The 95,996-nt window shown below is 43.8% G+C and carries 93 protein-coding genes, 3 pseudogenes and 1 other annotated feature (1 of these 97 cut by a window edge); of the genes and pseudogenes, 87 read left to right on the top strand and 9 right to left on the bottom strand.

All coding sequences use genetic code 11. The features are described 5' to 3' along the window. Positions 1-120: 120 nt before the first annotated feature. Both ltrA and GH808_RS03735 read left to right on the top strand, forming a co-directional pair. A pseudogene (gene ltrA, locus GH808_RS03740) lies at positions 121-1,272 on the top strand (group II intron reverse transcriptase/maturase); the annotation flags it as partial. 256 nt (positions 1,273-1,528) lie between these two features. Beyond that, positions 1,529-2,716: an anaerobic nitric oxide reductase flavorubredoxin gene (locus GH808_RS03735; RefSeq protein WP_186841450.1), complete on the top strand. Its 1,188-nt coding sequence runs from the start codon at positions 1,529-1,531 to the stop codon at positions 2,714-2,716. Positions 2,717-3,169: 453 nt separating this feature from the next. Here the strand turns inward: GH808_RS03735 and GH808_RS03730 are convergent, their stop codons facing one another. Then, complete coding sequence (locus GH808_RS03730; RefSeq protein ID WP_186841449.1) at positions 3,170-5,539, bottom strand: putative bifunctional diguanylate cyclase/phosphodiesterase; 2,370 nt, start codon at positions 5,537-5,539, stop codon at positions 3,170-3,172. Between the two features lie 484 nt (positions 5,540-6,023). Between GH808_RS03730 and GH808_RS03725 the strand changes: the two genes are divergently transcribed. The 4 genes from GH808_RS03725 (at position 6,024) to GH808_RS03710 (ending at position 9,791) form a co-directional block, all read left to right on the top strand. Then, positions 6,024-6,458: a MarR family winged helix-turn-helix transcriptional regulator gene (locus GH808_RS03725; protein ID WP_186841448.1), complete on the top strand. Its 435-nt coding sequence runs from the start codon at positions 6,024-6,026 to the stop codon at positions 6,456-6,458. Positions 6,459-6,488: 30 nt separating this feature from the next. Beyond that, entirely contained in the window at positions 6,489-7,949 is a 1,461-nt protein-coding gene (locus GH808_RS03720; RefSeq protein ID WP_207722246.1) for an MFS transporter, read from the top strand. 147 nt (positions 7,950-8,096) lie between these two features. Beyond that, positions 8,097-8,597 (top strand): leucine-rich repeat domain-containing protein, encoded by a 501-nt coding sequence (locus GH808_RS03715; RefSeq protein ID WP_186841447.1) that lies wholly within the window; start codon positions 8,097-8,099, stop codon positions 8,595-8,597. Positions 8,598-8,615: 18 nt separating this feature from the next. Then, the gene (locus GH808_RS03710) at positions 8,616-9,791 is read left to right on the top strand and encodes an NAD(P)-dependent malic enzyme (protein ID WP_186841459.1); all 1,176 of its coding nucleotides are present in this window, start codon (positions 8,616-8,618) and stop codon (positions 9,789-9,791) included. A gap of 884 nt (positions 9,792-10,675) precedes the next feature. On the opposite strand, the gene GH808_RS03705 is transcribed toward GH808_RS03710, so the two are convergent. Then, positions 10,676-13,087, bottom strand: a complete 2,412-nt coding sequence (locus tag GH808_RS03705; protein ID WP_186841446.1) for an EAL domain-containing protein — start codon at positions 13,085-13,087, stop codon at positions 10,676-10,678. 293 nt (positions 13,088-13,380) lie between these two features. Here GH808_RS03705 and GH808_RS03700 point away from each other — a divergent pair, with 293 nt between their 5' ends. From GH808_RS03700 to GH808_RS03690, 3 genes are all read left to right on the top strand, one after another. Further along, positions 13,381-13,941, top strand: coding sequence for a GNAT family N-acetyltransferase (locus GH808_RS03700; RefSeq protein ID WP_186841445.1), 561 nt, complete (start codon positions 13,381-13,383; stop codon positions 13,939-13,941). A gap of 65 nt (positions 13,942-14,006) precedes the next feature. Then, the gene (locus GH808_RS03695) at positions 14,007-14,165 is read left to right on the top strand and encodes a hypothetical protein (protein WP_186841444.1); all 159 of its coding nucleotides are present in this window, start codon (positions 14,007-14,009) and stop codon (positions 14,163-14,165) included. Between the two features lie 112 nt (positions 14,166-14,277). Continuing rightward, positions 14,278-15,000, top strand: a complete 723-nt coding sequence (locus GH808_RS03690; protein ID WP_186841443.1) for an NAD-dependent protein deacylase — start codon at positions 14,278-14,280, stop codon at positions 14,998-15,000. 223 nt (positions 15,001-15,223) lie between these two features. Here GH808_RS03690 and GH808_RS03685 read toward each other — a convergent pair whose 3' ends face one another. The 3 genes from GH808_RS03685 to GH808_RS03675 all read right to left on the bottom strand — a co-directional run bounded on the left by GH808_RS03685 (position 15,224) and on the right by GH808_RS03675 (position 18,102). Further along, complete coding sequence (locus GH808_RS03685) at positions 15,224-16,306, bottom strand: putative NPN-dependent ornithine cyclodeaminase (RefSeq protein WP_186841442.1); 1,083 nt, start codon at positions 16,304-16,306, stop codon at positions 15,224-15,226. A gap of 158 nt (positions 16,307-16,464) precedes the next feature. Further along, complete coding sequence (locus GH808_RS03680; RefSeq protein WP_186841441.1) at positions 16,465-17,823, bottom strand: PFL family protein; 1,359 nt, start codon at positions 17,821-17,823, stop codon at positions 16,465-16,467. A gap of 9 nt (positions 17,824-17,832) precedes the next feature. Beyond that, positions 17,833-18,102: an ACT domain-containing protein gene (locus tag GH808_RS03675; protein WP_186841440.1), complete on the bottom strand. Its 270-nt coding sequence runs from the start codon at positions 18,100-18,102 to the stop codon at positions 17,833-17,835. A 351-nt stretch (positions 18,103-18,453) separates the two neighbouring features. Here GH808_RS03675 and mraZ point away from each other — a divergent pair, with 351 nt between their 5' ends. The 43 genes from mraZ to GH808_RS03460 all read left to right on the top strand — a co-directional run bounded on the left by mraZ (position 18,454) and on the right by GH808_RS03460 (position 59,062). Next, positions 18,454-18,885, top strand: coding sequence for a division/cell wall cluster transcriptional repressor MraZ (gene mraZ / locus GH808_RS03670; RefSeq protein ID WP_186841439.1), 432 nt, complete (start codon positions 18,454-18,456; stop codon positions 18,883-18,885). Next, positions 18,885-19,841 (top strand): 16S rRNA (cytosine(1402)-N(4))-methyltransferase RsmH, encoded by a 957-nt coding sequence (gene rsmH, locus GH808_RS03665; RefSeq protein ID WP_186841438.1) that lies wholly within the window; start codon positions 18,885-18,887, stop codon positions 19,839-19,841. Before mraZ ends, rsmH begins: the two co-directional genes overlap by 1 nt. A 72-nt stretch (positions 19,842-19,913) precedes the next feature. Then, positions 19,914-20,246 (top strand): hypothetical protein, encoded by a 333-nt coding sequence (locus GH808_RS03660; protein ID WP_186841437.1) that lies wholly within the window; start codon positions 19,914-19,916, stop codon positions 20,244-20,246. Between the two features lie 67 nt (positions 20,247-20,313). After that, positions 20,314-22,725, top strand: a complete 2,412-nt coding sequence (locus GH808_RS03655) for a penicillin-binding transpeptidase domain-containing protein (RefSeq protein WP_186841436.1) — start codon at positions 20,314-20,316, stop codon at positions 22,723-22,725. 213 nt (positions 22,726-22,938) lie between these two features. Continuing rightward, the gene (locus GH808_RS03650) at positions 22,939-24,315 is read left to right on the top strand and encodes a UDP-N-acetylmuramoyl-tripeptide--D-alanyl-D-alanine ligase (protein WP_186841435.1); all 1,377 of its coding nucleotides are present in this window, start codon (positions 22,939-22,941) and stop codon (positions 24,313-24,315) included. Further along, positions 24,315-25,289, top strand: a complete 975-nt coding sequence (gene mraY, locus GH808_RS03645) for a phospho-N-acetylmuramoyl-pentapeptide-transferase (RefSeq protein ID WP_186841434.1) — start codon at positions 24,315-24,317, stop codon at positions 25,287-25,289. The genes GH808_RS03650 and mraY overlap by 1 nt, the downstream gene beginning before the upstream one ends. A 12-nt stretch (positions 25,290-25,301) precedes the next feature. Further along, the gene (gene murD / locus GH808_RS03640; RefSeq protein ID WP_186841433.1) at positions 25,302-26,663 is read left to right on the top strand and encodes a UDP-N-acetylmuramoyl-L-alanine--D-glutamate ligase; all 1,362 of its coding nucleotides are present in this window, start codon (positions 25,302-25,304) and stop codon (positions 26,661-26,663) included. 18 nt (positions 26,664-26,681) lie between these two features. Continuing rightward, positions 26,682-27,779, top strand: a complete 1,098-nt coding sequence (gene ftsW / locus GH808_RS03635; protein ID WP_186841432.1) for a putative lipid II flippase FtsW — start codon at positions 26,682-26,684, stop codon at positions 27,777-27,779. 8 nt (positions 27,780-27,787) lie between these two features. After that, a complete protein-coding gene (gene murG / locus GH808_RS03630; RefSeq protein ID WP_186841431.1) occupies positions 27,788-28,891 on the top strand; it encodes an undecaprenyldiphospho-muramoylpentapeptide beta-N-acetylglucosaminyltransferase in 1,104 nt (367 codons plus the stop codon). After that, complete coding sequence (locus GH808_RS03625; RefSeq protein WP_186841430.1) at positions 28,891-29,724, top strand: cell division protein FtsQ/DivIB; 834 nt, start codon at positions 28,891-28,893, stop codon at positions 29,722-29,724. Before murG ends, GH808_RS03625 begins: the two co-directional genes overlap by 1 nt. Positions 29,725-29,972: 248 nt before the next feature. After that, positions 29,973-31,031, top strand: a complete 1,059-nt coding sequence (gene ftsZ, locus GH808_RS03620) for a cell division protein FtsZ (RefSeq protein WP_186841429.1) — start codon at positions 29,973-29,975, stop codon at positions 31,029-31,031. 6 nt (positions 31,032-31,037) lie between these two features. Next, positions 31,038-31,511 (top strand): transcriptional regulator NrdR, encoded by a 474-nt coding sequence (gene nrdR, locus GH808_RS03615; RefSeq protein ID WP_186841428.1) that lies wholly within the window; start codon positions 31,038-31,040, stop codon positions 31,509-31,511. Beyond that, positions 31,508-32,050: an NUDIX hydrolase gene (locus GH808_RS03610; protein WP_186841427.1), complete on the top strand. Its 543-nt coding sequence runs from the start codon at positions 31,508-31,510 to the stop codon at positions 32,048-32,050. Before nrdR ends, GH808_RS03610 begins: the two co-directional genes overlap by 4 nt. A 173-nt stretch (positions 32,051-32,223) precedes the next feature. Further along, positions 32,224-32,865, top strand: a complete 642-nt coding sequence (locus tag GH808_RS03605; protein ID WP_186841426.1) for a site-2 protease family protein — start codon at positions 32,224-32,226, stop codon at positions 32,863-32,865. 14 nt (positions 32,866-32,879) lie between these two features. After that, positions 32,880-33,602 carry a segregation and condensation protein A gene (locus GH808_RS03600; protein WP_311135745.1) on the top strand — a complete coding sequence of 241 codons (723 nt, stop codon included), beginning with the start codon at positions 32,880-32,882 and terminating at the stop codon, positions 33,600-33,602. After that, a complete protein-coding gene (gene scpB / locus GH808_RS03595) occupies positions 33,595-34,245 on the top strand; it encodes an SMC-Scp complex subunit ScpB (protein WP_186841424.1) in 651 nt (216 codons plus the stop codon). Before GH808_RS03600 ends, scpB begins: the two co-directional genes overlap by 8 nt. Then, positions 34,242-34,952 (top strand): pseudouridine synthase, encoded by a 711-nt coding sequence (locus GH808_RS03590; RefSeq protein WP_186841423.1) that lies wholly within the window; start codon positions 34,242-34,244, stop codon positions 34,950-34,952. Before scpB ends, GH808_RS03590 begins: the two co-directional genes overlap by 4 nt. After that, positions 34,949-35,347, top strand: a complete 399-nt coding sequence (locus tag GH808_RS03585) for a hypothetical protein (protein WP_186841422.1) — start codon at positions 34,949-34,951, stop codon at positions 35,345-35,347. Before GH808_RS03590 ends, GH808_RS03585 begins: the two co-directional genes overlap by 4 nt. Positions 35,348-35,399: 52 nt before the next feature. Next, positions 35,400-36,329, top strand: coding sequence for a MurR/RpiR family transcriptional regulator (locus tag GH808_RS03580; protein ID WP_186841421.1), 930 nt, complete (start codon positions 35,400-35,402; stop codon positions 36,327-36,329). Then, positions 36,326-37,561, top strand: a complete 1,236-nt coding sequence (locus GH808_RS03575; protein WP_186841420.1) for a BaiN/RdsA family NAD(P)/FAD-dependent oxidoreductase — start codon at positions 36,326-36,328, stop codon at positions 37,559-37,561. The genes GH808_RS03580 and GH808_RS03575 overlap by 4 nt, the downstream gene beginning before the upstream one ends. Before the next feature lie 27 nt (positions 37,562-37,588). Beyond that, entirely contained in the window at positions 37,589-38,239 is a 651-nt protein-coding gene (cmk, locus tag GH808_RS03570; protein ID WP_186841419.1) for a (d)CMP kinase, read from the top strand. Next, positions 38,236-38,811 (top strand): lysophospholipid acyltransferase family protein, encoded by a 576-nt coding sequence (locus GH808_RS03565; RefSeq protein WP_186841418.1) that lies wholly within the window; start codon positions 38,236-38,238, stop codon positions 38,809-38,811. The genes cmk and GH808_RS03565 overlap by 4 nt, the downstream gene beginning before the upstream one ends. 13 nt (positions 38,812-38,824) lie before the next feature. Further along, a complete protein-coding gene (locus tag GH808_RS03560; RefSeq protein ID WP_186841417.1) occupies positions 38,825-41,071 on the top strand; it encodes a bifunctional 4-hydroxy-3-methylbut-2-enyl diphosphate reductase/30S ribosomal protein S1 in 2,247 nt (748 codons plus the stop codon). A gap of 190 nt (positions 41,072-41,261) precedes the next feature. Next, positions 41,262-41,660 (top strand): RrF2 family transcriptional regulator, encoded by a 399-nt coding sequence (locus GH808_RS03555; protein ID WP_186841416.1) that lies wholly within the window; start codon positions 41,262-41,264, stop codon positions 41,658-41,660. A 19-nt stretch (positions 41,661-41,679) separates the two neighbouring features. Then, positions 41,680-42,885, top strand: a complete 1,206-nt coding sequence (gene nifS / locus GH808_RS03550; protein WP_186841415.1) for a cysteine desulfurase NifS — start codon at positions 41,680-41,682, stop codon at positions 42,883-42,885. Between the two features lie 29 nt (positions 42,886-42,914). Next, the gene (locus GH808_RS03545) at positions 42,915-43,289 is read left to right on the top strand and encodes an iron-sulfur cluster assembly scaffold protein (protein WP_186841414.1); all 375 of its coding nucleotides are present in this window, start codon (positions 42,915-42,917) and stop codon (positions 43,287-43,289) included. Between the two features lie 139 nt (positions 43,290-43,428). Continuing rightward, positions 43,429-43,956, top strand: coding sequence for a PRC-barrel domain-containing protein (locus GH808_RS03540; RefSeq protein WP_186841413.1), 528 nt, complete (start codon positions 43,429-43,431; stop codon positions 43,954-43,956). Further along, positions 43,957-45,030 (top strand): AI-2E family transporter, encoded by a 1,074-nt coding sequence (locus tag GH808_RS03535; protein WP_186841412.1) that lies wholly within the window; start codon positions 43,957-43,959, stop codon positions 45,028-45,030. Positions 45,031-45,074: 44 nt separating this feature from the next. After that, positions 45,075-45,297: a binding site (T-box leader), on the top strand. Positions 45,298-45,439: 142 nt separating this feature from the next. Continuing rightward, on the top strand, positions 45,440-48,079 hold the full coding sequence (alaS, locus tag GH808_RS03530; RefSeq protein WP_186841411.1) for an alanine--tRNA ligase: 2,640 nt from the start codon (positions 45,440-45,442) through the stop codon (positions 48,077-48,079). 97 nt (positions 48,080-48,176) lie between these two features. Next, entirely contained in the window at positions 48,177-48,443 is a 267-nt protein-coding gene (locus tag GH808_RS03525; RefSeq protein WP_475638839.1) for an IreB family regulatory phosphoprotein, read from the top strand. Positions 48,444-48,518: 75 nt separating this feature from the next. Then, positions 48,519-49,463 (top strand): aldo/keto reductase, encoded by a 945-nt coding sequence (locus GH808_RS03520; RefSeq protein WP_186841410.1) that lies wholly within the window; start codon positions 48,519-48,521, stop codon positions 49,461-49,463. 29 nt (positions 49,464-49,492) lie between these two features. Next, positions 49,493-49,909: a Holliday junction resolvase RuvX gene (gene ruvX, locus GH808_RS03515; RefSeq protein ID WP_186841409.1), complete on the top strand. Its 417-nt coding sequence runs from the start codon at positions 49,493-49,495 to the stop codon at positions 49,907-49,909. A gap of 116 nt (positions 49,910-50,025) precedes the next feature. Then, positions 50,026-50,511, top strand: a complete 486-nt coding sequence (locus GH808_RS03510; protein ID WP_186841408.1) for a DUF1292 domain-containing protein — start codon at positions 50,026-50,028, stop codon at positions 50,509-50,511. 22 nt (positions 50,512-50,533) lie between these two features. Then, the gene (locus GH808_RS03505; RefSeq protein ID WP_186841407.1) at positions 50,534-50,860 is read left to right on the top strand and encodes a DUF1292 domain-containing protein; all 327 of its coding nucleotides are present in this window, start codon (positions 50,534-50,536) and stop codon (positions 50,858-50,860) included. A 359-nt stretch (positions 50,861-51,219) separates the two neighbouring features. Then, positions 51,220-51,678, top strand: a complete 459-nt coding sequence (locus GH808_RS03500; RefSeq protein ID WP_186841406.1) for a Fur family transcriptional regulator — start codon at positions 51,220-51,222, stop codon at positions 51,676-51,678. Then, positions 51,671-53,410, top strand: coding sequence for a ribonuclease J (locus tag GH808_RS03495; RefSeq protein ID WP_243166089.1), 1,740 nt, complete (start codon positions 51,671-51,673; stop codon positions 53,408-53,410). Before GH808_RS03500 ends, GH808_RS03495 begins: the two co-directional genes overlap by 8 nt. A 24-nt stretch (positions 53,411-53,434) precedes the next feature. Continuing rightward, complete coding sequence (locus GH808_RS03490) at positions 53,435-53,797, top strand: YlbF/YmcA family competence regulator (protein ID WP_186841404.1); 363 nt, start codon at positions 53,435-53,437, stop codon at positions 53,795-53,797. 188 nt (positions 53,798-53,985) lie between these two features. Next, the gene (gene mltG, locus GH808_RS03485; protein WP_186841403.1) at positions 53,986-55,080 is read left to right on the top strand and encodes an endolytic transglycosylase MltG; all 1,095 of its coding nucleotides are present in this window, start codon (positions 53,986-53,988) and stop codon (positions 55,078-55,080) included. Between the two features lie 26 nt (positions 55,081-55,106). Next, the gene (locus GH808_RS03480) at positions 55,107-55,757 is read left to right on the top strand and encodes an O-methyltransferase (protein WP_186841402.1); all 651 of its coding nucleotides are present in this window, start codon (positions 55,107-55,109) and stop codon (positions 55,755-55,757) included. 19 nt (positions 55,758-55,776) lie between these two features. Further along, entirely contained in the window at positions 55,777-57,003 is a 1,227-nt protein-coding gene (locus GH808_RS03475) for a peptidase U32 family protein (protein ID WP_186841401.1), read from the top strand. A gap of 136 nt (positions 57,004-57,139) precedes the next feature. Beyond that, a complete protein-coding gene (gene deoD, locus GH808_RS03470) occupies positions 57,140-57,877 on the top strand; it encodes a purine-nucleoside phosphorylase (protein WP_186841400.1) in 738 nt (245 codons plus the stop codon). A gap of 39 nt (positions 57,878-57,916) precedes the next feature. Then, positions 57,917-58,327 (top strand): TIR domain-containing protein, encoded by a 411-nt coding sequence (locus tag GH808_RS03465; protein WP_186841399.1) that lies wholly within the window; start codon positions 57,917-57,919, stop codon positions 58,325-58,327. A gap of 54 nt (positions 58,328-58,381) precedes the next feature. After that, a complete protein-coding gene (locus tag GH808_RS03460; protein ID WP_186841398.1) occupies positions 58,382-59,062 on the top strand; it encodes a M48 family metallopeptidase in 681 nt (226 codons plus the stop codon). A 93-nt stretch (positions 59,063-59,155) separates the two neighbouring features. Here the strand turns inward: GH808_RS03460 and GH808_RS03455 are convergent, their stop codons facing one another. Next, positions 59,156-59,944, bottom strand: a complete 789-nt coding sequence (locus GH808_RS03455; protein WP_186841397.1) for a MerR family DNA-binding transcriptional regulator — start codon at positions 59,942-59,944, stop codon at positions 59,156-59,158. A gap of 210 nt (positions 59,945-60,154) precedes the next feature. On the opposite strand from GH808_RS03455, the gene GH808_RS03450 reads away from it, so the two are divergent. The 4 genes from GH808_RS03450 (at position 60,155) to GH808_RS03435 (ending at position 63,594) form a co-directional block, all read left to right on the top strand. Further along, positions 60,155-61,576 (top strand): MATE family efflux transporter, encoded by a 1,422-nt coding sequence (locus tag GH808_RS03450; protein WP_186841396.1) that lies wholly within the window; start codon positions 60,155-60,157, stop codon positions 61,574-61,576. Positions 61,577-61,724: 148 nt separating this feature from the next. Then, positions 61,725-62,105 carry a GntR family transcriptional regulator gene (locus tag GH808_RS03445; protein WP_186841395.1) on the top strand — a complete coding sequence of 127 codons (381 nt, stop codon included), beginning with the start codon at positions 61,725-61,727 and terminating at the stop codon, positions 62,103-62,105. Continuing rightward, positions 62,102-62,962 (top strand): ATP-binding cassette domain-containing protein, encoded by an 861-nt coding sequence (locus GH808_RS03440; RefSeq protein ID WP_338000864.1) that lies wholly within the window; start codon positions 62,102-62,104, stop codon positions 62,960-62,962. Before GH808_RS03445 ends, GH808_RS03440 begins: the two co-directional genes overlap by 4 nt. After that, positions 62,959-63,594: an ABC-2 transporter permease gene (locus GH808_RS03435; protein WP_186841393.1), complete on the top strand. Its 636-nt coding sequence runs from the start codon at positions 62,959-62,961 to the stop codon at positions 63,592-63,594. The genes GH808_RS03440 and GH808_RS03435 overlap by 4 nt, the downstream gene beginning before the upstream one ends. 66 nt (positions 63,595-63,660) lie before the next feature. On the opposite strand, the pseudogene GH808_RS15760 reads toward GH808_RS03435, so the two are convergent. Together GH808_RS15760 and GH808_RS03425 are read right to left on the bottom strand one after the other, a co-directional pair. Beyond that, positions 63,661-63,795, bottom strand: a pseudogene (locus tag GH808_RS15760) (hypothetical protein); the annotation flags it as partial. A gap of 17 nt (positions 63,796-63,812) precedes the next feature. After that, positions 63,813-64,676, bottom strand: a complete 864-nt coding sequence (locus GH808_RS03425; protein WP_186841391.1) for a 4Fe-4S dicluster domain-containing protein — start codon at positions 64,674-64,676, stop codon at positions 63,813-63,815. 150 nt (positions 64,677-64,826) lie between these two features. Between GH808_RS03425 and GH808_RS03420 the strand changes: the two genes are divergently transcribed. From GH808_RS03420 to GH808_RS03320, 21 genes and pseudogenes are all read left to right on the top strand, one after another. Next, positions 64,827-65,549, top strand: a complete 723-nt coding sequence (locus GH808_RS03420; RefSeq protein ID WP_186841390.1) for an ABC transporter ATP-binding protein — start codon at positions 64,827-64,829, stop codon at positions 65,547-65,549. Then, positions 65,549-67,231, top strand: a complete 1,683-nt coding sequence (locus GH808_RS03415) for a putative ABC transporter permease subunit (RefSeq protein WP_186841389.1) — start codon at positions 65,549-65,551, stop codon at positions 67,229-67,231. The genes GH808_RS03420 and GH808_RS03415 overlap by 1 nt, the downstream gene beginning before the upstream one ends. A 259-nt stretch (positions 67,232-67,490) precedes the next feature. Beyond that, positions 67,491-69,554, top strand: coding sequence for a thioredoxin domain-containing protein (locus GH808_RS03410; protein ID WP_243166088.1), 2,064 nt, complete (start codon positions 67,491-67,493; stop codon positions 69,552-69,554). A gap of 121 nt (positions 69,555-69,675) precedes the next feature. Beyond that, the gene (locus tag GH808_RS03405; protein ID WP_186841388.1) at positions 69,676-70,161 is read left to right on the top strand and encodes a ferritin-like domain-containing protein; all 486 of its coding nucleotides are present in this window, start codon (positions 69,676-69,678) and stop codon (positions 70,159-70,161) included. A gap of 291 nt (positions 70,162-70,452) precedes the next feature. Further along, complete coding sequence (modA, locus tag GH808_RS03400) at positions 70,453-71,250, top strand: molybdate ABC transporter substrate-binding protein (RefSeq protein ID WP_186841387.1); 798 nt, start codon at positions 70,453-70,455, stop codon at positions 71,248-71,250. A gap of 9 nt (positions 71,251-71,259) precedes the next feature. Then, positions 71,260-72,084 (top strand): ABC transporter permease, encoded by an 825-nt coding sequence (locus GH808_RS03395; RefSeq protein ID WP_186841386.1) that lies wholly within the window; start codon positions 71,260-71,262, stop codon positions 72,082-72,084. Beyond that, positions 72,081-72,818, top strand: a complete 738-nt coding sequence (locus GH808_RS03390) for an ATP-binding cassette domain-containing protein (RefSeq protein WP_186841385.1) — start codon at positions 72,081-72,083, stop codon at positions 72,816-72,818. Before GH808_RS03395 ends, GH808_RS03390 begins: the two co-directional genes overlap by 4 nt. Continuing rightward, positions 72,808-73,551 (top strand): Rossmann-like domain-containing protein, encoded by a 744-nt coding sequence (locus tag GH808_RS03385; RefSeq protein WP_186841384.1) that lies wholly within the window; start codon positions 72,808-72,810, stop codon positions 73,549-73,551. The genes GH808_RS03390 and GH808_RS03385 overlap by 11 nt, the downstream gene beginning before the upstream one ends. Before the next feature lie 381 nt (positions 73,552-73,932). Continuing rightward, positions 73,933-75,165 carry a cation diffusion facilitator family transporter gene (locus tag GH808_RS03380; protein WP_186841383.1) on the top strand — a complete coding sequence of 411 codons (1,233 nt, stop codon included), beginning with the start codon at positions 73,933-73,935 and terminating at the stop codon, positions 75,163-75,165. 32 nt (positions 75,166-75,197) lie between these two features. Further along, positions 75,198-76,502, top strand: coding sequence for an HdeD family acid-resistance protein (locus GH808_RS03375; protein ID WP_186841382.1), 1,305 nt, complete (start codon positions 75,198-75,200; stop codon positions 76,500-76,502). A 364-nt stretch (positions 76,503-76,866) separates the two neighbouring features. Continuing rightward, positions 76,867-77,271 (top strand): hypothetical protein, encoded by a 405-nt coding sequence (locus tag GH808_RS03370; RefSeq protein WP_186841381.1) that lies wholly within the window; start codon positions 76,867-76,869, stop codon positions 77,269-77,271. A 71-nt stretch (positions 77,272-77,342) separates the two neighbouring features. Beyond that, positions 77,343-77,714: a NifB/NifX family molybdenum-iron cluster-binding protein gene (locus GH808_RS03365; RefSeq protein ID WP_186841380.1), complete on the top strand. Its 372-nt coding sequence runs from the start codon at positions 77,343-77,345 to the stop codon at positions 77,712-77,714. Positions 77,715-77,817: 103 nt separating this feature from the next. After that, positions 77,818-78,198, top strand: a complete 381-nt coding sequence (locus GH808_RS03360; RefSeq protein WP_186841457.1) for a DUF134 domain-containing protein — start codon at positions 77,818-77,820, stop codon at positions 78,196-78,198. Further along, positions 78,195-78,551, top strand: a pseudogene (locus GH808_RS03355) (iron-sulfur cluster assembly scaffold protein); the annotation flags it as partial. The gene GH808_RS03360 and the pseudogene GH808_RS03355, both read left to right, overlap by 4 nt. A 196-nt stretch (positions 78,552-78,747) precedes the next feature. Then, a complete protein-coding gene (locus tag GH808_RS03350) occupies positions 78,748-79,167 on the top strand; it encodes a SoxR reducing system RseC family protein (protein ID WP_186841378.1) in 420 nt (139 codons plus the stop codon). 56 nt (positions 79,168-79,223) lie between these two features. Then, entirely contained in the window at positions 79,224-79,586 is a 363-nt protein-coding gene (locus GH808_RS03345; RefSeq protein ID WP_186841377.1) for a NifB/NifX family molybdenum-iron cluster-binding protein, read from the top strand. Positions 79,587-79,588: 2 nt separating this feature from the next. Beyond that, the gene (locus GH808_RS03340) at positions 79,589-79,891 is read left to right on the top strand and encodes a BMC domain protein (RefSeq protein ID WP_186841376.1); all 303 of its coding nucleotides are present in this window, start codon (positions 79,589-79,591) and stop codon (positions 79,889-79,891) included. Next, entirely contained in the window at positions 79,888-80,751 is an 864-nt protein-coding gene (locus tag GH808_RS03335; RefSeq protein WP_186841375.1) for an ATP-binding protein, read from the top strand. The genes GH808_RS03340 and GH808_RS03335 overlap by 4 nt, the downstream gene beginning before the upstream one ends. After that, positions 80,729-81,604, top strand: coding sequence for an ATP-binding protein (locus GH808_RS03330; RefSeq protein WP_186841374.1), 876 nt, complete (start codon positions 80,729-80,731; stop codon positions 81,602-81,604). The genes GH808_RS03335 and GH808_RS03330 overlap by 23 nt, the downstream gene beginning before the upstream one ends. Before the next feature lie 113 nt (positions 81,605-81,717). Beyond that, positions 81,718-82,917: an iron-sulfur cluster carrier protein MrpORP gene (locus tag GH808_RS03325; protein ID WP_186841373.1), complete on the top strand. Its 1,200-nt coding sequence runs from the start codon at positions 81,718-81,720 to the stop codon at positions 82,915-82,917. Between the two features lie 82 nt (positions 82,918-82,999). After that, positions 83,000-83,467: a C-GCAxxG-C-C family protein gene (locus GH808_RS03320; protein ID WP_186841372.1), complete on the top strand. Its 468-nt coding sequence runs from the start codon at positions 83,000-83,002 to the stop codon at positions 83,465-83,467. Between the two features lie 151 nt (positions 83,468-83,618). Here the strand turns inward: GH808_RS03320 and GH808_RS03315 are convergent, their stop codons facing one another. Then, the gene (locus GH808_RS03315) at positions 83,619-84,275 is read right to left on the bottom strand and encodes a Crp/Fnr family transcriptional regulator (RefSeq protein ID WP_186841371.1); all 657 of its coding nucleotides are present in this window, start codon (positions 84,273-84,275) and stop codon (positions 83,619-83,621) included. Between the two features lie 176 nt (positions 84,276-84,451). On the opposite strand from GH808_RS03315, the gene GH808_RS03310 reads away from it, so the two are divergent. From GH808_RS03310 to cooS, 10 genes are all read left to right on the top strand, one after another. Further along, positions 84,452-85,243, top strand: coding sequence for an ATP-binding protein (locus tag GH808_RS03310; RefSeq protein ID WP_186841370.1), 792 nt, complete (start codon positions 84,452-84,454; stop codon positions 85,241-85,243). A gap of 115 nt (positions 85,244-85,358) precedes the next feature. Beyond that, positions 85,359-86,918, top strand: coding sequence for a hydroxylamine reductase (hcp, locus tag GH808_RS03305; protein ID WP_186841369.1), 1,560 nt, complete (start codon positions 85,359-85,361; stop codon positions 86,916-86,918). Positions 86,919-87,337: 419 nt separating this feature from the next. After that, positions 87,338-88,120, top strand: coding sequence for an ATP-binding protein (locus GH808_RS03300; RefSeq protein WP_186841368.1), 783 nt, complete (start codon positions 87,338-87,340; stop codon positions 88,118-88,120). A gap of 96 nt (positions 88,121-88,216) precedes the next feature. After that, on the top strand, positions 88,217-90,142 hold the full coding sequence (gene acsV, locus GH808_RS03295) for a corrinoid activation/regeneration protein AcsV (protein ID WP_186841367.1): 1,926 nt from the start codon (positions 88,217-88,219) through the stop codon (positions 90,140-90,142). Between the two features lie 15 nt (positions 90,143-90,157). Continuing rightward, positions 90,158-90,805 (top strand): DUF3786 domain-containing protein, encoded by a 648-nt coding sequence (locus tag GH808_RS03290; protein WP_186841366.1) that lies wholly within the window; start codon positions 90,158-90,160, stop codon positions 90,803-90,805. After that, the gene (locus GH808_RS03285) at positions 90,805-91,446 is read left to right on the top strand and encodes a DUF3786 domain-containing protein (RefSeq protein WP_186841365.1); all 642 of its coding nucleotides are present in this window, start codon (positions 90,805-90,807) and stop codon (positions 91,444-91,446) included. The genes GH808_RS03290 and GH808_RS03285 overlap by 1 nt, the downstream gene beginning before the upstream one ends. Before the next feature lie 179 nt (positions 91,447-91,625). After that, positions 91,626-92,561, top strand: coding sequence for an acetyl-CoA decarbonylase/synthase complex subunit delta (gene acsD, locus GH808_RS03280; RefSeq protein ID WP_186841364.1), 936 nt, complete (start codon positions 91,626-91,628; stop codon positions 92,559-92,561). 19 nt (positions 92,562-92,580) lie between these two features. Beyond that, entirely contained in the window at positions 92,581-93,921 is a 1,341-nt protein-coding gene (acsC, locus tag GH808_RS03275; protein ID WP_186841363.1) for an acetyl-CoA decarbonylase/synthase complex subunit gamma, read from the top strand. 68 nt (positions 93,922-93,989) lie between these two features. After that, positions 93,990-94,775, top strand: coding sequence for a carbon monoxide dehydrogenase/acetyl-CoA synthase methytransferase subunit (gene acsE, locus GH808_RS03270; protein WP_186841362.1), 786 nt, complete (start codon positions 93,990-93,992; stop codon positions 94,773-94,775). A gap of 421 nt (positions 94,776-95,196) precedes the next feature. Then, positions 95,197-95,996, top strand: the 5' end (the start) of a protein-coding gene (gene cooS, locus GH808_RS03265; RefSeq protein ID WP_186841361.1) for an anaerobic carbon-monoxide dehydrogenase catalytic subunit. 1,099 nt of this gene lie beyond the right edge of the window; 800 of the gene's 1,899 nt are visible here — the first part of the coding sequence; the start codon lies at positions 95,197-95,199; the stop codon falls past the right edge of the window.

Raw genomic sequence — 95,996 nt, 5'->3', positions numbered from 1 at the left:
AAAATTCGATTACTTGATTTTCAGCCATTGTTCGGATTTTTTAATGGCTTGTTTAGTTATGCTTTTTTTATCAATCCTCATTTCTGAAAAAATATTGAATTAACTATTGACTTTTATTAGCTGGTCTACCTGAAAGAAAACCGGAATGAACTCATCGAATCCATCCGAAATGAAAAATATAAACCACGACCCGTTAGACGGGTAGAAATACCAAAAGATAACGGGAAAACACGAAAATTGGGAATCCCAACTGTTGTGGATCGACTGATCCAACAGGCAATCATGCAGGTGTTGACGCCGATATTCGAGCAACAATTCTCAGATAACAGTTATGGATTCAGACCCAAACGCAGCGCTCAGGGTGCCCTAAAACAAAGCCAGAAAAATATCACCGACGGATATAAGTACGTCGTGGATATGGATCTGGAGCGGTACTTTGATACTGTTAATCACAGTCGACTAATACAGATTCTGTCTGAAACCATCAAAGATGGTCGGGTCATTTCCCTGATCCACAAATATTTAAACGCTGGAGTGATGTCAGGCGGTGTGTTCGAGCGAAGTGAGGAAGGCGTACCGCAAGGCGGCCCACTCAGCCCAATTCTTGGTAATATCATGCTTAATGAATGCGACAAGGAACTGGAACGTCGTGGACACCGTTTTGTCCGGTATGCGGATGATCTGATGATTTTCTGCAAAAGTCGGAGAGCTGCCGAACGAACCCTTAAAAACATCGCACCGTTTATCGAAGGGAAATTGTTTCTTCGAACAAATCGGGAGAAAACAAAGGTGGTCAATGTCACAAAAGTAAAATTCCTCGGATACGGATTCTATATCTACCGGGGACAGGGAAGATTGAGAGTTCACCCCCAGAGCATCCAGAAGCTGAAGGATAAAATCCGACAGATTACCGGACGCAGTAATGGAATGGGAATTCAGAGACGAAAAGAAAGACTGCAGCAGATCGTGCGGGGATGGGTCAATTACTTCAAGCTGGCGGATATGAAAAATATATTGAAACCGCTGGACGAATGGATGAGAAGCCGGATACGGATGCTGACCTGGAAACGCTGGAAGAAAATAAAAACCCGCTTTACCAATCTCAAAAAGCTGGGATTGGAAGAAGAACGGGCTTGGATGTGGGCAAACACAAGAAAAGGCTATTGGCGAACCGCCCATAGCCCAATCCTACTGAGAACCCTGTCAAATGACCGCCTCAAGCGGGCAGGATATCCCAATTTTTATGATTATTATCTGCAAGTAACTGTGTAAATTCTGGAACCGCCGTATACCGAACGGTACGTACGGTGGTGTGGGAGGTCGGCTGATCAATTAATGGTCAGCCTCCTACCCGATTTTATAAAAAAGCGAGAGAACTCTCAACTTTGGCTGCTGCTTTATAACACTGCCAAAAGGTTAAAGCCGGAAATTGTGGGTATATGAATTAGCAAAACTGTTTTATCGGAAAACCCGGCAACGGCATGATGAAAAATATCGGTTGTCGGATATTGAGGGAAAGGAAAAAATAATGAAAAAACAAATCAAAAACAATGTCAGCTGGGTCGGAAAAGTTGATTGGGAGCTGAAGCAGTTTCACGGTAATGAATTTTCAACCAATCATGGCTCCACCTATAACGCCTATTTGATCCAGGAAAAGAAGACGGTTCTGATCGATACGGTTTGGATGCCCTATGGTAAAGAATTCGTAGAGAATCTATCGAAAGAGATCGAATTGAGTGCCATCGATTTTGTCGTGGCCAATCATGGCGAAGTGGACCATAGCGGTTCGCTGCCGGAATTGATGAAACGAATTCCGGATGTTCCGATTTATTGTACCGAAAATGCTGTCAAATCGTTAAAGGGGCAATATCACAAAAACTGGAATTTTCAAGTGGTGAAGACCGGTGATAAGTTGGATGTGGGCAACGGCAAGGAACTGATCTTTGTTGAAATGCGCATGCTCCATTGGCCGGACAGCATGGCTACCTATTTAACCGGTGATAATATATTGTTCAGTAATGATGCCTTTGGTCAGCATTATGCGACAGAGAAGCTGTTCAACAATCTGGTGGATCAGTGTGATTTGTACAAAGAGGCGATCAAATACTATGCCAATATTCTGACGCCATTCAGTCATATTCTACGGAAAAAACTGGACGAAATTATCGCTCTCAATTTGCCGATAGATATCATTGCCACCAGCCATGGCGTCATCTGGCAGGATAATCCCATGCAGATTGTCGAGAAATATGCCCAGTGGGCCGGGGATTATCAGGAAAATCAGATTACCGTTATTTATGATACCATGTGGAACGGAACGAAAAAGCTAGCTGAAAAAATTGCTGAAGGTATCCATACTGAAGATCCAGCGGTTGAAGTGAAAGTATTCAACCTCGCCAAAAGCGATGAGAATGATCTGATCACAGAGGTCTTTAAATCGAAGACCGTGCTGATCGGGTCCCCGACTATCGGCGGCAGTATTCTCCACTCTATCGCCGGCTTTGTTCATTTAATGAAGGAACTGAAGTTTAAAAATAAAAAAGCAGCCACCTTTGGCTGTTACGGATGGAGCGGCGAGTCAACCAAGGTCCTGAATGAATGGCTGACTGAAGCCGGTTTTGAGACCATCAACGAAGGACTGAGAAATCAGTGGAATCCCGACTCCGATCAGCAGGAATCAGCCATTGCCTTTGGCAAAATAATTGCTAAAGCCTAGAAAAAAACACGCTAAACAAGATAAAGTGGGTAAAAACTGAATAATGCTAATGTTCAGGGGGAACTGAGAATGAAAAGAGAAAAGATATACTTTGTGGCTGCAATTCTTAGTCTGGGCATATTATTGACAGACAGCATGTGGAAATAAGAAGGGTGTCACTGATTATTCACAAGCCGAGCACTGGTTGAACTTACCCACCACCACGGACAAAGCGGTGGATGTATTTTATCTTTATCCCACAACGTATTCACCTGCTGATCAGACAAATCCCAGTATCAGTACAATTGATGATGCCAGTGGAAAAGGGGTATATCATACCTTTGATTATCCTTTTTATTACTTTAATCTCCGCGAAAATGCAGAGAATCGAACCAATAAGTACTTTGAAAAAACGGGTATTAAGTAAAAGTAAGTTAAAAATTATGAATTGAAAAATAAAAAAGCCGCAGGTGGTCATACCTGCGGTTTTTTCGGAGTGAAATCTTTTAAAAACAGCGCTTCAAATTCTTCAGCGGGAACGGGTCGGCCGAGATAGAAACCCTGAATCTGTTCACAGCCAACCGCCACAAGCGCATCGAGCTGTTCACGGGTTTCGACACCTTCGGCGATGGTCTGGATGCCGATGGTTTTCGCCAGCAGAACGATGGCCTTGACGATTTGCTTGCCTTTTCCGTTGACCGCGATGGAGTCGATCAGTGGCTTGGCGATTTTAATCCGATCAAAGGAAAAGTGCTTGAGTGTGGAAATGGACGAGTAGCCGATTCCAAAATCATCGATCGATATCGACATGCCGATGGATTTGAACAGATCGAAAATTTGAGTCATCCGGTACTCACCGTCCATGGCAATGTTCTCGGTGATTTCGATATCCAGCCAGTTTGGATTAAAAGACTGGTTTTGTGTCAGTTGTTTCAATTCGCTGAGTAAATGCGTACTGTTGAGTTGCTTCGGAGAGATGTTGATGCCCATTTTTAAGTTCTGGTCATACTTATTATTCCACGCGATGATCTGAAGAACTGCCTTCTTCAGAACCCAGATGCCGATTTCATTGATACGATCGGTTTCTTCCGCGATTTTGATGAATTCCACCGGCGTCATGATTTCGCTGTCTTTGGAAATCCAGCGGATCAGCGCTTCCGCGCCGGTAAGTTTGTGATCCGGAATGCTGAACTGGGGCTGATAATAGAGCCGCAAATCCTGATAAAAATCGGTTTTTCTCAGGAAAAGCTCGATTTCATTTCTTTTTTTTGCCTGGCCGTCAATCACCGCATTGTAAACCGCAAATTTATTGATGCCCTGGGATTTGGCATGATACAGGGCAATATCGGCATTTTTTATCAGCGTTTCAAGATCGGAAGCATCCTGAGGATAGATGGAAATGCCAATGCTGACGGCGGGATGGAAAATATAGCCATTAATCAGGACTTCCTGACTGCAGGCGGCAATGATCCGAGTCGCCATGTCGCTGGCGGTAGCGTTGTCTGAACAACCCGTACAGGCGAGTACAAATTCATCGCCGCCCATCCGGGAAATGATCGAATTATCACAGGTGGCCCGGTTCAACCGGTCGGATATTTCAACCAGTACCCGGTCGCCGATGTCATGTCCGTAGGTATCGTTGATCAGTTTGAAGCGATCCAGATCCATAAAGAAAAGGGTGACGGTCTGGCCTGACGGCAGCTTGGCTAGGTCCTCTTCCAGAAGGGAAAGAAAATAGCGCCGGTTATAGAGGTTAGTCAGCGTATCGGTATTGGAAAGATAGCTGAGTTCCCTGTTTTTGGCCAGCAGTTTCCGGTTGGCTTCGCGCAGCTTCTGGGTACGTTCGGAAACGAGGGATTCCAGCTCGGTGTTCAGCTCCATTTCCTTTTTCAGCAGTTCTGCGGTTTTAACAGTGGATTGGATATAAGCATTGCTGGCGAGATAGACAACAAACAAGGTTGTAAAAATAAGAAATTCGGTCAGGACAAATCCCTTGGTCAGCATCACCAGAACGAAACAGGCAGGGATCAGCAGTTCCTTTGAACGCTTTCCGATATTGGTTGAAAACTCCAGTGTAACGATCGTATCCTGGTTGTAGCGGTAGAGATACAGCAATCCACCAATGGCGATGATCAGCAGGGTGCTGATGTAAGCGACATCACTGAATGAATCTGGAGTATAATTGTTGTTGTAGGCGGTGTAATAGTAATAAAAGTCGGATAGGGTGAAAAAGAAAAGGCCGCCGGACATCAAGCGCATGTACATGAGAATTTTTCCGGAGCGGATGGACAAATACCAGACAACGATCCCCGTATAGACCAGGAGGTCGAGGGTAATGGATATGGCCGAAAAAAAACCTTCAACGGTCAGCAAGGAAAGAATCTCAAAGCTGCGGTTGAAAAAGACGATCCAGATCACCAGAATGGCACCCAAAGAAAAAATGATGACGTCAAGAACAAGCTTCGCCAAATTCCAGTTTCTGAATTGATAAATGGCAAAAATCAGAGCGCCCAGCGCCAGAAAGACGTTAGTCAGTAAATAAGTAGTGGTGATTAAGGCCACCTCGGAAGGGTCGATGCCGATGATATGTTCATAATACACCCATAATCCGTCGCCCAAAAACCAGGACAGGCAGGCAAGTGCATAAAACAACAGGGAATACTTAACCCAATTTTTCTGATTGGACTTTAAATAGGTCAGAAAAAGAAAAAAGGCGGCAAGAAAAGCATTGACCGGTGATAAGATACTGCTCAAACTTTCAAGTTGATAAATGACTGAAATTAAATAGGCAGTAAAGGTAAAGCCAATCAGTATTAAAGCGCGGTAATAATTTATTTTTTTCAAGCGCGGTTCCTTTCACGAATAGCCGAAAACTCCGATAGTATTCTGTTGTTTTGATTTCTGCTAGTGTTTTAATTTATAATGAAATATATCGGGATGAATTCACATGGAGTGTGAATTAAGCACTTTTCAATTTTATAATGTAAACCTTAAAATGTCAACCTAAAGCAATAACGGAGTAAAATCGTCGCTTTATTGCATTTTCAGACGGACGTTGGGATTTCTTGAGCGTATCCGGACGGATCGTTTCGGAATGTTCTTCGGGGATGCTTTGATCGGATTGTTTTCTGGAACAACAAATTTTAATTGACTAGTCAATTAAAATGGCCTATAATTTAGTTGATTAGTCAATTGATGGGTGCTCGACTGCGATTACAAAATAGATCGCTATTCGGGTAATGATTAAGCGTAAACCGTCAGTAGGGCAATTGCTGTTGGTGCTTTTTAAATAAAACAATTACTAAAAAATAAAACAGGAGGCGACATCTTGGAAGAAGAAATTATGCAGTTGCTTAAGCTGAATAATAAAATTTTCAGAACCACACAAGTGTATTTGGATAAGGTCCTGAAGAAATATGAATTAAGCAGCGGTTCGTACCCGTATTTGCTGATGTTGCGGCACAAGGACGGCATCAATCAGAATATGATCAGTGAGAAACTGGGTTATGACAAGGCAATGACAACGCGGACCGTCACAAAACTGATCAAACTGGGTTATTTAGAGAGAAATAAAGATGAAAGCGATCATCGGGCCAATAATATCTATCTGACGCCAAAAGCCAGCGTTGTCATTGAGAACATCCTGGATGAAATTCATGCGTTGGTTCGGTTGATGACTGCCGATATGGATGATCAGGAGAAAATCAATACCGTCAACTCTTTAAAAAAAATGCTGACAAATGCGAGAGAACTCAACAGATGATGATTAACAAAATAAAAACCAGGAGAAAAAATGGAGCAGGAAATTAATAATAATATTAACAAAAACAGATGGCTGATTTTATTCGTCGTCGTGATGGTCACGTTTATGTGCACCCTGGATGGCAGCATTGTCAATGTGGCATTGCCAGTCATGTCAAAAGTTCTGGATGTCACAACATCAGGCATTCAATTGATTGTAACCAGTTATTTAATTGTCATCGCAGCGACAATTCTGGTTTTTGGAAGGCTGGGGGATATACTGGGCAAGGTGCGAGTCTTCAAGTTTGGGCTGGTGCTCTTCACGTTGGGGTCCTTATTCTGCGGTTTGACCAGTTCCTTTTCCCTTCTGGTCCTGGCCAGAATCATCCAGGGAATTGGCGCCGCGGGCTGTATGGCAAATAATCAGGGGATTATCACAGCTGTATTTCCGGCAAATGAAAGAGGCAGAGCGCTTGGTACAACCGGTACTTTTGTTGCTTTAGGATCGCTGGTTGGCCCGCCATTGGGTGGACTGATCGTCGGTGCTTTCAGCTGGGAATACATCTTCTTAATTAATGTCCCTGTCGGCTGCATCATTTTCTTTCTGGCGCTTAAGATACTTCCTAAAAGCAACCGAACGGTGGCCGGAAAATTGGATGTGACAGGCGCGGTATTGTTTATGCTTGCCATCATTCCTTTGTTTGCCGCCATTGGTAAAGGTCAGGAAATTGGATTCAGCCAGCCGATCGTTTTATCCGGTTTTTTCATTGCCATCATCGCGTTTATCGCCTTTGTTCTGGTGGAAAAGAAGAAGGCTGAACCGCTGCTGGATCTGGAAATTTTCAAGAACAAACTGTTTTCGCTGAGTCTGTTTTGCGGATTTCTGACTTTTGTCGCCATATTCTGCACCAACATCATTCAGCCTTTCTATTTTCAGGATGTGCTGGCGTATTCGCCGTCTTTTGCCGGTTTGGTGCTGATGATATCGCCGATTATTTTGACGGTGGTGTCACCGTTTTCCGGTTATCTGTCCGACAAAATCGGTTCAGAAATGCTGACGTTTGCCGGATTATTGATGACAAGTCTGGCGTTGCTGTTGATGTCCACCTTAAACGATCATTCTTCCCTGACAATCATTGTGATTTATATCGCGGTGTTATCAGTGGGAAATGGATTGTTCCAGTCACCCAATAATTCGCTGATCATGTCCACGGTGCCAAAGCATAAACTGGGCATTGCCGGGAGCACGAACGCACTGATAAGAAATCTGGGAATGGTCTGCGGGATCGCCCTGTCTACCACCCTGTTGTACAACCGAATGAGTGATAAGATCGGCTATCCGGTGACGGATTATGTGGTGGGAAGAAATGACGCATTTGTATACGGCATGAGCATTGTGTATATCGTCGCGGCGGCAATTTGCATGATTGGTGCAGTTTTAACGGCCTACCGCTTGTTGAATCGGAAAAGCCGCCGGGAAGATATCGTCATACTGGAAGAAATAAAGAAGTGAGGGTAATCTTGACTTTGAGGCAGATTTCAGAAAAGAACCGATGGCCAACTTTCGATACCTGTTATCATTTACAAAGTGGGATGTTTGCTATAAAATAAAAGCATTGTTTTATTTTTCGGTATAATGACGATTGAAGAGGAGAAAAAAATGTATCATTATTATTATAAAAAGGAAGATTTTGGCGTCTGCCTGATGGAATGCAAGGGTGATGGCAAAGAGGCTATCATGCCGGTTGATCAGGATATTCTGGTGGTGTACGATGATATTTTCAAAGGAAACAAAGAATTGGAACGTGCCGAGTTCCCGGATTCAGTCATTGAAATTGGCGGCTTTGTTTTTGACGGCTGCGAAAACCTGAAGCAAGTGAAGCTGCCATCAAACCTGAAGGATTTTTGGCAGTATGCAATGACCAGATGCGGCATCGAAGAAATCGAGATACCCGGAAGTGTGACACGGATCGCTTCATTCGCGTTTAACCAGTGCGATCAGTTGAAGACGGTCAAGATCAACGAGGGGACAGAAAAAATTCTGGCCTGGGCATTTAAGGATTGCGCGCAGCTGACCGATGTATATTTACCGACAACGATTAAGGAAATTGATGACCAAGCTTTTGAAGGCAGCCCGAATGTGGTGCTGCATCGGAAATAATTATTAAAGGAGGGTATGATGGGAATAAAAGAGGATGCGTTAAGACTACATGAAGAGTGGAAAGGCAAACTGAGCATCGACAGCAAGGTTCCGGTAAAAAACAAATACGATCTATCTGTCGCCTATACCCCGGGTGTGGCCGAGCCCTGCCGAATGATCCACAAAAACAGGGAAGATGTCTATAAGTACACCGGAAAAGGAAATACTGTGGCGGTGGTCACCGACGGTTCCGCGGTATTGGGGTTGGGCGACATCGGCCCGGAAGCCGCGCTGCCGGTTATGGAAGGCAAAGCCGTTCTGTTCAAAGAATTCGGCGGCGTGGATGCTTTTCCCATCTGCATTCCATCCAAAGATGTGGAGGTCATCATCAATACCGTCAAAATGATTGAACCGGTTTTCGGCGGCATCAATCTGGAGGATATCGCCTCCCCGAGATGTGCGGAAATTGAGAGAAGACTGAAAGAGGAAATGGACATCCCGGTTTTTCATGATGACCAGCACGGTACGGCAGTGGTGGTGACAGCGGCGCTGATCAATGCCCTGAAAGTGGTTGGAAAAAAATGGGAAGACGTGACAGTTGCCATGAGCGGCGCCGGAGCAGCCGGATCGGCGATCATCAAGATGCTGTTGAATGTCGGCGTCAAGGATATTATCGCCTGCAGCAGCAAGGGAATTCTCTGCGGTGGAGAAACATACAGCAACTGGGTTCATCAGGAAATTGCGGATATGACCAATAAGAACCGGATAAAAGGGACACTGGCTGATGCCATGAAGGGGGCCGATATTTTCATCGGGGTTTCCGCGCCAGGAATCGTCACCGGGGAAATGGTGCATTCGATGGCGGAAGATGCTATTGTCTTGCCGATGGCCAATCCGGATCCCGAAATTGACCCGGAACTCGCATTAAAAGCAGGAGCCAGGGTAGTGGGAACGGGACGGTCAGATTATCCCAACCAGATCAACAATGTTTTGGCATTCCCGGGTATTTTCAGAGGCGCATTGGATGCCAGAGCCAGTGACATCAACGAAGCGATGAAGGTTGCGGCCGCAGAAGCGATCGCCGGCTTGATTCGCGCGGAGGAGCTCAGCGCCGACTATATCATTGTGCCAGCCTTCGATCCACAAGTTGGTAAGGCTGTGGCCAAAGCCGTGCATCAGGCGGCTGTTGATTCCGGTGTGGCCAGACTGCTTTAATTGAGGCGGTGCTCATCATCGCACACCGTTAGTTGCAGCGGGGCTTTTGACAGCGTTTCATCAGAAAGATGACCACAAATCAATAACAAAAAATGCTGAAAGCCGATTCTACATTTTTATTTGCAGAACCGGCTTCAGCTTACAATCTCTGTTGTCATCTTGTCCGACTCACCTCTTTCTTTGTATCAAAAATCTTATTTTGACTTTTCCGGCATCAACGCTTCGCTTAACGGTCAGGAATTATCTTACTTTTTCAATTGGAAATTTTTTCTGTCAGTTATGTCCGGTCTTTTTCCAATGTCATCAATTTCAGAATGATCTGTTCTTTCGTCCAAATCTTTCCCGTTTACCCTTTAATCACTTTGTCTTTTCAGGAGGATGTTTCATTCTTGATCTGTTATTTTTTATTATGGATACCTTCCCATTTCGATTGTTTGTTGAGATGTGTTTTCCATAATACGAATACCGATCTTAAACTAATCTTTCCCGATTTTGGATGGCTGCGGATACTTGTTCTAAAAGTGTGCGGCACATCATAACTTAGTGATTGATAAAATCAGGTTTTTGAGTGGGGATTTGATACTCATTCTTTTCCGCTTTTTTATTGATTCTACCAGGTCGGTTAAGGAGTTGTTTGATTTTCAATGATCGAAATCATTCAGCCTGGAAAAGTTTGTCTGATCTTTGATTCGTCTTCATTATAACACCAATTCGCAAAAAGTACATAGACAGAATGTAAACGTTTGTAATGAATTTGTAAAATGATCGCAGGATACAGAAGTCGCGCAGATTTTGGTGTATCAATGGAGCGGTCAGAATAAAGACAAGTGCCTGCTCAAATACCCGGGTATTTGAGCAGGCGCTAAGCTGCTATTGATCGGCGGCTATTCGTACTGATCGAGCACCAGCGGCAGTTCCAGATCAGAAACGGGTTTCGAAAAATAGTAGCCCTGTATCTTATGACAGCGCAAACTCTTTAAAATCTGGAGCTGTTCTTTTGTTTCTACGCCTTCCACCACGATGGTCAGTCCGATGCTGCGGGCAATCTGGATGACGTTATCCACAACTTCAAAAGAAATATCATTATAGGCGATGTCATCCACAAATGATTTGTCAAGTTTTACCGTTGTGATGGGAAGTGATTTCAAGTAGGTCAGGGAAGAATAGCCGGTTCCGAAATCGTCCAGGGCAATATTGATATGCTTCTCTCTGAAAAAATTGAGCTTTTCATAGGCAATATCCATCGAGTGCATAAACACTGTCTCTGTAATTTCCAGTTCAAGATAGTCAGGATTCAGCCCGGTTGCTTCGAGAATATTCAATACGCTTTTTTCAAAATCCTCATTCAGAAGCTGGATCGTTGAGACATTGACGGAGACACAGTAATCCGAATGGTGAACCTGGTTGTATTCCATGATGAAGCGACAGGATTTTTCAAGGATCCAGTTTCCTAATTCGACGATGAGATTGGACTCTTCGGCAATCTTAATGAATTCGAAGGGGGGGATAAACCCGCGGACGGGATGATTCCATCTTATCAGCGCTTCCATACCATCATAACGGTTCAGTTCCAGATCGAATTTCGGCTGATAATATAGTTCCAGTTCCTCGTTTTTCATTGCCAGTTTCAAATCCTGCTGCAGCGAGGCTTTGCGTTGAATCGCTTCATTCATTGAAGGATCAAAGATCATGAAATTGTTTTTTCCATTCATCTTGACCCGGTTCATGGCGAGTTCCGCTTTCTTCAGCAGCATTTCCAGGTCATCCTTGCATTTTTCCGTGCAGACTTCGCATCGTGTGCCGTTGCAACTGTCGTTATAGGAAATGCCGATGCTGACACTCGCACTGACGCTTTGATCATAGACGGTAAAGGCCTTTTCAAAAACGGAAAGGATCAACTTGGATAAATTCGTCACAGCGTCACGGTCATAATAGCCTTCTTTGCAGATGGCAAATTCATCTCCGGAAATACGGTATACTTCATATTCAGGCCATTCCTTTATCAGACCTTTTAAAACCGTTCCCATTTGAATCAGCAGGCCATCCCCGATACGATGACCAAATAAATTATTGATGTATTTTAAATTGTCCACATCAAGATAATAGACGACAGACAAGGCGTCCTGATTCTTAATCAGCGGATTGCTGTTGTATTTTTCATAAAGAAAGACGCGATTTGGCAAACCGGTAATGGCATCAATATAAGCCGCCGTTTCCAGCTTTTTCTGCCCGGCCACCAGTTTTGCAACCATTGTCTGCATGGTGGTCTGAAGAATATCGATTTCCTCGTTTTTCGCCTTCGGCATATTTTCGATAATGGCATATTCATTTGCGGAAATTGTTTTCATTGCATCGGCAACCCAGCGAATGGGCGCGGTGACATTGTTTTTCAGCCAGCGATTCGAGAAGCCGTAAAACACAATAAACAAAAGAACGCCTAAAATTGAAAGCGATATCACGATATGGTTTCGCATGGTATAGATGGAGAGCATGGATTTGCCTAAAAACAAGGCACCCACCGGTTGCTGGTCTGAATTTAAAACAGGAACATAAGCAACCATATAGGGTTCACCCAAGATCTTGGCTTTCCCATAATACTCATCGCCCTGATCAAGAACCGTGGCGGCGATGGAACCGTCCAGTGTGGTGCCGACCTGATTCACATCGTTTTTCATAATGGTGGTTGCAATGCGTTTGTTTCCGGCAAAAATGGTCGCATCGAGAGATGTCGTGCTTTTGATATATTCAACAATATCCTGATTGGCAATTGGCTGTCCAACCAGAATGCTGCCGATCGTCTTTTTATTGGCGTCGATGATGGGATAGCGGCAGAACAAATGCAATCCCGTTTCCGCACTGCCATCTACCCATAAAGTGGGTTCGGTGTTATTCGGATCGGATTTTTGTGAAGCCATGTCCAGAACACGCTGCTCACAGGCGAGGGTTTGATACAACACCGTACCGGCACTGCTGAGTTGAACAAATTCAACCCCGGTGTTATTTGCATAAACGATATATTTCTGTACGTCCTGTTCGCTGATGGCGTCTTTTTGTGAAAGCAGGTGAGTGGAAGGATCCACCAGTCCCTCGGTAAAGGACAGAAGCTGTGTTTTATGATGGTCAATCACAATTTCTTTGAATTGAGAAACCCCTGTTGAAATGTTATGGGTCACATCGTCTTCATAGATGGAAAAGAAAATATTGATGGCGATAATGAATCCGATGGTGACAATTAAAAAAATAATGCTGAGAATAAATAGATTCAACTTAAAATGAAGGGTGTTCTTTTTAAACATTATTTTCTCCGTTCCGGGTCAAGCGTTACTTTATGAATTCTATTATATCTTTTTATAAAGTTAGACACAACTGAATTGTAAGCGTTTTTTTCGCCAAATCCAATTTTTTAGATCTTTTTCCAGTTTTTTTTCTGTTTTAGCATAATTTCATTGAAAAGCGGAGCTGGGTAATCTAAAATTAGATAAATTCCAAAGTGGATTGCCACAACCGGGTTAGCGTGCGAAAAATGGAGCCGGTTGATGGTTCGTTTACTGATTGATTGAATAGAACGGACAGACTGGAGGCAATAAAAATGAATCATGATATTACAATTCGCATCGCAACCGAGGCTGATGCGCAAGAACTTCTGGATATTTATGCGCCCTATGTGACGGATACGGCCATTACCTTTGAATACGAGATTCCCACCATCGCTGATTTTAAAGGGCGGATAAAACGAACGCTGACAAAATACCCCTATCTGGTTGCAGTACTTGATGATAAAATTGTCGGCTATACCTACGCATCTGCCTTTAAGGGGCGGGCCGCTTACGACTGGGCGGTTGAAGTGACAGTTTACGTCAGGCCGGACAGCAAAGCGAAGGGAATCGGAAAAAAACTCTACAATGCCCTGGAAGAAACCCTGAAAAGACAGCATATCATCAACCTGAACGCCTGCATTGCCTATCCGAATCCGGGAAGTATCGGTTTTCACGAGCAGATGGGGTATAAAATAGTCGGACATTTTACAAAATGCGGCTATAAATTTGAAACCTGGTATGATATGGTTTGGATGGAGAAAATGATCGGTGAGCATCCGGTTCCGCCCAGAAAATTCATCCCGATTACGCAGTTGGCAAATAATTGTGAGTAAAAGTGACGGGAAAGTCATGATGGCCGGACGCGAATATCGCTTGAAATTAGCGAGATAAAAATCCGTTGATCAAAGCTGTCACCGATGCGACGGATATGGATATGCCGGCGGGGATGGATGACTACAACGTGTTGGAATGTACCCGGGCGATCTTTGATGCATCGTTGCGATGCCGGATGCCATACAGAATCTTCAGAAGAGAATCGTCACGGAGTGGCTGCTGACCTCCGGTGATGCAAAGATTTATCATCTTGATTCAAGTAAAATGGCTTTTGATATGGTAGAATGGTTTTAGAAAGAAATTGAAGAATAAGCAAAGGAGACTGAGAAGAAAAAATGACAGCAGAAATTAAAAAATTACAGGAAATTGTGGATCAGGCAAAGAATATTGTTTTTTTTGGTGGGGCAGGAGTCTCCACGGAAAGCGGCATTCCCGATTTTAGAAGCGTGGATGGTCTCTACAACCAAAATTATGAATATCCGCCGGAAACCATTTTATCCCATGAATTTTTCATGGATAATACCGAGGAATTCTACCGGTTCTACCGTAACAAGATGTTATGTCCGGAGGCCCGCCCGAACAAAGCCCATATCAAATTGGCGGAGCTTGAAGCGGCGGGAAAACTGAAGGCCGTGATCACCCAGAACATCGATGGGCTTCATCAGATGGCCGGGAGTAAAAATGTGCTGGAACTGCATGGATCGGTGCTGCGAAATTACTGCATGAAATGTCATCAGTATTATGATGTGAAAATCATTGCCGGAACCGAAACAGTTCCCAAGTGCTCCTGTGGCGGAACGATCAAGCCGGATGTGGTTTTATATGGGGAAGGTTTGGACAGTGATGTCATGAATCGATCCGTTTCCGCGATTGCCAAAGCCGATGTCCTGATTATCGGGGGAACTTCATTAGCGGTTTACCCGGCAGCGGGTCTGATTAATTATTATCGGGGCAACCATCTGGTTTTGATCAATAAATCTTCGACACCCATGGACGATATGTCAAATCTGACAATCAATGGAAAGATCGGAGAAGTGCTGGGAGCCATTAAACTATAAAAAAAATATCCGGCAAGGAGCGATCATGGATTGGCCCTTGCCGGATACTGTGGATAAAATACTAACGTAGTACCGATAATTGTTGCATCGTGTTGTATGCATCATGGCGGACACGGCGTTAGCCTGTCCGATCTTGTAGCATACAACCGATTAACAATTGTCGGTACGGGGTTTGTTGACAACCTGAGAGCGGTTTTGTTGTGAAATCGCTCTTTTTGTGCGTTTATTCAGGCAGATTGCGCTGGAGATTGACCATAAAGTCCTGGACGTTGGTGATGATGGCTTTGGAACTCAGGCTCCCGCGGTCTTTAAGCTTGTTGACCACAAATTCAGAGATATCAATGGAATAAAAATAGACGGGACGCACCACACCGTCAACAACCTGGTAGGAGGGTGTCATATTGCCGGTTGCGATGGTGTGAAGCTGAGTGGCCAGGCAAATCACGGTCGTGGCTTTTTTGGTATGTGTCCGCAGAGCATCCTGGGCTTCGTAGGCGTCTGCATAGACGCCGGGTAAAGGTCCATCATCCCGGATGGAACCTGCTAATACCATTGGTATTTCGTTCTTGATACAGGCACTGACGATGCCGTCTTCGATCTTGTATTTTTCAATCAGTTTTTCGAACGAACCGCAACTGCGCGCACGGTTGATGGTTTCAATATGGTGGTAATGTCCCATTGATTTATTCTCTTTGGAATAAATATCCTGTCCTAAAGCGGTGTTGAAAAAATGAGACTCCAGATCGTGAGTGGCCAGTGCATTTCCGGCAAAAAGCGCATCCACATAGCCGGAACTAATCAGGTGCGCCATGGCGTTTCGGGAATCCTGATCAAAAGTCACCGCCGGGCCGAGAACCCAGAGAATATAACCGTGCTCGCGTTCAAATTCCAGCAATTCATAGAGTCGGTCATAGTCTCTGGAATAAGCAGTTTCTCTGGAATTCGAAGTTCTGAATGAAAAATTATCCCCTTTGTTCGGCTTTTTTGAAAAGGCAAAATGATCCACATAGACGCCGTTTTCCCCGCCTTCCTGACGGCCAACCACAACCGAGTCTCCTTTTTTGACGTTTCTGAACTCGATGGCTTGCGGAAGATCATCAGTGATGACAACAACACAGTCCATCCGGCTTTCGGACATCAGCCGCCAGTTATCGTGAATTTTAAAATATTCGGGGTAGATCGTGGTGGCATAAAAATTTTCCGGCACGACGCCGTCCAGGGGAGCGGGCATGGTGCGGACGTTAGGCGCCTTTTGAAAGAAATCTTCTGTGAAATCAGGGGAAATATAATCGGGCAATGTAAACATAAATGAACCTCGCTAAGCTGTTTTTTTCCATTATAACACATTACGGTGATGGCACTGAATAAGGTTGGTGAAAAATTAAATAAAAAAAGGGCTTTCGCAAAACAAATTTCATTTGTTTTGCGATGACCTTTAAAATAACATTGGTGCTTTTATAAATGTCAGTTTTTGAAGCTATGAATCGGGGCAGGAATATGACCGCCACGGTTGATAAAAACAGAGGAGTCATTTTTATTAACCGGCATGATCGGCGCATGTCCAAGGAGACCGCCGAATTCGGCGGTATCGCCAACGCTTTTTCCGTACACTGGAATAAGTCGGACCCCGGTCGTTTTGTTGTTGATGACACCAATTGCCGCTTCATCAGCAATGATGGCGGAAATAGTGGTCGCCGGGGTATCGCCGGGAATGGCAACCATATCGATGCCCACTGAACAGACGCTGGTCATGGCTTCCAGTTTATCAAAGGTGAGGGCGCCGCATTCGACGGCTTCAATCATGCCTTCATCTTCACTGACGGGAATAAATGCGCCGCTGAAACCACCAACTGAGGTTGAGGCCATAATCCCGCCTTTTTTTACAGCGTCGTTCAACATGGCCAGTGCGGCAGTGGTACCGTGAGCGCCGCAGTGTTCAAGTCCCATCTCTTCCAGAATACGGGCCACACTGTCGCCGATTTCCGGGGTTGGCGCCAGGGATAAGTCCAGAATGCCAAAGGGAACGTTAAGTCGTTCGGCGACGGTTGTTCCGACCAGATGACCGGCACGGGTGATTTTAAAGGCTGTTTTTTTAATGATTTCCGCCATTTCACCGAAGGATGCATTTTGGGCTTTTTCCAGCGCGCGTTTGACAACACCGGGGCCGCTGACGCCGACATTAAGGACGGATTCAGCTTCGCCCACGCCATGGAAGGCGCCGGCCATAAAAGGATTGTCTTCCACCGCGTTGGCAAAAGCCACGAATTTCGCGCAACCGATGGAGTCGGCATCGCGGGTGAGATAGGCGGTTTCCTTGATCACTTCGCCGATGCGTTTGACGGCATCCATGTTGATACCGGATTTCGACGAGCCGAGATTTATTGATGAACAGACGTTATTGGTCGTTGCCAGTGCTTCAGGAATGGAATCAATCAGAATGCGGTCGCCCTTGGTAAAGCCTTTTGGAACCAGGGCAGAAAAACCGCCAATGAAGTTGACACCAACCGTCGCAGCGGCGGCATCAAGCGTTTTTGCGTATGCCACGTAATTCAGGTCATCGCTGCTGCCGGCAATCAGTGAAATCGGGGTTACCGAGATCCGTTTATTGACAATGGGAATACCCAGTTCGGTCTCAATCCGTTCCCCTTCTTTTACCAGATTTTCGGCCAAACGGGCGATTTTATCGTATATTTTTTTTCTGCTTTTTTCGCCAGAAGAATCAATACAGTCAAGCAATGAAATCCCCATGGTAATGGTGCGGATATCCAGGCGTTCTTTTTCAATCATTCTTACCGTCTCAAGGACGTCTTTAAACATTGTCATAATTCAACCTCAAATGGTGTGCATTGCATTGAAAAGATCTTCATGCTGAATGCGGATGGACATGCCGATCGTGTCAGCTATTTGTTCCAGCTGGGTTTTTAATTTATTAAAATCAATTGACATATTATCCAAGTTAACCAGCATGATCATGGTGAAAAAATCATCCATAACGGTCTGACTGATGTCTTCAATGTTGACATTGCTTTCTGCTAAAATTTTTGACACATTGTAAATAATTCCGGTGCGGTCTTTTCCGATAACCGTGACTACTGCTCTCATTTTTCATACTCCTTAATTTTCATTATTTTAATAGTTTAAACTAAAACCCCTATAATCACAAGTTATAATCTGGAATTTTAAGGTGAAACTGTTAAAAAAATGAAATGTAAACGTGGTGACAGCGGCAGAAAACGATTTAATGGCGTTGCCGTGATGTGCTTGTCAACGCCCGGTAAAAAAAATATTTTTTAAAGCATTCTGATATAAAATCAATACAAATGTTGTTAATTTTTAACAAAATAAAACCCTGTTTTTTTCTTAATAGATGTCTGTTCAACTTGTGAAGGGTGGTGGAGTGTGGTATAATGTGGAACAGAATGGAAGAGCAAAGTAAGAAGGAGGGGAATCTGAATGTTTTTTGGAGAATATGAGCATAATATCGACGATAAGGGAAGATTAATCATTCCTTCAAAATTCAGAGAATCTCTTGGCGGTCAGTTCGTCCTAACGAAGGGGCTGGATTGTTGTCTGTTTGTTTTTTCCATGGAAGAGTGGGAAAATTTTGAGAGCAAATTGAAGTCTTTGCCAATATCGGACAAAGACGCAAGGGCCTTCACCCGTTTTTTCTTTGCCGGTGCTGCCGATTGTGAATTGGATCGACAGGGTCGAGCCAGCATTCCGATTTCGCTTCGGAAATATGCAAAAATCACAAAAGAGGTGACCATCATCGGCGTTTCAAATCGATTGGAAATTTGGGACAGTCAGTTATGGTCCGGCTATAATGATAATGATGATTTAAACTATGAGGACATTGCCAACAATATGGCAATGCTAGGAATTTAATGAAGCCAAATACATTTTCTCACACATCCGTTTTATTGCGCGAATCAATTGAAGGCCTGTGTATTCATCCGGCGGGCGTTTATGTGGATTGTACATTAGGCGGCGGCGGGCATTCCCAATGGATCTGTGAAGCTTTGGGAGAAAATGGGATTTTGGTGGGCATTGATCAAGATGATTTTGCCCTGGATTATGCAAAAAAACGCCTCGAAAATTATACCTGCCAGCGTTATTTTGTGAAAAGTAATTTTGCCAGTTTAGCCAAGGTTCTGGAGAGCCTCCATCTCTTTGGAATCGACGGTATTCTATATGACCTCGGGGTTTCATCATTTCAACTGGATGATGATACCCGAGGCTTTTCCTATCATCACGATGGACCGCTGGACATGAGAATGAACCAGTCTGCCGATTTAACGGCAGAAACAGTTGTCAATGACTATCCACCCGGAGAATTAAAAAAGATCCTGTTTCTGTATGGGGAAGAAAAGTTTGCCAGCCAGATAGTAAAGTCCATAGTGAAAGCCAGAGAAGTTAAACGGATTACATCAACCCTGGAATTAAGTGAGATTATCAAAAGAGCTTATCCTCCCAGGGAACGCAATAAGGAAAAACACCCTTCCAGAAAAACATTTCAGGCGATTCGCCTGGAGGTTAATGGTGAATTAAAAATATTAGAGGATGCTTTGTCGCAAGGGCTTGATGCACTTAAACCGGGAGGACGGATGTGTGTGATCACATTCCATTCCCTGGAAGACCGTGTCGTCAAGCATTTCTTTAAAAACAGAGCCAACCCATGTACCTGTCCACCGGATTTTCCACAATGTGTTTGTGGAAAAAAGCCGGAATTGAAAATAATTTCAAGAAAACCGATCGCGCCGGGGCAAGATGAGCAGGAACAAAACCGACGTTCTCGAAGTGCAAAACTGCGGATCATTGAAAAGCTGGGAACAGGAAGCTGATTTAACATTAAGGAGAGTTCCATGGCGACTGCAAGTAAAAAAAAACGAAGAGCCAAACCCCAGAAGAAAACAATGAGCTTTGATTTGCTCATTGCTTTTTGCTGCTTTCTGGCATTTGGGGTGATGGCGGGACTTTTGTTTCAACATTCGGTGATTACAGAAAAGAATACAGAAATTCTGAGCCTTCAAAAAACACTGGATGCAGCCGTTCTGGTGAATGACAGTAAAGAAGGTCAGTTGGTTACAAATATGGACTTGCAAGCCATTGAAGCCGAAGCGAGAGGTTACGGTATGACCGAGCCGACGCAAACACAATATCGGAAAGAGACGGTTGCCAAACAGGAAAAGAAGACAACTGAGACAGAGACAGAAAAAGTAAAAAGTTGGTTGCAAAATTTATTTTAAACGATAGTTTGCTTTAAACGGTTTAGGGCGAACGGTCGAAAACCTGAATAGATTCTGGAGAATAAATGTGAATAGAAAAAAGAAGGCACAACGGGAGATTGGACCAGTCAGCAAGCAGAATAAGATTCTACTTGCGATGGTTATACTTTCATTGTGCTTAATTATTGTTATAATCAGATTGTTTTCCCTGCAGATTATAAATTCGCAAGGGAAATACGAACGACAGGTCGATCAGCTGGTTGAGGAAGTGCCGATTACCGCATCGCGAGGCGATATTTACGATCGGAACGGGAATGTGCTGGCGAAAGATTCGTCCGCGTCAGCGGTTAATGTCATCCCCTTTCAAGTTGAACAACCGGAGCGGCTGGCGAAGACACTCAGCAGCAAACTTGGCTTGAAAGTTGAAGACGTCATGGCCAAGATTTCGGTCCTGGAAAATGATATCGTTGAGGTCAAAACAGGGATCAGTCAATCGACGGCAGTGACGGCTTTAAGCCATAATTTCCCGGGAGTGACGGTTGAAGACAATGTCCTTTATTTTGAACCGATCAAAATCACCGATCCTGATGCCGTTGCCAAGTCGCTTGCCAGCGATTTGGATATGGAATATGATGAAATTCATGATCTGGCGACAAGAAAAGAAAATACCGCCGTTCTGATTAAGGGCAAAGTTGATAATGCCCTGGCGTTGGAGCTAAAAAATTCCGAAGCAATCAAAAATGATGCCGGAGAAATTGAAAGCTACAACGGTGTTGAGTTGCTCAACGATTATCGGAGATACTATACCAATGGCAATTTTGCTTCCTATATTCTGGGATTCACCGGCGCCGATTACAACGGACTTTATGGTGTGGAAGCGACGTATAACGATATCTTAAGCGGTGAAAACGGGGTCGTCTATTATCAGAAGGATGCCGATGGAAACCAGATTGCGTCACAGACTAAAATCCTCAAGGAACCGGTTCAGGGGCAAGATATTACCTTAACCATCGACAGCAATGTTCAATTGATGGCTGAAAAAGCAGTGGCCGAAGCGGCCGCAACATGGCAGACAAAAAGTGTTACAGCCATCGTTATGGACACAAAAACCGGTGAGATTGTCGCCATGGCATCAAATCCGGATTATAATCTCAACGACTCGGATACACTGGATGCAACCTTCACAGCTACCCATTCTGAGGACATCAAGGGAATGACGGATTCGGAAAAATTGCTGGAAATGTATCAGAATCCGGCAGTCAGTTTTATTTATGAGCCGGGTTCAACTTTTAAAGCGCTAACCGGCGCGGCGACCCTTGAAGAAGGGGTGGTCACACCGGATACAACGGTTTATTGCGCCGGATCCATCCAGGTTGGCGATGCGGTTATCAACTGTTCGACGGGACCTCATGGAACAGAGACTGTTTCCGATGCGATTGCGACTTCCTGCAATCCCGGTTTGGTTCAAATGATTGAAAAACTGGATCCGGATGTTTTCTTCCAGTATGTTTACAATTTTGGATTGGGTCAGAAGACTGGAATTGAGCTGGATGGAGAAGAATCGGGGATCATCAACCGTCTTTCGACAGCCAATGGCGGAATCAACCAGGTGGATTATGCAACCTTTTCTTTCGGTCAGGGATTGGCCGTTACACCAATTCAGATGATCAGTGCATTGAACAGTGTTGTGAACAACGGATATTATCAAAAACCGACGATTATTTCCAGTAAAACAAAGGGCACTGAAACCGAAGAATCGCCTAAACAGATCATTTCAACTGAAACCTCTTCAGCCATGCGTGAGATTATGCGGAAGGTGGTACAATACGATTCAAGCATGACCGCCCTTTCTGAAGGTTACAGTATTGGAGGAAAAACGGGAACCGCTGAGAAATTCATCGATGGCGCCTATTCAACGACGAAATATGTTACTTCATTCTATTGTTTTGCACCGGTTGAAGACCCGAAGTATTCCGTCTATGTTGTTCTGGATGAACCGAAGGCAGGCGCTTACGGCAGCACCAGTGCAGCGCCAACGGCAATCAGTTTGATGGAGCAGACCCTGAATTATAATTCCGCAGATACAAACTTAAGTAATGTGAGTGCCGAAGCCGTCCAAAAAGGCAGCATTGTGGTTCCGGATCTTGTTGGGCAGACCAAGGCGTTTGCGGCCAGTATTCTTGACGAAAAAGGGATCAAATACAGCTTCGATCCGGCTACCGCCGGCAGCCTTGTAATCAGCCAGAGCATTCCCACTAACACCGTTTATGATGCGAGTACTGAAATTGTCCTGGGCTTGGGCGATTCTACCAGTAATACCAGCGGAACCGTGGTGGTTCCGGATGTCAAGGGGCTTTCAATTCAAAGTGCCAATGAGATACTATCCGGTTTGGGACTCAACCTTAAAATAACGGGTAATGGTTTTGCTTCAAGTCAGACACCGGCCGCCACAACGGTTGTGGAAAAAGGCAGTGATGTTAGTGTGACATTTACGCCATAGTAAAGATAAAAGAAAAGCGAGGGGGAAATCCTTGCTTTTCTTTATGTGGAAAGTTTGGTATAATATCACAGTCTTTTGGAAAAAAAGAAAAAATACAGGGAAATAAGCGACTCGGTATCTTGCCGTTTTGCCGACGCTTGCTAAGTGAAGACAGGTAATCGTCGGCCTTTGTGTGAATAAAATTCTGGAGAAAGATCAGGTAAAAATTTATCGATGGACAGTATCAGTATTGATGAAATACTCGGAATCACCCGGGGGGAATTACTTCAAGGTGAACGGGATTTAAAAATAAAAAACGTTAAGATTGACAGCCGGAAAATACAAAATGGTGATTTGTACATTCCGATCATCGGCGAAAAGAATAATGGCCATGAATATATTGAACAGGCTTTTTTAAATGGTGGCAGCGTGAGTCTGACCCAGGAAAAAGATCGGCCGTTTCCAGAGAAGATGACTGTCATATTAGTGGAGTCGACTTTGGAAGCCATGAAAGCGCTGGCGAGTTTCAACCGACATCGCTATCAGTTGCCGGTGATTGCTATTACAGGAAGCAGTGGTAAAACGACCACTAAAGATCTGGTTGCATCGGTACTTGCCCAAAAATACACAACACTCAAAACCGAAGGAAATTTTAACAATGAATACGGCATTCCCCAAACGCTTTTCAATCTGGGACCGGAACATGAAATGGCGGTGATTGAAATGGGAATGGATCATCTGGGAGATATTTCAAAGTCGATCAGGAGTGTTGATCCCGACATTGGTGTGATCACCAATATCGGCCTTTGTCATATTGAACGTCTGAAAACGCAGGAAAATATATTTCTGGCAAAAAAAGAAATATTGCAGACATTAAAGAATGACGGCATGGCACTGGTCAATGGCGACGACGGCTTTCTTAAAAAGCTGAAAGAAGAAAAAAACAGCTATCAGGTTCAAACCTTCGGAATAAACGATCAGCAGAGCATTAAGGCACTTGAATATGTCTCCAACAGCAGTGGCCTCCAAATGCTGGTGGAATGGGAAGGGAAAAAAGAAAACTATTCTTTTGGCTTTCCGGGCGTACATAATGTTTATAATTGTCTGGTTGCAATTTGGCTGGGACATTTTTATAAAATGACGCAACCGGAAATACAAAAAGGTCTGGATGCTTTTGTGCCGAGTGGCAACCGCATGAATATTTTTTCAATCGGAAAGATAAAAGTGATCAATGACGCTTATAATGCGAATCCGGATGCGATGAAAGCATCACTTGATGTGCTGGAAACCGTCGGAGCTGATTACGGACGAAGGATCGCCGTGCTAGGAGATATGCTTGAGATGGGCGATTTCGGCCCGGCTGCGCATTACGAAATTGGCGAATACGCAAGAAAGAAAGCGGATGTTCTCATCGGTGTCGGCGATTTAGGAAAAGAGATCTGCAGGGGATATGGCCAGAACCGAAACGATGTTTATCACGTCGCAAATGCGGATGCGGCGGGAGCGTGTCTCCGGAAAATCATCGCTTCGGAAGATATTGTGTTAATTAAAGCTTCCCGCGGAATGGGTCTGGAAAAAGTGCTTGATTATATTGAAGGAGGAAACAAATAATGGAAATTCCGGCTTTTAAATTAGGATTAGTTGGACTGCTTATTTCTTTTGCGGTCGTTTATTATGTTACTCCGCTTATCATTCCGATGCTCAGACGGTTGAAATTCGGACAGGCGATACGGGAAGAAGGACCACAAAGCCATCTGGCAAAATCGGGGACCCCGACGATGGGTGGTCTGGTCATTCAGTTGGGCGTGATCATCGCTTTCATTCTGCTGTCATTGTTAACCCGGATCTGGGATTTTTTCCCACTGATCGTCATGCTGTATTTTGGCTGCGTCGGCTTCATCGACGATTACATCAAGGTTGCCCAAAAACACAATCTCGGCCTGCGCGCCTGGCAGAAAATTGTGCTTCAGTTTGTGGGCGCATTGGCCATTGCCTTGTATGCCTACTATTGTCCGACCATCGGTTCAACGCTGATCGTGCCGTTTATGAGCCAGCCGGTTGATTTTGGCATCTGGTACGTGCCGTTTACCGTTTTTGCCGTCATTGCCATTGTCAATGCCGTGAATCTGACGGATGGACTCGATGGCCTGGCCGCAGGAGTAACCCTGATTGTGTGTATTTTCTTTTTTGTCGGATCGATGGTTTTATCGGTAACCGCCACGACGGTTTTTATCGGTGGTGTCATCGGCGGCTGCCTGGGCTTCCTAATGCATAACTCCAATCCGGCGGATATCTTTATGGGCGATACCGGTTCGATGGCTTTAGGTGGTGCCGTTGTGGTAGTGGCAATCACGACTCAGCTGCAGATATTTTTACTGATTGCCGGCGGATTGTTTGTGATTGAGGCATTATCGGTGGTTATTCAGGTAGGTTATTTCAAGGCCACCAAGGGAAAACGCTTTTTCAGAATGGCGCCGATTCATCATCATTTTGAATTGGGCGGCTGGAGTGAAACCCGCGTTGTAACAGCCTTTTGGGTTGTGTCCGTGATTTTTGTGATCATCGCATTCATTAGTTTAGTTTAGGAGAGGTTCAACATGAGAAAAACGACATTGGTTATTGGGGCCGCCCGAAGCGGCGTGGCTGTAACAGAATTACTGCTGGATTTGGGAGAAGGCGTGGTGTTAACCGACACCCGAGAAGCCAGCATTATTTTAAAAGAGTTTCCGCAAATTCTGGAATATGAAAAAAGGCCCTGTTTTGAATCCATATTTGGTATTCAGCCCAGCCCGGAGATCTTAAAAGCAATCGACGAGATTATTGTAAGTCCCGGCGTTCCGCTGATCATTCCGATTATCAAAGCGGCCTATGAACAGGGCATTCCTGTGATTGGAGAGGTTGAAGCAGCCTATCGATTGACAAAAACGCCCTTTATTGCAGTGACCGGAACGAATGGAAAAACCACCACCACCACTTTGTTGGGAGAAATATTCAAAGCTTCCGGACGGGGAACCTATGTGGTTGGAAATATTGGCGATCCGATCACGAATTATATTGCGGAATCGAAAGAAGCGGATGTTTTCGTGACGGAAATCAGCAGTTTCCAGCTGGAAACCATTCAGGCATTTCGCCCCAGAGCAGCAGCGATTCTCAATCTGACCCCCGATCATCTCGATCGGCATTTGACGATGGAAAACTATGTCCAGGCAAAAGGCCGGATTTTTGAGAATCAGACCAACGACGACCTGCTGGTTTTAAACGCAGATGATCAGCTGGTCTGCCAACTCGGAGAACAGGCGGTTTCGAAAAAAGCGTATTTCAGCTATTTGAAGCCGTTGGATTACGGGGCCTGGTGTTTGGATGGAAAATTATACATCAATAACGGGAAAGAAGTAATAACGGTATGTCGTGAGGACGAACTGGGAATCATCGGACCGCACAATACCATGAATGCTCTGGCGGCCTTGACTTTGGCCTATTTTTCCGGGGTGACAATCGATGTGATCGTGACAGTGCTGAAAGAGTTTAAAGGCGTTGAGCACCGGTTGGAGTGGGTTGGCTGTTTTTCCGGCGTAACCTATATTAACGACTCAAAGGGAACCAATACCAATGCGACCATCACGGCATTAAACGCGGTCGATACACCGATCATTCTGCTCGCCGGTGGTTATGATAAAAAAGAAGACTATTCGGAACTAATGGAATTAGTGGCAAAACGTGTAAAACGACTGATTGTATTAGGGGTGACTGCCAATGATATAATAACAGCGGCAACGGCCAAAGGTTTTACAAACATCACAAAGGTTGATAATTATGAAGAGGCGGTTGCGGCGGCAAAAGCGGAAGCAGTAGACGGAGACACCGTGTTGTTATCACCGGCCTGTGCAAGCTGGGATATGTTTGATAATTATGAAATCCGAGGTCGAATTTTCAAGGAACTAGTGACTAAGAATCAATAAGAAATTGAGGAGTAATCCATGAAAACAGGAAGAATAGATCGACCCTTTTTGATTGCTTTATTGATACTGGCAGGAATTGGGGTAATAATGGTCTTTAGTGCCAGTATGTATTCAGCGACAATTAGTGGTGAAAAAGGGTATACCCTTTTTCTGAAACAATTATTATTTGATTTTCTGGGTGTTCTTGTCATGATGGTCATGAGTAGAATCGATTATCGAACCTACAAAAAATATTATATCATTGCGATGGTGATCGCCGCCTTCCTGCTGCTGATTGTTTTAATACCGGGTATCGGCGTGAAAGTCAATGACGCAAGACGATGGCTTGATCTGAAAGTGACAACCTTTCAGCCGTCCGAATTTGCAAAAGTAGCCGGGATTCTTTATTTCAGTACACTCATTTCAAGAAACCGGAATGTTATCCGCGAACCGGGGCCCTTTTTCCTGTATTGTATGCTGCCCTTAGGCATTATCTGTGCGATTACCGTTGTCGAACCGTCATTGAGTGCGACGATGGCCATCGCGATCGGAATGTGTGGCGTTTTGTATTTTGCCGGCGTTCGGCTTAAAATCTTCTTGCCTTATATCGGGGTCGGACTGGCGGCATTTGTGGCACTGATGATTGCCGAACCCTGGCGTCTTGACCGCTTCAATGTTTTTTTAGGCAAAAGCGGCTATGATTATCAGATAACCCAGTCGCTATTGGCCATTGGCACCGGCGGTTTTTGGGGTAAGGGATTAGGCAATGGGAAACAGAAATATTCATTTCTGCCGGAATTGCAGAATGACTTTATTTTTGCAAACATCGCAGAAGAATTCGGTTTTATCGGCTGTTTGATCGTTTTGGGCTTATTTGCATTTGTTATTTGGCGGGGATTTAAGATTGCTCAAAAATCACCGGATACTTTCGGGTATTTATATACCAGCAGTGTCATGATGCTGCTGGCATTTCAGGTTCTGGTAAACATTGGCGTGGCATCAGCCGTCATTCCGGTTACCGGGATGGCACTTCCCTTTATGAGTGCCGGCGGATCATCGGTTATCATTCTCTTTGCGATGATGGGGCCGGTATTGAATATTTCCCGGAGTGTTGATCTTAGCAGAAACAGATTGTGAGGTAGACAATGAAAGTACTCATAGCAGCGGGCGGGACTGGTGGCCATATTTATCCGGGACTGGCGATTGCCGAGAAAATAAAAAATGCAAACCCGAATGCCGAGATCGTCTTTATCGGATCGAAAGTCGGAATGGAGAAAAATATTATTCCGCAATTAGGATATCCGATTGAGTATATCCGGGTAAGAGGGTTTGAACGACAGCTTTCACTGGAAACACTGGCGGCAGTGAAAGGAATTTTTGACGGCATGCGGGATGCCAAAAAAGTGCTGGATCGTCATCAACCCGATCTGGTTATCGGAACCGGCGGGTTTACGGCAGGGCCGCTTCTTTTGCAGGCCAGTCGGCGAAAAATTCCGACGATGATTCATGAACAGAATGCGTTTCCCGGTAGAACCAATCGCATGCTGGGAAAAAAAGTCGATCGGATTGCGATCAGTTTTAAAGAAGCAGAACAGTATTTCCCGGCCGGCAAGACATTTCTGGCAGGAAATCCGGTCCGGTCGGAGTACCAATCCATGGATCGACAGCATTCGCGAAAAAGTCTCCAGCTTCTGGATTCGCAGAAGCTGATATTAATCATGGGCGGAAGCCAGGGTGCCGGCTCCATCAATCAGGGTGCTGTGGCACTGATGGATTTTTATAAAAATCGGAATGATCGGGTCATTTATCATTTAACAGGAAAAGAACAATATGATAAGATTAAACAAGCAGTGCGGGAAGGCGGCATGGATACATCCGGCAATATCGTTGTGGAGGCTTACAGCAACGAAGTTTACAAGCTTCTAGGGGCGGCGGATCTCGTCATCAGTCGGGCTGGCGCCATGTCGGTAGCAGAAATTGAAGCAGTTGGAGTTCCCTCCATTCTGGTGCCTTATCCCCTGGCGGCGGGAAATCATCAGGATTTTAATGCCCGGGTTATTACCGATCAGGGTGGCGGTATTTTAATCGCGGACAAAGCGTTGACCGGTGAACATTTGATTGAAATCACGGAAGCGCTTTTAAAAGATGAACCCAGACTGAAGATGATGTCGGAGATTACTCGAAAATTAAGTATTCTTGATGCTGGAGACCGTATTTATGCTGAAATAAATAAGCTCATGGAGAATTGATGAAACGATCTAAAAAAGAAAAAGTCAACGAAAAACCGCAACTTTATGAATTGTCAAAAGCGGAGCTGCGGGAGCAGCGTCGACGACAACGTAAAATTAAAAAGAGAAAGCGAATCATGACAAGTCTGATCACAATTCTCATTATCCTTGGCATTGTTGGGGGAATTAGTTTTGCATCTTATGAAGCCGTGAAACAAGGCCTGTTCAACGTGACCGAAATAGAAGTGGTCGGAAATCAAATTGTTGATGCTCAGACGGTTATCGATGCATCAGGAATTCGCGTTGGCGAGAGCATTTTTTTAGTGGATCTGAATAAAGCAAACTACAATATCAATTCCCTTATGAACTTGGATGATTTAGTCATTTCGAAAATAATGCCAAATAAAATTCTGATTCGTCTGGAGGAATCGACGCCAATTTGTGCGGTAAGCAAAGACAACAACGTATACTACCTGACCCGGGATAAAAAACTCATTGAAAACAGTGAGTACATCAGAAAAACAGATATTCCCCTTGTCTTTGGATGCGAAAGTATCACGGTGGCCGGAATTGGGGAAGAAGTTGTGATTGAACCCTATTGGCGTTTTGATACGGTTATGAATATACTAAAAGACCTGGAGGACAGTGGCGGCCTGGAAAAAATTTCTGAAGTTCGGATGACGGAAAACAATACTTATGAGATTGTGACAAAGAATGGAACGATTTTCAGCTTTTGGGATTATGATAATTTCCAGGAAAATGAAGACTACATTCTCAGCAATCTGTCTGCAAATACAAGCAACATGCTGATAAATCTGACAGTGGGAACGAAGCCGGTTATCAAAGCAAGATAAGTTTTCGTTCGCAATCTGATCTGAAATTGATTAGACAGTAATCAAGTCGTTAAAAAAATATTGAAAGATATTTTTCTTAATTTAAAATTCAATAGTTGAAAAATTTGGAAATACAGGTTAATATAAAGAAGTGAAGATTTTTTTACGCGAATTTTTTAAAAAGATCGATGAGATATTAAAAAAAGAAATACTGAATCTTAGAAATAAAAGTGGAACGAGAAAGCTGTTTAGTTAGAGGAGGAAAAAAAGTGTTTGAATTAGATGGAAATTACGACAATTTCGCAAAAATCCGTGTAGTTGGTGTTGGTGGCGGTGGAAACAACGCGATTAACAGAATGATTGAAGCGGGCATGAAAGGTGTTGATTTTATTGCAATCAATACCGATAAACAGGCGCTGGCGTTGGCTTTGTCTGAAAAGAAACTTCAGATCGGAGAAAAATTGACCCAGGGGCTCGGCTCAGGTGGCAATCCGGAGATTGGTCAGAAAGCGGCCGAAGAAAGTAAGGATGCCATTGCGGATGTTATCAAAGACACCGATCTTCTGTTTTTAACGGCAGGAATGGGTGGCGGAACCGGCTCTGGTGCGGCACCGATTATTGCTAGAATTGCAAAAGATTTGGGAATCCTGACGATTGGCGTTGTAACGAAGCCGTTCTCGTTTGAAGGTCGTGTGCGGATGCGTAATGCGCAAATTGCCAGCGAATTTTTACAGGAAAATGTGGATTCACTGGTGACCATTCCCAATGACCGCCTGTTGAGAATTGCCGATAAATCGACATCCCTTAAAGATGCTTTCAAATTGGCGGATGACGTGCTGCTGCAAGGGGTTAAGAGTATCTCAGACCTCATCGCAATGCCAGGTCTGATCAGTTTGGACTTTGCAGACGTAAAAACAATTATGAAAGATACCGGGCTTGCTCACATGGGCGTTGGTCGTGCATCCGGTGATAATCGTGCTGAAGAAGCCGCTAAACAGGCAATTCTCAGTCCCTTGCTAGAAACACAAATTGATGGCGCAACCGGCGTCCTGCTTAATATTACAGCAGGCGAAGATTTGTCGTTGTTTGAAGTTGATAAAGCAGCAAGTATTGCGAGAGAAGCTTCAGATCCAGATGCCAATGTAATTTTTGGTGCAACCATTGACGAATCTTTGGGTGATGAGATCCAAATCACCGTCATTGCAACGGGCTTCCTTTCCGGCGAAGAAAAAGATAAAAAAGCGGCAATCAAAAAGGTTGTCAAGAGTGCAAGTACGAATAACGCAGGCGAATTTTCAATCCCGGATTTTCTGACCCGCGAAGATTAATTAAAAATGAAGTGTCCATATTGTGCATTTGATGAGAGTCGGGTTGTTGATTCTCGCCCTTGTGAAGAGGGGACAATGATCCGTAGACGACGTGAGTGCGCTAAATGCAATAAGCGTTTTACAACTTACGAACGGGTCGAGAATATCCCCCTGATTGTGGTGAAAAAAGGCGGACAGCGCACGCCATTTGATAAAAACAAAATATTCAATGGGATGATCAAGGCATGCGAAAAGCGCCCGGTTCCCATTGATGCCATTAAAGAAGTCGTGGATGATCTTGAACGCAGTCTCTATCAGAGTGAAATGAAAGAAGTGCCATCATCATTGATTGGGGAACAGGTCATGACAGCATTGAAAACCCTGGATCAGGTGGCTTATGTTCGGTTTGCTTCAGTTTACCGGCAGTTTAAGGATGTGGCATCGTTCATGGATGAGTTGGAGCGGCTGATCTCTGAAAAACAAACCGAGGGAAATTCATGAAACAGTATGAAAAAACAGTGAAAACTGAAGAGATATACAATGGCAAGATCGTCAGTCTGCGTGTTGATGATGTCGAGCTTCCGGATGGCAGTTTTTCAAAACGGGAAATAGTCACACATCAGGGGGCAGTGGCGGTTCTGGCGGTAAAAAATGGACAGATGTATTTTGTCAAGCAATATCGGATTGCCAACGAAATGCTGTTAACGGAGATTCCGGCGGGACTCATTGAACCGGGAGAGACACCGGCGGAAGCGGCCATCCGCGAATGCCGCGAAGAAATCGGCTATCGTCCCATTAATCTCTATCGGTTGGGCGAATTTATCCCGACACCTGGTTACTGTTCAGAAAGGATCACTCTTTTCTGTGCAACCGAATTTTTATGGGATCCCCTGGCGGAAGATGAGGATGAGTTCATCTGTCTTGTCAAAATTCCAGTGCGTACCGCAAGAGCGCTTTTTATTAATGGAAAATTTATTGATGGAAAAACAGTGGCGGCGTTGGGTTATTATTTTTCGATCGCTGCCAGAGATTGTTTGTAAGAATAAATAATGTTCAATGAGAATAGATGGTTTATTTCGATGCAGGGCATTAGAATGAATCATCTATTTTACATTACCGGCAGACAACCTCGCTGCGGCAAGCAATTGCGATCGCATGGCTTAAGACAGTTACGCAAATGCCGAGTGAAAGTTAAAAAAGGAGAGGTTAATGTATGTTTAATTTCACACCAGATTATTTTTATAGTTTACTGCTGAGTCTGCCCGGAATTCTGATTGCCATCAGTTTTCATGAAATGGCGCATGCTTATGCCGCGGATGCGATGGGAGATCCCACCCCCAAAGATGCGGGGCGTTTAACAGTCAATCCCTTAAAGCATATCGATCCGTTGGGCTTTATTTCGATGTTATTGTTTCGGTTCGGTTGGGCAAAACCGGTTCCGGTTAATCCGAACAATTTCAAGGACAAAAAAAAGGGCATGATCGCCGTTGCTCTTTCCGGCGTGCTGACTAACTTACTGCTGGCTTTTTTAGGCATGGCAGCCTATCTGGCGGTCATTCCCCTGAACAATGAGACCTTGATGATTATCCTGCAATATATTTATATTTATAATATTGTTTTTGCCGTGTTCAACATTATTCCGATACCACCGCTTGACGGCTCCCAGATACTGTTGCTGTTTTTACCGCCAAAAGCGTTGATGTTTTACTATCGCTATCAGCGATATGGGATGATTGCAATTTTTGTTCTGGCTTTAACGGGTTTGCTGGGGATTATCATCAATCCGGCTATTAATGCGATTGTCAGCCTCTTTTCAGCGATACTGCTGCCGTTTTTCAATCTGTTCTGGTCTTAACGATGGGATATGCAGTGAGTCTAGAAGGTTTTGAAGGGCCAATGGATCTGCTGATCCATCTTATTCAAAAAAATAAGATCGACATCTGTGATATTCCCATCGCCGCGATTACCAATGAGTATCTGGCGCAAATAAAAACCTGGCAGGACATGGATATGGATGTAGCCAGTGACTTTATCGTCATGGCGGCACGGCTTCTGGAAATCAAGGCCAGAGCGCTGCTGCCCCAAAACAAAGATCAGGCAGAAGATGAAGAGGATATTCAGGCAAAACTGGTTCGTCAGTTGATTGAATACAAGGTTTTCAAGGAGATCAGTGCCTATTTCAAAACAAGAGAAGAACGGGAGCAAGGCGCAATCTACAGAGATCCCGAGTATATTCCGACGAATGAAACGGAAGCGCCGCTTGAGATCGATCCAGTTTCACTGGAACTTTGCTTTAAACGGCTGCTGTTTCAACAGGAAGAAGAAACGGAAGACATCGCGCCGCCGCAAAAAATTATCCGGGAGCTTTTCAGCATTGAAGAGAAAATTCTTGAAATAACGGAAGCGCTTCTTCAGGCGGGCGACGAAGGGGTCAGTTTTTCCGAACTGCTGCATCCGGACATCACCCGGGAAGAAGTTGTGGTGACCTTGCTCTCACTGCTGGAAATGGTTAAAACCAGCGGTTTGCGGCTTGTCCAGAACCGGGTGTTTATTGATTTTCAGATCGAAAGGGAGGTGGAGAAAAATGGATAGCGATATGCTTGCAGGCGTCATCGAAGGAATTTTATTTGGCGCAGGCGATAAAATTTCCCTCAGTGAATTATGCCAGAGCCTTAATAAAACGCCGTCTGAAGTTCGGTTTGCAATTGAAATTTTAAAACAGGATTACCAGTCCCGGGCAAGGGGGATCAGGGTTGTTCAAGTAAAAGACACCTATCAGCTTTCCACCAAGCCGGAAAACTATGAATACATCAAAGAGATAACAAAGCGTCAGGAAAAAACGGGCCTTTCCCGCGCCGCATTGGAAACTTTGTCGATCATTGCCTACCGGCAACCGGTTACGCGTATTGCCATCGACGAGCTGCGTGGTGTCAGCTCAAGCAGTGCAATTCAGCGATTGCTCGATCGGGGGCTGATCTGTGATGGCGGACGGCTTGAAGCGCCCGGAAGACCGATTCTCTATAAGACTACCAATGAGTTTCTAAAAACCGTCGGCTTTTCAAGTCTTAAGGAAATGCCGGAATACGAAGTGTTTTCACAGGGTCGGCAGGAAGAATTCAATCTGGAAATAATGACAAATGAAACACCAAAAAAAGAAACATCGCACGAAGAAATGCTGACTGAAATGTTGGAAAAAGCAACCGGATCGGAACCGTCGGCAGAGGCCGCACAATGAGAATCCAGAAATACATGGCCCAGTGCGGGGTTGCATCACGTAGAAAATCGGAAGAACTGATCAAGCAAGGGTTGGTGCAAGTCAATGGAGAAACGATCAGGGAACCGGGATTTGCCGTGGAGCCGGACCAAGACGAAATCGTTGTTAACGGAAAAAAGCTGACAGTGTCGCCGCTGGTTTATGTGATGCTCAATAAACCAAAAGGGGTGCTGTCAACAGCCGTAGACACCCACGGACGCCAGCGGGTCATCGATCTGGTCCCGATTAAAGAGCGGCTCTATCCGGTCGGCAGATTGGATATGGACACGGAAGGTCTGTTGCTGCTGACAAATGATGGTGAGCTGACCTTTTCGCTGACCCATCCCAGTCATGAATTTGAAAAAACCTATGTCGGTCTGGTCAGAGGATGCCCAACAAAACCGAGTCTGGAAAGATTCAGACAGGGAATGGCCATCGAGGATTACCATACCGCTCCTGCCGCGATCCGGATTTTAAAGCAGAATCGCGATACCGCACGATTGGAAATGAAGATCCATGAAGGTAAAAAACGGCAGATTCGAAAAATGTGCGAGGCGATGGGGCATCCCATCATTGAGCTCAAACGGGTTGCGATGGGGAGCATCACACTGGGTGAGCTGAAACCAGGCGACTGGCGATATTTAACCAAAGACGAGATTACTTATTTAAAAGGAGATAAAAAAATATGATCAAGATAGGATTTCCAAGAGATTTTAGTCAATTAAAAGTGCTTTTCCCGGAAAAGGAAAAGGAAAGAGATTTGTATATTGCGGCTGAAGACACAGAAACTTCTAAAATACTGGGAGCAATCCGCTTTTTTTACACAGGAAACCAGGTGGATATTTTTGAAATGATCATGACCTATCAGGGCGACCAGTACATGGCGATATTTGATGGCATTGTCCGGACACTGCTTTATAAAATGGCGGAAGAGGGCTGCACAAGCCTATCCGTTCGCGGCGCAAAACAGGAGTTTGAAGCGTATTTTATGGATCATGAGTTTACTGAAGATGCCGAAGGTTTAAGTCATGCGGATTTTCCAGGTGAGTTTTTCAAACCATGCGCCGGCTGCAGTGGAGAATAAACTGGATTTACATCAAGGGGTACAACACTTAAAGCATTAAACGAGGTAAGCAATGAAAGAAATTTCAAGTGGAAAAGAGTGCAGGGATATATTTTCAACGATTAAACAGCTTTATCCGAAATTAAGTAAGAGTCATAAGCTGATCGCTGATTTTATGTTTAGTCATTATGAACAGGTTTCTGAAATGTCAGCCTGCAAGGTGGCAAAAAGCATCGATGTGAGTGAAGCAACCGTGGTCCGTTTTTCAGTAGCCCTCGGATTTGAAGGCTATCCGGAATTTCGCCGGGCGTTGAAAAATGAACTCAAGAGCAAGCTCACGACGGTTGAGCGGATTGATATGTCACTGAGAAATGAAGAGAAGGAAAAAGCGCTTCAGGAAACGGTTCAAAATGTCTTAAAATCGGATATTTCCAATATCGGCACAACCTTTGAAGAATTTGATTATGAAAACTTCAAATCATGCATCGATTTAATCCTGGCAGCCAGAAAAGTCATCATCATCGGTTTTAGAACGACGTCACTGTTAACCGAGCATTTGGGGTATTACCTCAACCTTATTTTAGACAACGTCAAGGTGGTGAACTATGGCGTTTCGGATATATACGAGGATTTGATCCGCCTGAACGAAAAAGATGTCGTGATTGCGATCAGTTTCCCGCGGTATGCTCAAAAGACCTATGAAGCGGTTGAATTTCTGGGGGAGAAAGGGGTTAAAATCATTGCGATTTCAGACAATGAAAATGCACCGATCAATGAGTTTACTGAGTATCGTCTGATTGCGAAAAGCAATGTTTACTCTTTCGTTGATTCGCTGGTAGCACCGCTTTCACTGATTAATGCCCTGGTTATTTCAGTGGGGTTGAGAAATATTGGCAAAACAAAAGAGACATTTAATGAACTGGAAGAAATCTGGAAAGATCACTATATTTATAAAGGCGATGAGATGGAGAAAGAATTCACGAAAGGACACGACGATCAATGAGTAATATTGCAATAATTGGAGGCGGTCCCGGAGGAATGATGGCAGCAGTAGCGGCTGCCCAAAAGGGACATCATATCGATTTGTATGAAAGTAACGAGAAATTAGGGAAAAAACTCTATATCACCGGAAAAGGCCGCTGCAACCTGACCAATGCCATTGATATCGGTGATTATTTTGACAGTATCGTTCATAATCATCAGTTTATGTACAGTGCGTTGTATTCATTTACCAATCAGGATTTTATGGCCTTTATGGAAAAAAATGGCGTGCCATTAAAAATTGAGCGGGGCGATCGGGTTTTTCCCCTTTCGGATAAATCAAGCGATGTCATCAGTGGCTTTAAAACAGCATTGAAAAAAAATAAATGCAACATATTTTTAAATAAAAAAGTGGAAAATCTTTTAATCGAGGACCGGGTTATCAAGGGCATCGTTCTGGAGCAAGGAGAAATACGCGATTATGATGCGGTAATCCTGGCAACCGGCGGAAAAAGTTATCCCTCCACCGGCTCCGACGGTAATTTTTATAGGATCTTACAAGAATGTGGGCATCAGATTACCGCATTAGCCCCGGCCCTTGTGCCGATCAATACAAAAGAAAACTGGCCGCGTGAGCTGCAGGGACTGTCGCTGAAAAATGTGGTCCTGACTTTAGCGAAAAAGACCCCGAAAGGGCAAAAGAAAATAAAATCCCTGCTCGGCGAAATGCTGTTTACGCATTTCGGTATTTCCGGCCCCCTGGCGCTGTCGCTCAGCTCCTATATGGCAGGAAATCCGCAGGACTATCTGTTGACCCTCGATTTAAAGCCGGCCCTCAGCATCGAACAGCTGGAAAACCGAATCCAGCGAGATTTAATGAAGTACCAGAATAAGGATTTCGGGAATGCTCTGGGGGATTTGCTGCCGTCAAAAATGATTCCGGTTATGGTTGGCCTCTCCGGCATCGATCCGCATCTCAAGGTGAATCAGATTACCAAAGAGCAACGGAAGAAACTGGTGCAGTGTTTCAAACAGCTTGATATTTCCGTTGCCGATCTCAGGGATTATGCGGAAGCGATTATCACTTCCGGCGGTGTCAGCGTGAAAGAAGTGGACCCCGGAACCATGGCATCAAAGCTGATCAAGAATCTCTACTTTGCCGGAGAAATGCTGGATGTGGATGCTCTGACCGGCGGATACAATATCCAGATTGCGGTTTCCACCGGCTGGCTGGCCGGAAACTCAGTTGAATGAAGGATGAATGGAATGAGGGAGAAGAAAATGCAAGTAGCGATTGATGGTCCTGCGGGAGCGGGAAAAAGCACCATTGCAAAGAAACTGGCAGCAGTTTATGGAATGACTTATCTTGATACCGGAGCGATGTATCGCTGTATTGCCCACTGTGTTTTAAACCAGGGCGGAAATTTTGAAAATACTGATGACATTATCCGGATTGCCGAAAAGGCAGCGATCACCTTCGATGGCGATCGGGTTTTCTGTAATAATAAAGAAGTGACAGAGGAGATCCGGACTCCGTTGGTTTCCCGGCATACTTCAGACGTTGCGTGCATCAGGGAAGTGCGGGAATTGCTGGTACGCCAGCAGAAAGCATATGCAAAAGATCACGCGGTTGTCATGGATGGCCGGGATATCGGGTCGGTTGTTCTGCCGGATGCCGATTTTAAGTTTTTTTTGGATGCCGATGTGCTGGAACGTGCCAGACGAAGAAAAAAAGAACTGGATGAAAGAGGCATCGTCAAAAGTCTGGAAAAGATAGCGCAAGAAATCAACCAACGGGATGACAACGACCGGAACCGGGAAGAAGGACCACTGATACAGATGGCGGATGCCATTGTGATCGATACGACCGGTAAAAGCATTGAACAGGTGTGTGATGCGATGCGAAAATATATTGATGGAGCCAAAGCATGATTTACAGAATCGGCCGATTTTTAACATATTTACTCAGTTTGATTTTGTATCGAATCAACATTGTTGGCAAGGAGAACATCCCCGAAACTGGAAGCGTTCTGATCTGTCCCAACCATATCAGTAATATCGATCCGGTTGTGATTGCCTTTGCCACGTCAAGAGTTGTCCATTATATGGCCAAGGCGGAGCTTTTCAAGAATCTTTTTTTGGCATGGTTCTTCAGGAAGGTCCATGCTTTTCCGGTCAACCGTGACAAGGTGGGCATTGATACGGTTAAGACTTCCCTGAAAATACTGAAGGATCAGGAGATCCTGGGAATATTTCCGGAAGGAACACGTGTCAAAGAAGGGGAACGCATCCCTCCGGCCAGTGGCTTTATTGTGTTTGCTGTTAAAACGAAATCGCCGATTATTCCGGTCAGAATAAAAGGCGAGTACCGCTTCCGTCATAAGATTGATGTCATTATCGGCGAACCGATTTTTCTCACCGATTATTATGGAAAAAAAATACCGGAAGCGGAAATGCAGAAATTGGGTGAAGAAATTATGGACAAGATTTACAGTCTGGAATAATTCAGAGGATAATATGGAAATAGTGATTGCAGAAAAAGCGGGATATTGTTTTGGAATCGAAAACGCCATGAAAATGGTCGAAGATACCATGCACTCAGGCCAGAAAAAGATTTATTCATTGGGCCCGATCAGTCACAATACTCAGGAAACGCAGCGACTGGCAGATCAGGGGATTATCATCATCGATGATGAAGATGTAAAAAAAATTGATTCCGGTTGTGTTATTTTACGTTCACATGGGGTAGGAAAGAATATAATCAGGATTCTTGAAGAAAAAGGAATTCCAATTGTCAATGCAACTTGTCCCTACGTCAGAGCCGTTCAAAAAAAAGTTGAAAAATATTATCAAGCCGGCTATCAGATCGTGATTGTTGGAAATAAAGATCATCCAGAGGTCATTGGAGCAAATGGGTGGTGCAATTATGAAGCATTAATAATTAATGATATAAAACATTTGGAAAATATCAAAGTTTATGATAAAATATGTATCGTGGCTCAGACCACCATTATCGAATCCAAATTCAATCGAATTTGTGATGAGATTAGGTCGCGAGTCAATGAAGTAGTTATATTTAATACTATTTGCAGTGCCACAGCTGAACGACAAGCGGCAGCGGCAAAAACTGCAAAAGAAGTAGAATATATGGTCGTAGTTGGAGGATATCACAGTTCTAATACGCAGAAGCTGGTTGATATTTGTAAATCCTGTTGCGAAAACACTTGTCACATAGAAACCATCAGGGACTTAGATTTCGCTGAAGTAAGGAAATACCAGAAAATTGGTATTACGGCAGGAGCATCTACACCGGATTGGATCGTTAAGGAGGTATTGGAAGGTATGGAAGAGCAAAACAAAATTGCTGAGGAAAACGTGGTCGAAGTAGTGGCGACTGAGGAACAGCCAACTGTTGCAGTTGAGGAAGTGGTTGAAGAAAAAGCCGTTGAAGTGGACGAATATGATGATGCAAATTTCGATTTCGCAGCTGAAATTGAAGAATCATTAAAAACAATTCGTCGAGGTGCAGAAATTGAAGGCGAAGTTATCCATGTCGCTGACGATGAAGTAATCTTAAACATTGGTTACAAAGCAGACGGCATTATCAAAAAGAATGATTTCACATGGAAAAACGATGAGGTGTTATCTGAACTTGTACAAATGGGAGATAAGATCTGGTGTATCGTAACTGATTTAAATGAGGGTTCAGGAAATGTAAAACTTTCAAAAATCAAATATGATAACCGTCTCGTACAAAAACAGTTAAGTGATGCCTTTGATAATAAAACTGTTCTGGAAGGAACGGTAAAAGATATTTCTGGAAACGGATTGATTATTGATATCGGCTTTACTGATATTTATATGCCTGCTTCACAATATCATGTGCGTTATGTCAAAGATCTAAATACCCTTATTGGAGAAAAAGTAAAGGGTATTATCATTGACTATAATCCAAAACGCCGTCGTGCCATTCTTTCACAGAAAATCATTCTTGAAAAAGATATGAAAGAAAGAAGAGAACAGCTTAAAGAAGTTAAAGAAAAACGCTTCGCAGAATTAAACGTTGACGATATCGTTAAAGGTGTTGTTAAAACGATCACGAACTTCGGAATCTTTGTTGATCTTGAAGGCATTGATGGTTTTGTTCATCGTTCTGACTTGACCTGGGAAAAAATCAACGAACCAAAAGATATTGTTGAAAAAGGTCAGGAAATTGAAGCCAAAGTCATCGCCAAAAATGATGAAGATAAGAAAATCAAATTAAGCGTAAAAGCATTACTGGCCCGTCCATGGGATGATTTTATTGCAAATTATCATGTCGATGATGAAGTTGAAGTTACCATCACCAACGTTCTTGATTTCGGCGCTTTTGCTCAGATCATTCCAGGTGTTGAGGGCTTGATTCATGTTTCGGAAATCAGTTATAGCCGAGTTGAATCCGTTGCTTCTGTTTTATCACCAGGCGATGTTTTAAAAGTTAAGATCATTGGCATTAATGCTGAAAAAGAAAAAATCAGCTTAAGTAAAAAAGCGACAGAAGAAGCACCAGCTCGTCCAGCTCCTTCACAGAGAAGCAGTAGCAGCAGTACTGGCAGCAGAGAAAAAAGCAGCAGCTACAGCGGTGAAAGAAGAAGCAAACCGCAGAATCATAATAACAGCAGCAGCCGAAACAAGACTGTTTATGAAGAAACAGCCAATGTAACCCTTGGGGATGCATTCGGTGATATGTTCAGTGGTCTTTTTGACGACGATACAGAAGAATAAAAAAATAACAATTTAAAGAGGTCTGTCTTTGGTGTTTAGCCAAAGACAGACCTCTTTTTTTTGTGCTTTTGAAACGGTTTTCTTAACAAAAAAATATTTTTCAAAAAGCTATTGAAAAATATTTTTTTAGTGCTATAATATACATTAAATCCAGGTGGAATACTCGGAAATAAACGAGGGGGTTCATCATTTGAGACTTTCAACAAAAGGAAGATATGGTGTACTTGCAATGGTTGAGCTGGCAATTCAATATGGGAAAGGCCCGCTATCAATTAAGGAGATTGCTGAACGACAGAATTTTTCAGATTCGTATATGGAACAGCTTTTTTCAGCGTTGAAAATGGCCGGACTCGTCAAGAGTTTAAGGGGTGCTCACGGCGGTTATGTGCTGGCAAGGGATCCCGATGACATTACCATTGGTGAAATCATCAGAGCGCTGGAAGGTCCCATTGAATTGGCAGACTGTCTTGAAGGCTTTGCTTGTGTAAAATCACCGGAATGTGTAACGAAAGGCCTTTGGAAAGAAATTAATGACAGTATCAGCAACATCATCGATAATCGATCACTACAGGATTTATTAACTAAATAAATCATGAAAGAGGTATAATATGAAGCGAATATATTTAGATCATGCAGCCACAACGCCGGTTGATCCGGCAGTTGTGGAGGTAATGGTTTCAAGTTTGAAAGACAATTTTGGAAATCCATCTTCAGTGTATGCTGAAGGACGAACAGCAAAAAAAAGCATTGATGCCGCACGGGCACAAGTAGCAAAAGCCATCAATGCAGATCCGCGTGAAATATTTTTTACGGCCAGTGGGTCAGAAGCTGACAATTGGGCCATAAAGGGCATCGCCATGAAAAATCAGGCGAAAGGAAACCATATCATCACCACGAAAATTGAACATCATGCGATTCTTCATACCTGTCAATATCTGGAAAAACATGGCTTTGAAGTGACCTATTTACCAGTCGATAAAGATGGCTTGATTTCACTGGAAGATTTAAGGAATGCGATTCGCAAAGAAACCATTCTGGTGTCGATCATGTTTGCCAACAATGAAATTGGCACCATTGAACCGATCAGGGAGATCGGGAAAATCGTTAAAGAAAAGGGAATTGTTTTTCATACCGATGCCGTGCAGGCACTGGGGAATATCCCGATTGACGTAAAAGATTTGAACGTTGATCTGCTCTCTGTTTCGGCGCATAAAATATACGGGCCAAAAGGAATCGGCGCACTTTATATCAGAAAAGGTTTACCCATTGACAATTTGATTCATGGCGGTGGACAGGAACGAAAAAAACGAGCCGGAACAGAAAACACACCGGAAATTGTTGCTTTCGGAAAGGCCGCAGAGCTTGCAACCGAACATCTTGAAACGAATATAAACCACATGAAGACGCTCAGAGATCAGCTGATCAAAGGCGTTACCGAAAGAATTCCCAAGGTCCGGCTGAACGGACATCCACAAAAACGGCTGCCGGGAAATGCGAACTTCTGTTTTGAATACATTGAAGGCGAATCGATTCTGCTGAGCCTTGATATTATTGGAATTGCCGGGTCCAGTGGATCAGCCTGCACCTCGGGCTCACTCGATCCCTCGCATGTGCTGCTGGCGATCGGCCTGCCGGCGGGAATGGCCCACGGATCGCTGCGACTGACGATTGGAAAAAGCACCACCCCGGAAGATATCGATTATGTCGTTGATAACCTGGTTGGTATCATTCAAAGACTGCGGGCGATGTCACCGATTGATGCAGACAATCCGATCGATTCGGCTGTCTTTGATAAAGCAGATCATCATCATTAAATTTTATTTTGATTTTAAGGAGAATAGAAATGGAATATACTGAAAAAGTCATCGAAAATTTTTCGTGCCCCAAACATGTGGGTGAGCTTGAAGATGCAAACGGCGTTGGCCAGGTCGGCAGTCCGGCCTGTGGAGACATCATGAAGATCTTTTTAAAGATCAATGATGAGGACATCATCGAAAATGCTTCGTTTAAAACATTTGGCTGCGGCGCAGCAGTTGCCAGCAGCAGCATGGCAACCGATATGATTATTGGAAAAAGCATTGAGGAAGCAGGTAAACTGAAAAACTCGGATGTGGTTGATGCCCTGGGCGGATTGCCCGATGTGAAAATCCATTGCTCAGTACTGGCCGCCGAAGCAATACAGGCAGCGATCCAGGATTATAAAACAAAAAAAGCATAAGTGCTGAAAAAAGCCGTCGTTTTGATATTGAAACGACGGTTTTTTGATGGTGATGAATAAATCGACAAAATGCACATTGCTATTAAAAAAATAATGGTGTAAGATAATAAAAATGACATAATTAAGAAAGGAATACGAAATGAAGGCAAACATCTTACTGAATGTTGAGGTGATTTCCAAAAATAATGGAAGACGTCATGGTTTAGTCAAAAGTCTGGTGGTAGTGAATCACGTTCTGCAATATCTGGTGATCAATCCCGGCGGGATTTTGTCAAAAGCAGAATTTTTCAAGCCGGAGAGCATCGTTGATGTCAATTATAAGCGATTGATCATTGAAGATGATAAAGATATTATCCGGGTTAAGCGAAAGATGGTGAAAGCGTATCTGGAGGAAGCCTTCCCCCTGATGAATTACCCGGTTGTGGACAAGAATGGCGAATTGTTTGGCCGCGTGGCCAATGCAACAATTGAAGCAAAAACCTACCGGATCAGCGAATATGAAATATCAAAAAGCTTTTTCGATGATCTTGACCACGGTTATGGAATCATCAAGGCATCAGAGCTGACCTATCAGGATCAGATTCTATCTTATGAAAAGGCAATGTTCAATCCCGAATTTAAAAACCAGGGAACAGGCATTGCCAATCGACTGTTGGGGGTAAAATAGATGCAGGACTCATCCAAGAAGAAGCGCTTGCTGATTCTGAATTTAATGGTACTGTTAATCATCGGGATCATCGTTTTTATTATATGGCCAACCTTTGCCGGTATGTTTATGCCGTTTCTGATAGCTATTATTCTTGCCTACCTGTTGAATCCATTGGTTGGATTTTTTGAACAAAAGGGGCTCGGCCGAATTCTTTCGGTTATCATTGTCTTCGTGTTGATGCTCGCGATTGTGGTCGGAACATTCATGAGTTTTGTCCCGACACTGATTACCAGTATTGCCGGCATGATCAGCAATATTCCTGATTTCATCAGTCAGATGCAGCAATACAACACCGAGCTCTCGAATTACATTACCAACATCAGCAATTCTGATATATCAAAATACGTCAATCTGGAACAGGCCCTGGGAAATATCGTCAAAGGATTCGGTTCAGCCCTCCAGCAGATCAGCAATGCGATCATTCAAAACAGTGGTCAACTAATGAATATCATCATCATTCCGCTGGTTACGATATTTTTACTGATGGACAAGGAATTTTTTATCAATGGCGTAATGTATTTAGTTCCGCTTCAATTCAGAAGCAGTGTCTTAAAAATGTGCTGTGATATTGATCTTGTCATCGGTGGTTTTATTAAAGGACAGGGCCTTACATCCCTCGTAGCGGGGATAGCAACCGGAATCTGTGCGATTGTATTGGATATTCCCTATGCCAGTATTATCGGCGTAGTCGCCGGCGTCACAACCATGGTTCCGTATTTCGGACCGGTTGTGGGAATGATTGTGATTGTCCTGATGGTGCTCTTTACAAAGCCCGTGATGATTATTCCCATCCTGATTGCCATCGGCGTGGTTCAGGTCGTCTGCGGCAATTTCCTGGCGCCGGCACTGATGTCGGGAAATGTGGGCCTTCATCCCGTCTTTATTATTTTCTCGATCTTCTTTTTCGGGGCACTGTTCGGTGGACTGGGAATGATCATGGCGGTTCCTTTAGCCGGAACCATTAAGGTAATTGGCGGCTATATCATCTCGGTGTTTGCCTCCCGGGAAGAGACAGAATTAAAAAGTGATTGACATTTTAATATGAAATCAATATAATCAAATTCATAGGTTAATATTAAAATGCATTGAAAACGAAGGCGCTAAATCAATTATTTCAGAGAGAAAGACGAGGCTGAAAGTCTTTTATAATGGATTTAGGGTTGCAGCGTTAGAGCAACTGTCAAGAAAATTGAGATTATTTCATTGAGTATTTTCAGTCGGGAGACCGTTATGGATAAAGTGAGTTATGAAATTTCATGACTAATTAGGGTGGTACCGCGGATAAAAACCGTCCCTTGCATTACGTGCAAGGGATTTTTTGTTTGCACGCTGGCAGGAGTGCCAAACCAGCCCGGATTTTTTTATGCAGTCGATGATCATCCCGCTGGTGTGAATATAAACGGGTATAATCCAAGTTATATTTAGAAAAAAAGGAGAAAAAATGAAACCATTAGGATTAAATGAAATTAGGGAAAAATATCTGGAATTTTTCGAGGAAAAGGGACATCTGCGTTTAAAGAGTTTTCCTTTAGTACCCATTAATGATAAAAGCCTGCTGCTGATTAATTCAGGGATGGCACCCATGAAACCTTATTTTACCGGCGATGAAGTGCCACCGCGAGAAAGAGTAACGACCTGCCAGAAATGTATCCGGACCCCGGATATTGAAAATGTTGGGAAAACAGCACGACACGGCACGTTTTTTGAGATGCTCGGGAATTTCTCGTTCGGAGATTATTTCAAAAAAGAGGCGATTCCATGGGCCTGGGAATTCTGTACCAAGGTTATGGAAATCCCGGAAGATAAGATTTGGGTATCCATTTTTATGGATGATGATGAAGCGTATAATATCTGGACCCAGGTTGTCGGTGTTTCCAAAGATCGCATGGTAAGACTGGGAAAAGAAGACAACTTCTGGGAACATGGCTTGGGACCCTGTGGACCGTGTTCAGAGCTTTATTTTGACCGGGGTGAAGAATTTGGCTGCGACAGTCCGACTTGCGGTGTCGGGTGTGACTGTGACCGTTATGTTGAATTCTGGAATCTGGTTTTCACTCAATTTGATAAAGATGAAACCGGTAATTACAATCTTCTGGATCATCCCAATATCGATACGGGAATGGGACTGGAACGGTTGGCCGTTATCATGCAGGGCGTCGACAATATTTTTGAAGTCGACACCGTGGGTCATATTTTAAACTATATCTGTAAAAAGGCCGGCGTAAAATACGGGGATAATGCTGATGATGATGTCTCGATTCGCGTCATCACCGACCATGTCCGAAGCGTCACCTTTATGATTGCCGATGGGGTCATGCCGGGAAATGAAGGCCGTGGCTATGTGCTGAGACGGCTTCTGCGGCGAGCGGTTCGTCATGGAAAACTTTTGGGAATCAAAGACCTGTTTTTATACGATGTGGCCAAAGAAGCCATTCGGGTTTCAGAAGGAGCCTATCCTGAACTCAGAGAAAAACAGGATTTTATTCAAAAACTGATAAAAATCGAAGAAGAGCGATTCAAAGAAACCATTGATCAGGGCTTGTCGCTGCTGAATAAAGAGATCGATAAAATCATTGAGACCGAACAAAGCGTATTCCCGGGTTTCGGTGCCTTCAAGCTCTATGATACCTATGGTTTTCCTTATGAGCTGACCAAGGAAATTGTTGAAGAACGGGGACTGACCATTGTTGCCGAAGAATTTGAGACCGAAATGCAGGCTCAGCGCGAGCGGGCCCGTCAGGATCGTATGAACAGCGATTTAGCCGTCTGGGCAGATGATCCCTTTAATGAATTGGGACCGGATGCCGTTGATACTTTTGTCGGCTACGATAATCTGGTAACTGAAGGAACCATTCTCGGTTTATATGTCAATGACGCATTGGTGGAAGAGGCCAATGAAGGCGATGAAGTTCTAATTCTTTTAAACCAGACTTCCTTCTACAGCGAAAGCGGTGGACAAACCGGAGATCGTGGGACCATTCAAAAAGGCGATGGGGTCATTGACGTGATGGACTGTAAAAAGGGCAGCCTCAGCCGCCACATTCACTCCGGAATTGTAAAATCCGGAAGCTTCAAGGTCGGAGAAACGGTTATCACAGATGTTGATAAAAAACGAAGAGATGCAGTGCAGCGAAATCATACCTCAACCCATTTGCTGCAAAAGGCATTAAAAATGGTATTGGGCGATCATGTGGAACAGGCCGGTTCCTTTGTTTCACCAGACCGGCTGCGATTTGACTTCAATCATTTCCAGGCAATGACACGTGAGGAAAAACGCCAGGTTGAAGAGATTGTCAATGCCGCCATTTTAGAAGCGTATGATGTCAAGATATTTGAAACCAATATCGATAAAGCCAAGGAACTGGGAGCGATGGCACTTTTTGGTGAAAAATACGGAGAAATCGTCCGTGTCGTCAAAGTGGGCGACTTCAGTACCGAGCTTTGCGGTGGCTGCCATATCAGCAATTCTTCAAAGGTGGGGCTGTTTAAGCTGCTCAGCGAAAGTGGGGTTGCGGCCGGCGTGCGTCGTATCGAAGCGGCAACGGGTTTCAACGCCCTGAATGTCGTCGAAAAAATGGATGACACCTTGCTGGATGTGTCAAATCTGATCAAAACGAATCCGGATCAGTTACTTGAAAAAGTGAGTGAATTATCTGAAACGGCAAAACAGAAAGAACGAACCATCAACGAGCTGAAACAAAAATCTGCCGGAAATATGATCATGAATATTCACCAGAAAATGGTCGTGATTGACGGCGTCCAGGTAACCATTGCGGAAGTTGAAAACATGCCGATGGAGGAGCTGCGAAACATTGGCGATTTACTGAAGGATCGGATGGGTTCCGGCATCGTATTGTTGGGAAGTGTGGTCGATGATAAAGTTAATTTTATTGCAACTGCGACAAAAGATATGGTCAAACGAGGCTTCCATGCCGGAAAAGTCATCAAAGAGGTGGCGACAGTGGCCGGCGGAGGTGGCGGCGGAAGGCCGGATATGGCGCAAGCTGGGGGGAAACTCCCAGAAAAACTGGCAGAAGCGCTATCAAAGGGAGAGGCCTGCATTCGGGAGCAGTTGAATTAATTTGTTAAGAAAAACAAAAAATATGTCATTTAACTTGTATTTTAGATAGCTTTAGGTTAAAATGGTATCAATTGATTGTGAAGGAGGTCAGATGACGATGGGAGAAAATACAGTGATTGATCGAGGAACGATTATGTTTGAGGTCGATAACGAGAAATCTCAAACGATCGATGATGTGATGAGAAATGTGCATAAAGCTTTAGTTGAAAAGGGGTATAACCCAGTCAATCAAATTGTAGGCTATGTCATGTCAGGAGATCCGACCTATATCACAAGTCATAGAGAAGCGCGTAATGCCATACAGAAAATTGAACGGGACGAGTTGCTTGAAGAGCTTGTACGTCGTTACTTAAACAGTATTTAGTAGGCTAATAAATTGGGGCTGTCTCAACACGTGAGGCAGCCCTGTTTTAGTTTTGGAGCAGAAACCAGGTAAGAAATGAAAATAAATACATTGGGGGATACCGGAATCAAGGTGTCCCGAATGTGCTTTGGCAGTTTAACCATCGGCCCGACGCAAAAAAATAAACCACTTTCAGAAAGCAAAGAGATTATTGCAGCAGCTTTGGATCACGGTGTTAATTTTTTTGATACGGCTGATTTATACAATAACTATGCGCATCTGAAACAGGCAATTGAAATCAAACGGGATGTTGTCATCAGTACAAAATCTTACGATTACACCGCGGCAGGTGTGAGAAAAAGCCTGCATCGTGCGCTGACCGAATTAGGCCGGGACTACGTGGATCTTTATTTGCTCCACGAACAGGAAAGCAGAAAAACAATTGAAGGTCATTGGGAGGCCATTGCAGAATTGATCAAATTCAAGGAGGCGGGAGTTGTCAGAGCCATTGGCATTTCCACGCATCGAATCGAAGGCGTGGTCGGAGCCACCCTTTTTGATGAATTGGATGTGATTCATCCGCTGATAAATTTGACCGGAATAGGAATCGAGGACGGAACCGCTGAGGAAATGGTCGCAGCCATCCACGCAGCAAAGAAAAAGGGCAAAGGCATCTACGCCATGAAAGCTCTGGGTGGCGGCAATCTGCTTGCGCAAAAACAGGCCTGCTTTGATTTCATTCTGGGTCTGGAGGATCTGGATGCAATTGCCATCGGTGTTCAGTCGGTGGACGAAGTTCGCTATGACGTCAAAAGAATCAATGGCGAACCCATTTCACAACAATTGGCAGCGGCAGTGGCCGGATCGTCAAAAGTTATTCACATCAGTGACTGGTGTGAGGGCTGCGGGGAATGCGTCAAACACTGCGGTCCCAAGGCTTTGTCGATTGTCGAGGGCAAGGCTGTCATTGACAATCAAAAGTGTATTCTGTGCTGCTACTGCGGCACATACTGCAAGCTTTTTTGTATCAAGGTGATTTAACAGTCATACATAAACAGATGGGATAATAGATGGAGAGAATTTTAGGGATAGATGTTGGTGATAAACGGATCGGGGTTGCAGTGACGGACCCTCTGCAGATTACTGCACAAGGGGTTATGACGGTGAAACGAAAGACCCGGGACGATGATTTGGATGCTTTCCGGCAGCTAATTGAAAAATATGAGATCAAAAGAATCGTCGCCGGTTTGCCGGTGAATATGGATGGGTCGGAATCGGCCCAGACAAGAAAAACGGTCAATTTCTGCCAATTTATCAAGAAACGGCTGGATGTTGAAATTATTTATATGGATGAACGCTTGACCTCTTCCTGGTCAGAAAAAATCCTGATTGAGGGTAATGTATCGCGACAAAACCGGAAAGAGTATATCGATATGCTGGCGGCCCAAATGATCCTGCAATCCTATATGGATCGGGCCGGGAAATAGAAATTGGGTTCTGAATCAGGCGTTTTGTCAGAAAAACGCCTAAATAATGAAAATTTAAGATTCAAAAGGTATAATAAGAAGATTATGAGCGGAAAAATACACGTGAAAGAGAAGTAATGATGGAAGAAAAGATCATGTTGATTGATGATGCCGGCGTTGAAAGACAGTATGAATTAGTTTTAAGTTTCGACATTGAAGAAAAAACGTATGTGCTCGTATCAGAAAACGAAGAAAGCGATGATGTGTATCCGTTTTTCAAGACAGCGGACCAGGGCTTGAAACCGGTGGAAGACGAGCACGAATTAGCATTGGTTGAAGCGAAATATGATGAGATCATGGGACCGGAAGAACATGACCACCACCATGAGGATCAGACAGAAATGATCGCAGTGATGGACGAAACGGGTATGGAAAAGAAGTATGAAATTATTGTCAGTCTCGATATTGAGGATAAAACCTATATGTTGCTTTCAGAAAATGGTGAAAGTGATGTCTATCCGTTTTATGTAACGGAAGACGGAGAAGGCTTAATGCCGGTGGAAGACGAATTGGAGTTTGCTTTGATCGCAGAAGCTTATGAAGGATTAGCAGGAAATAATTAAATAAAATATAAGAGGTGTAGAAATGGATTATAAAATAACAGTAGACAACAAGGAATACCATGTAACGTTAATCGATATGGAAGAAGATTCAATCGGTTTAATTGATGATGACGGAAAAGAAACGGATTATGAAGTGGTGCTGCGATTCAATGTCGAAGAAAAAGAATACGTGCTGCTGGCTGAAGATGAAGAAAGCGAAGATGTCCATGCGTTCTTAATTACGGAAGATGAAGATGGCCCAGTATTGAGCGAAGTCGACAATGAAGCTGAATTCGATATCGTTGCGGCTGCTTATGATGAAATCATGGATGATCTGATGGAAGATGATGATGAAGGTGAAGTTGAGTAAATTCCCCTTAGTTGATGGGATATTTATCAGTCGCCCCGATCGGTTTATTGCAAAATCATAATCAGACGAGAGGCGATCATCGTTCATGTGGCCAATACCGGCTGCATGAGCGAGCTTCTGATCCCGAGAAACAGGGTCATGTCGCCATTAAATCCGGCATCGCAGCGTCAAACGGATGATACCCGGTTTCAACCAAATACAAATAACGGATCTGAAATTTATGCGTTTATTGGGTCAATGTCATAGTCTGGGAATGAACATCCGTGCGCTTTCCTGTGATATTGATGGAGTAAACATAGAAATTATCGGAGCATTGCCTGTAAAATTTCAGAGGTGAATGTTGAAGAGGTGTAATTATCATGAATGATGCAACTCAAATTGTTGAAGCACTCAGAAAAAGAGGAAATAAAGTAACGCCTCAGCGGCTTACGACCATTGAGGTAATTATGACCATGGGACAACAGCACTTTAGTGTTGAAGAATTATTCCAGGGTGTTAAACAACGTTATCCTGATGTGGGAATGTCGACCATTTATCGAACGGTGCAGATTTTGGAAGAAATGGGACTCATTACTAAACGAAATTTTGATGATGGCTTTGCCCGGTATGAATTGTGCGAGTTGGATGAAAAACACTGGCACCATCACTTGATTTGCCTAAAATGTGGAAAGGTGATCGAAATGCAAGACGATTTCCTGGAAACGCTCGAAAAAGAAATAGAAGAAAAGAAAGAATTCATTATAATCAATCATGAACTTAAGGTGTACGGATACTGTTCGGATTGTTATAAAAATATGGAAGGAGAAAAATTTGATTGAAAACAACAACATAATAGAAACAGAAACCCAACGAGTCGAAGGGCGTTCACGTCAGCGAAGAAAACCTCAAGTTAAAAAGAACAAAGATAAGCTGAGGGTAATCCCATTAGGAGGATTAGGCGAAATCGGCAAAAACCTGACGTTATTCGAGTATAAGGATGACATCATTCTTGTCGACTGCGGGTTGAAGTTTCCGGACGATACCATGTTCGGCATCGATATTGTCCTGCCGGATTTCACTTATATTCTGGAAAACAGAGATAAGGTGAAAGGCGTCGTTATCACGCATGGACATGAAGACCACATTGGAGGACTCGTTTATCTTCTGAAGAAAATCGATGTGCCCATTTTTGCAACGAAATTCACAATGGGACTGATCGATAAAAAGCTCAAGGAACATGGGCTGCTGACGAAAACAACACGCAACATCGTTAAACCGAAAGATCGTATTGATATCGGCGAATTCAACGTTGAATTTATCCGGGTTAACCACAGCATCGCGGATGCAGTCGGACTTTGCATTAAATGTCCGGCGGCAACAGTTGTTCATACCGGAGATTTTAAAATCGACTATCATCCAATTGGCGGCGAAATAATCGACTTGCAGCGATTTGCCAAAATTGGCTCACAGGGAGTGGACCTGCTGATGTCGGACAGCACGAATGTGGAAGGCGCCGGATTTACACCATCGGAAAGTACCGTTGGACCGACTCTGTACAACCTTTTCAGAGGTGCTACCGGAAGAATCATCGTCACTTCATTTGCTTCAAATGTACATCGCATCCAGCAGATCATCGATGCAGCAGTGGAATACAAAAGGAAAGTCATTATCTGCGGCCGCAGCATGGAAAATGTGACGGAAGTCGCGATGGATCTTGGTTACCTGAAAATGCCGCCCAATGTACTGGTGCAGCTGAAGGATATCAAAAATTACAAAGAAAAAGAATTGGTCATTATCACGACCGGTAGCCAGGGAGAACCCATGGCGGCCCTTGGTCGAATGGCACTGGGTGAGCACCGTCACCTGACCATTCAAAAAGGCGATCTGGTTATTATTTCCGCGTCTCCGGTACCGGGAAATGAAAAAATGGTTTCAGAAGTCATCAACAAACTGGTTGAACTGGGATCGGATGTCGTCTATGGACGATTTGCGGAGATTCATGTTTCCGGACATGCCAAACAGGAAGAGCTAAAACTGATGATCACATTGGTTAAACCCAAACATTTCCTGCCGGCTCATGGGGAAAGCCGGATGCTGATGCAGCATTCCGACCTGGCTCATATGGTTGGAATGAAGAAAGAAAAAACGTTTATCGGAGAAAATGGCAACATTTATGAAATTGATAGGCGCAGCATGCAGTTAGTTGGAAAAACACAGGCAGAACCGATTCTGGTTGATGGTCTTGGTGTTGGTGATATCGGAAATATTGTGCTCAACGACAGAAAGCGTCTGTCAGAGGATGGCCTCTTTATCGTGGTCTGCACCATGCACAAGGGAAAAGCCGTTTCAGGACCGGACATCATTTCACGGGGATTCGTGTACGTGCGAGAATCGGAAGATCTCATCAACGATGCCCGGGAAGAAGTGAAGAAAGCGCTGCTGTCCTGTGAGTCAAAAGGCATTGTCGATTGGAATTCCATTAAGAATGTAATCCGAGAAACCCTGTTTAAATTCCTCTATCAGAGAACCGAAAGAAAACCGATGATACTCCCCATTCTCATGGAAGTATAGATTTTATATAATTAGGAGAGAAACATGAACGTATATGATGAAGCTAATGATTTAGCAAAGGCCCTGAAAGACTCAACGGAATATCAGAATTTTGTGGCAGCTAAAGAGAAACTGCAGAAAGATCCTGAAAAATTCAACATGACCAAAGACTATATTCGCAAGCAGATGGAAGCACAGTCCCTCCAGATGATGGGTCAGGAACTTTCAGAAGAGCAGATCAATGCCTACAATGCCCTGGGAAATACAGTCATGGGAATACCTGAAATAGCAGAATTTTTTCAGGCACAGATGCAGTTTTCCGTTATTTTCAATGATATTACCGAAATCATTGCCAAAGCGGTTGATTTGGACATGGGCATGTTCACTTCTGAAGAAGAAGGTTGCTAGGATTGAATATTATTTAATATAGAAGCATTTAAAGAGAATATAGGTACCCGCTTTCACCGGAGGTCCTATATTCTTTTTTATAGTTTGCTTGGTGAGTAGGTAATTGCGAAACGACCTGAGCTATAGTATGATTACTGATGTAGTTTTGCAAATGTCTATTCTGAAATAAAATTAAAAAGAGGTGAAATATGAGAAAGAACGAGAAAAATATGTCAAATTCGCCAGGTCAGCCACCACCACAAAGAAAGAGCAGAATCATTGTGATTACTGCTTTTTTACTGGTGATACTTGCAGCCACGGCTGTGTTCAGTTTTAAATTTTTTATCAGTGAAATATTAAAACCGGTTGGAGAAGGGGATCTCGTCTATGTTCAAATTGAAGAAGGGGTGGTGCTCAGCGAGGTTGCGGATATTCTGAAAGAGAATCATCTGATTAAGGATGCACTCGCTTTTGAAATCATGGCTAAAAATGAAGGGGCGGCTAACCAGATTCAATCAGGTTACTATGCATTCAGTCCCAGTGAATCCGCAGAAGAAATTCTGAAACGCCTGGTGGCGGGCGATGTCTATGATTCGGCGGTGATCATTCCGGAAGGCAAAAACATCGAAGAGATCGCTGCGATTCTGGAAGAAAATCATGTCTGCGACGGGGACGCGTTTATTGAAGAGACAAAAAAAGTAGCGGCGTATCAAAAAAAATACCCAATCCTCAGCAGCATCACTTTGGATACCAAAGATGGTGTGAGCCGGACTCTGGAAGGCTATCTCTTCCCTGATACCTACAGCTTTTCACCGGAAACCAACCCATCAGATGTGGTGACGGCAATGCTTGATCGGTTTGTCGAAGTCTACGACCAGGATTATCTGAACCGAACCACTGAAATGGGAAAAACGGTTGATCAGATTGTCATCATGTCATCAATTGTCGAATTGGAAACAAAGTTCGTCGAAGATAAGGCGAATGCTGCCAGCGTCTTTTATAACCGCATCGCGGCCAATATGCCGCTGCAATCCGACATCACGGTCGATTATGCCCGGGGTGAAAAAACCGCGGTGCTGACGACGGAACAGACGCAGATTGCTTCGCCCTACAATACCTACATCAACCTGGGGTTGCCATTCGGACCCATCTGCTCATTCGGAAAATCATCTCTGAATGCGGCCTTGTATCCGGCCGAGACAAAGTATCTGTACTTTGTGGCAGATATGAAAACCGGAAAAATATACTTTAACGAAACCTATGAAGAACATCAAGCCGATGTAAAAACATATATGGGCGAATAAATCTAAAAAAGAATGAAGGACTTAACGTGAGTGAAATTGTACAAGATTACATCGATGACTATATCAGGGGATTGATTCCTCCTGACAGTCCTGAAATGGAAGACTTCAGAAGAAATGCTGAAAAAGAAGAAGTGCCCATTATCCATAGAGAGGTACAAAAACATATTGAAATGTTGATCGGGTCCAATAAGATTCAGTCAATTCTGGAAGTGGGAACCGCCGTTGGTTTCTCTTCCTCCGTATTTGCCCGTGCCATGGGGCCGGCCGGCCAGGTGGATACCATCGAGCGAAATCTGAACATGGTGGCTCAGGCGGACGAAAACATCACGGCCTTGGGACTCAAAAACCAAATCAGTATCATGATTGGTGATGCTCAGGAACAATTGGAAGAACTGACTAAAACCTATGATATGATTTTTCTGGATGGCGCAAAGGGGCATTATATTCATCTGTTGGATCATTGCCTCCGCTGTTTGAAACCGGGCGGACTGCTGGTTTCGGATAATGTGCTGTACAAGGGCATGATCGCTTCCGATCAGCTGGTGATCCGCCGCAAAATAACCATTGTCAAACGGATGCGAAAATATCTCGAGGCGATCTCAAACCACTCTCAGCTGGTGACCAGTATCCTGCCGCTGGGCGATGGTCTGGCCATCAGCTGGAAGAAAGACGAATAGAAATAGAACGGAGAAAACGATGAAAAAACCTGAGCTTTTGGCACCTGCAGGGAATTTTGAAAAACTGAAATATGCATTGCATTACGGTGCCGATGCCGTGTACTGTGCCGGTAAAAAATTCGGCTTGCGGGCGCAGGCCGGCAATTTTGATACAGACTCCTTACGAGAGGCCGTGGCGTATGTGCACAGCCGAGGTAAAAAAATATACATCACGCTCAACATCATTGCCCATAATGAGGATCTGATTGGCCTGGAAGAATACGTCAGAGAGCTGGCGGATCTGGGCGTTGATGAGGTGATTGTCGCCGATCCGGGAGTATTCTCAGTCGTACGTGCGGTCGCACCGGAACTCAAGATATCCGTCAGCACGCAGGCAAACAATACAAACTGGCGCAGCGTGGCATTCTGGCACGCTCAGGGTGCACAGCGAATTGTTCTGGCCCGAGAGCTAGGAATCAATGAGATAAAAGAGATCCGCGCAAAAGTTAGCCCGGAAGTGGAAATAGAGACATTTGTCCATGGCGCCATGTGTATTTCATACTCAGGGCGCTGCCTGTTAAGTCATTATATGACCGGCCGAGACGCCAACAAGGGCGATTGTGCCCAGCCGTGCCGATGGAAATATAAACTGATCGAAGAAACCCGTCCGAATGAAGAGTTTGGCATCGAAGAAGATGATCACGGTTCATTCATCTTCAATTCAAAAGATTTATGCCTGATCAATGCGTTGCCGGAGCTGATGAAAGCGGATGTGGATTGTTGTAAAATAGAGGGGCGAATGAAAAGTCTCTATTATGTGGCTTCGGCGGTTTCGGCCTATCGCAGTGCGATTGATTTTTATTATGATCACCCCGAAGCAACCAAACCCGATCAGGATTATTATAAAGAACTGACGAAAGTGAGCCACCGCAATTACACCACCGGCTTTTTTCATGGCAAAACGACTTCCGAAGATCAGAATTATGGAACCAGCAGCTACACCAGAAACTATGATTTTGTCGGCCTGGTCATGGAATATGATGACAAAACAGGGATGGCTGTCATTGAACAGCGAAACAAGGTTTCCGTTGGCGATGAAATTGAGATCATGATCCCGGGAAAAGGATTTTTCAATCAGAAGGTATCGCTGATGACCGATCCGGCCGGAAACCCCATCGATTCAACGCCGCATCCCAAGATGGTTTACCATATGAAAATGGATCAGCCGGTCAGTCCGATGGATATATTGAGAAAACAGGATATTTAATCGCATCACATAAACCGTTCGCTTTTCTTCAGAAAGTGTGAACGGTTTTATTGATTACAGTGAAAACAAAATTGCCATTGACGTCATCAAAAGCTTGTCTTATACTGAAGCAATTAAAGGTTAACGGAGGAAAAAAATGCCAACAACTCATAATGAAGCATTGATCGGTGAAATTGCCAAAACAGTTTTGATGCCGGGCGACCCCTTAAGGGCAAAGTATGTTGCGGAAACATTTCTGGAAAATCCGTTTCAGTTCAACGCGGTACGAAACATGTTTGGCTATACAGGAATGTACAAGGGTCAGCGGATTAGCGTGATGGGATCGGGAATGGGTATGCCATCGATGGGGATTTATTCCTATGAGCTTTTCCGTTTCTATGAAGTGGACCGGATCATCCGGATCGGCAGTGCTGGTTCCTATCAGAAGGAACTGCAGGTTTATGATCTGGTGCTGGCTGAAAGTGCCTTTAGCGAATCCACCTATGCAAAGGTTCAAAATGGGTGTGAAGAGTCTGTTTTGTATTCAGACCCGGCCCTCAATCAGGCGGTTGAGAAAACAGCTGAAAGACTGGGCTATCCCCTGAAGAAAGGCCGGATCCATTCTTCCGATGTCTTTTATCGTGAGCAGGATCTGGCTTTGTCCCAGACGATTGTCAGGGAACAGGACTGCATCGGGGTGGAAATGGAAAGCTTTGCCCTTTTTCATAATGCCAATGTTACGGGGAAGGCGGCGGCCTGTCTGTTGACCATCAGCAACAATAACATCAGCGAAGAGACGACAAGCCCGAAAGAGCGGGAACAATCCTTCACCCGCATGATGGCGGTTGGTTTGGAGACCGCTAGGGCTTGTGAAGAAGAAGCCGGAAGGGTATAATTTGAATACGGAAAGAAGAATAAAATTACGGGAGGAATTATGAGAATATATATTGCTGCTTCGTGGAAGCATCAGCATGCTGTTGAAATGTTGACCGATCTTTTGGAGAGCCGGGGACACACGATTTTATCATGGATTCGGGAGGGCAGACCAGAAGAAGCGTTTCTGTCACAGAAAGAACTGGCCCGTTTTATCGAATCAGCAGAGGGAAAAAGGGTTTTTGATTTCTGCATTACCTCGGTCACGACGGCCGATCTGGTCATTTATGTCGGGGCTTCGGGATGCGATGCCTGGGCAGAAATAGGGACTGCCTACGGATCGCATATTCCGATCCTGGGGCTCAAAGCCAAATCGGAACAGGTGGGCATCATGCGTCATATGATAAAAAACTGGTACAGCTCGATTTCGGAATTGCTGGCGGCTGTGGATGCCATTAAATTGGAAAAATGAGTAACCAGAAGACAAAATCCAGGATGCGTCGCGCCAGAGCAAAAAGGCAAAGAAATGAAGAGAATAGATACGATTAAATATGCCCGGCGAAAAACGATGGGGCTGTATATCACCAAGCAGGCTGAAATTGAAGTGAGAGCTCCGATCGGAACATCAAAAAAGGTGATCCGGGATTTTGTCGAGAATCATCAAGAATGGATTGATTTGCATCATCGCCAGGTCAAGCAAAAGGTAGAAAAGCAGGAGCGCTTTAAGCTGAACTTCAGTGATCAGCTGCTGTTTCTGGGAGAACCCTATCCCCTCGTTCCGGTTCAAGAAACAAGCACCGGTTTTGATGGGCAACGCTTCTACGCCGATGCCCAGGCAAACCCCGAAGAAATTAAAAATGGCATGGTGAAAATTTATCGCGGCCTGGCAAAACAGGTGCTTGATTATCATGTCAAAGAACTTGGCGCCCAGATGGGGTTAAAACCGAAGGCAGTTAAAATCAACGGGGCAAAAACCAGGTGGGGTTCCTGTTCGGGAAAAGGAAACCTGAATTTCTCCTGGTATCTGGTGATGGCAAAAGAGGAAACGATCCGTTATGTGGTGGTTCACGAGCTGGCTCATCTGCTCGAAATGAATCACTCGGAGAATTTCTGGAAGATCGTGGCACAAGTCCTGCCGGATTACAAACAGGAACAAGAAAAACTGAAAAAACTGCAGCAGCAGCTGAGCGTACAGAACTGGGAATAAAAATCAAGCCTTTCATTTAAACAGACAAAAGTCGTTGAATGAAGGGCTTTTTATATTGATCGAAACAGGCTATTGGCGATAAGTCGATATTTTTCAGGAAGCTGTCAGCAACGTCTGAAATTCCATAAACATATGATCATAGCTGAACGTCGTAACCGATTTGCTGCTGATAATGACCGATACATCCGGCCGGGAGTCAAAAACCGTTTTAAAAAGTAATGGTATATTGGGATAGGTGGCAACTTTTGCCTGGAAGCAAAGATAATCGCCGGCCGGAATAATGCGGATAAAATCGGTATCAAACTCAGGTGCGACAGTTTCCAGAAAAGTATAGGTGGTAACCTGATGACCACGGTAATCTTCGATCGTGCCGTGCGGAAAGGTGGCATAAATGTTCTGCTCCTGGGCAGAAGAAAAAAGTCCCGATAGTTTGGACTGGTATTCAATTGCCGAGAGTTTGTATTGAGAGGGTGTGCTGATGATGTACCGCTTTGGAATATGCCTGCTATAGAGTCCCGTCTGGTTCTGGTAGGCGGCGCTTTCATTGATGTGGTTCAAGTTCAGTTCGATTCTTGAAAGCCCCTGTTCAAGGCTTTTTATTTTTCTGGAGGCAATCGCCTTACCATCCTCGAGCAGGAGCTTTATTTGAAATTCGCCCGCAGCATTGGTATAGTTGTTCATGTTTTTAAGCGGAATGCCCAGCTCGATGCAGAGAAGAATGGTGTCCAGAACCATCAGCTGGTCAAGCGAATAATAACGATAGTTTGTTTCCGGGTTGATGTATGCCGGAATCAGAACACCGATTTTTTCATAATAGCGCAAAGATTTGATGCCAACATTTTTGATTTGGGAAACTTGACCAATAGTCAGATATTTTTTCATTTTTTCACCTTTTGGGTTGACTCTCCCATAATGGGATAGTTTATAGTATATCAGTGGATGTAGTGGATGTCCAGTAAAGTAAAACGCTCAAAAAGTGAGTGGCGGTTATTCGATTAGATTTTTGGCAGCATGCAATGGCGCAGGATAAAAAGCTGAACGCGGTAAAATCATCATGCTGTATGAATAATCAGATTATGTTTAGGAGAAATTATGAACGAAACAGTAACGATTAAAAACAAAGAAAACCCGCTTGGATACGAACCAATTGGAAAACTGATGGTCAAGTTTTCCATTCCGAGCATTATTGCCATGGTGGTCAACGCGCTCTACAACATTGTCGACCAGATTTTTATCGGCAGAGGGGTCGGCTTTCTGGGAAATGGCGCCACCAATGTCATTTTGCCGCTGACGATGCTGGTCATCGCCTTGGGACTGCTTGTTGGTGATGGGTGTGCGGCATACCTAAGCCTGCATCTCGGCAAGGGTGAAAAAGAAAAGGCGGCAAAAGGGGTTGGCAATGCCATTACACTGGCGATCATTTTAGGTATTGTCCTGGCGGTCTTTTCGATCGTCCTACTCGAACCGCTTTGCCGCTTGTTTGGGGCGACAGAAAACATTCTGCCTTATGCATTGGATTACGGCAGGATCATCATCATCGGCATTCCATTTTCAGTGATTAACTGTGCCTTAAGCGGTATTATCCGGGCAGATGGCAGCCCCAGATATTCGATGATGGGAATGATCATGGGGTGCGTCGTCAATATTATCCTCAATCCTCTTTTCATTTTCGGATTGCACTGGGGAGTGACAGGTTCTGCTCTGGCAACGATTATTGGACAGATTTTAAACAGCGGATATTACTTGCTGTATTTAAAAAGATTTAAAAGTATCAATGTTAAAAAAGCGTATTTCCGGTTAAAAAGCGGGATTGTCACGAAAGTATGCAGCCTTGGCATTTCCAGTTTTATTACCCAGATTGCGGTCGTGGCGATGATTGCAATCAGCAATAATGTGATGGTTAAGTACGGGGCCATGTCAGTATATGGTGCAGACATTCCGATTACCACCATGGGAATTACAATGAAGGTCAATCAGCTGATTATGGCCATTGTTCTTGGCATTGCCACCGGAGCGCAACCGATCCTCGGTTATAATTACGGTGCCGGAAACATGGCTCGAACGAAAAAAACACTCAAGATTATGGTGGTTGCATCGACGGTTTGTATGGCGGTAGCGTTCATCGCTTTCCAGGGCTTCCCGAACGCAATTCTCAGTATATTCGGGACAAAATCCGAACTGTATACCGAATTTGCGGTCAAGTGCCTGCGTATTTTCTTGCTGTTCTGTATTCTAAACGGATTCCAGATGTGTACCGGAATATTCTTTCAGGCGATTGGCAAGCCGGTGCAGGCAACCCTGGTGTCGGTATCCCGGCAAATTGTATTCATTATTCCGGCAACCCTGATTCTGCCGATTTTTCTGGGCGTCGACGGCGCGCTGTGGGCGGGACCAGTTGCTGACGGTCTGGCGTTTATCCTCTCTGCTACTTTGCTGACAAGTCAATGGAAGAAAATATTCCATCAGGAATCGGCGCCAAAAGCAATGGCTGAGAGTATTTTACAGAATTCCTGAATAAAGGGACATTAAAAAAGGAACTGCAATAGTCGGCAGTTCCTTTTTTAATGTCCGAAATGCAAAAAAAACTTGACATTCTATATAATATTTGGCATAGTGTACATACAGTATATATACACTATGCCAAATATAAAGAGGTGATTCTTTGGATATTATCATCAGCAATTCAAGTGACAAACCGATCTATGAACAAATTGCCACGCAAATAAAAAAAATGATTATCAGCGGGGCGCTGTCCCCGGGGGAAACTTTGCCAAGTATGCGGTTTCTGGCAAAAGAACTTCGAATCAGCGTCATCACAACGAAACGGGCCTACTCCGATTTGGAACGGGATGGGTTCATTGAAACCGTCACCGGAAAAGGCAGTTATGTCGCCAATCAGAATTTATCGTTCATCCGGGAAGAACAACTGCGATTGGCCGAAGCGTTTCTGCAAAAAGCAGTGGATACAGCAAAAAGCAGTGATATTTCCTGCGAAGAACTTAAAGACATGCTGGAAATATTGTATGGAGGAGAGGAAGCATAATGAATGCGATCGAAATAAAAAATCTAAATAAAAGCTATCATGATTTTCAATTAAAAAATGTCAGTTTCAACGTACCCAAGGGGAGTATTGTGGGGTTCATCGGAGAGAATGGAGCAGGGAAAACCACCACCCTGAAATCAATTCTTAATCTGGTTAGTCGGGACAGCGGCACCATTGAATTAATGGGAATGGACAATTCAAAAGAAGACAAGAAAATAAAAGAAGATATCGGCGTGGTACTGGATGGCTGCAACTTTCATGACAGTTTAAAAACCGGAGATATTTCAAAAATGATGGAAAGTATTTATAAAAATTGGAATACTTCTGTTTATCAGCAATACCTGAAAAATTTCAAGCTGCCGGAAGACAAAACCATCAAGGAGTTTTCCCGGGGGATGAAAATGAAGCTGCAGATTGCCGTGGCTTTGTCACATAATCCGAAGGTTCTGATTCTTGATGAAGCCACCAGCGGACTGGATCCGATTGTTCGCGAAGAAATACTGGATGTGTTCATGGAGTTTATTCAAAATGAGGAACATGCCATTCTTATTTCTTCCCACATCACCAGTGACCTCGATAAGATCGCCGACTATATTGTTTTTATTCACCAGGGAGAGATTCTTCTTGATGCGGAAAAAGAGACCCTGCTCAGTGGTATGGGGGTTCTAAAATGTTCGGAGGATGATTTCAGAAAACTTGAGCAAGAAGAATATATTCGCTACCGGAAGAATCATTTCGGTTATGAAGTCATGTTAAAAGACAAGCATGCGGTTAAGAAGAAGTATCCCGAAGCGGTGGTGGATGCGATCAGCATTGAAGAAATCATGCTGTTTTATGTAAGGGGGGAAAAATCATGAAGGGCCTGATCTTAAAGGATTTAATCAATTTGAAAAAGAGCATGAGGACGCTGGGAATCATGTTGCTGGCATTCGTAGTAATCTATATTCCCCTGGGAAGCGAAAGTTTTATCAGCGGGATGGTCGTGCTGATGTTCGCGATGCTGGTCATCACGACGATGAGCTATGATGACATGGCGAAATGGGATACCTATGCTTTAACCATGCCCATATCCCGGAAAGAAGTGGTGCTCAGCAAGTACCTGCTGATGCTGATGCTGGATTTCACCAGCGTTGTGCTGGCCCTGGCCCTGACTTTCGTCGGCTCGTTATTAACCGGCACCGGTATGACGACAGAAACCCTGCTGGGCATTCCCATCATTCTGATGATTGCCGTCATCTTTGGAAGTGTTTTGATCCCCATGATTTACAAATTCGGAATCGAAAAAGCGCGGCTGATGATCGTTCTTTGTGGTGCGATTCCGACCGCTGTTTTCCTGGTGCTGGCGCAAATGGATATTCCCTTTCCGGCGATCGGTAACGAAGAGACCGCTTTTCAGACAATCATGCTTGCGATGGCACTCATTTCAGTCATGACTTTTATCGCTTCTTATTTTATCGCGGTAAGGATCTATCAGAAAAAAGAATTCTAGCCATTTACACACAAAGAAGTCCCGGTGCGGGTGCCAGAACTCAGGTTGTCGACAGACCCGTACCGATCAATTGTTAATCAGTTGTTTGCTTGCAATTCGTACAGGCTGTCGCCTGTTCGCCTTGATGCAAACAACACGATGTAACAATTGTCGGTACTGCGTTAGTTCTTGGATGACAGTCACAGTCTGGTGCGTCTTCCGGGACTTCTTTTTGTGGCTTAATTCTCGAGACGTTCCATCAGGGCATCTTCAAAAGCGTTGAAACCGATTCGGTCAATCACCGCGCAGATGCGCTCGCCATCCTGGCCGAGAGCGGTATAGGTTTCCAGGATTTTTTCAATCGTGTCCGGAATTTCCGCAACCGCAATTAAATCCGTCAGACGATCTCCAAACCGGTATCCCCGGCCCATGCGGCCACCCAGATAAATGGCGATTCCTCTTGCCTCTTCGGTCATCGCATCGTGCGCACAGACTTTGGCGCATTCGCCGCAGTTAACACATTTTTTTTCATCCCAAACCAGTTTTTTATCCACCATCGTCAGTGATTTAGCCCGGCAGACTTTGGCACATTTGCCACAGTGCTTGCAGGCATCGGGATCATACTGCACATAGGATTGACCGACAAAACCGATATCATTGGTATTGGCTTTCGCGCAATTGTTTGGGCAGCCCACAAAAGTCAGCTTTGTTTTGGCATGAAGTTCCCGTCCGAAGAAACGGTCGTGACAGTCGCCACAGAGCTTCTGGGTGTCATAAAGACCGTGGGTACAGACGGTGCCTTTGCAGGCGACCAGGGGACGGACCTTTTTTCCGGTACCGCCATGCGTTAAACCACCGGCTTTCAGAGCTGCCTTGACGGCGTCAATGTCTTCATACTTGATCCAGGGGATTTCAACAGCCAGCCGGGTGGTTTCACCCAGGTAGCCGCGGCCATATTTTTCAGCAATATCAGCCAGGGTCAGTAGTTCCCCGGAAGTCAGATTTCCGGCGCGGCTTAAAATACGAAAGGAAAAATAGCCTTCCTGCTGTTGTGCGATGATTCCCTGGGATTTCAATGCTGCCATTTCATTTTGTGTGATCATGATATTACCTGCTTTCTTCAATAAAGGTTGAAAATGTCTTTTACATTATTCTATTCTTGTTTTCTAAAAACAATATTAAATTTTGCCCGCATTTTTTAAAACAGATATGATAAAATAAACGTTGCGATAAATAACAAAAAGGAGTTCGGAATGCTTAAACTTGATGAAGTATCAAAAACCTATGGAAACAAGAAGGAAAAAGCGGTCGATAATGTGAGCTTTCATGTTCATCCCGGTGAAATATTCGGGTTTGTGGGACCGAACGGAGCGGGCAAAACAACCACCATCAAAATGATTGTCAGTTTGCTGACTCCCAATAACGGAAAAATAATAATCAATGGGATTGACAATCAGGAAGATATCCAGGAAGCGAAAAAGCAATTCAGTTACGTTCCGGATAATCCCGAACTTTTTGAAAAAATAAAAGGCATTGAATATCTGAAATTTATGGCCGATGTCTATGATGTGCCGGTTGCAGAACGGCAACAACGAACGGAGAAATTTCTCGATGTTTTCGAAATCAAGGAAGCCATCAACGATCCCATTGGTTCCTATTCTCACGGCATGAAGCAGAAACTGGCGCTGGTCGGTGCCTTGATCCATGATCCTCAGCTGTTTGTCCTCGATGAGCCGATGGTCGGACTGGATCCCAAAGCTTCCTTTGAACTCAAAAAAATAATGCGGGAACACTGTGATCGCGGAAGGTCGGTGTTCTTTTCCACCCATGTACTGGATGTGGCGGAAAAGATCTGTGACCGGATCGCCATCATCAAAAAAGGAAAAATCATTGAAGTGGGGACAATGGCAGAAATTCGCGAAAAAGCCGGCAGCCAGGAATCTCTCGAAAATATCTTCCTGGAGCTGACGGAATAATGAAGGAGATATTGAGCTTAACAAAGCTGTTCATCAACGAATCGTGGGGGTTATCGCAATTTCTCTATAACAAGGCCAACAATAAAAAAGAATTCTACAAACAGGTATTCACGTTGATTATCGTCCCGGTTGCTCTGATTCCGGCCTTTTTTATGTATGTCTTTTTTATGATTGCACTGTATGCCGGGTTGCGGATGATCAACCAGGTATCGGTTTTTCTGAGTATCAGTTATATTATGACCGTGGCACTGATCCTCTTTTTCGGGATCATGTACGTGCTTTCGGAATTCTATTTTTCAAAAAATATCGAAGAACTGATTCCACTGCCGATCACTTCCGGGAAACTGATTATTGCCAAATTCTTCAGTATCCTGATACCGGAATACGTTTTTGCGGCCTTTCTGTTCGCGCCGGCGCTGATAATTTACGGTGTGGGAGAGGGCATGGGTGTAATCTACGCCATTCTGTCGCTGCTGGTGTTTTTAACGGTACCGGTGCTGCCGCTGGCGATGCTGACGGTCCTGATCATGCTGATTATGCAGTCCGGCTCATTTAACGGGCGACAGGATGTGCTGCAGATCATCTTTGTTTTTATCGGAATGGCATTGTTTATTGTGGCCCAGATATGGTTTGGCAATCAAATGGGACCGTCTGAGAATGTGGATTTTCAAATTCTGATGAGCAGTCTGTTAGCCAACAATGAAAGCCTTTTGAATACAATCGGTTACTTTGTACCGACGAGTTTACTGATGGCATGGGCACTCAACAAGATCACCCTGATGTCGTTTGTCTGGTCAGCCGCGATAATCGGCCTCACCCTGCTGCTATTTGCCTTGATGGTGGCAGTCGGAAAACAGGTTTATATCAAGAGCATTGTCCGGGGCAAAAGCCAGAAAAAGGGAAAGCCGCTGAGCGGGAGTGAACGACAGAAAGTTCTCGGGAAAAAAAGCCATAAAGCAATGGCGGTTTTCACGATGGATCTGCGGTTGCTGTTTCGGACACCGATATACTTTTTCAATAATGTCAGTATCGTCATCATTGTCCCGCTGTGTCTTCTGATCATGTTTCCCTTTCTTGATCTGACGCCGGAAGATTACGAGAGCATCAGAAGCTTTTACCGCGAATTGCCGCTGTTGGTGAATTTTGCACTGATCGGATTTTTCATTTTCTTTGGCGGCACATCGGCGGCTACGGCCTCGACCTTTTCCCGGGAAGGAAAGGCATCCTGGCTGACCCGGATGGTTCCGGTTTCAGCAGCCGATCAGATTATCGGGAGGACCGGGGTGGCCGTGCTGATTCAAAGCATGGGGATTGTCTTCACCCTTGTAACCGCACGGGTTTACATGCCGATTTCAATCTTCAGCATGATGCTGACGATTGTGCTCGGAATTCTTGGCTCGCTGCCGATTCTGCTGTTTGGCCTGTTTATGGATATGAACCGTCCTTTGCTTGACTGGGACAATCCGCAGAAGGCGGTCAAAAACAATATGAACGTGGTGATCACGCTCTTTGTGGGAATGGCCTACGCCGGAGTGCTGATTGCCGTTTCCGGACTGCTGGGCTATTTTGTGATGCCCTGGCTGGGCTATAGTTTCTTTTCAGCAATTAGTGTTATCATGACAATTGTCCTATATAAAACAATTGACCGCAATCTGGAAACACGACTGCTGAATTTTGAATAGACTATAAAGGTACGAACATTAATTGTTTTGATGTCGGTTTCCGCAACCAATTTGGTAACGTGTAGGCGAACAGTCGATAGACTGTCCGCTGTACAGTGTACATATTTCGCGAAGGCAACGAGCCAATCACAAGCTTGCTTGTAGTTGGCGACTGCCCGCGACCTCGAAGAAATTCGCGCAGCGATTTCTTCTGGTGGTTCGCGGAAACCGGCAGCGAAACTAACGGTTGTTTATATAAAAAGCAAAGGAGTGAGAACCAATGATACATGATGAAATGCAGAAAAAAGCAAATCGTCTGATAAATGAAAAGAGTCCCTATTTATTGCAGCATGCCTACAACCCGGTTGACTGGTACACCTGGTGCGACGAAGCTTTTGAAGAAGCCAAACGACAGGACAAACCGATCTTTCTTTCCATTGGATACAGCACCTGTCATTGGTGTCACGTGATGGAGAAAGAATCTTTTGAAGACCAAGAAGTGGCAGAGGTTTTAAACAAGTATTTTATCTGCATAAAAGTGGACCGGGAAGAAAGACCGGACATCGACCAGATCTATATGAATTTTTCCCAGGTAAGCACCGGACAGGGCGGCTGGCCCTTGAATGTGTTTTTAACTGCTGACCGGAATCCCTTCTACGCAGTCACCTATCTGCCGAAAATTTCCAGACGAAACCACCCCGGGATCATTGATGTGTTAATGGGAATTCAAAACCACTGGGCGAAAAAACAGGAAGACCTCAAAGAATCGGCCGAAAAAATGGCCGCTCTTTTGAATGCATTGGATAAGAGAACCAGTAAAGAAAAGCTTAAAAAAAGCGTTTTTGAAGATGCCTATGCTTATCTCAAAGAGAGTTTCGATCCGGAATACGGCGGTTTTGGGACAGCCCCCAAATTTCCGACACCGCATCAGTTACTCTATTTATTAAGGTACCATCAGGCATTTAATGAACCATATGCCCTGGAAATGGTTGAAACAACCCTGCAGCAAATGTACAAAGGCGGGATTTTTGATCATATCGGGTTTGGCTTTTCGCGATACGCCACCGATGAAAAATGGCTGGTTCCACACTTTGAAAAAATGCTCTACGATAATGCCCTGCTGATCATGGCTTACATCGAGGCCTATCAGGTGACCGGCAAGCCGCTTTACCGGAAAATTGCCGAGAAGACAATCAGCTATGTGATCCGGGATTTGCGGTCCCAGATCGGCGGGTTTTATTGTGCCGAAGACGCGGATTCCGAAGGGGAAGAAGGAAAATTCTATGGCTGGTCGATGGGCAAGGTTGAGAAAATACTCGGCAAGAATCGGGCGGAACTGTTTTTTAAATATTACCCGATGTCAATGGAGGGCAATTTTGAAGGAAAGAACATTCCCAATCTGATTTCGACTGACCTTGATGAAATTGAAAAATATCCGGAACTGGAAAAAGTGCTCAACGAGATGCGAACGGATCTTTTTGAACAAAGGGAGAAACGGATCCATCCCCATAAAGACGATAAAATACTGACGTCCTGGAATGGACTCATGATTGTGGCGCTGGCCATGGCAGGAAGAGTATTCCAGCAATCTGTTTTAACGCAACTGGCAGAACAGACGATGAATTTCATCGAAAAAAACCTGACCCGGTCGGATGGCCGCCTTTACGCCCGATATCGGCAGGGCGAGGCAAAACATCTGGGTTATCTGGATGATTATGCCAATATCGTCTGGGGTTATCTGGAACTGTACCAGGCAACCTTCAATACCGGGTATCTGGAAAAAGCGATCAAACGCTCCCTGGAAATGATCAGCCTTTTCGGCGGTGAAGCGTGCGGAGCAGCAGGATTCAACCTGTCCGGCAAAGATGCAGAAAAACTAATCGCCAATGCCAAGGAACTGTTTGACAATGCACAGCCGTCAGGAAACTCAGTTGCGGCCTACTGCCTGATCAAACTCGGAAAAATAACCGGAAAAAACCAGTCGGTCGATATTGCCAACAGCCTGTTTGACCATTTTGCTCAAAAGATCAACCAGGCCCCGATGGCATGCACCATGATGCTGAGTGCCAAACTGCTTGAAGAACAACCGACAACGGAAGTTCTGTTTGTCGGAGACACCGAAAATCCGATTATGACACAAATGATCGATCGGCTCAACAAAAAATATCTGCCCTTTTCAGTGATTGTTTCCAACAAGGAAAGCCATGATTTAGAACGGGTTAATGAATTTGTCGTCAACCAGAAAATGATCGATGACAAACCCACGGCCTACATTTGCAAAAATTACAAGTGTGAGCAACCGGTGACAACCCTTGAAGATTTCACCAGAATTATGGATGACTGACAACAGACGATGGCTGGCCCGATAGATTAAGCAAGTTCTAAAAATTGCAGAAACTTTCTGATTGAAGTTCATATTAATGGGTAAAACATCCTAAGATATAATTTTATGAAGGAGTGATCTTATGAACAGTTTGGAATTTGCGATAAAGATGGAACTTGATGGAGTAGAATACTACAAGCGACAGGCTGAAATAAATAAAGATAACCGTTTGAACACGGTCTTTCTTTTGCTGGCAAAAGATGAAGCTCGTCATGCTAAAATTCTGGAAAATGAATTCAAGGAACGGGACTATGAATTAACCGATAATGATACCCTCGCTGAAGCAAATAATGTGTTTAAAGGAAGCAGGGATTTTATCAATGAATTCAAGAAAATTCCCAATCAGCTTGATGCGTATCGCTTAGCGTTAGAAAAAGAAAGACAGAGCATTGAGCTATACAAAAAATTTCTATCCGAAGCGATGGATGACAAACTGACTGTATTATTTGAATATCTGGTGCAACAGGAAAAAGATCATTATAAAATACTGGAAGGCCTGATCTTGTTGGTGGAACGCCCCGAAGAGTGGGTTGAATCGGCCGAATTCGGCACAAGAGAAGAATACTGATCATCATGAGAGGATAAATAAATATAAGCCGATGATTTTAAAGTCGTTGAAAAACCGGGAGTTTTTCAGCGGCTTTTTCTTTATATCGGTAAAAACAAATAATATGTCAAGTCATCATTGCAACGCTGGTCTTGCACAAATTGATTTGATAATCATGTTCATTATTTATGCATTAAGCAATTTGGCAATGAAATATGTTGACGCGGTCTAAAAAAAAGGTGTATTATCTATATCAAGTCAAACAGAACAAAAACAGACCAAACAAAATAAATCAGGATGAGGAGAAACGTAATGAAAAGAGTGAAGAAATGGTTGGCGGTTTTATTGGTAGCGGGCATGGCGCTCGGTCTTGTGACGGGATGCAGCAGCAATACCGAATCGAAATCACAGGATACAGCAAAACAGGGAACAGCGCTCAGTGGCAAGAACCTGTTTGTTTATTGCGGCGCCGGAATGACAAAACCGTTTGGAGAGATTACCGATGCTTTCAAAGCTGAAACCGGCTGTGAAGTCCAGGTCGTTTATGCCAATGCAGCGCAGATTCAGAATCAGATTCAGACAACTCAGGAGGGGGATCTGTTTATTGCCGGTTCAGCGGATGAGCTCACCCCGGTGAAAGACATGGTCAAGGAAAGTAAGAATCTTGTCAAACACATTCCTGTGCTGGCTGTAAAAAGCGGCAATCCCCTGGGCATTACCGGATTGAATGATTTGACAAAAGATGGTGTTGAGGTTGTGCTGGGAGATGCCGACGCAACGCCAATCGGGAAAATTGCGAACAAGGCTTTAACGGATTTGGGAATCCTCGGTAATGTGAATGTTATCGCACGCGCGGCCACAGCACCGGAAATTTTCAACGCTTTATCCACGGATGAGTGCAATGCAATCATTGTATGGAAAGAAAATGTTCAGGGATCAACCACCGAAATTGTCAAGACGACCGACCTGGATGCCTATGTAAAAACCGTTCCGGCGGCAAGCTTAACATGCAGCCAAAATCCCGAAGCTTTGGGTGAATTCTTAACATTTCTTGATTCAGAAAAAGCCAAAAACATCTGGAAAAGTTATGGCTATGAATTGCTCAACTAAACGATATTCATGAAAAAAGATCGGCATATTTTCAATCTTTTTGAGATGTTTTCGATGATCACGGCTGTTTTTGTTGTCGGATTCACAGCGGTGTTGATTCTGACAATCATTGTGAAAGGTTTTCCGTATCTGGGAGAGACATTTTTTTCTGAAGAAGTTCAGTTTTCAATTAGAATGAGTTTGTACACAGCGAGTATCTCTACCTGTATCTGTCTGTTTCTGGGTGTTCCAACCGCTTACGCATTGACAAAGACGTCATTTCCGTTCAAGAAAATATGTCAGATTATCATCGAATTGCCGTTGTCGATGCCGTATCTGGTTTTGGGCTTGAGTCTGTTGCTGATTTTTTCATCGGATTTTGGGAAAGCGCTGAAAGAAATGGGTATCAGGGTTGTCTTTGATAAAAATGGGATTATTCTGGCCCAGACCGTTGTCAACTTGCCTTATGTGGTGCGTTTTGTTCGAAATGCATTTGAAGAGGTGGATGAGCGGCTGGAATTCATTTCCGGAAGTCTCGGCGCCTCAAAATGGGAACGATTCATTACGATCACGCTGCCGCTGTCCAAAAATGCCATCATATCAACGATTATTCTCACCTGGTCGCGAGGTCTGGGAGAATTCGGCGCGACACTGATGTTGGTGGGCGCAACGCGAATGAAAACAGAAACCTTGACAACATCAGTCTATCTGAATTTGGCAACCGGGGATACCGGTGCAGCGATGGCTTCGGCAACGATTATACTGATCATTTCATTTACATCGCTGTTTATTACAAATTGGCTGGGAAGAAAAAATGACCCCAAAAGTAGGATGAAGGATGTGACTTTGCGATGAACAAAATGGTAGAAATAAAAGATTTTTCGATCCGGTTAGGCAACTTTGAACTGAAAAACATCAATCTGGATATCTTCGATAACGAGATTTTTGCAGTACTGGGAAAAACCGGATCAGGGAAAACGGTGCTGCTTGAGTCGGTTGCCGGATTCTACCGACGGTTTTCCGGAAATGTGAATATTCAGGGAAAAAGTGTTGTTGATGTTCCGCTGGAAAAACGAAAAATTGGATTTGTCTATCAGGATTTTGGCTTGTTTCCACATATGACGGTATCTGATAATATCGGTTATGGATTGAAGATTCAAAAGCTGGACAAACAGAAGCGGGAAAAAAAGGTTGCTGAAATGGCAGAGATTTTGTCAATCGGACATGTTTTAAATCAGTATCCGGGAACACTGAGCGGTGGCGAACGTCAGCGGACGGCCCTTGCCCGGGCACTCGTTCTCGATCCCAAAATGCTGTTGATGGATGAACCCTTTTCGGCATTGGATCCGGCAACGAAACAGAGTATGTACAAACAGATTGAAACGATTCATCAGATTTTCGGATGCACAATTCTCTTTGTAACCCACGACTTCAATGAAGCACAGATCATGGCTGACCGAATCGGGATTATGGTTAATGGTGAGTTGCGGGGAATCCGAAAGAGTGTGAATTTGTTTGAAAGCTGTCAGGATGAAGAAATAAATAATTTCCTTTGGGGAAATTCGAGAGGAGTAAAAAATGCAGTTTAAAGATGCCCGTGCGGTTCTGGAATCAATATTAAATGAAAATAAAGAATTGAATCAACTAGGTATTGCAGTAAACAGTAGAGCGCTGAAGAATGAGGAAGCCATCGGTCACCCGGACCGCAAGGATTTTCCGCTGTTGACCGGGAAAGAAGTGCTTTTGCAGGCAGAAGTGGATGGCAGCATCGGTCAGGCGTTCACCAGTGATCCGATTGCCTATCAGGGAAACATCCGGGGGGTACTGGATTTGACTTCAGAGCGGTTGGGCAATCATGCGCTTCTGGTCGCAACCCTCAATGCGGTATCGCACAAACTCGGTCTGACCGATCATACCATTCATTGCCTTGATAACGAACCGGAGACCTGCGCCGAAAAAATCAGTCAGACTGTTCTGGAAAGACATGGCCGCTGCAAAATCGGTATCATCGGATATCAGCCGGCCATCCTGGAAAACTGTGTTCGGATATTTGGGGCAGACAATATCAAGATCAGTGATTTGAACAGAAATAATGTCGGCAGCCTTCGCCATGGCGTGAAAGTTCTCGATGGGTTGACCGATACGAAGGAAGTGGTTGATTTTGCCGATGTGCTGCTGATAACCGGCTCAATTCTGGCAAACGGAACCGAGCGAAGTGTGCTGGATGAATTGGAGAACAAACAGTTCTATTTATTTGGAACAACCTGTGCGGCATTGGCAAAGTATAATAATTTCAGTCGGTTATGCCCGTTGTCGAAATAAGCGGATCAACATCGCGAAATAGATTTGATAATAAATGAAAGATATTTTTGCGAATCGGCTTTTTATTCTTTAATTCATTATTAGACAATGGCGCTTTTTAAGACCATCAGATTGAGGATGATTCCTCATCAACTGATGGTCTTTATTTAGTTTAATATTTTTGCAAAAAAAAGCAAAACTGTTGTTGACATATGCCAACAACAGTTTATAATGAAATCATAGATAACATATGCCAATAACGGTTTGGCATATGGCTGCAAAAAACTAGGTGGATGCAAAAAATTATATTAAAACAGCTTTTGTTTGTGATTTCGAATAGAATCCGGACTTGCTTTTGTAGAAGCTTTCAGCAAGGATGGGTATGATAAGGATGGGTATGATATGGAAGTGAGCGAACGAACTGCGTTAATGGGAATGGCATTGAATTTCTTCATATTTGGAATTAAGTATGTATCGGCATCGGCATCTGGCAGTATTGCTTTAAAGGCTGAAGCGTTTCACACGCTTGCTGATTTTATTGCTTCGCTAACAGTTTTTGTTGGATTGAAGATTGCAAAAAGAAAAACAAAGGCATTTCCATATGGCCTTTATAAAATTGAAAACCTAATGTCTGTTGTTGTGGCGTTAGTTATTATTTATTCAGGATATGAAATCGTGCTGGAAGCAATAAATGCTGGCGCGACGGAATTAAAAAACTCACCGATTGCCATAGCCAGTCTGGTAATTGCAATAATAGCGACGTATGTTTTTTCAAGATATGAGAGAAGGGTTGGGAAAAAAATTAATTCACCAATTCTGTTGGCGGATTCGGCGCATATCCATACTGATGTGTTGAGCAACGCAGTTGTTTTAATAGCTATTATAACCAGCTTGATTGGTTATCAACTTGACAAAATAGCGGCTTTTATCGTAGCGGGTTTTATTTTCAAGACCGGTGTTCAAATGTTTTTAGATGGTATCAGAGTTCTTCTGGATGCTTCTTTAGATCATGAAACGCTCAGTAAGGTTGAGAAGATTATTTTGGAGACACCGCAAGTTATTGAACTGAAAAAATTAACCGGACGGAATTCAGGAAGATTCAAGTTCATTGAAGCTGATATTATATTAAAGGCTTATTATTTGGAGAAGGCTCATTTTATAGTGGATGGCATTGAAAACCGGATTAAGGACAAAATTAAGAATATCGACCATATCCTCATTCATTATGAACCGTTGCAGAAGGAAGAAACCGTTTATGCATTTCCATTAACGGAAGATAAAGCTTTGATTAACAGTCATTTTGGAGAATCACCCTATTTTATGTTGGTAAAATTCAAAGTCGGAGAAACGATTGCCAGTGAAGTTGATATTATCAATAATCCCTATATCAAGATCGAAAAAGGAAAAGGTATTCTAGCCGCTGAACTATTAACGCAAAATCTGATTGATTATATTATATTAAAAAATGATTTCAACAGTAAGGGACCGGCTTATGTCTTTTCTAATTCGAATACTGCGATTGTTGTGGTAGACGAAAGAACACCAGAAGAAGCCCTTGAAAGATTGGGCCTTGGTTATGATGCAAATACAGTAGTTGATAAAGAAAAGCTGATTGTAGAAGCTATCAAATTCTGATAGAATGGACGAAAAAAGGTTGGAGGTCTTTCATGGTTGGATTTAAGAATACGGCGCCGGTAGTCTGGCTGCTGGTGGCTGTCGCCGTGTTTATCAGTGGGATGATTTTATTGCTTGATGTCAAGCTTGCCTGGGAAATCACGGTGGCAATGGTGTCCGGGACAATATTTTTTGTAGGCATCATGTATCTGATGTCGTTGTTTCTCAAGCAAGATCAAAGCAAGTTCAAAGAGTTGGGGATCGGTCTGCTCTGCTTATTTGGCGGCGTCTCGATGTATCTCTTCCCGCACTTCATCCGGGTGACTTTCGCTTTTGTGGTGGGAATGCTGGGCATCATCATGGGGGCTTTCGTACTGCTGAGCAGCCTGAAACTGAGAAAAGATGGCGCCGCCTGGATCGGCACCTTGCTGATCGCGCTGGTATATATTGGCATGGGAATTGATATGGCTTTTTTTGCCACTACAGGCCGTCTCTTCGGCCTGATCTTCGGAATCTATCTGATTTTGTTCTCACTCAATATTTTCAGCGATGCCCTGGCGAGTCTGATGAAACATAACGATGGCGCGCAAAAAATGAAAAAGCATATCCGCATTTCACTGCCGGTGGTGATTGCGGCGTTTTTGCCGATCCGGTTACTGAACAAAGTGAATAAATTAGTGGAAGAAGAACCGGATGCGTTGCTGATACTATCCGAAAAAAACAAGCAGCAGGAAATTGACATGGAAATATTTATCCATACGAGAGCAGGTCTGATCCCGGGAATTGGTCATGTGGATGTATCCATGGGGGATCTGGTCTACAGCTATGGCAATTATGACACCGCCACCTGGAAAATGGGTGGATTTTTTGCGGATGGCGTGATGGTGGAAATGGATAAGGCTGCCCATGTCAAACAGGCGCTGGATGTGGAAAAGAAAATCCTGATGGGATATGGTCTGTCACTGCCGCCGGAACAAAAAAAGGGTGCCCAGGATAAACTGGGCGAGATCATCGCGAACCTGATTCCCTGGGAACCACTGGCAGAGCAGGCTGAAAAAGGCGAAGTTGGTGGAAATCCTGAGGACTACAATGATGTTTCCAGCCAGCTGTACAACGATGCCAAAGCCCGCTTTTATAAATTCAAGTTTGGCGATCCATTTAAAACCTACTATGCCATGGGAACAAATTGCGTCAAACTTGTGGATACGATTGTTGGTAAAACCGGCATCGACCTGATGAAAGTCAACGGCATCATCACGCCGGGCGCTTATCTGGATTATCTGGACCGGTTGTATGAACGGGGCGATTCGATTGTGGTTTCACGAACTCTGTATCAGGATATCGAAAATAGAGCCTGAGCTGCTGGTTCTGGTATTCAATGGTCTCAGCAGTGAAAGGGACCCGGGACAGAGCGCTCCGGTCAACAGACAAAAAATCAGCCAGTCCATCGCGACTGAAGGGAATCTCAAATTTGAGGTTCCCTTTTTTTGTTTGCGAGGCATGTTGCCTGATGTTTGCAAAGTTGTGTGGAGGGAGTTTTAAATAGTTGTTGACATATGTTCACAAGAGCGTATAATTTAGATGTAAATGACATATGCTTGAAATAGGCAAAAAAATTCAAAAGACCTGTGAGAAAATGCTAAAACGCTTATATCATGCGGAAAGAAATTGATTTTGCGTTTGATGTAAACCTAAAATAACTTGTTTGGAGGAAAGACAGACATGATAAAAATTGGTTTTCCGAGAGATTTCAGCCAGTTGAAAGTTCTTTTTCCGGAAAAAGAAAAAGAACGGGATTTATATATTGTTGCTGAAAACACCGAAACATCTGAAATGCTGGGAGCCATTCGATTCTTTTATAAAAAAAATCGGGTGGATATTTATGAAGCCATCCGACTTTATCAGGGGGCGCAGTATATGGTGATATTTGATGGAATGGTCAGAACGCTGCTTTATAAAATGGCTGAAGAGGAGTGCACAACGGTCGCAGTTCATCAGGCAAAAGAGGAAGTGGAAAAATATTTTATGGACCATGAATTTACAAAAGAAGCAGAAGTATTGATGCATAAAGATTTCCCCGGTGAATTCTTCAAACCATGCCCGGGTTGTAGTGAAAAAGAAAAATAGCAGATCAGAATTTTATCAGACTGATTGAAAACGTTTGTGTCTGAGTCTGATAAAAAAATAAGGAGGAACAGATGTATTTAGCGATGGCAATGGATGGGCATAATTTGGCCAGCAATGTATCACAGCGGTTTGAAGACTGTGGATATTTGTTGATTGTGGAGACGGATGATTTGAGTGTTAAGGTGATTGAAAATAAAGCGGAGCTCTCAGCTGAAAATCTGGCTCAAAAAATCATCGCAGCGGATTGTGAAGGCGTGATCACCGGAATGTTTGATCATCCGGAAGCCTTTGATGTTTTAGCAGACGCCTGCATCACACGATATCTCGGCTCAGGGCATTCTGGAATGAAAGCGCTTGATTTAATGAAAAAGCGCGAATTGAAATTAATCAGAAATATTGAAGGAACCGATCAATGCGATCCCAATCATCACGAGCATCATTAAATTGAGTAGAAAATTTAATGATTGTTATTGACATATGTTCACAAAGGGGTATAATAACAAGTATAAATAACATATGTCCAAAACAATCAAGGAGGTGCTGGATATTTCAAGACCAAGAAAATGGCGTAAAGTGTGTTGTTTGCCGGCAAGCAGTTTGTTTGGATCGCTCAATGCGACCAATATCAATGACGGAATAATAAACATGGCTGTTGAGGAGTATGAAACAATCCGATTGATTGATTTAGAGGGATATACGCAGGAAGATTGTGCAAGCCATATGAATGTTGCCCGGACAACTGTCCAGTGGATCTACAATGACGCAAGAAAAAAAATTGCGGAAGCATTAGTAAATAATCGGATCTTGCATATCGAAGGCGGTAATTACAAGCTTTGCGATGGCCTCGAAGAATCATGTGGATGCAGCAGTTGTAGCAGACATAAATTGGACAGCAATTCTATCGATGATGGTAATGGAGGTGAATAATCATATATTCTGAAACAGTGATGGAACATTTCAAGAATCCGCAAAATGCCTATGGCATGATCAATCCCGATGCGCAAAGCGCTGTCGGAGATCCTTCATGTGGCGATTCCTTGAAAATGTTTATAAAAGTTAAGGACAATAGAATACAGGAAATCAGTTATCTTGTCTTCGGCTGTTGTGGCTCAATTGCCACATCGAGCATGACCTCTGTGCTGGCAAAGGGCAAAACGCTTGAAGAAGCATTGAAAATCACCGAAGAGGATGTAATCGAAGCGCTGGATGGTTTGCCGGAAGAAAAAAAACATTGTTCAAATCTAGGCGTCAGTGCTTTGAAACTGGCAATTCAGGATTATGAGTGTAATCGTTCAAAATCAAAGCTGCAGAAGGTAGAAATGAATGCATCAAGGAATTGTGAAACGATTAAAAACAAAATCATCGATCGGATGGTTTATCGGTTTTATAAGAGATGATTCGATTTACACGGGATCAATAAATGTGGAAAACTGATGGAAGGTAAATAAGCAATACACATATGATGGAGCTGATTAAATGAGAAACGAAACAATAGGCATTGTCACCGAGACGAAAGGTGACTTGGCTTTGGTAAAACCGATGACGCATCTGAATTGTGATAGTGGTCATTGCTGCCAGGGTGAGGATGTACTGAAAGTAATTCTGGAAATGAACAATGAAATTAATGCCCGCGTGGGAGATAAAATAGTTTTTGAAGCTAAACAGGTCGGGATGCTGTCAGTGGCATTCATGCTTTTCGCTTTGCCGTTAATTCTGATAACTTTAGGAGCGATGACCGGTTATTATCTTTCAGGGAAATTGGCAGTCGCAGCAAATACTGCCGCCATTGTGGGAGGAGTAGCTGCTTTTCTTGTCGCGGCAGTAGTGATAAAAGGATTTGATCGATTTGTAGCGACAAATAAAAGTCTGAGACCAGTAATTAAGAGAATTCTCTAACAAGGACCAGGCTGATTTAAAATAGTTAAAAAAATGATAATACGGAGGAAGAATTTATGAAAATTGCAATACCAGCAGATGAAAATACCCTGGAAAGTGAAGTTTGCATGTCGTTTGGACGGGCCCCCTATTTCTACATCCATGATACAGAAACGCAGACTGGTGAATTTGTTGAGAATAAGGCGGCGATGGCTTCCGGCGGAGCTGGCATAAAAGCCGCTCAAATTGTGCTGGACAGCACCGCTGAGGCTTTAATCACGCCGCGTTGCGGGGAAAATGCCGCGGATGTTTTTAAAGCTGCAAAAGTGAAAATTTATAAAAGCGTGATCGGGTCAATTCAGAATAACATCGACAATTTTAATGATGAAAAGCTGGATGCCTTGGATCATTTCCATGCCGGATTTCATGGCGGTAATTAAGTATGAAAACAGAATTAATCAATGGGGTGTCCCAGGGAACGCTGGAAATTATTTCACGAAAAGTATATGACAAGCAAATTGCTGAACGTATTCTTCAAAATGAATTTACGGCGGTTGGATTGTGTCAGGGAGACGTCATGAGCATACTGGTAGCCAGTGATATCGCTGAAAAAACGTCAGAGGTTGTAGTCAGTGAAATAACCGGAATGTGTCCGCAGCATATGACCTGTCTGGGCGTGTTTGGTGATGTCACATCAGTTGAAGAATCGCTGGCAGCGATAGAAAGCAGGTTTAATAAAAAGTGAAAATAGCAGTACTCAGCGGGAAAGGTGGAACCGGAAAGACATTGGTTTCAGTAAATCTGGCTTCAGTTTCAAAGCATTCCGTCTATGTTGATTGCGATGTTGAAGAACCGAATGGGCATCTGTTTTTCAAACCGACAGAATTAAAAAAAGAAAAGGTTTCAATCAAAATTCCGCTTGTCGATGAGGATCTTTGTATTGGTTGTCGAAAATGTGTTGATTTTTGCAAGTTCAATGCCCTGGCTGCAGTTCTCGACAAATTGATTGTATTTGAAGAAGTCTGCCACGCCTGCGGCGGATGTATCCTGCTTTGTCCGACCAATGCCCTGACAGAAAAGGATAAAGCGATTGGCGAAATACAAAAAGGGGTATCCGATCAGGTTAAAGTGATTTCCGGCATTCTCAACACCGGGGAAGAATCAGGCGTTCCGATTATTAAACAACTACTAAAGGATATCAATGATGAATCGAATCCGGTATTTATCGACTGTCCGCCGGGGAGTGCCTGTATAGCGATGGAGAGCATTCGCGATGCAGATTACTGTATTCTGGTTGCTGAACCGACAATATTCGGGTTGCATAATTTTAAAATGGTTTATGAGTTGGTGAAAATCTTTAATAAACCCCATGGGGTTGTCATCAACAAGTGCTTTGATGATGAAAATGAAAACCTGATCGAAAAATATTGCAATGAGCAGGCGATAAAAGTACTCAGTAAAATTTATTTTGAAAGTGAATTGGGAAAACTCAACTCAAATGCTGAAATTGCGTCAAGAAAAAGTGAAAAATACAAGTTGATGTTCACATCTTTGCTTCAAACCGTGATCGAGGAGGTACCGCATGAAACAGTTACTCATTCTTAGCGGTAAAGGCGGAACGGGAAAAACAACGGTTGCCAGTGCCTTTATCAAAACCGAACATGCCAGAGCTTATGCGGACTGTGATGTTGATGCACCCAACCTGCACCTTGTTCTGGAGCAGATTAATCAGCCCCAATGCACAGATTTTTATGGCATGCCCAAGGCAGAAATAAATCCGGATTTGTGTGCGAAGTGTGACCGCTGCCGAGAGCATTGCCGATTTGATGCCGTATTGGTGGATGATGGCAGGTATCACGTTGATCCGTTTGCCTGTGAAGGCTGTGGGGTTTGCATGGTAGTGTGTCCGGTTCGGGCCATCTCTTTAAAGCCGCATCTTGCCGGCGAGCTGATGCTCTATGCAAATGATGAGTCCGTATTTTCTACGGCGCAGTTAAAAATGGGAAGTGGAACAACGGGGCTGCTTGTCACCGAGGTTAAAAAGCAAATGAAATCGGTCGATGTTCACGCGGACATTGCCATTATTGATGGATCGCCTGGAATCGGCTGTCCGGTCATCGCTTCATTAAGCGGGGTGGATATGGTTCTAATTGTTGCAGAACCATCGGTATCGGGAATCAGCGATATGGAGCGGATCATTAAAACAGCTCAAACCTTTCATACCAGAATAGCGGTGTGTGTCAATAAATACGATACCAATCTGGAGAACACGCAAAAGATCAAAGCGTACTGCGAACAAATGAATTTACCTTATACCGGAAGTATTCCTTACGATGAAAATGCCATTAAGGCCATTAACGATGGCAAAACGATCGTTGACATTGTTTGTGATGCCGGTTTTGCAGTCCGAAAAGTTTTCAACAACACCGTCAGGGTGTTACTTGATAAAAGTCAGTAATAGCATCTTGCAGGAAAATATTCGGGTAAATGCCGAATGTGGTTAATCTGCTTATAAAGTTTATCGATATTAGACAAACTTAAGATAAAATCTAAAAAAGAGGAGAATAGTGTATGAGTGAAACGTGCAGCCAAACGTGTGGCACATGTGATGATGATTGTGATGAAAGAAAAGAGAATCCCGTGGATTTCTCTGAAAAGCCTCATGATTTGAGTAACATTAAAAAAGTAATCGGTGTGGTCAGTGGAAAAGGCGGGGTAGGCAAATCCCTGGTGACATCTTTGATGGCAGTAACCATGAATCGGAGAGGCTACAAAGTGGCCATCCTGGATGCTGACATCACGGGACCTTCGATTCCCAAAGCTTTTGGAATCCATTCAAAGGCGATTCCATCTGAATTGGGATTATTTCCTTCACCAAGCAAAACAGGGATCGACGTCATGTCGATCAATCTGCTGCTGAAAAATGAAACCGATCCGGTGATCTGGCGCGGTCCGATCATTGCCAACACCGTTAAACAATTTTGGACAGATGTCATTTGGGGTGATGTGGACTATATGTTTGTGGATATGCCGCCAGGAACAGGGGATGTGCCTTTAACGGTATTCCAATCACTGCCGGTAGATGGCATTATCATTGTAACTTCGCCCCAGGAACTGGTTTCAATGATTGTATCAAAAGCGGTCAATATGGCAGCAGCGATGAATATTCCAGTCATCGGTCTGATTGAAAATATGTCGTATTTTGAATGCCCGGATTGCGGCAAAAAGCATCAGCTGTTTGGTGACAGCCATATTGAAGAAGTAGCAAAAATGCATGGGATTGATTTGATTGCTAAAATGCCAATTGAGTCAAGTTTGGCAGGTGCCTGCGATAAAGGCATGATTGAATTGTTTGATGGAACATGGCTTGATAAGATAGCCGATAATTTAGAAACGAATGGAGAAAAGAAAATGAAAATTGCAGTTGCAAGCGATAATGGTATGGTAACAGGTCATTTTGGCCATTGTGAAAGTTTTATGATTTATGATACGGTTGATAATCAAATTGTAAAAAGAGAAGTGGTTGCCAATCCCGGACATAAACCAGGTTTTCTGCCTAACTATTTAAATGATATGGGTGTCAATGTCATTATTTCCGGTGGCATGGGTGGCGGAGCAGTCGATATTTTCAATGAAAAAAATATTGAAGTGATTGTCGGAGCCACTGGCAAGGCTGAAGATTCAGCAAATAGTTATTTAAAAGGAATGCTTCAATCCACCGGTTCTGTTTGCCATGAACATCAGCACAGTGATGAATGCGGTGAACATTAAGCAGTCGGGTATTGTAACCGGATCGCGGATTATTCCGAAAATGCTTTTGAATCAAGAAAGTTGATGACAGGAGAAATGAAGTTTGAGCAAACATTCAGATCTGGCCAGAGAGTTGTTTAGAAAAGGCTATAATTGTTCCCAATCGGTCTTTGCGGCTTTCGGTGATGAAACCAAAATGGATATGGACACGGCGCTGAAGATTTCATCTTCTTTTGGCGGTGGAATGGGCAGACTGCGTGAAGTGTGCGGGGCGGTGTCGGCAATGTTTATGATTGCCGGAATAAAATATGGCTATACCAGTCCACAGGATGATACTGCCAAAGCCGAACATTATCAGCTGATCCAGATGCTGGCATGCCGATTTAAAGAGAATAACGGTTCCTATATCTGCCGCGAGCTGTTAGGGTTACCGGGAACAGACAGCCCCGTGCCGCAGGAAAGAACAAATGAATACTATCAGACGCGGCCCTGCGAGCAATTGGTTGGTGATGCCGCTGAAATACTGGATGAATTGATCAGCGGCAAATCGCTGCCGGAAGAAAATGAGTGAAGTGAAGAAGCAGCAATCCCGTCGCTGAGTGAAAAATCTGAGCTTGCCGTTGAAACCGTAGGCGTTATATCAGCAAGATAAAAAAAAGCGTATCGATAGCGAATGTAGCTATCGGTACGCTTTTTTTCATCCTGGACTTAGGGAATGCCGGTTATAAAAGCCGGAAATGCTGGTTCTGGTATTCAATGGTCCCGTCTTTCTTCAGCTGCGAAAGAACCCGGGACAGAGCGCTCCGGTCAACACACAGAAAATCAGCCAGTTCATTGCGGCTGAAGGGAATCTCAAATTCGAGACTCCCTTTTTTTTCGGCCTGCAGGCCCAGGTAGGAAAGCACCTTATCCCGGATTGTCCGCTGTGAGAGCAATTGATTCTTGCTGCTGAGCAGGATGTTTTTGCGGGCCAGAATTTTCAACAGGTTTTCCATGAGCTGACTGTGAAAAATGCAGCTGTTGGGACAGGTGCTGATGATCCGTTCAATGGCGAGAAACATGATGCGGCAGTTGGATTTAGCCAGAATCGTGACCGGACTTTCCTTGATTCCGGCACTGGCGAAAGCTTCTCCGAAAATGTGGCCGGGCTTCAACTCGGTCAGAATCGAACGGTTGCCGTAATAGTCTTCCTGAATGATCTGCACTTCACCGGACAACACAACCCCGACCGAAGTAACGGGCTGTCCGGTCATCAAGATGATTTCGCCGCGGTCATATTTTTTTTCTTCGCTCCCCAGACACTGCAGCATGTCTTCGAGTTTGTCATCGATGGCGTCAAAGAGCTTAACTTTTCTCAAAATTTCAACATTATTATTCATTTTTTTAATTTATTTCCTTTTACGTTGCATATGCAACTGTTATTATGGGTAGATTATATTATGATTGGTTCAAGAAATCAATAGATATCACGAAACGATAGCGAAGAACGTCGGCAAAGTTAACGTAGTACCGGCAACCTGAGATATCAAAAACTGAAATCGATCGGAGGAAAAAAATGATACGCAGAGTAATTTCAATAGACAAAGAAAAATGTAATGGCTGTGGACTGTGTGCTGAGGCCTGCCATGAAGGGGCAATTGGAATCGTTGACGGTGTGGCGACACTGCTGAGAGACGACTATTGCGATGGACTGGGCGACTGTCTGCCGACTTGTCCAACCGGCGCCATTACCTTTGTGGAACGGGAAGCAGCAGCCTATGACGAAGCGGCCGTTCAGGAAAACATGAAAAAGAAGAAAGCTGCGACCGGGTGTCCTGGAACGCATGCTAAAAAAATTGAAAGAGAACCCGTCCAAGAGGACGATGGCCTGGAACCTTTGGCCTGCGGTTGCCCGGGATCATCATCTCAAGCGATTGTTCGGGAAGCAAACGCCGGCGCAAGTGAAAGCAGCAATGCATCAGCCGGAGCGGCTCCGGCATCGCAGCTCAGCCAATGGCCGGTTCAGATCAAGCTGGTGCCAGTAAACGCCCCCTACTTCAATGGTGCCCATCTGCTGGTAGCGGCAGACTGCACAGCCTATGCCTACGGCGATTTTCATAACCGCTTTATCAAAAACAGAGTAACCCTGATCGGCTGTCCCAAACTGGACGCCGTTGACTACGCCGAAAAACTGACAGAAATAATAAAACTAAATGACATCAAAAGCATTACCGTGGTGCGCATGGAAGTGCCCTGCTGCGGCGGCCTGGTGGTAGCCGTCACCAGTGCGATGAAGAATGCCGGAAAAATGATTCCGTGGCAGATATTGACCGTCACCTCGGATGGACAGGTTTTAGAAAACGCATAACTGCGTGATTATTTCCTTGAAACTGGGGTATGAACACACAAGATAAAGATTACTTCCCGCTTTTAGCGGGTTGAGGCCTTGCAAAAGGCCAAATAATAAAGGAAGAGGTAAAAAGATGAAAGATATGTTTTGTTTTCAATGTGAACAAACAGCCAAAGGAACCGGCTGTGAAGTAAAAGGGGTTTGCGGAAAAACTGCACCCACTGCTGGTCTGCAGGATAAACTGGTTGGAGCAACCATTGGTCTAGCTCGGGCCGTACAAAAAACGAAAGCCACCGAAGCCACTGATGTCTGTATCAAGAAAGCCTTATTCACAACGGTTACCAACGTTAATTTTGATAATGAAAGCCTCACCAAAATGATTGCCTGTGTTGAAAAAAAGAAGGCCGAATTGGATCCAAGCGCAGAAAATTATGATATGGCCAAACTATGGGAAGATAATGAAGATATCCGCTCATTAAAAACCCTGATTCTTTTAGGCATTAAAGGTGTGGCTGCTTATGCTCATCATGCTGAAGTTCTGGGATTCAGAGATCCGGTTGTCGATGCATTCTTTTATAAAGCACTGGTTGCCATCGGATCGGCTGATGCGGGAATGAATGATCTGCTGCCGCTTGTGCTGGAAACTGGAACAGTCAATCTCGCCTGCATGGGTCTGCTGGATAAAGCCAATACCGAAACCTATGGGACACCGGTTCCGACAGAAGTGCCACTGACCATTGAAAAAGGACCATTTATCATCATTACCGGGCATGATTTACGGGATCTGCATCTGCTGCTGGAACAGACCAAAGGCAAAGGTATCAATATCTACACTCATGGCGAAATGCTGCCAGCCCACGCCTATCCAGGACTTAAAAAATATCCGCAGCTCAAAGGAAACTTCGGGACGGCATGGCAGAATCAGCAGAAAGAATTCGCCGATGTGCCAGCTCCGATTCTTTATACCACCAACTGCATTATGCCGGTAAAAGACAGTTATGCTGACCGTGTTTTCACGACGGATGTTGTTCAGTATCCATCAATGGTACACATTGGTGACGAAAAAGACTTTACACCAGTGATTGAAAAAGCACTGGCTCTGGGCGGCTATAAAGAAGACAAGGAAATGACCGGAATCAACGGCGGGAAAAAATTATTGACCGGATTTGGACACGGAACCGTTCTGGGCGTGGCCGATAAAGTCATCGAAGCGGTTAAAGCCGGAGACATCAAACATTTCTTCCTGGTTGCCGGATGTGACGGCGCTAAACCGGGCCGTAATTACTACACCGAATTTGTTGAGAAAACACCCAAGGATACTATCGTGTTGACTCTTGCCTGCGGCAAGTTCCGCTTTAACGATCTGGATCTTGGTACCATCGGCGGCTTGCCGCGACTGATGGATATGGGCCAATGCAATGATGCCTACTCAGCCATTCAGGTAGCCGTTGCTCTGGCGGATGCGTTCAAATGCGGCGTCAATGAGCTGCCACTGAGCATGGTACTTTCCTGGTATGAACAAAAAGCAGTTTGTATTCTGCTCACGCTGTTGTCACTGGGCATCAAAAACATCTTATTGGGACCATCACTGCCAGCGTTCATTTCGCCAAATGTGCTGAATGTACTGGTTGAAAATTATAACATCGGGCCGATCTCAACACCAGAAGCTGACATGGCAAAACTTTTATCGTAAGATCGTAATAAATATCAAAAAACCTCACTAAAACTGTTGTTTTTAAAAATGCCATATCCCGAATTTTCGGGGATATGGCATTTTTGTTTAAAGACGGGCAAAAAATAAACCTTTTCATGAGCCGGGCATCATCGTTGCCGGCGTTTGAATTGTTCATGATAACCGCCTTTAGGTAAACAGTCAAAATAATGCAAAAGAGTGGCTTTTTACGACGATTATCGTCAGATTAAATTGTCTTTTATCAGACAAAGTTCTATTGTAAAATTAGAATGATTATGGTATGATAACCCTGTCGATACATATATATACAAGTCGACGAAAATACAAATATTTCCTGTTGTAAGATTTGTCAAAATAACATAGACTAGTCTAAGAACGAAACAATAGGGAAAATATAAAATATCTCGGAGGAAAATAAAATGTCTTTTAATATTGCTATTGCGGGTAAAGGCGGAGTTGGTAAAACAAGTCTTACCGGTATGCTAATCGAATATTTAGTTGAAGCGGGATTGGGTCCGATTTTAGCCGTCGATGCCGACGCCAACGCCAACTTAAATGAAGTGCTTGGAGAAGAAGTTGATATCTCAATTGGACAAATAAAAGAAGAAATTAACAAAGCTGAGGTTGACGGTGTTCCTTTGCCTACCGGTGTTACAAAAGCGGACTTTATGCAATTGCGTTTAAATCAGGCGGTTGCTGAAAGTAACGGCTATGATCTGCTGGTAATGGGGCGGGGCCAGGGTGCCGGATGTTACTGTTATGTAAACGGAATCCTGAAAACACAACTGGATGTTCTGGCAAAAAATTATGAATATCTGATCGTTGACAATGAAGCCGGCATGGAACACTTAAGCCGGGGAACTTTAGGCAAAATTGATATGCTGATTCTTGTGAGCGACTGTTCACGCCGCGGCATTCAGGCAGTTGGACGGATCAGAGACCTGGTTGAAGAACTTAAGTTAAAAGTACCGACGGTTAAGCTGATTGTCAACCGCGCACCAGGCGGTGTTCTCAACGCCGGAACAGCGGAAGAAATTGAAAAAGAAAAACTGGATCTGATTGGCGTTGTACCGATGGATCAAAATGTTTTTGAATATGATTCCTACGGAAAACCTTTAGTTGACCTGCCGGCAGATTCGCCGGCCAAAGCGGCGCTGAGAGAAATCGTCGATAAGCTGGAGATCATTAAAAATAAAAAATAAAGAAAGCTTCAGATGGTTGGATTCAGGCCGGCAAACTGGCAACCTGAGTCCAGTCTGAAATCTTTTTACGAAGACTGCGGAAAAGGGGAGATGAAAATGAAAAAGGTACGGTTTAATATAAAAGGCAAAAGAACGGTTGAATTAGTTGCCACTGATGATGAAAATTTACTGGATGCAGCTAGAAGAGCCGGTGTGATGATCGATTCTCCCTGTAATGGGAATGCCACCTGCGGCAAATGCAAAGTGAAAATAGTGTCCGGCCATGTCAAAACGACGGAAACCAGACATATTTCGGAAGAAGAAATGGCACAGGGGATGGTTCTTTCCTGTAATTCGACAATTGTTGACGATATCGAGGTGGAAGTTCCTGATCTGGCATCATCGTTTGTAAACGAAATGCAGATAACCGATCTTTCCAAAAATGAAAATGACAACATCAAACATGTCCGAAAAAAACTGATAAAAAACGGCATGACCAATGCCAGTCGGCTATGGTCGGAGATCATCCAACTGAATCATCCAACGGTTGAAGACAACATGGCCGATGAAGACCGCTTGAAACAGTATTTCAAACTGAAATTAGGCTATAACGACATCACCCTGAGCCTGAATGTGATGAAGAAGCTGCCGGACGCTTTCAGAGAAAATGGATTTGAAATAGAAGTTGTTTATCTGAAACGCAGGGATGTGGCAGAAATTCTGGATGTTAAGCCGGCAAATGGAAATAAAGCGGTACTGTACGGAATCGCCCTGGATATCGGGACGACTTCCGTTTCAGCCTGCCTGGTGAATATGGACACCAATGAGATTATCACAAAAGTCTCAATGGGAAATGCCCAGGTAAAATACGGCGCCGACGTGATCAACCGGATTGTCTATTCACAAAAACCCGGCGGACTGGAAAATCTCCGTCACGCCATTGTGGATGAAAGCATCAATAAGCTGATCGAAAAACTGGTGAAAGGTGCCGGAATACACAAAGAAGATATTTACGAGGTTTGTGCTGCCGGCAATACGACCATGAACCATTTGCTGTTGGGCGTGAACCCGGACTATTTAAGAAAAGAACCCTTTATTCCGGCCATCAACGTAATACCGGAAATGAAGTGTGCCGAGCTGGGCATCAACATCAATCCGGAAGGGAAAATATATCTGGCCCCATCGGTCGCCAGTTATGTAGGCGGCGATATTACCGCCGGCGTTTTTGCCGTGCCGATCTGGATTCAGGAAGGATTCAGCATGCTGGTGGATTTGGGGACAAACGGCGAGATCGTTTTCGGTAATAAAGACTTTCTGATGACCTGCGCCTGTTCGGCAGGACCGGCTTTTGAAGGCGGAGAAATCAGCTGCGGAACCCGTGCGGTTCCCGGTGCGATTGAAGAAGTGATCATCAATGATGAAGATTTAAGGCCTTTTTACAATACCATCGGTCATCTCAGCCCCGTCGGGATTTGCGGTTCAGGGATTATTGATTTAATCTGTGAAATGAAGCGCACCGGCATCATTAACGGCAAAGGCCGAATGGATCGGACCTTGAATCACCCCCGTATTCGTTTTGATGAATACGGAATCGGACAATATATTTTATACTCAAAAGAACTGGACAACGGCACCAAGGATATTTTTATCACAGAGATTGACATCGATAGTTTTATAAAAGCTAAAGGCGCCGTCTTCTCGGCGATATATACCTTGATGGAGAGTCTTGAAATGCCCATCGATGTGCTGGATAACATTTACGTTGCCGGCGGCATCGGCACCAATCTGGATATCGAAAATGCCATTGCTTTAGGGATGCTGCCGGATATTCCGGTGGAAAAATACTACTATATCGGAAACAGCTCGATGCAGGGCTGCTATCTGGCTCTGACCCTGACTGAAGGAAAAGACAAGATCAGAGAAATCTCTAAAAATATGACTTATATGGAATTAAGCGTTCATCCAACCTACATGGATGAATTCATATCAGCCTGCTTTATTCCTCATACAAATTTGAAATTATTTCCTTCTGTTGGAAACTGAAACTAGGAGAACTAAATGGAAATTAACTTACGGGATGAAGCCGCAATTGAAGAAAAAAGAAAAGACAAAATACCATACGAACATTATAAATCTTTATTGAAAGATAATGATCCTCAGGAAATATCAAAACTGAGCACCTGCCCCTACGATGAAGCAGCGAAAACATTTCTTGTCACTGTGATGGGGGCGCCATACCAGGTGGCTTATCCACAGGGGGATGTGACGGATTCTGATGGCCAGGATTTTGACAATTATAAACTCAAAACCATGATTTTAAGATACCTGATCAATGCCAAGGGGGTTCCAGCGACCGGGCAAACCATTGCCTATCGGGATGTTTCCGGCGGCAATGTTTACTTTGCCTGTTTTGAAGGCCGTTGCCTGAAGCGTTTTGCCTTTACCTTCAACTACGATGTCGAAGGGCTGAAGAAAGCCATGGCATCGATCGATGCCCAGCCGCTGACAACCGGGGATCTGTCCTGGCGATTTGAGGTCATTAACAATATGTTCATGACCGTCATACTCTGGCTTGGTGATGATGAATTCCCACCCGAGGCGCAAATTCTGTTTGACGCTAATTTCCCGTCGGCTTTCAGTGCTGAAGACATGGCGGTAATGGGGGATATATTCATTCCGATCTTAAAAGAACTCAGTAAAAAATAATGAAACAGTCAAAAATAAAGGAAATTGATCCACACTTTTCCGAAAACAGCTATTTAGTCAATCGGGATCTGCTTAAAAATTTTGATCCGGTTATAATGTCAGAAAAATCTCAGTGCCGATATGATCAGGCTCAGGGAATTTTTGAAATAGAAGTGCTGGGAGAGCACTACCAAGTTCATTATCCCAGTGGCGATGTTTTTAATTGCGAAGGAAAGGAATTTGATAATTATTCAGTAAAAATCATTATTCTCAGATATCTGATGAATGCCGAGAGTAAAGCGAACGATACTGAATTGATCAGTTATAAGGAATTTCCGGATGGAGCATTATATTATCCTAATTTTTATAAACGCTGCATTCAGGTTTTTGCAGCGATCGGAAATGAAATGCCGGATGCACTCAAGCAATATATGGAGACGGTCAAAGCCGTCTCCCTGGAAAAGGGCGATCTTTCCTGGCAGTTTTCGGTAATGCCGGGGGTAAGGGTTGCCTGTATCTTCTGGTTTGGCGATGATGAATTTGAACCGGAAGCGCAGATTTTGTTTGACAAAAATTTGACAAAAGTGTTTAATATCAAAGATTTGGCAATTCTTGGGGATGTATTCATCATTTCATTGAAAACCTTTGCGTTCTCGTTATAAAATGCAAAAAAATATCGAAAACTAATTGACAAACTTTTAACTAATATAGTACAATCTGTGTATACTTATATATACAGGTTAATAGTTGTAATATGTAATGGTTTTAGCTTGGTTTTAAAGTGTCGTGCTTTGAAATAAATAATTTGAAAAAAGGTAACAGGTTAGGAGGTAACAGAGAAATGCCATACAAAAAAACAGAACAAAAATTCAATGGCAAGATCGGCGTATGCGAAATAGGTGCTGGAGATGCAGCTATTAGTATAGGCGGAGAAAAAACATTACCATTTTTAGGCGGTGAAGGATTCAAAACTGCAGTTGGTATTGCAATCACAGATTCCCCAGAAGATTGGGAAGGTTGTTTTGCAGCCGTTTATGGTGATGACATGAAAGATCCAGCAGCTTTCGCAAAAGCAGCAGTAGAAAAATCAGGTGCTGACTTTGTGCTGGTTAAACTAGCAAGTGCAGATCCAAACGGAGCTGACAATTCAGTTGAAAACTGTGTTGCTACAGCAGCAGCAGTTGAAGCTGCTGTTAATGTACCAGTTGTTATAGAAGGATGCAAAAATGCTGAAAAAGATGCTAAGTTACTGGAAGCAGTAGCAAAAACACTTGAAGGCAAAAATGTAGTTCTATTCTCAGCAGTAGAAGACAACTACAAAACAATCGGTGCTGCCGGCGGAATGGCTTATGGCCAAAAAGTATCTGCTGAATCAGCAGTAGATATCAACCTTGCAAAACAATTAAATATTCTTTTAACACAATTGGGTGTTAAACCACAAGATATCGTTATGGATGTTGGATCAGCAGCTGCCGGTTACGGATTTGAATATGTTGCTTCAACAATGGATCGTATTCGCTTAGCAGGCTTAGGTCAAAACGATGATAGTTTACAGATGCCAATTATGACAGACGTTTCCAATGACTCTTGGGGCGTAAAAGAAGCCGTATTCACAGAAGCAGAAGCACCAGAATGGGGCAGCCAGGAAAATCGTGGTATCGGTATGGAAATTGCAACTGCATCTGCATGTGTAATCGGCGGATCAAATGCAATCATCGTTAGACATCCAGAATCAGCTAAAACCATCAAAAGCATGGTTGCTGGATTACTAGGTTAAGAAAGGAAGGCGAATACAAATGGCAGTAAAAGGTTTAGATATATTTAAACTCACTCCAAAATCAAACTGTAAAGAGTGTGGTTTCCCAACATGTATGGCTTTCTCTATGAAAGCTGCTACAGGAGCAGTTCCCATCGAAAAATGTCCATACATTTCAGAAGAATCAAAAGCAATTTTATCAGAAGCAACAGCTCCTCCAATGAAAACAATCAAAGTTGGTAATGGCGATGCTGAAAGAACTCTTGGTGGCGAAACTGTTTTATTCAGACATGAAAAAACTTTGGTTAACAAAAACTTGTTTGCAGTTGAATTATCAGATGCACAAAGTGATGCTGATGTTGATGCAGCTTTCGCAAAACTGGCTAAAGTTAACTATGACCGTATCGGTGAAATGATGTTTGTTGAAGTAGTTGCAGTTCGTTTTGCAGCTGATCAGGCAAAATTCGTTGCATTGGTTAAAAAAGTTGCTGATGCTGGCAAAATTCCAATGATCGTAACCACTGATGCTGAAGTAGCAAAAGCAGCTGTTGCAGTTGCCGGCGCTAAAGCAATCATCATGGGCGCAACTAAAGATAATGCTGCCGCAATGGTAGACGTAGCCAAAGCTGCTGATGCAGTTCTTGGTGTTTCTGCAGACAGCATTGAAGCATTACATGATTTAGTTGAATCAATCGAAAAATTAGGATACAAAAATCTTGTCTTAAACGTTGGCGAAACTTCTATCAAAGAAGCTTTCACAAACGCTGTCGATATCCGTACAGCTGCAATCAAAGGCGACGACCGTACTTTCGGTTATCCTTCAGTTGTTTTCACAAACAAACTGGCACCTGGCGACACCAACATGCAAATTGCTTTAGCTTCTGCATTCCTGCTTCGTTACGGTTCAATCATCGTTATGGAAGAAATGGACTTCAATGCAGCATTGCCACTGTTTGGTTTAAGACAAAATATCTTCACAGATCCACAAAAACCAATGCGTGTTGAACCTAAGGTTTATGAATTCAATAAACCAACAGGTAAAGATCCAGTACTCGTAACGGTTGACTTCGCACTGTCTTACTTCGTAGTAGCCGGCGAAATCGATCGTTCTAAAGTACCTGCTTACCTGGCAATTCCAGATGCTGGTGGTTACTCAGTACTGACAGCTTGGGCTGCTGGTAAATTTGGCTCAAACGTTATTGCTAACTTTATCAAAGAAAACAACGTTGCAGATCTGACAACATCCCGTAAGTTAGTATTACCAGGTAAAGTTGCCGTACTTCAAGGTGATTTAGCTGAATTACTGCCTGAATGGGAAGTAGTTGTAGGACCTACAGAAGCTATGCAGATTCCTAAATTCTTAAAGGATTTACAAGCTTAATATCAAATCCGTGTCCGGGATTTTCCCGGACACCTATTAATAATTTTTTATTCTGAAAGGGGAACAATATGTCAAAATTCATGGTAATTGGTGAAAGAATTCACTGTATTTCTCCAGCTATGCGACAAGCTTTTGCAGACAGAAATCCTGATCCTATTCTTCTTAGAGCAAAGGAACAGTTAGATGCTGGCGCAGACTACTTAGACTTAAATATCGGACCAGCCGAAAGAGATGGCGAAGAATTAATGCAATGGGGTGTAAAATTACTCCAGGAAAACTTCAACAACGTTCCTTTGGCTCTTGATACAGCAAACATGAAAGCAATTGAAGCTGGTATCAAAGTTTATAACCGTGAAAAAGGAAAACCAATCGTAAACTCTGCTGATGCAGGCGATCGAATTGGATACCTTGACTTAGCAGCAGCTAACGATGCTATGTGTATCGCACTATGTTCAAAAGAAGGCGTTCCTGCAAACAATGACGAACGTATGGAATACTGCCAGGAATTACTGGAACGTGGTATGGAACATGGTATGGAACCAACAGATATATTATTTGACCCATTATTCCTGGTAATCAAAGGAATGCAGGACAAACAATGTGATGTTCTTGAAGCAATCCAAATGATCACAGACATGGGATTATTGACAACAGGTGGATTAAGCAACGTTTCCAACGGCGCACCAAAACACATCCGACCATTATTGGATTGTGCTATGCTGGCTATGGCTATGCAATGCGGATTCAGTTCTGCAATCGTTAATCCTTGTGACAAACGATTAATGGAAACCATCACAGCATGCGATATTATCAAAAATAATATCCTTTATGCAGATTCAGTATTAGAATTCTAAGATACCTTTATAAATAAAAAAAGGTATTTAAAATACTCGAAAAGATCTTGTTAAAGATTCCCTGCTCGAGCTTTTAGATACCTTTTTAAAAAAAAGAAAACAGGTATTTGAAGATACTCAAAAAAGCCCCCTTGTTCTGTTACTTGTAGTCGCACGAAGTAACGGGATCAATTCAGGAGCTAAAACTATGTATAATGTATCACTGACTTATTTTTTGTACTAAGATGATTTGACAATGGCAGTAAAAAGTATCAGTTACTCACATTGTATAATTTTTAACAATCATATGTTATCACTTGACTAAATTGTATAACATTTAACAATGTTTGTAAAGCATATTTTTGATAAAATTGTAAATATATTTTTTGTACGAAAAAAAAGCAGCGGTATAAATTATAAAATTTAGAGAGGTAGTAAAAATATGAGCAATGAATATTTGAAATTTGATCAGATGGCTGAAGCCCTACTTGAGAAAGCTCAAAGAGATGGCGCAGAAACAATGTGGGATCGTAGAGCCGCACAGAAAACACAATGTGGTTTTGGTGAAGCAGGAGTATGTTGTAGAATTTGTGCAATGGGACCTTGCCGTGTAAGCCCAGTTCCTGGAAAAGGCGCTGAAAGAGGTATCTGTGGTGCTAGTGCAGATACAATCGTGGCCAGAAACTTTGCCAGAATGTGTGCCGGCGGAACATCTGCCCATTCCGACCATGCCCGTGATATCGTCCATGCAATGCATGCTTCAAAAGCTGAAGGACCTTTCAAAATCAGAGACGAAGCTAAATTAAGAAGAATCGCTGCTGAATGGGGAATCGAAGCTGCTGACACCAAAGAAACCTATGCGTTGGCTCATGAATTGGCCAACATGGCACTTGAAGAATTTGGTAAACCTTTCGGAACACAACGTTTCTTACAGAGATCACAAAAAGATCGTTTAAATATTTGGGAAAGAGAAAATATTGCACCGAGAGCGATTGATATGGAAGTAACCACATTAATGCACTCAACTCATATCGGTTGTGCTTCTGACTATGAAAGCATCTTCAGACGCGGCATGAGAACAAGTATGTCAGATGGTTGGGGCGGATCCATGATCGGAACCGAATTCTCTGATATTATGTATGGAACACCGACAGCAAAACCTTCTTCGTCAAACCTTGGTGTTATCGATAAAGACCAGGTCAATATCCTGATCCACGGCCATGATCCAAATCTTGCAGAAAT

This window comes from Acetobacterium fimetarium (assembly GCF_014284475.1).
Taxonomy (GTDB): domain Bacteria; phylum Bacillota; class Clostridia; order Eubacteriales; family Eubacteriaceae; genus Acetobacterium; species Acetobacterium fimetarium.
Note: the sequence above shows the minus strand (reverse complement) of the source record. Positions and strands in the feature narration are given on the sequence as shown.

What these genes read in the sequence shown, in the direction of transcription:
- GH808_RS03560 (WP_186841417.1), top strand. Translation starts at nt 38,825, where the DNA reads ATGGAAATAGTGATTGCAGAAAAAGCGGGATATTGTTTTGGAATCGAA.
- GH808_RS03540 (WP_186841413.1), top strand. Translation starts at nt 43,429, where the DNA reads ATGAAGGCAAACATCTTACTGAATGTTGAGGTGATTTCCAAAAATAAT.
- GH808_RS03325 (WP_186841373.1), top strand. Translation starts at nt 81,718, where the DNA reads ATGAGTGAAACGTGCAGCCAAACGTGTGGCACATGTGATGATGATTGT.
- GH808_RS03465 (WP_186841399.1), top strand. Translation starts at nt 57,917, where the DNA reads ATGAGAATATATATTGCTGCTTCGTGGAAGCATCAGCATGCTGTTGAA.
- GH808_RS03455 (WP_186841397.1), bottom strand. Translation starts at nt 59,944, where the DNA reads ATGAAAAAATATCTGACTATTGGTCAAGTTTCCCAAATCAAAAATGTT.
- ruvX (WP_186841409.1), top strand. Translation starts at nt 49,493, where the DNA reads ATGGAGAGAATTTTAGGGATAGATGTTGGTGATAAACGGATCGGGGTT.
- GH808_RS03650 (WP_186841435.1), top strand. Translation starts at nt 22,939, where the DNA reads ATGGACAGTATCAGTATTGATGAAATACTCGGAATCACCCGGGGGGAA.
- GH808_RS03475 (WP_186841401.1), top strand. Translation starts at nt 55,777, where the DNA reads ATGAAAAAACCTGAGCTTTTGGCACCTGCAGGGAATTTTGAAAAACTG.
- GH808_RS03490 (WP_186841404.1), top strand. Translation starts at nt 53,435, where the DNA reads ATGAACGTATATGATGAAGCTAATGATTTAGCAAAGGCCCTGAAAGAC.
- alaS (WP_186841411.1), top strand. Translation starts at nt 45,440, where the DNA reads ATGAAACCATTAGGATTAAATGAAATTAGGGAAAAATATCTGGAATTT.
- GH808_RS03450 (WP_186841396.1), top strand. Translation starts at nt 60,155, where the DNA reads ATGAACGAAACAGTAACGATTAAAAACAAAGAAAACCCGCTTGGATAC.
- GH808_RS03420 (WP_186841390.1), top strand. Translation starts at nt 64,827, where the DNA reads ATGCTTAAACTTGATGAAGTATCAAAAACCTATGGAAACAAGAAGGAA.
- GH808_RS03350 (WP_186841378.1), top strand. Translation starts at nt 78,748, where the DNA reads ATGAGAAACGAAACAATAGGCATTGTCACCGAGACGAAAGGTGACTTG.
- cmk (WP_186841419.1), top strand. Translation starts at nt 37,589, where the DNA reads ATGCAAGTAGCGATTGATGGTCCTGCGGGAGCGGGAAAAAGCACCATT.
- hcp (WP_186841369.1), top strand. Translation starts at nt 85,359, where the DNA reads ATGAAAGATATGTTTTGTTTTCAATGTGAACAAACAGCCAAAGGAACC.
- GH808_RS03510 (WP_186841408.1), top strand. Translation starts at nt 50,026, where the DNA reads ATGATGGAAGAAAAGATCATGTTGATTGATGATGCCGGCGTTGAAAGA.
- GH808_RS03290 (WP_186841366.1), top strand. Translation starts at nt 90,158, where the DNA reads ATGGAAATTAACTTACGGGATGAAGCCGCAATTGAAGAAAAAAGAAAA.
- GH808_RS03575 (WP_186841420.1), top strand. Translation starts at nt 36,326, where the DNA reads ATGAGTAATATTGCAATAATTGGAGGCGGTCCCGGAGGAATGATGGCA.
- GH808_RS03425 (WP_186841391.1), bottom strand. Translation starts at nt 64,676, where the DNA reads ATGATCACACAAAATGAAATGGCAGCATTGAAATCCCAGGGAATCATC.
- GH808_RS03735 (WP_186841450.1), top strand. Translation starts at nt 1,529, where the DNA reads ATGAAAAAACAAATCAAAAACAATGTCAGCTGGGTCGGAAAAGTTGAT.
- acsE (WP_186841362.1), top strand. Translation starts at nt 93,990, where the DNA reads ATGTCAAAATTCATGGTAATTGGTGAAAGAATTCACTGTATTTCTCCA.
- GH808_RS03525 (WP_475638839.1), top strand. Translation starts at nt 48,177, where the DNA reads ATGGGAGAAAATACAGTGATTGATCGAGGAACGATTATGTTTGAGGTC.
- GH808_RS03680 (WP_186841441.1), bottom strand. Translation starts at nt 17,823, where the DNA reads ATGACAATGTTTAAAGACGTCCTTGAGACGGTAAGAATGATTGAAAAA.
- murD (WP_186841433.1), top strand. Translation starts at nt 25,302, where the DNA reads ATGAGAAAAACGACATTGGTTATTGGGGCCGCCCGAAGCGGCGTGGCT.
- acsC (WP_186841363.1), top strand. Translation starts at nt 92,581, where the DNA reads ATGGCAGTAAAAGGTTTAGATATATTTAAACTCACTCCAAAATCAAAC.
- GH808_RS03675 (WP_186841440.1), bottom strand. Translation starts at nt 18,102, where the DNA reads ATGAGAGCAGTAGTCACGGTTATCGGAAAAGACCGCACCGGAATTATT.
- GH808_RS03720 (WP_207722246.1), top strand. Translation starts at nt 6,489, where the DNA reads ATGGAGCAGGAAATTAATAATAATATTAACAAAAACAGATGGCTGATT.
- GH808_RS03310 (WP_186841370.1), top strand. Translation starts at nt 84,452, where the DNA reads ATGATACGCAGAGTAATTTCAATAGACAAAGAAAAATGTAATGGCTGT.
- GH808_RS03705 (WP_186841446.1), bottom strand. Translation starts at nt 13,087, where the DNA reads ATGTTTAAAAAGAACACCCTTCATTTTAAGTTGAATCTATTTATTCTC.
- GH808_RS03375 (WP_186841382.1), top strand. Translation starts at nt 75,198, where the DNA reads ATGGTTGGATTTAAGAATACGGCGCCGGTAGTCTGGCTGCTGGTGGCT.
- GH808_RS03330 (WP_186841374.1), top strand. Translation starts at nt 80,729, where the DNA reads ATGAAACAGTTACTCATTCTTAGCGGTAAAGGCGGAACGGGAAAAACA.
- mltG (WP_186841403.1), top strand. Translation starts at nt 53,986, where the DNA reads ATGAGAAAGAACGAGAAAAATATGTCAAATTCGCCAGGTCAGCCACCA.
- scpB (WP_186841424.1), top strand. Translation starts at nt 33,595, where the DNA reads ATGGATAGCGATATGCTTGCAGGCGTCATCGAAGGAATTTTATTTGGC.
- rsmH (WP_186841438.1), top strand. Translation starts at nt 18,885, where the DNA reads ATGAAGCCAAATACATTTTCTCACACATCCGTTTTATTGCGCGAATCA.
- GH808_RS03685 (WP_186841442.1), bottom strand. Translation starts at nt 16,306, where the DNA reads ATGTTTACATTGCCCGATTATATTTCCCCTGATTTCACAGAAGATTTC.
- GH808_RS03395 (WP_186841386.1), top strand. Translation starts at nt 71,260, where the DNA reads ATGAAAAAAGATCGGCATATTTTCAATCTTTTTGAGATGTTTTCGATG.
- GH808_RS03315 (WP_186841371.1), bottom strand. Translation starts at nt 84,275, where the DNA reads ATGAATAATAATGTTGAAATTTTGAGAAAAGTTAAGCTCTTTGACGCC.
- ftsW (WP_186841432.1), top strand. Translation starts at nt 26,682, where the DNA reads ATGAAAACAGGAAGAATAGATCGACCCTTTTTGATTGCTTTATTGATA.
- GH808_RS03520 (WP_186841410.1), top strand. Translation starts at nt 48,519, where the DNA reads ATGAAAATAAATACATTGGGGGATACCGGAATCAAGGTGTCCCGAATG.
- GH808_RS03585 (WP_186841422.1), top strand. Translation starts at nt 34,949, where the DNA reads ATGATCAAGATAGGATTTCCAAGAGATTTTAGTCAATTAAAAGTGCTT.
- GH808_RS03365 (WP_186841380.1), top strand. Translation starts at nt 77,343, where the DNA reads ATGTATTTAGCGATGGCAATGGATGGGCATAATTTGGCCAGCAATGTA.
- GH808_RS03345 (WP_186841377.1), top strand. Translation starts at nt 79,224, where the DNA reads ATGAAAATTGCAATACCAGCAGATGAAAATACCCTGGAAAGTGAAGTT.
- nifS (WP_186841415.1), top strand. Translation starts at nt 41,680, where the DNA reads ATGAAGCGAATATATTTAGATCATGCAGCCACAACGCCGGTTGATCCG.
- acsD (WP_186841364.1), top strand. Translation starts at nt 91,626, where the DNA reads ATGCCATACAAAAAAACAGAACAAAAATTCAATGGCAAGATCGGCGTA.
- GH808_RS03690 (WP_186841443.1), top strand. Translation starts at nt 14,278, where the DNA reads ATGACAGCAGAAATTAAAAAATTACAGGAAATTGTGGATCAGGCAAAG.
- GH808_RS03500 (WP_186841406.1), top strand. Translation starts at nt 51,220, where the DNA reads ATGAATGATGCAACTCAAATTGTTGAAGCACTCAGAAAAAGAGGAAAT.
- GH808_RS03390 (WP_186841385.1), top strand. Translation starts at nt 72,081, where the DNA reads ATGAACAAAATGGTAGAAATAAAAGATTTTTCGATCCGGTTAGGCAAC.
- modA (WP_186841387.1), top strand. Translation starts at nt 70,453, where the DNA reads ATGAAAAGAGTGAAGAAATGGTTGGCGGTTTTATTGGTAGCGGGCATG.
- GH808_RS03610 (WP_186841427.1), top strand. Translation starts at nt 31,508, where the DNA reads ATGAAACAGTATGAAAAAACAGTGAAAACTGAAGAGATATACAATGGC.
- GH808_RS03410 (WP_243166088.1), top strand. Translation starts at nt 67,491, where the DNA reads ATGATACATGATGAAATGCAGAAAAAAGCAAATCGTCTGATAAATGAA.
- GH808_RS03385 (WP_186841384.1), top strand. Translation starts at nt 72,808, where the DNA reads ATGCAGTTTAAAGATGCCCGTGCGGTTCTGGAATCAATATTAAATGAA.
- GH808_RS03590 (WP_186841423.1), top strand. Translation starts at nt 34,242, where the DNA reads ATGAGAATCCAGAAATACATGGCCCAGTGCGGGGTTGCATCACGTAGA.
- GH808_RS03340 (WP_186841376.1), top strand. Translation starts at nt 79,589, where the DNA reads ATGAAAACAGAATTAATCAATGGGGTGTCCCAGGGAACGCTGGAAATT.
- GH808_RS03625 (WP_186841430.1), top strand. Translation starts at nt 28,891, where the DNA reads ATGAAACGATCTAAAAAAGAAAAAGTCAACGAAAAACCGCAACTTTAT.
- GH808_RS03605 (WP_186841426.1), top strand. Translation starts at nt 32,224, where the DNA reads ATGTTTAATTTCACACCAGATTATTTTTATAGTTTACTGCTGAGTCTG.
- GH808_RS03415 (WP_186841389.1), top strand. Translation starts at nt 65,549, where the DNA reads ATGAAGGAGATATTGAGCTTAACAAAGCTGTTCATCAACGAATCGTGG.
- GH808_RS03370 (WP_186841381.1), top strand. Translation starts at nt 76,867, where the DNA reads ATGATAAAAATTGGTTTTCCGAGAGATTTCAGCCAGTTGAAAGTTCTT.
- nrdR (WP_186841428.1), top strand. Translation starts at nt 31,038, where the DNA reads ATGAAGTGTCCATATTGTGCATTTGATGAGAGTCGGGTTGTTGATTCT.
- mraZ (WP_186841439.1), top strand. Translation starts at nt 18,454, where the DNA reads ATGTTTTTTGGAGAATATGAGCATAATATCGACGATAAGGGAAGATTA.
- deoD (WP_186841400.1), top strand. Translation starts at nt 57,140, where the DNA reads ATGCCAACAACTCATAATGAAGCATTGATCGGTGAAATTGCCAAAACA.
- GH808_RS03285 (WP_186841365.1), top strand. Translation starts at nt 90,805, where the DNA reads ATGAAACAGTCAAAAATAAAGGAAATTGATCCACACTTTTCCGAAAAC.
- GH808_RS03545 (WP_186841414.1), top strand. Translation starts at nt 42,915, where the DNA reads ATGGAATATACTGAAAAAGTCATCGAAAATTTTTCGTGCCCCAAACAT.
- GH808_RS03700 (WP_186841445.1), top strand. Translation starts at nt 13,381, where the DNA reads ATGAATCATGATATTACAATTCGCATCGCAACCGAGGCTGATGCGCAA.
- GH808_RS03710 (WP_186841459.1), top strand. Translation starts at nt 8,616, where the DNA reads ATGGGAATAAAAGAGGATGCGTTAAGACTACATGAAGAGTGGAAAGGC.
- GH808_RS03405 (WP_186841388.1), top strand. Translation starts at nt 69,676, where the DNA reads ATGAACAGTTTGGAATTTGCGATAAAGATGGAACTTGATGGAGTAGAA.
- GH808_RS03380 (WP_186841383.1), top strand. Translation starts at nt 73,933, where the DNA reads ATGGAAGTGAGCGAACGAACTGCGTTAATGGGAATGGCATTGAATTTC.
- GH808_RS03300 (WP_186841368.1), top strand. Translation starts at nt 87,338, where the DNA reads ATGTCTTTTAATATTGCTATTGCGGGTAAAGGCGGAGTTGGTAAAACA.
- GH808_RS03565 (WP_186841418.1), top strand. Translation starts at nt 38,236, where the DNA reads ATGATTTACAGAATCGGCCGATTTTTAACATATTTACTCAGTTTGATT.
- GH808_RS03660 (WP_186841437.1), top strand. Translation starts at nt 19,914, where the DNA reads ATGAGCTTTGATTTGCTCATTGCTTTTTGCTGCTTTCTGGCATTTGGG.
- GH808_RS03435 (WP_186841393.1), top strand. Translation starts at nt 62,959, where the DNA reads ATGAAGGGCCTGATCTTAAAGGATTTAATCAATTTGAAAAAGAGCATG.
- GH808_RS03505 (WP_186841407.1), top strand. Translation starts at nt 50,534, where the DNA reads ATGGATTATAAAATAACAGTAGACAACAAGGAATACCATGTAACGTTA.
- GH808_RS03580 (WP_186841421.1), top strand. Translation starts at nt 35,400, where the DNA reads ATGAAAGAAATTTCAAGTGGAAAAGAGTGCAGGGATATATTTTCAACG.
- GH808_RS03535 (WP_186841412.1), top strand. Translation starts at nt 43,957, where the DNA reads ATGCAGGACTCATCCAAGAAGAAGCGCTTGCTGATTCTGAATTTAATG.
- mraY (WP_186841434.1), top strand. Translation starts at nt 24,315, where the DNA reads ATGGAAATTCCGGCTTTTAAATTAGGATTAGTTGGACTGCTTATTTCT.
- acsV (WP_186841367.1), top strand. Translation starts at nt 88,217, where the DNA reads ATGAAAAAGGTACGGTTTAATATAAAAGGCAAAAGAACGGTTGAATTA.
- murG (WP_186841431.1), top strand. Translation starts at nt 27,788, where the DNA reads ATGAAAGTACTCATAGCAGCGGGCGGGACTGGTGGCCATATTTATCCG.
- GH808_RS03715 (WP_186841447.1), top strand. Translation starts at nt 8,097, where the DNA reads ATGTATCATTATTATTATAAAAAGGAAGATTTTGGCGTCTGCCTGATG.
- GH808_RS03460 (WP_186841398.1), top strand. Translation starts at nt 58,382, where the DNA reads ATGAAGAGAATAGATACGATTAAATATGCCCGGCGAAAAACGATGGGG.